At 41.3% G+C, this 115,343-nt stretch carries 99 protein-coding genes, 3 tRNA genes, 1 pseudogene and 1 other annotated feature (2 of these 104 cut by a window edge); of the genes and pseudogenes, 41 read left to right on the top strand and 62 right to left on the bottom strand.

The window, feature by feature from the left end; genetic code table 11:
- The 3 genes in view from QDI94_RS01340 to QDI94_RS01330 are tightly spaced (at most 28 nt apart) and all read left to right on the top strand, a layout consistent with a single transcriptional unit that may run on beyond the window.
- Nucleotides 1-1,627, top strand: partial view of an aconitate hydratase gene (locus QDI94_RS01340; RefSeq protein WP_101029028.1) — the 3' portion only. Its footprint begins 305 nt before the window's first position; only the last 1,627 of its 1,932 coding nucleotides appear in the window; its start codon lies off the left edge, out of view; its stop codon occupies nucleotides 1,625-1,627.
- A 1-nt stretch (nucleotide 1,628) separates the two neighbouring features.
- The gene (locus QDI94_RS01335) at nucleotides 1,629-2,837 is read left to right on the top strand and encodes an NADP-dependent isocitrate dehydrogenase (RefSeq protein WP_021883331.1); all 1,209 of its coding nucleotides are present in this window, start codon (nucleotides 1,629-1,631) and stop codon (nucleotides 2,835-2,837) included.
- Between the two features lie 28 nt (nucleotides 2,838-2,865).
- Nucleotides 2,866-3,498, top strand: coding sequence for a redox-sensing transcriptional repressor Rex (locus tag QDI94_RS01330; protein ID WP_101029029.1), 633 nt, complete (start codon nucleotides 2,866-2,868; stop codon nucleotides 3,496-3,498).
- 139 nt (nucleotides 3,499-3,637) lie between these two features.
- Here the strand turns inward: QDI94_RS01330 and pulA (QDI94_RS01325) are convergent, their stop codons facing one another.
- The 3 genes from pulA (QDI94_RS01325) to eno form a co-directional block, all read right to left on the bottom strand.
- Nucleotides 3,638-6,817 carry a type I pullulanase gene (gene pulA, locus QDI94_RS01325; RefSeq protein ID WP_278866534.1) on the bottom strand — a complete coding sequence of 1,060 codons (3,180 nt, stop codon included), beginning with the start codon at nucleotides 6,815-6,817 and terminating at the stop codon, nucleotides 3,638-3,640.
- Between the two features lie 66 nt (nucleotides 6,818-6,883).
- On the bottom strand, nucleotides 6,884-9,745 hold the full coding sequence (pulA, locus tag QDI94_RS01320; RefSeq protein WP_278866532.1) for a type I pullulanase: 2,862 nt from the start codon (nucleotides 9,743-9,745) through the stop codon (nucleotides 6,884-6,886).
- Between the two features lie 355 nt (nucleotides 9,746-10,100).
- Nucleotides 10,101-11,357, bottom strand: a complete 1,257-nt coding sequence (gene eno, locus QDI94_RS01315; protein WP_278475459.1) for a phosphopyruvate hydratase — start codon at nucleotides 11,355-11,357, stop codon at nucleotides 10,101-10,103.
- 178 nt (nucleotides 11,358-11,535) lie between these two features.
- On the opposite strand from eno, the gene QDI94_RS01310 reads away from it, so the two are divergent.
- Entirely contained in the window at nucleotides 11,536-11,841 is a 306-nt protein-coding gene (locus QDI94_RS01310) for a LysM peptidoglycan-binding domain-containing protein (RefSeq protein ID WP_101029033.1), read from the top strand.
- A gap of 51 nt (nucleotides 11,842-11,892) precedes the next feature.
- Here the strand turns inward: QDI94_RS01310 and QDI94_RS01305 are convergent, their stop codons facing one another.
- From QDI94_RS01305 to QDI94_RS01270, 8 genes are all read right to left on the bottom strand, one after another.
- Nucleotides 11,893-12,264, bottom strand: a complete 372-nt coding sequence (locus QDI94_RS01305) for a metallopeptidase family protein (RefSeq protein ID WP_278419305.1) — start codon at nucleotides 12,262-12,264, stop codon at nucleotides 11,893-11,895.
- Nucleotides 12,265-12,277: 13 nt separating this feature from the next.
- The gene (gene rpoD, locus QDI94_RS01300; protein WP_101029035.1) at nucleotides 12,278-13,381 is read right to left on the bottom strand and encodes an RNA polymerase sigma factor RpoD; all 1,104 of its coding nucleotides are present in this window, start codon (nucleotides 13,379-13,381) and stop codon (nucleotides 12,278-12,280) included.
- 21 nt (nucleotides 13,382-13,402) lie between these two features.
- Nucleotides 13,403-15,169: a DNA primase gene (dnaG, locus tag QDI94_RS01295; protein ID WP_278866528.1), complete on the bottom strand. Its 1,767-nt coding sequence runs from the start codon at nucleotides 15,167-15,169 to the stop codon at nucleotides 13,403-13,405.
- Nucleotides 15,170-15,310: 141 nt separating this feature from the next.
- Complete coding sequence (locus tag QDI94_RS01290) at nucleotides 15,311-15,940, bottom strand: YigZ family protein (RefSeq protein WP_278866526.1); 630 nt, start codon at nucleotides 15,938-15,940, stop codon at nucleotides 15,311-15,313.
- Nucleotides 15,941-16,043: 103 nt separating this feature from the next.
- Complete coding sequence (gene rpmE, locus QDI94_RS01285; protein WP_015523645.1) at nucleotides 16,044-16,247, bottom strand: 50S ribosomal protein L31; 204 nt, start codon at nucleotides 16,245-16,247, stop codon at nucleotides 16,044-16,046.
- Nucleotides 16,248-16,320: 73 nt separating this feature from the next.
- The gene (locus QDI94_RS01280) at nucleotides 16,321-17,130 is read right to left on the bottom strand and encodes a M15 family metallopeptidase (protein WP_278866524.1); all 810 of its coding nucleotides are present in this window, start codon (nucleotides 17,128-17,130) and stop codon (nucleotides 16,321-16,323) included.
- 27 nt (nucleotides 17,131-17,157) lie between these two features.
- Nucleotides 17,158-19,104 (bottom strand): threonine--tRNA ligase, encoded by a 1,947-nt coding sequence (gene thrS, locus QDI94_RS01275; protein WP_278475465.1) that lies wholly within the window; start codon nucleotides 19,102-19,104, stop codon nucleotides 17,158-17,160.
- A gap of 325 nt (nucleotides 19,105-19,429) precedes the next feature.
- Nucleotides 19,430-20,899, bottom strand: coding sequence for a hypothetical protein (locus QDI94_RS01270; RefSeq protein ID WP_278475467.1), 1,470 nt, complete (start codon nucleotides 20,897-20,899; stop codon nucleotides 19,430-19,432).
- 234 nt (nucleotides 20,900-21,133) lie between these two features.
- On the opposite strand from QDI94_RS01270, the gene QDI94_RS01265 reads away from it, so the two are divergent.
- On the top strand, nucleotides 21,134-21,742 hold the full coding sequence (locus tag QDI94_RS01265) for a hypothetical protein (protein ID WP_101029041.1): 609 nt from the start codon (nucleotides 21,134-21,136) through the stop codon (nucleotides 21,740-21,742).
- Here QDI94_RS01265 and QDI94_RS01260 read toward each other — a convergent pair.
- The gene (locus QDI94_RS01260) at nucleotides 21,739-22,035 is read right to left on the bottom strand and encodes a sigma-70 family RNA polymerase sigma factor (protein ID WP_101029042.1); all 297 of its coding nucleotides are present in this window, start codon (nucleotides 22,033-22,035) and stop codon (nucleotides 21,739-21,741) included. The genes QDI94_RS01265 and QDI94_RS01260 overlap by 4 nt on opposite strands.
- Before the next feature lie 4 nt (nucleotides 22,036-22,039).
- Nucleotides 22,040-22,246, bottom strand: a complete 207-nt coding sequence (locus tag QDI94_RS01255) for a hypothetical protein (RefSeq protein WP_101029043.1) — start codon at nucleotides 22,244-22,246, stop codon at nucleotides 22,040-22,042.
- Between the two features lie 363 nt (nucleotides 22,247-22,609).
- On the opposite strand from QDI94_RS01255, the gene QDI94_RS01250 reads away from it, so the two are divergent.
- On the top strand, nucleotides 22,610-24,007 hold the full coding sequence (locus tag QDI94_RS01250; protein WP_169923264.1) for an MATE family efflux transporter: 1,398 nt from the start codon (nucleotides 22,610-22,612) through the stop codon (nucleotides 24,005-24,007).
- Nucleotides 24,008-24,420: 413 nt separating this feature from the next.
- Here QDI94_RS01250 and QDI94_RS01245 read toward each other — a convergent pair whose 3' ends face one another.
- From QDI94_RS01245 to QDI94_RS01195, 11 genes are all read right to left on the bottom strand, one after another.
- Nucleotides 24,421-25,200 (bottom strand): N-acetylmuramoyl-L-alanine amidase, encoded by a 780-nt coding sequence (locus tag QDI94_RS01245; RefSeq protein WP_278866519.1) that lies wholly within the window; start codon nucleotides 25,198-25,200, stop codon nucleotides 24,421-24,423.
- On the bottom strand, nucleotides 25,193-25,429 hold the full coding sequence (locus QDI94_RS01240; RefSeq protein WP_178586273.1) for a hypothetical protein: 237 nt from the start codon (nucleotides 25,427-25,429) through the stop codon (nucleotides 25,193-25,195). Before QDI94_RS01240 ends, QDI94_RS01245 begins: the two co-directional genes overlap by 8 nt.
- 4 nt (nucleotides 25,430-25,433) lie before the next feature.
- A complete protein-coding gene (locus tag QDI94_RS01235) occupies nucleotides 25,434-25,691 on the bottom strand; it encodes a hypothetical protein (protein WP_021883346.1) in 258 nt (85 codons plus the stop codon).
- Nucleotides 25,692-25,806: 115 nt separating this feature from the next.
- Nucleotides 25,807-28,626, bottom strand: a complete 2,820-nt coding sequence (gene uvrA / locus QDI94_RS01230; RefSeq protein ID WP_278866515.1) for an excinuclease ABC subunit UvrA — start codon at nucleotides 28,624-28,626, stop codon at nucleotides 25,807-25,809.
- 112 nt (nucleotides 28,627-28,738) lie between these two features.
- The gene (gene ftsH, locus QDI94_RS01225; RefSeq protein ID WP_423816497.1) at nucleotides 28,739-30,697 is read right to left on the bottom strand and encodes an ATP-dependent zinc metalloprotease FtsH; all 1,959 of its coding nucleotides are present in this window, start codon (nucleotides 30,695-30,697) and stop codon (nucleotides 28,739-28,741) included.
- Between the two features lie 143 nt (nucleotides 30,698-30,840).
- The gene (gene hpt, locus QDI94_RS01220; RefSeq protein WP_101029047.1) at nucleotides 30,841-31,377 is read right to left on the bottom strand and encodes a hypoxanthine phosphoribosyltransferase; all 537 of its coding nucleotides are present in this window, start codon (nucleotides 31,375-31,377) and stop codon (nucleotides 30,841-30,843) included.
- Between the two features lie 2 nt (nucleotides 31,378-31,379).
- A complete protein-coding gene (tilS, locus tag QDI94_RS01215; protein WP_278866514.1) occupies nucleotides 31,380-32,702 on the bottom strand; it encodes a tRNA lysidine(34) synthetase TilS in 1,323 nt (440 codons plus the stop codon).
- The gene (gene dnaB / locus QDI94_RS01210; protein WP_278419283.1) at nucleotides 32,695-34,068 is read right to left on the bottom strand and encodes a replicative DNA helicase; all 1,374 of its coding nucleotides are present in this window, start codon (nucleotides 34,066-34,068) and stop codon (nucleotides 32,695-32,697) included. The genes tilS and dnaB overlap by 8 nt, the downstream gene beginning before the upstream one ends.
- Nucleotides 34,069-34,082: 14 nt before the next feature.
- Complete coding sequence (gene rplI, locus QDI94_RS01205; protein WP_101029050.1) at nucleotides 34,083-34,529, bottom strand: 50S ribosomal protein L9; 447 nt, start codon at nucleotides 34,527-34,529, stop codon at nucleotides 34,083-34,085.
- Nucleotides 34,530-34,545: 16 nt separating this feature from the next.
- Nucleotides 34,546-36,501 carry a DHH family phosphoesterase gene (locus tag QDI94_RS01200; RefSeq protein ID WP_278866512.1) on the bottom strand — a complete coding sequence of 652 codons (1,956 nt, stop codon included), beginning with the start codon at nucleotides 36,499-36,501 and terminating at the stop codon, nucleotides 34,546-34,548.
- A 53-nt stretch (nucleotides 36,502-36,554) separates the two neighbouring features.
- The gene (locus QDI94_RS01195; RefSeq protein WP_278866510.1) at nucleotides 36,555-38,459 is read right to left on the bottom strand and encodes a ribonuclease J; all 1,905 of its coding nucleotides are present in this window, start codon (nucleotides 38,457-38,459) and stop codon (nucleotides 36,555-36,557) included.
- A gap of 603 nt (nucleotides 38,460-39,062) precedes the next feature.
- Between QDI94_RS01195 and rnhA the strand changes: the two genes are divergently transcribed.
- The 4 genes from rnhA (at nucleotide 39,063) to QDI94_RS01175 (ending at nucleotide 41,652) form a co-directional block, all read left to right on the top strand.
- Nucleotides 39,063-39,500: a ribonuclease HI gene (gene rnhA, locus QDI94_RS01190; protein WP_101029052.1), complete on the top strand. Its 438-nt coding sequence runs from the start codon at nucleotides 39,063-39,065 to the stop codon at nucleotides 39,498-39,500.
- A 29-nt stretch (nucleotides 39,501-39,529) separates the two neighbouring features.
- The gene (nifS, locus tag QDI94_RS01185; RefSeq protein ID WP_101029053.1) at nucleotides 39,530-40,717 is read left to right on the top strand and encodes a cysteine desulfurase NifS; all 1,188 of its coding nucleotides are present in this window, start codon (nucleotides 39,530-39,532) and stop codon (nucleotides 40,715-40,717) included.
- A gap of 63 nt (nucleotides 40,718-40,780) precedes the next feature.
- Nucleotides 40,781-41,212 carry a Fe-S cluster assembly scaffold protein NifU gene (nifU, locus tag QDI94_RS01180; RefSeq protein ID WP_101029054.1) on the top strand — a complete coding sequence of 144 codons (432 nt, stop codon included), beginning with the start codon at nucleotides 40,781-40,783 and terminating at the stop codon, nucleotides 41,210-41,212.
- 89 nt (nucleotides 41,213-41,301) lie between these two features.
- Nucleotides 41,302-41,652 carry a cupin domain-containing protein gene (locus QDI94_RS01175; RefSeq protein ID WP_101029055.1) on the top strand — a complete coding sequence of 117 codons (351 nt, stop codon included), beginning with the start codon at nucleotides 41,302-41,304 and terminating at the stop codon, nucleotides 41,650-41,652.
- A 252-nt stretch (nucleotides 41,653-41,904) separates the two neighbouring features.
- Here QDI94_RS01175 and QDI94_RS01170 read toward each other — a convergent pair whose 3' ends face one another.
- From QDI94_RS01170 to QDI94_RS01160, 3 genes are all read right to left on the bottom strand, one after another.
- Complete coding sequence (locus QDI94_RS01170) at nucleotides 41,905-42,627, bottom strand: CpsB/CapC family capsule biosynthesis tyrosine phosphatase (protein WP_147639966.1); 723 nt, start codon at nucleotides 42,625-42,627, stop codon at nucleotides 41,905-41,907.
- Between the two features lie 12 nt (nucleotides 42,628-42,639).
- Nucleotides 42,640-43,710 (bottom strand): 3-isopropylmalate dehydrogenase, encoded by a 1,071-nt coding sequence (gene leuB, locus QDI94_RS01165; protein ID WP_101029057.1) that lies wholly within the window; start codon nucleotides 43,708-43,710, stop codon nucleotides 42,640-42,642.
- 101 nt (nucleotides 43,711-43,811) lie between these two features.
- Entirely contained in the window at nucleotides 43,812-44,438 is a 627-nt protein-coding gene (locus QDI94_RS01160) for a histidine phosphatase family protein (protein WP_278419275.1), read from the bottom strand.
- Nucleotides 44,439-44,647: 209 nt separating this feature from the next.
- On the opposite strand from QDI94_RS01160, the gene QDI94_RS01155 reads away from it, so the two are divergent.
- Nucleotides 44,648-45,316: a helix-turn-helix domain-containing protein gene (locus QDI94_RS01155; RefSeq protein WP_278866504.1), complete on the top strand. Its 669-nt coding sequence runs from the start codon at nucleotides 44,648-44,650 to the stop codon at nucleotides 45,314-45,316.
- Nucleotides 45,317-45,499: 183 nt separating this feature from the next.
- Here the strand turns inward: QDI94_RS01155 and QDI94_RS01150 are convergent, their stop codons facing one another.
- The 6 genes from QDI94_RS01150 to QDI94_RS01125 all read right to left on the bottom strand — a co-directional run bounded on the left by QDI94_RS01150 (nucleotide 45,500) and on the right by QDI94_RS01125 (nucleotide 49,278).
- Nucleotides 45,500-45,847: a type II toxin-antitoxin system PemK/MazF family toxin gene (locus QDI94_RS01150; protein WP_021883358.1), complete on the bottom strand. Its 348-nt coding sequence runs from the start codon at nucleotides 45,845-45,847 to the stop codon at nucleotides 45,500-45,502.
- Between the two features lie 103 nt (nucleotides 45,848-45,950).
- On the bottom strand, nucleotides 45,951-46,472 hold the full coding sequence (locus QDI94_RS01145; RefSeq protein ID WP_278866503.1) for a hypothetical protein: 522 nt from the start codon (nucleotides 46,470-46,472) through the stop codon (nucleotides 45,951-45,953).
- Between the two features lie 77 nt (nucleotides 46,473-46,549).
- Nucleotides 46,550-46,957 carry a hypothetical protein gene (locus QDI94_RS01140; protein ID WP_278476029.1) on the bottom strand — a complete coding sequence of 136 codons (408 nt, stop codon included), beginning with the start codon at nucleotides 46,955-46,957 and terminating at the stop codon, nucleotides 46,550-46,552.
- A gap of 118 nt (nucleotides 46,958-47,075) precedes the next feature.
- Nucleotides 47,076-47,651, bottom strand: coding sequence for an HD domain-containing protein (locus QDI94_RS01135; RefSeq protein WP_015523620.1), 576 nt, complete (start codon nucleotides 47,649-47,651; stop codon nucleotides 47,076-47,078).
- Between the two features lie 207 nt (nucleotides 47,652-47,858).
- Nucleotides 47,859-48,731: an NAD(P)H-hydrate dehydratase gene (locus tag QDI94_RS01130; protein ID WP_101028943.1), complete on the bottom strand. Its 873-nt coding sequence runs from the start codon at nucleotides 48,729-48,731 to the stop codon at nucleotides 47,859-47,861.
- 4 nt (nucleotides 48,732-48,735) lie between these two features.
- Nucleotides 48,736-49,278 (bottom strand): hypothetical protein, encoded by a 543-nt coding sequence (locus QDI94_RS01125; RefSeq protein WP_117520100.1) that lies wholly within the window; start codon nucleotides 49,276-49,278, stop codon nucleotides 48,736-48,738.
- 114 nt (nucleotides 49,279-49,392) lie between these two features.
- Nucleotides 49,393-49,629, top strand: a binding site (T-box leader).
- Between the two features lie 45 nt (nucleotides 49,630-49,674).
- On the opposite strand from QDI94_RS01125, the gene pheS reads away from it, so the two are divergent.
- The 4 genes from pheS (at nucleotide 49,675) to QDI94_RS01105 (ending at nucleotide 53,882) form a co-directional block, all read left to right on the top strand.
- Nucleotides 49,675-50,727 (top strand): phenylalanine--tRNA ligase subunit alpha, encoded by a 1,053-nt coding sequence (gene pheS / locus QDI94_RS01120; protein WP_021883363.1) that lies wholly within the window; start codon nucleotides 49,675-49,677, stop codon nucleotides 50,725-50,727.
- Nucleotides 50,728-50,742: 15 nt separating this feature from the next.
- Nucleotides 50,743-53,112 (top strand): phenylalanine--tRNA ligase subunit beta, encoded by a 2,370-nt coding sequence (gene pheT / locus QDI94_RS01115; protein ID WP_117966557.1) that lies wholly within the window; start codon nucleotides 50,743-50,745, stop codon nucleotides 53,110-53,112.
- 202 nt (nucleotides 53,113-53,314) lie between these two features.
- Nucleotides 53,315-53,560, top strand: a complete 246-nt coding sequence (locus QDI94_RS01110) for an IreB family regulatory phosphoprotein (RefSeq protein WP_015523616.1) — start codon at nucleotides 53,315-53,317, stop codon at nucleotides 53,558-53,560.
- A 16-nt stretch (nucleotides 53,561-53,576) separates the two neighbouring features.
- Nucleotides 53,577-53,882 carry a hypothetical protein gene (locus QDI94_RS01105; RefSeq protein ID WP_021883365.1) on the top strand — a complete coding sequence of 102 codons (306 nt, stop codon included), beginning with the start codon at nucleotides 53,577-53,579 and terminating at the stop codon, nucleotides 53,880-53,882.
- A gap of 378 nt (nucleotides 53,883-54,260) precedes the next feature.
- Here QDI94_RS01105 and QDI94_RS01100 read toward each other — a convergent pair.
- The 4 genes and pseudogenes from QDI94_RS01100 to QDI94_RS01085 all read right to left on the bottom strand — a co-directional run bounded on the left by QDI94_RS01100 (nucleotide 54,261) and on the right by QDI94_RS01085 (nucleotide 57,788).
- Nucleotides 54,261-54,533 (bottom strand): annotated as a pseudogene (locus tag QDI94_RS01100) (type II toxin-antitoxin system YafQ family toxin).
- Nucleotides 54,520-54,792: a type II toxin-antitoxin system RelB/DinJ family antitoxin gene (locus QDI94_RS01095; RefSeq protein ID WP_278866499.1), complete on the bottom strand. Its 273-nt coding sequence runs from the start codon at nucleotides 54,790-54,792 to the stop codon at nucleotides 54,520-54,522. The pseudogene QDI94_RS01100 and the gene QDI94_RS01095 overlap by 14 nt, the downstream one beginning before the upstream one ends.
- Before the next feature lie 186 nt (nucleotides 54,793-54,978).
- Nucleotides 54,979-57,474: a heavy metal translocating P-type ATPase gene (locus QDI94_RS01090; RefSeq protein WP_278866498.1), complete on the bottom strand. Its 2,496-nt coding sequence runs from the start codon at nucleotides 57,472-57,474 to the stop codon at nucleotides 54,979-54,981.
- A gap of 8 nt (nucleotides 57,475-57,482) precedes the next feature.
- Complete coding sequence (locus QDI94_RS01085; protein WP_015523613.1) at nucleotides 57,483-57,788, bottom strand: metal-sensing transcriptional repressor; 306 nt, start codon at nucleotides 57,786-57,788, stop codon at nucleotides 57,483-57,485.
- Between the two features lie 207 nt (nucleotides 57,789-57,995).
- On the opposite strand from QDI94_RS01085, the gene QDI94_RS01080 reads away from it, so the two are divergent.
- Together QDI94_RS01080 and QDI94_RS01075 are read left to right on the top strand one after the other, a co-directional pair.
- Nucleotides 57,996-58,265, top strand: coding sequence for a type II toxin-antitoxin system RelB/DinJ family antitoxin (locus QDI94_RS01080; protein ID WP_278866496.1), 270 nt, complete (start codon nucleotides 57,996-57,998; stop codon nucleotides 58,263-58,265).
- A complete protein-coding gene (locus QDI94_RS01075) occupies nucleotides 58,262-58,537 on the top strand; it encodes a type II toxin-antitoxin system YafQ family toxin (RefSeq protein WP_015523611.1) in 276 nt (91 codons plus the stop codon). The genes QDI94_RS01080 and QDI94_RS01075 overlap by 4 nt, the downstream gene beginning before the upstream one ends.
- An 87-nt stretch (nucleotides 58,538-58,624) precedes the next feature.
- Here the strand turns inward: QDI94_RS01075 and rpsR are convergent, their stop codons facing one another.
- The 8 genes from rpsR to QDI94_RS01035 form a co-directional block, all read right to left on the bottom strand.
- Complete coding sequence (gene rpsR / locus QDI94_RS01070; RefSeq protein WP_101028949.1) at nucleotides 58,625-58,864, bottom strand: 30S ribosomal protein S18; 240 nt, start codon at nucleotides 58,862-58,864, stop codon at nucleotides 58,625-58,627.
- 45 nt (nucleotides 58,865-58,909) lie between these two features.
- The gene (locus QDI94_RS01065; protein ID WP_278866494.1) at nucleotides 58,910-59,410 is read right to left on the bottom strand and encodes a single-stranded DNA-binding protein; all 501 of its coding nucleotides are present in this window, start codon (nucleotides 59,408-59,410) and stop codon (nucleotides 58,910-58,912) included.
- Nucleotides 59,411-59,449: 39 nt separating this feature from the next.
- A complete protein-coding gene (rpsF, locus tag QDI94_RS01060) occupies nucleotides 59,450-59,746 on the bottom strand; it encodes a 30S ribosomal protein S6 (protein WP_015523608.1) in 297 nt (98 codons plus the stop codon).
- Nucleotides 59,747-59,864: 118 nt separating this feature from the next.
- Entirely contained in the window at nucleotides 59,865-60,476 is a 612-nt protein-coding gene (locus QDI94_RS01055; protein ID WP_278866493.1) for a phosphoribosylanthranilate isomerase, read from the bottom strand.
- A 115-nt stretch (nucleotides 60,477-60,591) separates the two neighbouring features.
- Nucleotides 60,592-61,524, bottom strand: a complete 933-nt coding sequence (gene cysK / locus QDI94_RS01050; RefSeq protein ID WP_278866492.1) for a cysteine synthase A — start codon at nucleotides 61,522-61,524, stop codon at nucleotides 60,592-60,594.
- Between the two features lie 36 nt (nucleotides 61,525-61,560).
- A complete protein-coding gene (locus tag QDI94_RS01045) occupies nucleotides 61,561-62,862 on the bottom strand; it encodes an O-acetylhomoserine aminocarboxypropyltransferase/cysteine synthase family protein (RefSeq protein WP_278866491.1) in 1,302 nt (433 codons plus the stop codon).
- Between the two features lie 458 nt (nucleotides 62,863-63,320).
- The gene (locus QDI94_RS01040) at nucleotides 63,321-63,746 is read right to left on the bottom strand and encodes an RrF2 family transcriptional regulator (RefSeq protein WP_155129374.1); all 426 of its coding nucleotides are present in this window, start codon (nucleotides 63,744-63,746) and stop codon (nucleotides 63,321-63,323) included.
- Between the two features lie 157 nt (nucleotides 63,747-63,903).
- A complete protein-coding gene (locus tag QDI94_RS01035; protein WP_278419263.1) occupies nucleotides 63,904-65,298 on the bottom strand; it encodes an NCS2 family permease in 1,395 nt (464 codons plus the stop codon).
- Between the two features lie 218 nt (nucleotides 65,299-65,516).
- Here QDI94_RS01035 and sigK point away from each other — a divergent pair, with 218 nt between their 5' ends.
- Nucleotides 65,517-66,212: an RNA polymerase sporulation sigma factor SigK gene (gene sigK, locus QDI94_RS01030; protein ID WP_278866489.1), complete on the top strand. Its 696-nt coding sequence runs from the start codon at nucleotides 65,517-65,519 to the stop codon at nucleotides 66,210-66,212.
- A 116-nt stretch (nucleotides 66,213-66,328) separates the two neighbouring features.
- Nucleotides 66,329-66,402, top strand: a tRNA-Gly gene (locus QDI94_RS01025).
- 927 nt (nucleotides 66,403-67,329) lie between these two features.
- Here the strand turns inward: QDI94_RS01025 and QDI94_RS01020 are convergent.
- Both QDI94_RS01020 and QDI94_RS01015 read right to left on the bottom strand, forming a co-directional pair.
- Nucleotides 67,330-69,525 (bottom strand): RICIN domain-containing protein, encoded by a 2,196-nt coding sequence (locus QDI94_RS01020; protein ID WP_278866486.1) that lies wholly within the window; start codon nucleotides 69,523-69,525, stop codon nucleotides 67,330-67,332.
- 240 nt (nucleotides 69,526-69,765) lie between these two features.
- Entirely contained in the window at nucleotides 69,766-70,341 is a 576-nt protein-coding gene (locus QDI94_RS01015) for a tetratricopeptide repeat protein (protein WP_278866484.1), read from the bottom strand.
- A 165-nt stretch (nucleotides 70,342-70,506) separates the two neighbouring features.
- On the opposite strand from QDI94_RS01015, the gene QDI94_RS01010 reads away from it, so the two are divergent.
- The gene (locus QDI94_RS01010; RefSeq protein ID WP_278866483.1) at nucleotides 70,507-71,148 is read left to right on the top strand and encodes a hypothetical protein; all 642 of its coding nucleotides are present in this window, start codon (nucleotides 70,507-70,509) and stop codon (nucleotides 71,146-71,148) included.
- Between the two features lie 88 nt (nucleotides 71,149-71,236).
- Here QDI94_RS01010 and QDI94_RS01005 read toward each other — a convergent pair whose 3' ends face one another.
- On the bottom strand, nucleotides 71,237-71,659 hold the full coding sequence (locus QDI94_RS01005; protein ID WP_021883385.1) for a potassium channel family protein: 423 nt from the start codon (nucleotides 71,657-71,659) through the stop codon (nucleotides 71,237-71,239).
- Between the two features lie 419 nt (nucleotides 71,660-72,078).
- Between QDI94_RS01005 and QDI94_RS01000 the strand changes: the two genes are divergently transcribed.
- From QDI94_RS01000 to QDI94_RS00990, 3 genes are all read left to right on the top strand, one after another.
- On the top strand, nucleotides 72,079-72,549 hold the full coding sequence (locus QDI94_RS01000) for a low molecular weight protein-tyrosine-phosphatase (RefSeq protein WP_278866482.1): 471 nt from the start codon (nucleotides 72,079-72,081) through the stop codon (nucleotides 72,547-72,549).
- Nucleotides 72,550-72,693: 144 nt separating this feature from the next.
- Nucleotides 72,694-73,308, top strand: coding sequence for a TetR family transcriptional regulator (locus tag QDI94_RS00995; protein ID WP_169923291.1), 615 nt, complete (start codon nucleotides 72,694-72,696; stop codon nucleotides 73,306-73,308).
- Nucleotides 73,309-73,430: 122 nt separating this feature from the next.
- Entirely contained in the window at nucleotides 73,431-77,468 is a 4,038-nt protein-coding gene (locus tag QDI94_RS00990; protein WP_278866481.1) for an efflux RND transporter permease subunit, read from the top strand.
- Between the two features lie 71 nt (nucleotides 77,469-77,539).
- On the opposite strand, the gene ybaK is transcribed toward QDI94_RS00990, so the two are convergent.
- Complete coding sequence (gene ybaK / locus QDI94_RS00985) at nucleotides 77,540-78,019, bottom strand: Cys-tRNA(Pro) deacylase (protein WP_278868686.1); 480 nt, start codon at nucleotides 78,017-78,019, stop codon at nucleotides 77,540-77,542.
- A gap of 428 nt (nucleotides 78,020-78,447) precedes the next feature.
- Here ybaK and QDI94_RS00980 point away from each other — a divergent pair, with 428 nt between their 5' ends.
- From QDI94_RS00980 to QDI94_RS00935, 10 genes are all read left to right on the top strand, one after another.
- Nucleotides 78,448-79,446: a Fic family protein gene (locus QDI94_RS00980; RefSeq protein ID WP_278866480.1), complete on the top strand. Its 999-nt coding sequence runs from the start codon at nucleotides 78,448-78,450 to the stop codon at nucleotides 79,444-79,446.
- Between the two features lie 229 nt (nucleotides 79,447-79,675).
- The gene (locus QDI94_RS00975) at nucleotides 79,676-79,987 is read left to right on the top strand and encodes a hypothetical protein (RefSeq protein WP_015523550.1); all 312 of its coding nucleotides are present in this window, start codon (nucleotides 79,676-79,678) and stop codon (nucleotides 79,985-79,987) included.
- A 34-nt stretch (nucleotides 79,988-80,021) separates the two neighbouring features.
- Nucleotides 80,022-82,010 carry a V-type ATP synthase subunit I gene (locus QDI94_RS00970; RefSeq protein ID WP_278866479.1) on the top strand — a complete coding sequence of 663 codons (1,989 nt, stop codon included), beginning with the start codon at nucleotides 80,022-80,024 and terminating at the stop codon, nucleotides 82,008-82,010.
- Entirely contained in the window at nucleotides 82,007-82,480 is a 474-nt protein-coding gene (locus tag QDI94_RS00965; protein ID WP_278418626.1) for a V-type ATP synthase subunit K, read from the top strand. The genes QDI94_RS00970 and QDI94_RS00965 overlap by 4 nt, the downstream gene beginning before the upstream one ends.
- A gap of 41 nt (nucleotides 82,481-82,521) precedes the next feature.
- Nucleotides 82,522-83,103: a V-type ATP synthase subunit E gene (locus QDI94_RS00960; protein WP_181990978.1), complete on the top strand. Its 582-nt coding sequence runs from the start codon at nucleotides 82,522-82,524 to the stop codon at nucleotides 83,101-83,103.
- Nucleotides 83,104-83,114: 11 nt separating this feature from the next.
- Nucleotides 83,115-84,086, top strand: coding sequence for a V-type ATPase subunit (locus QDI94_RS00955; RefSeq protein ID WP_278866478.1), 972 nt, complete (start codon nucleotides 83,115-83,117; stop codon nucleotides 84,084-84,086).
- Nucleotides 84,079-84,402, top strand: coding sequence for a V-type ATP synthase subunit F (locus QDI94_RS00950; RefSeq protein WP_015523547.1), 324 nt, complete (start codon nucleotides 84,079-84,081; stop codon nucleotides 84,400-84,402). The genes QDI94_RS00955 and QDI94_RS00950 overlap by 8 nt, the downstream gene beginning before the upstream one ends.
- Before the next feature lie 11 nt (nucleotides 84,403-84,413).
- Nucleotides 84,414-86,183 carry a V-type ATP synthase subunit A gene (locus QDI94_RS00945; RefSeq protein ID WP_278866477.1) on the top strand — a complete coding sequence of 590 codons (1,770 nt, stop codon included), beginning with the start codon at nucleotides 84,414-84,416 and terminating at the stop codon, nucleotides 86,181-86,183.
- Entirely contained in the window at nucleotides 86,183-87,556 is a 1,374-nt protein-coding gene (locus QDI94_RS00940; RefSeq protein WP_101029374.1) for a V-type ATP synthase subunit B, read from the top strand. The genes QDI94_RS00945 and QDI94_RS00940 overlap by 1 nt, the downstream gene beginning before the upstream one ends.
- Before the next feature lie 21 nt (nucleotides 87,557-87,577).
- Nucleotides 87,578-88,240: a V-type ATP synthase subunit D gene (locus QDI94_RS00935; protein ID WP_176790513.1), complete on the top strand. Its 663-nt coding sequence runs from the start codon at nucleotides 87,578-87,580 to the stop codon at nucleotides 88,238-88,240.
- 52 nt (nucleotides 88,241-88,292) lie between these two features.
- Here the strand turns inward: QDI94_RS00935 and QDI94_RS00930 are convergent, their stop codons facing one another.
- From QDI94_RS00930 to QDI94_RS00920, 3 genes are all read right to left on the bottom strand, one after another.
- A complete protein-coding gene (locus QDI94_RS00930) occupies nucleotides 88,293-88,859 on the bottom strand; it encodes a GNAT family N-acetyltransferase (RefSeq protein WP_278866476.1) in 567 nt (188 codons plus the stop codon).
- Between the two features lie 52 nt (nucleotides 88,860-88,911).
- Nucleotides 88,912-90,276, bottom strand: a complete 1,365-nt coding sequence (locus QDI94_RS00925) for an MATE family efflux transporter (RefSeq protein WP_278866475.1) — start codon at nucleotides 90,274-90,276, stop codon at nucleotides 88,912-88,914.
- Nucleotides 90,277-90,876: 600 nt separating this feature from the next.
- The gene (locus tag QDI94_RS00920) at nucleotides 90,877-91,038 is read right to left on the bottom strand and encodes a hypothetical protein (RefSeq protein WP_278866474.1); all 162 of its coding nucleotides are present in this window, start codon (nucleotides 91,036-91,038) and stop codon (nucleotides 90,877-90,879) included.
- Nucleotides 91,039-91,264: 226 nt separating this feature from the next.
- Between QDI94_RS00920 and QDI94_RS00915 the strand changes: the two genes are divergently transcribed.
- Entirely contained in the window at nucleotides 91,265-91,519 is a 255-nt protein-coding gene (locus QDI94_RS00915) for an autorepressor SdpR family transcription factor (RefSeq protein ID WP_021883691.1), read from the top strand.
- An 11-nt stretch (nucleotides 91,520-91,530) separates the two neighbouring features.
- Entirely contained in the window at nucleotides 91,531-92,199 is a 669-nt protein-coding gene (locus QDI94_RS00910) for an SdpI family protein (RefSeq protein WP_195231980.1), read from the top strand.
- Between the two features lie 79 nt (nucleotides 92,200-92,278).
- Here the strand turns inward: QDI94_RS00910 and QDI94_RS00905 are convergent, their stop codons facing one another.
- The 7 genes from QDI94_RS00905 to QDI94_RS00875 form a co-directional block, all read right to left on the bottom strand.
- Nucleotides 92,279-94,405: a heavy metal translocating P-type ATPase gene (locus QDI94_RS00905; protein WP_278866471.1), complete on the bottom strand. Its 2,127-nt coding sequence runs from the start codon at nucleotides 94,403-94,405 to the stop codon at nucleotides 92,279-92,281.
- Nucleotides 94,405-94,662: a hypothetical protein gene (locus QDI94_RS00900; protein WP_015523513.1), complete on the bottom strand. Its 258-nt coding sequence runs from the start codon at nucleotides 94,660-94,662 to the stop codon at nucleotides 94,405-94,407. The genes QDI94_RS00905 and QDI94_RS00900 overlap by 1 nt, the downstream gene beginning before the upstream one ends.
- Before the next feature lie 143 nt (nucleotides 94,663-94,805).
- On the bottom strand, nucleotides 94,806-95,588 hold the full coding sequence (locus QDI94_RS00895; RefSeq protein ID WP_278866468.1) for a ZIP family metal transporter: 783 nt from the start codon (nucleotides 95,586-95,588) through the stop codon (nucleotides 94,806-94,808).
- A 111-nt stretch (nucleotides 95,589-95,699) separates the two neighbouring features.
- Entirely contained in the window at nucleotides 95,700-98,849 is a 3,150-nt protein-coding gene (locus tag QDI94_RS00890; RefSeq protein ID WP_278866466.1) for an AAA family ATPase, read from the bottom strand.
- Complete coding sequence (locus QDI94_RS00885) at nucleotides 98,836-100,002, bottom strand: exonuclease SbcCD subunit D (protein ID WP_278866464.1); 1,167 nt, start codon at nucleotides 100,000-100,002, stop codon at nucleotides 98,836-98,838. The genes QDI94_RS00890 and QDI94_RS00885 overlap by 14 nt, the downstream gene beginning before the upstream one ends.
- A gap of 68 nt (nucleotides 100,003-100,070) precedes the next feature.
- Nucleotides 100,071-100,376, bottom strand: a complete 306-nt coding sequence (locus QDI94_RS00880; protein ID WP_015523509.1) for an AzlD domain-containing protein — start codon at nucleotides 100,374-100,376, stop codon at nucleotides 100,071-100,073.
- Nucleotides 100,366-101,109, bottom strand: coding sequence for an AzlC family ABC transporter permease (locus QDI94_RS00875; protein ID WP_101070240.1), 744 nt, complete (start codon nucleotides 101,107-101,109; stop codon nucleotides 100,366-100,368). Before QDI94_RS00875 ends, QDI94_RS00880 begins: the two co-directional genes overlap by 11 nt.
- Before the next feature lie 507 nt (nucleotides 101,110-101,616).
- On the opposite strand from QDI94_RS00875, the gene QDI94_RS00870 reads away from it, so the two are divergent.
- From QDI94_RS00870 to QDI94_RS00845, 6 genes are all read left to right on the top strand, one after another.
- Complete coding sequence (locus QDI94_RS00870; RefSeq protein WP_278868684.1) at nucleotides 101,617-102,015, top strand: ATP-binding protein; 399 nt, start codon at nucleotides 101,617-101,619, stop codon at nucleotides 102,013-102,015.
- A gap of 167 nt (nucleotides 102,016-102,182) precedes the next feature.
- Nucleotides 102,183-102,491 carry an STAS domain-containing protein gene (locus QDI94_RS00865; protein WP_278866461.1) on the top strand — a complete coding sequence of 103 codons (309 nt, stop codon included), beginning with the start codon at nucleotides 102,183-102,185 and terminating at the stop codon, nucleotides 102,489-102,491.
- A gap of 9 nt (nucleotides 102,492-102,500) precedes the next feature.
- The gene (locus QDI94_RS00860; RefSeq protein ID WP_278866458.1) at nucleotides 102,501-104,261 is read left to right on the top strand and encodes an MATE family efflux transporter; all 1,761 of its coding nucleotides are present in this window, start codon (nucleotides 102,501-102,503) and stop codon (nucleotides 104,259-104,261) included.
- An 18-nt stretch (nucleotides 104,262-104,279) separates the two neighbouring features.
- Nucleotides 104,280-111,611, top strand: coding sequence for a non-ribosomal peptide synthetase (locus QDI94_RS00855; RefSeq protein ID WP_278866455.1), 7,332 nt, complete (start codon nucleotides 104,280-104,282; stop codon nucleotides 111,609-111,611).
- A gap of 622 nt (nucleotides 111,612-112,233) precedes the next feature.
- Nucleotides 112,234-112,941 carry a LytR/AlgR family response regulator transcription factor gene (locus QDI94_RS00850; protein ID WP_278866452.1) on the top strand — a complete coding sequence of 236 codons (708 nt, stop codon included), beginning with the start codon at nucleotides 112,234-112,236 and terminating at the stop codon, nucleotides 112,939-112,941.
- A 3-nt stretch (nucleotides 112,942-112,944) separates the two neighbouring features.
- Nucleotides 112,945-114,222 (top strand): GHKL domain-containing protein, encoded by a 1,278-nt coding sequence (locus tag QDI94_RS00845; protein ID WP_278866449.1) that lies wholly within the window; start codon nucleotides 112,945-112,947, stop codon nucleotides 114,220-114,222.
- Here QDI94_RS00845 and QDI94_RS00840 read toward each other — a convergent pair.
- The 3 genes from QDI94_RS00840 to QDI94_RS00830 form a co-directional block, all read right to left on the bottom strand.
- Nucleotides 114,219-114,743 carry a methylated-DNA--[protein]-cysteine S-methyltransferase gene (locus QDI94_RS00840; protein ID WP_278866447.1) on the bottom strand — a complete coding sequence of 175 codons (525 nt, stop codon included), beginning with the start codon at nucleotides 114,741-114,743 and terminating at the stop codon, nucleotides 114,219-114,221. The two genes, QDI94_RS00845 and QDI94_RS00840, sit on opposite strands and share 4 nt — an antisense overlap.
- Nucleotides 114,744-115,234: 491 nt before the next feature.
- Nucleotides 115,235-115,310: transfer RNA gene (locus tag QDI94_RS00835), tRNA-Gly, on the bottom strand.
- 6 nt (nucleotides 115,311-115,316) lie between these two features.
- Nucleotides 115,317-115,343, bottom strand: a tRNA-Val gene (locus QDI94_RS00830); it runs 49 nt beyond the window's last position.

Here is a 115,343-nt window from a genome sequence, read left to right as displayed (position 1 = left end):
GGTTCACCTTGAAAGATTCGGTAAACCGGGAAAGACTTTAATCGGTTCTGACAGCCACACTCCGACAGGCGGCGGTATCGGTATGCTCGCAATCGGCGCAGGCGGTCTTGATGTTGCTGTTGCCATGGGCGGCGGCGCATACTATATTACTATGCCGAAAATGGTAAGAGTTAATCTTACGGGCAAACTCAGTCCGTGGGTTTCTGCAAAAGATATTATTCTCGCAGTTCTTCGTGTTATGAGCGTTAAGGGCGGCGTTGGCAAGATTGTTGAGTACGGCGGAGAAGGTGTTGCCACACTTACTGTTCCCGAAAGAGCAACAATCACAAATATGGGTGCAGAGCTTGGTGCTACAACTTCTGTATTTCCGTCTGATGAAACAACAAGAAAGTTCCTCAAGGCTCAGGGTCGTGAGGAAGATTATACAGAGCTTAAGGCTGATGATGACGCTGTTTATGACGAAGTTATCGAAATCAACCTTTCAGAGCTTGAACCGCTTGCAGCCTGTCCGCATTCACCCGACAATGTTAAGCCAATCAAAGAGCTTGAGGGCAAGAAGATTGATCAGGTTTGTATCGGTTCATGTACAAACTCAAGCTACCTTGACCTTATGAGAGTTGCTCACATTCTCAAGGGCAAAAAGGTTGCAGACAATGTATCGCTCGCAATTGCTCCGGGTTCAAAGCAGGTATTCAATATGCTCGCTCTCAACGGCGCACTCGGCGACATGATTGCAGCAGGTGCAAGAATCCTTGAAAGTGCCTGCGGTCCGTGTATCGGTATGGGACAGTCACCTAACAGCGGCGGTATTTCTCTTAGAACATTCAACCGTAACTTTGAGGGCAGAAGCGGAACGGCAGACGGTCAGATTTATCTTGTATCTCCGGAAACTGCGGCTGTTTCTGCAATCAACGGCGTATTTACAGACCCGAGATGTCTTGGTGCGGCTGCTGAGATTGAAATGCCCGAAAAATTTCTCATCAATGACAATATGGTTATTGATCCCGCTCCTGTTGAAGAAATGGACAGCGTAGAAATCCTCCGTGGCCCTAACATCAAGAGCTACCCCGAAACTCATCCGCTCACAGATTCTATCGAGGCGTCATGTTCACTCAAGGTCGGCGACAACATTACAACCGACCATATTATGCCAGCAGGCGCAAAGATTCTTCCGCTCCGTTCAAATATTCCGAAAATTTCAGAGCATTGCTTTACAGTATGCGACAAGGAATTCCCAACCCGTGCAAAGACACTCGGCAAGAGCATTATTGTCGGCGGTGAAAACTACGGTCAGGGTTCATCCCGTGAGCATGCGGCTCTCGCTCCCCTTTTCCTCGGTGTTAAGGCTGTACTCGTAAAGAGCTTTGCAAGAATTCACAAGAGCAACCTTATCAATGCAGGTATTCTTCCGCTTACATTTGTAAACGCAGAAGATTATGATAAAATCAAGCTTGGCGATATGCTTGAACTCCCGAATGTTAAGGACGAAATTGCAAACGGCAAGCAGGTTACTGTTGTAAACAAGACAACAGGCGACACAATTGTTGCTGACTGTGAGCTTTCAGACAGAACAAGAAACATTATCATTGCAGGCGGTCTGCTTGACTACACAAAGGAGAACAGCTGATATGGAAAAAATTAAAATGGTCACTCCTCTCGTAGAGATGGACGGCGACGAGATGACAAGAGTCATCTGGAAACAGATTAAAGACATTCTCATCACACCTTATGTTGACCTCAAAACAGAGTACTATGACCTCGGTCTTGAGCACAGAAACGAAACAGACGATCAGGTTACAGTTGACAGCGCCAACGCAACAAAGAAATACGGTGTTGCCGTTAAGTGTGCCACAATCACACCTAATGCCGCAAGAATGACAGAGTACAACCTCAAGAGTATGTGGAAGTCACCTAACGGTACAATCCGTGCTATCCTTGACGGTACGGTATTCAGAAGCCCGATTCTTGTCAAGGGCATTGTTCCCTACATTCCTACATGGAAAAAGCCAATCTGCATTGCCCGTCACGCATACGGCGATGTTTATAAGAACACAGAGATGAAGGTTGAGGCAGGAAGCAAGGCAGAGCTTTGCGTCACAAAGCCTGACGGCACCGAGGAGAGAAGCACAATCTTTGACTTCAAGACTGACGGTATTATTCAGGGTATGCACAACATTGACAAGAGTATCTCATCATTTGCCCGTTCATGCTTTAACTATGCACTTGATCAGAAGCTTGATGTTTGGTTTGCTACAAAGGATACAATCAGCAAGATTTATGACCACAGATTCAAGGACATCTTCAACGAAATCTTTGAGAATGAGTACAAAGAGAAGTTTGAGAACGCAGGTATTACATATTTCTACACACTTATTGATGACGCTGTTGCAAGAGTTATCAGAAGTGAGGGCGGCTATATGTGGGCTTGCAAGAACTATGACGGCGATGTTATGAGCGATATGATTGCAACTGCATTCGGTTCGCTTGCAATGATGACAAGCGTGCTTGTTTCTCCTGACGGCATCTATGAATACGAGGCTGCTCACGGCACAGTTCAGCGCCACTACTACAAGTATCTCAAGGGTGAAGAAACTTCTACAAACTCTGTTGCAACTTTGTTTGCATGGACAGGCGCACTTCGCAAGAGAGGCGAACTTGACGGTCTTGACGACCTTATGAAGTTTGCAGACAAGCTTGAGGCCGCAACAATCAAGACAATTGAGGACGGCGTTATGACAGGCGATCTCTACGCTATCTCGACACTTGAGAACAAAAAGAAAGTAAACACAGAAGAATTTCTCAAGGCTATTGACGAGCGTCTTGCAGCATCTCTCTGATTTTAAAGTTAAAGGAGCATAGTGAGTAATGTCTAAAAATGACAGTATTTCAATGTCGGTTATCAGGCGTTTGCCAAGATATTACCGCTTTTTATCAGAACTGAACGACCAGAACATTGACAAAATTTCTTCAACTAAGCTTGCACAAATTATGAATGTGACAGCCTCACAGGTGAGGCAGGATCTTAACTGCTTCGGCGGATTCGGTCAGCAGGGTTACGGTTACAGCGTAAGTCAGCTGAAAGAGGAAATCAAGAACATTCTCGGTCTTAACAACGATTACAAGGCAATCCTTATTGGTGCGGGTAATCTTGGCAAAGCCGTTGCAATGCATATGAATTTTGAAAAACTCGGTTTTGAGCTTATCGCCTGTTTCGACAACAACGAACAGAAAGTCGGTTCAAAGCTCAACGGAATTACAGTTAAAAATGAAAGTGAGCTTGACGATTTTTGTAATAAAAATCATATTGACACAGCGTTTTTGTGCATTCCCCGTGTTTGTGTTGAAAATGTTCTCGATAAGCTTTATTCACACGGAATCAAGAATTACTGGAATTTCAGCCACTATGATATAAATGCTCGTTATAATGATACTATGGTAGAGAATGTTCATCTCAGCGACAGCCTTATGACTCTCTGCTACAGAATGAACAACAACTGATAAACCAATGACTCCCCGACAGTTTTATAAGCTGTCGGGGAGTTTTTCGTTACAGAGCAATAATAACCTTTTTTAGCGATTAAAAGGGCTGACCGTTTAAGGTCAGCCCTCTTTTGCAATTTGTGTTTGTGATTTCAGATTAACCGAGTGTAACCTGCTCAGCGATTGGAGCGTTGGGGTTAGTGTCAGGGTTATCTGTGTAGAATGTAAGGTATGTACCGCCCGTAACAGCAGAGTCATCAATTACAATCCACATTTCGTTGTCTACAAAGCCCTTGTAGTCAATTGTTTGGTTAGTAGCGTTATCGGATACAATTACATTATATGTACCTGCTCCCTTATATGTGAAGCTGTAATCAAACCAACCGTTTTCACCTTTAGTCATAGGATCACCCGGCCACTCTGACATAAAGTTGCCTGAGTCTTTGCCCTTGAGGTCTGAACCCCATATCCAGAGATATGGCGTCCATGTAAGTGAACCGTTGTGCTTTACATGAAGTGTGATGTCAAGGCTTGAAGCGATGTAGTAGTAGTTTACCTCAGCATCGCCGTAAGGAATTAAGCCCGACTGATTTTCCGGCATTCTGTCAGGATCAACAGCGTAGCCGACAACCTTGAATGCCTTTGAATCATATGTGCTGCCTACTTTGCCTGAGAATACGATTGAATCGGTAAGCTTCTGCTGTTTTCCGTCAGCGTCCGTGTAATAGTAATTTGCTGTTACCTTACCCGAAGAAACAGGTATGCCGACGATAAACTTCATAAGCATTGTTGTATCTTCAACGCTTACTCTGTTGTCATAGTTGAGGTCAAGTGCCGACTGATCAACTGTAGGAGTTTCAATCTTAAGGATATACTTCTGAAGAAGTGTAGCATCCATTACATTAACTTTGCCGTCACCGTTAAAGTCAGCGTTTATGATAGACTCGGGAACATAGTCTGCGTAGTAGTATGTAACCTCCTGCATATCAGAAGTATAATTGCCCTCTGCATTTCCTTCAATACGGCTTACGGTGTATGTATCGGGAACAACTGCGCTTGGAACTGTTACATAACCTGAACCTACAGTGCCCTGAAGAATTACAGAATCTTCAAGCTTTTCGCCTGTTGCTTCGTAAACATAGTTGACCTTAACCTTACCGTTTGAAGATTTGATGCCTGCCGACTCATAGCCTGCCTTGTCAACAGCTACGATTGCCGAACGAGCAGGTACTGTGAATGTTGAGCCTGTCACCTCGCCGAGCGAGTCAAGACCTGCTGTTTCACCGTTAGCGATAACAACCCAACCTGTTACGGATGTATCCGAAAGTGTTACATCTGCAGCTGTGGTTGCACTGTTATAAATAACAGCCATCTTGTTCCATTCACCCTCAACATCGTTCTGAATTGTGAATGAAATCTGATTTGTTGAAGCAGAAACCTTTTTTGTGAATGTGTATTTGTCAGCATATGAATTATCCATAGCTGTGAGAGGCGAGAATGCTGACTTAATCTGCATCATACCCTTGTAGTAAGAAACTACATCGGCATAGTCAACAACATTCTGCCATTTAATCATATTAAGGTCGGCTGCCGACTTGTAGCTGTTTGTGTCACCGTCTTTTGAACGAGCCATTTCTTCACCGGCAAGTGTGAATGAAATACCCTGTGATGTGTAGATAATTGCACTTGCAAGCCTGTTCATCTTAACAGCCTCGGAATTTCTCTCTCCGTAGTCTGCCAGACCTGTTGACGCAATAATCTGATCATAAAGTGTTGCGTTATCGTGACACGCATCATAGGTTACGCACTGTGAAGGAGCCTGAGCCTTCCACTTGTATGTACCTGAGCTGTTGGCACGAACACCGTAGCTTACACCCTTTGCGGATGACTTTGAGCCCTGTATAAAACCAACATCGTTGATTTCCATTGCACTTCCCTTTATACCGTCACGGATGCCGTCATTGAAAATAGCGATTCTGTCGCTGAGTCTTGACGCATTAGCCTGTGTTGCAGGATAGAATTTTGTGCCTGAGCAAGTGTTAGTCGGGTGGTAGGAGTCACCGCCTGCCCAGCCTTCACCCCACATTGTGATTCGTGGGTCAATTTGGTCAAGCGCTTCTCTTGCCATATTCATTGTTTCAACATCCATAAGACCCATAAGGTCAAAACGGAAGCCGTCAACATGATATTCGTTTACCCAATACTTGAGTGAATCAATAACATACTTTCTGTACATTGCACGCTCTGTTGCACCTTCGTTGCCGCAACCCGAACCGTCTGAGAATTTACCTGTTGTTTTCATTCTGTAGTAATAGTTAGGAACTGTGTACTGGAAGCATGAATCAGTTGAATAAGTATGGTTGTAAACAACATCCATTACAACAGAAATGCCGGCGTCATGGAGAGCCTTAATCATTTCCTTGCATTCTTTGATTCTTACTTTACCGTCATACGGATTTGAAGAATACGAGCCCTCCGGAACATTGTAGTTTGTCGGATCATAACCCCAGTTAAACTGAGAATCATCGCCTGCCTCATTTACTGACTGGAAGTCATAGAACGGGTTAAGCTGTACTGTTGTTACACCGAGTTCCTTGAGGTAATCAATACAGGTTGAAACCTTGCCCTCGCCGTTAAGAGTTGTACCTGATTCTGTGAAAGCAAGGTACTTGCCTCTGTTAGCATCGCTTACGCCCGAGGCCTTGTCATAAGAAAAGTCCTTGATATGGAGTTCCCATACTGATGACTTTGTTGATTTGTCAAGAAGAACATGGTTATCGTTTGACCAGCCCTCAGGATCTGTATCGTCAAGATCAACAATCATTGAGCGCTTGCCGTTTACGCCTGTTGCCGTTGAGTATACATCCTGTGTTTCATAAGTCTTTGTTGCATCTGAACCGATGTGTGTTGTGTCTGTTGTTGTGACTGAGTATGTGTAATAATAATCCTTCCATTCGCCGACGAGTGTAATCGTCCAAACACCGTTCCACTCACCTTCAACGAGCATTTTTTCAAGTGTGTAGCTAGCAACTTTAGATGCACCCTGCTCGTCATCCGAACCTTTTGTAAAGATATTGAGCTTAACACCGGTTGCTGTCGGTGACCAAACCTTGAATGTTGTAGCACCTTTTGTGTAAGTAACACCAAGATCATTGCCGGAATAAGCATACTGAGCGTCAATATCTTCAGCAGCCTTTGTGTAAGAATTGTCTCTTGCGTAGTCGCTTGAAACTGCCGAACTGTCATCGGCTGTTGCGGCAAAGCTTGACACAACCGCTGTTGAGGCAAGCATGCACGCTGCAAGAACTGCAGAAACAATTTTCTTCGTAGTTCTCATAGATAATATTCCTCCTTATTAATTCTTATAATCTATTCCGTCAGCAAACGGAAATAACTACCCTAATCAGTCCTCTTCAATGTCAAGATCAGCCATAAGACGCTTTTTGCGCTTAACAGAAGAGTAAACCGTTGATGCGGCACAAAGTGCAATAATAAGTCCTGTGCCGACATATACAAACGGAAGCATTTGCTTGAGCGGATCGGGATTTGACGAGTAACTGAACACCACATTTATTTCACCCGATTTGAATGTTCCGTTTGCCTTTTCCGGAACGCTTACAAGCTCTTTTTCCTCATATGTATTTTGAGAGAGTGAATAAGCCTGTCCTTCAACACCTGTGATTGTCTTCGTATCAAGAATCTTGCCCGAATCATCCATATAAATGGCGTTGACTCTGCAAACTGTCTTGTCCTCATCATCTGTAACACGAGTATATTTGTATGTAACGGTCTTGCTTGCGGAATCAAGCTTGCCTGCACCGTTTGTCGGAAGGTCGTCAAGAACAAGCTTGTAATTCTTGATGGAAGGAAGGTCGGGAGTATAGTACTGCTCTCCCCTTCTGTTTCTCACAAGATAAGAATCTTCAATTTCCGTATTATTGGTTTCATCAACAAACTTTACCGTAACCGTTGACATCTCGCCGTCATATTCTTCAACATAAACCTTTGCGTGACCAATCTGGTCGGTAAACACTCCCTTGCTTTCGCCCTCGGTTTTCTTTACATCATAGCTTAGAGTAGACGCAAGATTTGTTATATCGTAGCTTGTTCCGAGCTCGCCCGTGAGCGTCTGCGACTTTATGAGCTTTTCGGTTTTGTTGTCATAATAATCAATTACAACTGCGCCCTCATCATCCATAATTCCGGCAGAATCGTAGCTTTTTGTATCAACCATAATAACGGCTGAATGAGCCTCAACCTTTACGCTGTTTGTAACATTCTTTATGTTGCGAAGTCCCGCTGTCTTGTTATCCGCAAGGACAACCCAGTCGCCTTTTGCGTTTACATTCTGTGCAGAATCCGAGCCGTTGAATATTACGCACATCTTATTCCATTTTCCGCTCTCTGTGTTATTGATTGTATAACCAGTAACACCCTTAGGAACATCGGAAAGGTATGCAAGGCTGTTGGCTGTCGCAGCAGTATAATCCGAGAATGCCGCAAAAGCGTCACGGATTTTATAAAGTCCTCTGTAATATTCAATTACATCGGAATAGAGATCAATATTCTCCCAGTCAAGCTGATTTTCCTTTCTGCTTGACGCATAGCTGTTTTCGTCACCGTCTTTACTGCGACAAAACTCTTCACCGCCGAGGGAGAACGGAATACCCTGTGAAGTCATAACAATTGCCGCAGAAAGCTTGTTCATTGCAACAAGATCTTCATATCTCCTGCGATATTTACCGTCGGCACCGTAAACCGAACCGACAAGCTTATCGTAAAGGCAAAGGTTATCGTGACACGACGCATATGTTACGCACTGTGACGGAGCATTTGCCCAGCCGGTTGTTGTGTCACTCTGACCTGCAATGCCTATTTTAAGATTAGCTCTGTTAGAACCGTTCTGAATAAATGCACCGTCCGTACCTCCTGTGCTGCCCTTGATTGCATCACGGATTGTATCGTCAAATGCACCGATGCGGTCGCTCAACTGCTTGAGATTTTTCTGACTTGCCAATAATGTGCCTTCGTCACAATTGGTTGCCATATCCCATGCCTCACCGTACATAAGGATCTGACTGCCGCTGCCGTCTGCATAAAGATTGTCGAGAGCGGAACGGATTGTATTCATAGTTGTTACATCGTGAAGACCCATAAGATCAAAGCGGAAACCGTCAATATGATATTCGCTTGCCCAATATGTAACGGAATCAATCATGTATTTTCTGAACATTAGATGTTCGCTTGCTGTATCATTTGAACAGCCCGAGCCGTTCGAGAATGTTCCGTCGCTGTTCATTCTGTAGTAATAATTCGGAACTGTTCTCTGAAACCAAGAATCAGAGGTGTAGGTGTGGTTATAGACAACATCCATAATTACGCCGATTCCGGCATTATGAAGTGCCTGAATCATCTGCTTACATTCCTTGATTCTCACTTCGCCTTTTTTTGGATTTGTAGAATAAGAACCCTCGGGGCAGTTGTAGTTGACGGGATCGTAGCCCCAGTTGTACTGGTCCATAATGTTCTTGCTCTCGTCAACAGAACCGAAATCATAGAACGGCATAATCTGAACATACTTTACACCGAGCTTTTTAAGATAGTCAATGCAGGTTGAAGACGCTCCCTGAACACCGTTGACTGTTGTGCCTCCTTCGGTAAAGGCGAGAAATTTTCCCCGATTGGCTTCACTGACACCGCTTGATTCCGATGAAGAAAAGTCGGCTACAGAGATCTCCCACACAGACGCATCGGTCTGGTTTTGAACAAGCACATGCTTATCGTTTTCCCAACCATCGGGATTGGTTGTACTTAAATCGACAACCATTGAGCGTTGACCGTTCACACCGCAAGCCTTTGCATAAACATCGGCTGTTTCTTTAGTTGTTTTTCCGTGTGTAACGGAATATGTGTAATATTTGTTAAGCAGGTCACCGTTAATTGTAACAGACCACACGCCTGTTGTTTTGTCAAGCGTCATAGCTCTTGACATTATAGAACCTGCATCTCCCTCATTATCACTGCCGTGTTCAAAAATATTCACACGAACAGACGCCGCATTAGGCGACCATACCTTGAAGGTCGTTGCCTTTTTTGAGTAAGAAGCTCCCAAATCATTACCTGAATATGCCGACTTATCCAGATTTGCAGCATATGCCTGATAATCTGTTACAGTTTTCTTTTCCGCTGCCGAAACATTAGCCGCACACATTCCCGTAATCATCATAGCTGTCATTACTCCTGCCAATAATCTTTTTAGAAACAATCAAAAATGCCTCCTGACTTATTCGGATATGAGCAAAACAAAGGTTACAATCAGCACTGTTTTACAATAGTCCGTACGAATTCCAATGTTAGCATTTCATTAGTTAATTTTATCATATAAGGCAATATATTTTAATTCCGATTAAGAATATAGCAATTGATAAAGGCTTTATTGTTGTAGAATTTTCTTTGACAAATATATGCAATATGCTGAATTTCTAAAAGTTTATTTTTAAATTTATATTAAGCAAAGAAAAATCTGTCAAAAAAAATACAATTTGGCAATTAAATTTACATAGTAATAAAATTTTGTTCTTAAAAGACAAACACCCCAACCTCGGTCGGGGTGAAATCTGTTATATTCCGTAGGTTGAAGTGTTGACAATTGCGCTCTCAATCCGCAAAAGTCTGTTGTACTTTGCAACTCTGTCGGTTCTGCACGGAGCACCTGTTTTTATCTGTCCCGAATTAACCGCAACGGCAATATCCGCAATGGTTGTGTCCTCCGTTTCGCCGCTCCTGTGTGAAATAATCGTGCGATAACTTGCCTTGTGAGCCGTGTCAATTGCATCAAGCGTTTCCGTTAGAGTGCCAATCTGATTTATCTTAATCAAAATCGCGTTGCCTGCTCCGAGCTCTATACCCTTTTTAAGCCTTTTTGTGTTTGTAACAAACAAATCATCGCCCACAAGCTGAACTTTGTTGCCGATTTTTGAAGTAATATTCTGCCAACCGTCCCAATCGTGTTCGGAAAGCGGATCTTCAAGCGAGATAATCGGATAATCAGAACAGAGCTTGTCAAAATAATTAATAAGTTCGTCGCTTGAAAGCGAATCGCCTCTCTTTGGAAGAATATATTTTCCGTCGGAATACCATTCGGAAGATGCGGCATCGAGCGCAATTTTAATTTCATCAGTAGTATAACCTGTTTTTTCAATCGCTTTAATTATATACTCAATTGCATCCTCATCACTTTTCAGGCTTGGAGCATAACCGCCCTCATCACCTACACCTGTTGACATATTATTCTCTTTTAGAATTTTGCCGAGTGTATGGTAGATTTCACAGCACTGCATAAGTCCCTCTGAAAAGCATCTTGCGCCTACAGGCATAATCATAAACTCCTGAATGTCGATATTGTTAGATGCATGAGCACCGCCGTTGAGAATATTCATCATGGGAACAGGCATTCTGACTGCATATGTTCCGCCGATATAACGGAAAAGCGGTAATTTCAAATGTCTTGCAGCCGCCTTTGCACAGGCAAGCGATACGGCAAGAATAGCGTTTGCACCGAGAAGCTCCTTATTTTCCGTGCCGTCAAGTTCAATCATTTTGCTGTCGATTGCGCACTGGTCAAAAGGTGAGTCGCAACAAAGATTAGGCGAAATTATGCTGTTGATATTTTCAACGGCTCTCTGCACACCTTTGCCGAGATAGCGTTTTTCACCGTCACGAAGTTCAACCGCCTCAAATTCTCCCGTTGACGCACCCGAAGGGACTGAAGCCTTTGCAAAGGTACCGTCCGAAAGGCCAACCTCCGCCTCAACCGTGGGATTTCCTCTTGAATCAATTATTTCTCTGCCGATTATTCTGTCTATTTTTATTTCCATTTATATGCCCTCTCGTATTGAAATTTTATAACATAAACCGTTTTCAGATATTTTTAATCTGAGCAACGCTGTGTTTTGTCTGCATTGTTATTTTTCCGTGCATGGTTTATTTTATGCAGGAGTAACGCATTTTTGTCACAGGCATATATTGTTACTATGAAAAGCAAGGAGGACAGATATGGAAATGGTTCAGTACACCGTTCGTCCGGGCAATACGCTTTTTGGCATTGCGCAGTTCTTTCAGACAACGGTGAATGACATATTAAAATACAACAACATTCAAACTCCTGACGCTATTTTTGTAGGTCAGGTTCTTACGGTTCCCGCCGGTAGTGCGGAAACGCAGTATCATGTTGCCCGTCCGGGTGATTCGCTGTGGATAATTGCACAAATGCACGGAACAACCGTTGACAATCTTTCACGGCTTAACGGACTTTCAAATCCGAATGTGATTTATCCGGGACAGATTATAAAGGTTAGATGACAAAAAAGGACAGCTTCGGATTAAAAGCTGTCCTTTTAAAATTTCATTTGATTATTTTCCGTGTTTTCTAAGGTAATCTTCAATCTGATTTTTGTCATAAATTCCGAGGTCATCGCAGCCTGCAAGATATTCGTTATGATGGCGAACCTCGTGATGAAGTATTTCAACAAGCTTATTTCGGTATTCCTCTTTATCAAGAGTGCCGTAAACCCTGTTGATTGAACCGTAGTAAAACACAATGGCGTTGCCCAGAGAATTGCGTATGTACTCACCCAAAATGAACAAATCATTGTGAAGAGCTTTCGGATGAACCTTTGACTGCGGAAGAAGCGAAATTCCTCCGTTTAAATCTCTGTATAATTCATAAGGCATTGAGTCCGCAATCTCGTCAAGCATTGCGCCGCACTCATCGAAGGTAATCATAAGCGTTTAACAATCAGTAATCAAGATAATCCTTAAGCTTTCTGCTCCTTGACGGATGGCGGAGCTTGCGGAGAGCCTTTGCCTCAATCTGACGGATACGCTCACGGGTTACATTGAACTCCTTGCCAACCTCTTCAAGCGTTCTGCTTCTGCCGTCCTCAAGACCGAAACGGAGTTTGAGAACCTTTGCCTCACGGGGAGTGAGTGTTGAAAGAACATCGGAAAGCTGTTCACGGAGCATTGTGTGTGATGCGGCATCGGCAGGTGCGGGAGCATCGTTATCGGGGATAAAGTCACCGAGATGGCTGTCTTCCTCCTCACCGATAGGGGTTTCAAGCGAAACAGGCTCCTGAGCGACACGCATAATTTCACGAACCTTGTCAACAGGCATATCAATTTCAGCGGCAATTTCATCGGCAGACGGCTCGTGACCGTTCTGGTGAAGGAGCTGGCTCTGAACCTTTTTAACCTTGTTGATAGTTTCAACCATATGAACAGGAATACGGATTGTACGAGCCTGATCGGCAATTGCACGGGTAATGGCCTGTCTGATCCACCATGTTGCATATGTTGAGAATTTAAAGCCCTTTGTATAGTCAAACTTTTCTACAGCCTTGATAAGACCGAGGTTGCCCTCCTGAATAAGGTCGAGAAACTGCATTCCCCTGCCGAGATAACGCTTTGCAATGGAAACAACAAGACGGAGATTTGCTTCCGAAAGTCGCTGTTTTGCGGCAACATCTCCATCGGCAATTCTAATTGCAAGGTTGATTTCTTCGTCAGAAGAAAGGAGCGGAACCCGTCCGATTTCTTTAAGATAAACCTTTACAGGGTCATCAACGGAAACACTGCCGGTTTCCGCAACAGGTGTGTGTGAGTCGCCGTCTTTGTTTTCATCAAAGCCAAGGTCAATGTCATCAATTTTAATGTCGCCTGAATCCTCAACAATTTCAATGCCAAGCTGTGCAAGGGAATCGTAAAGCTTTTCAAGCTGTTCGGGATCAAAGTCAATTTCTCCGATTGCGTCGAGAATTTCCTGATTGGTAAGCTGACCTTTCTGCTTACCGAGTTCCATAAGATCCCTTACTACCGTTTTCTTATCGGGTGTAGCTGCCATACTCATTTTCCTTTCCTGTGCTTACTGTTTCTTTTTCCTTATTTTATCGAGATATGCCATAAGCTCCTCATTTGAAACCTCGGCTAAATCGCCGGAATTGAGCTTTGAGCTTTCCTCGTTGATAACATTTATGTATTCGTTCATTGCCTCTTCGGTTGACACACCTGAAATTGACTGTGACATCAGCTGATAGAGCTTTGAAACTTCATCCTGTGTAAAATCAGCCGCCACATTTGTAAGAGGATCTTTTCCATTTTCTATGCGACTGCCGAAATATTCAAAAAACCTTCGTATAAGACTGTTTTGGAACTGTTCGGGTTTTACCCTTGCAGAAATCACTTCATACGCATCCGGATTATTGAGCAAATATACCAAGAGAGCCTCCTCTGCGCTTGAGCTGCGTGGCTTTTGAAAATGCTCGGGATTGATTTTATCGTTTCTTCGGCTGAGTTCAAGCTGAATTTGACGAGCCTGTTTCTTTTCTTCTACCCTTTCACCTCTGCGTGACACCCTCGACACCTGCTGTTTGAATGCATTTTTGTCAACTCCGAGTTCGGATGCAACCTTTGAAGAATAGACATCCCGTTCAATCGGACTGCCGATAGTTGCAATCAGCTTTGCCGCCTCCTCAAGAAAAGCAACCTTGCCCTCCGTCAGCTGAATATTGTGTGCATTTTTTAGCTTTTGCAGTCGGTATTCAACATCGTTTCCGCATTTGTCAAGCAACGCTTTGAATGCGGCAGGACCGTCATTACCCTTTGATTTGATAAACTCATCGGGGTCCTTACCGCTTGGAATTGTCAGAACCTTTACATTAAGTCCCGAATTTCTGAGTATCGGAATTGCTCTTGCGGTAGCCTTTTGACCTGCCTCATCGGCATCGTAACAGATAATTACCTCATCGGCATACCGTTTCATCAAAACAGCCTGTTCGCCTGTTAGAGCCGTTCCCAGAGTTGCAACGGCATTTGTAAAGCCTGCCTGATTAACAGCAATAACATCCATATAACCCTCACAGAGAATGAGAGTTCGCTTGCCCGAATTTTTTGCGTTATTGAGTGAAAACAGATTTGCACTCTTTTTAAACACCGGCGTATCAGAGGTGTTGAGATATTTCGGCTTTGCATCCGACATAATCCTGCCGCCGAACGCAATAACATTTCCCCTCGGATTGATAATCGGAAACATTACACGGTCGGTGAATCTGTCATAAATACCGCCGCCGTTTTTTCGATTGACAGCAAGGTTTGCGGCAACAAGCTCGCTGTCCTTAAAGCCCTTTGATTTGAGGTGAGTGCAGAGTGACGACCAGTTATCATCGGCATAACCGAGTCCGAAATGTCGGATTGTTCTGTCGGACAAGGCTCTTGAATGAAAATAATCAAGACCCTTTCCGCCCTGCGGAGAACACAGAGTATTGTAATAAAATTTTGCCGCCTCACGGTTGGCCTCAAGCACCCTGTTTCTAAGACGACCCATACTGTCATCGTAGTTGTTTTCGGGCATATCAAGTCCTGCACGCTGTGCAAGGTACTTTATCGCATCTACATAGTCGAGATTTTCAATTCTCATAATGAAAGAAACGACATCTCCGCCTACTCCGCAGCCAAAGCAATAGAACGAACCGCTTTCGGAATATACATTAAAGGAAGGAGTTTTTTCACCGTGGAACGGACAAAGGCCGACCATATTTCTTCCCTGTCTTTTGAGATTGACATAACCCGAAACAACATCCGTAATATCGTTTCGCATTTTTAAATCCTGCAAGAAGCTTTCAGGGAAAGCCATAAAACTCCTCCTCTCTCCTACCTATTAGCTTTTTACGAAATTTTTTTGAATATTCCTTTAATTATTTCAAAAATTTCAAAGAATTTTTTATTTTGCCGTTTTTCGAGGTCAAAATAAAAGACAATTTGTCAGAAAAGAATTTTAAACCTCAACAGCGTAATATTTTTCTTCATCGGAAACTGCCTGAACCTCACCCGATGTTGCGTCGGCAAGCCTTTTATTGAGCTGTGAGATCAAGTCGGGCGAAATGTGAAATTTGATAAGCACATCGCCTTCATAGACAGTATCGTCAACCGCACCGCCGTTATCCGTTACAAGCGCCGAAACTTTTCCGTACTGATTGTATGTACAGCGAGCCGAACACACAAGGCAGTTTTGCATTTTAACAATTTTTGCGGCGTCAAGGGCAATTTTTGCACCGTGAGAATATGCTCTCACAAGTCCTCCCGTGCCGAGCAGAACACCTCCGAAATAGCGGGTAACGACAACGCATACATCATAAATTTCATTTTTTACAATTACATCAAGGCAAGGCATACCGGCTGTCCCCGAGGGTTCGCCGTCATCGCTGTAACGCTTTATGTTGCCCTCACGCAGAGAATAGGCGTAAACATTGTGAGTTGCGTTCCAATGCTCACTGCGTTTTTCGTTGATAAAATCAACAGCCTCCTGCTCACAGGTTACGGGTTTGCAATAGCCGATAAAGCGTGAACGCTTTTCAACAAATTCGTCTTTTGCGTTACTCAGAACGGTTTTGTAATCCTTCGCCATAATAATACCTCAATTATACAGACACCTTGCACAAGCTTATACAAAATATCTGTAAAGTAAACAAGGCGGCACAAATGTGCCGCCTAAACAATTACATAATAAATTATTTATCCATACCGAAACGCTTTTTGAATCTGTCAACGCGTCCGCCGGTATCAACTAATTTCTGCTTTCCTGTAAAGAATGGGTGGCATTTTGAACAAATTTCAACACGAATATCTTTCTTTGTTGAACCTGTTTCAATAACATTACCGCAAGCACAAGTAATTGTTGTTTTCTCATACTTAGGATGGATATTCTCTTTCATCGTTTTCACCTACCTGACATTACACAATTAACGAATCAATTATACATCACAATATTGCAAAATGCAAGTGTTTTTAAGATTTTTTTAAATTATTTTGACTTTTTTGCTTTTGAAGGTAGCTGTTATACTCTTCAAGGCACATTCCGTATGATCTCATAGCCTTTGCATTTTCCGAACCGACATACCTGTACAGCGAGTCTGACGGATTCATTCGGGTTACTTCGGTTTTGTTCTCGGGATACCTTTGTATAAAGCCGTATTCAACACAGCTCCGTTCGAGAAAAGCCCTTGATCCCTCTGCGGAAAAGTCAAATTCAATCAACAGCCCTGTCTGTAATTCCGACTGTCCGCCGTGAGGTGTGTTTTTCAAAACCTCAGCCTCTGCCCTGACAGTTGTGTATTTGGATGACTTCACCAGTTTTTGAAGTTCGGACTGAAACTTTTCCTCCTGTTCGTCATAGCTAACATAGGCAGTTTTGATTTTAAGCTCGGTACCGTTTTCTTTTGACGATTTCAAAAGATTTTCAAGCGGTTTCAGTGCGTCACTGTTCACTCTGAATCCGTTCAAAGTTTCAAGATCAGGCACATAATCCTTATCAAGCGGATTTGCACTGTCAACAACCGTCAGCAGCATTTCGCTTTCGGTCTGAAGCTGTTCGGGAGTTTCGGAATTACTTTTCTGATTGCTTTTTAGAATTGCAAAGATTCCGAACACAATCGCTGCGGCAAGAATCACACCGACGGAAATTATCGCAATGTACCTTCGGCGAGGATTGGAAACAGGAAGAATCCTTCCTGTTTTTTCCTCAATAAGTGCCTGTTTTCGTCTGCGTTTCGATTCCTTGTAGCTGTTTTTATCAAACGGAGTGAATCCTCCGGACATCAGCATCCCTCCGAAAAAATTACAGAATTATTTTTCTTTTGTGTCTACTTCGTTCTTAACAAGAGCAACAAATTCGTCAACAGGCATATTCGGGATTTCTCCTCTCTTTCTTGAACGAACCGTAACCGTTGATGAATTCATCTCGTTGTCGCCGATTACAAGGATGTACGGGATTCTTTCAAGTCTTGCAGCCTTGATTTTAGGACCGATATTTTCATCTCTGCTGTCAACAGTAACCCTCATACCAAGTGAAGTAAGTTTGTCTGCAATGCCCTGTGCATACTCAACATTACCCTCTTTTATCGGAAGAAGCCTGATCTGTTCGGGAGCAAGCCAAAGAGGCATTACACCGGCAAATCTTTCAATCATATATGCAAGAGTTCTTTCAAAGCAACCGAGTGAAGTTCTGTGAATAATATACGGAAGCTTCTTCTGACCGTCCTTGTCGATGTAGTACATACCGAATTTTTCGGCAAGGAGCATATCAATCTGGATTGTAACAATTGTGTCTTCCTTACCGAATACATTCTTGTACTGAATATCAAGCTTCGGACCGTAGAATGCGGCCTCGTCAATACCAACCTCATAGTCAACATCAAGGTCATCGAGGATAGTTTTCATAACAGCCTGTGACTCTTCCCACTGTTCCTTTGTACCCTCATACTTATTATTCTTGTTTTCGGGATCCCACTGTGAGAATCTGAAAGTACAGTTTTCAAGAAGTCCTACCGTGTCAAGGAAATATTTAGCAAGTTCAAGACAACCCTTGAATTCCTGTTCAAGCTGATCTGGACGGAGAATGTAGTGTCCTTCTGAAATTGTGAACTGACGAACACGGATAAGACCGTGCATCTCACCGCTTGCCTCGTTACGGAAAAGTGTTGATGTTTCCGTAAGACGCATCGGAAGGTCACGATATGAACGCTGTTTGTTAAGATAAACCTGATACTGGAACGGGCAAGTCATAGGACGAAGTGCGAAGCATTCCTTTTCTTCGTCATCCGGATCGCCGAGTACAAACATACCGTCAAGATAATGATCCCAGTGACCTGAAATTTTATAAAGATCTCTCTTTGCAAGAAGAGGAGTTTTTGTAAGAAGACAGCCCTTTGACTGCTCAACATCTTCAACCCATCTCTGTAAAAGCTGAACAACTCTTGCACCCTTTGGAAGAAGAATAGGAAGTCCCTGACCGACATAGTCAACAGTTGTAAAGTATTCAAGTTCACGACCGAGCTTGTTGTGGTCACGAAGCTTTGCTTCTTCAAGCTTTTTGAGGTGTTCTTCAAGCATTGATGCCTTAGGGAAAGCTACACCGTAAACACGGCAAAGCTGTGCATTGTTTGCGTCGCCTCTCCAGTAAGCGCCTGTGCAGGCTGTGAGTTCGATAGCCTTGATCGGTGCAACGCTCATGAGGTGAGGACCTGCGCAGAGGTCGATAAACTCACCCTGTTTGTAGAATGTGATATGCTCGCCCTTGTCGGAATGTTCTTTAACAAGTTCAACCTTGTAAGGCTCGTTCATGTCTTCAAGTTTCTTTTCAGCCTCCTCGGGAGAAAGCTCAACTCTTTCAAGCTCAAGACCTGATTTTACGATTTTCTTCATCTCAGCCTTGATTTTTTCAAGGTCTTCGGGTGAGAAAGGCTTTTCAACATCAAAATCATAGTAAAAACCGTTGTCAACGGCAGGACCGATTGCACACTTTGCATTCGGATAAAGTCTTTTTACTGCCTGAGCAAGAACATGAGATGCTGTGTGCCAGAAAGTTTTCTGACCGTCAACATTATCGAATGTGAGAAGTTCAACCTTACAATCTTTTTCAAGCGGTGTTCTGAGGTCACAAAGGTCGCCGTCAACCTTTGCACAGCAAACAGACTTGTACAAGCCTGCACCGATTGATTTTGCAATTTCGGCAGGAGTTGTACCGTTTTCAAATTCCTTGACTGCTCCGCCTTTTAATTCAACATTAATCATAACCATTCTCCTTTTTAATATGTGATGAAAACAAAAAATCCCAATATTCCAAAAACGGAATATTGGGACGAATAAATCGTGGTTCCACCCAAGTTCGGCTTAAAGCCCTCTTGACGGTTTTAACGCAACCAGACGCCGTGCCATTTCCTGCACAGTCTTAAAGGTGGTAACTTGCAATGCTTTTTGCGAAATATCACAGCAAATAATTTCGCTCTCTGGAAAAAGCAGGACTGCAAATCGTGTCCTCATCAAAAATCAATTTTCTTTTCATTTGTATGGTACCACTTTAAAACCTGAATGTCAACACCTAATTCGATGTTCTTAATTATTTTTTATCTTCGAGTTCCTTGAGAAGTCTGTCGATTTCGCTCATTCTGTCGCTTGTAACTTCAAAATTTTCAACAGGAGTTTCTGCCTTTATGGGTTCCGGCTTTTTCTCGGGAGTATTGATACGCCTTGCATTCTTAAATTCCTCGTGAATTTCAGGCTCTGCCGAAATATTTTTTACTGACCTTGCAGAATTTTCTTCAGCAGGCTTTGCTGTAATTTTTTCAACAGACTTTGCAGGACTCTCTTTAACAGGCTTTGCCGTAATTTTTTTAACAGACTTTGCAGGACTCTCTTTAACAGGCTTCACTGTATTTTTTTCAACAGGCTTTACGGGATTTTCTTTTACAGGCTCTGCAGTCTTCTCCTTCTCAGGCTCAGCGGCAGTATTCTCTGCATACTGAGTTTGAGGTTCTTCACCGTAACCGAGGACAAGACCGTCATTAATATTAGCGTCTTTGATAGTTGACTCATCATAGTTATCGTCATCATAACCCATTACGAAATCAGAAAGACCCTGTGCAACAGTCTCGTAGCTGTCATCGCTCAGAGGAACATCCTCATCATTTTTGTCGGATACAACAAGTTCGTCGTAACCGCCCGAGCTGATGTAGCTGTTTTCGTATGTATCTTCATCTTCGGGAAGGCTGTCAATAATTTCAACCTCTGCTTTTGTAAGGCAGTCCGTAAACATTTCTACAGTGAACGAAACAATATACGCAGCAAGAATAATGAACATAATACCATTCACAAGAGCACTGACACCTGTGTTTTCAACAGAAGAGGTAAGAACAGCCCCTACGCCGTATGCAAGTGAAACAGTTGCGGCAGGCAGACCGTAGATAAAGCAGGCCTTTACAGGATTTTTGCCCTTTACTCTTGAAACAACCATTGAACTCGAGAAAAGGTAAAGCGTGATAAAGATATAACAGAAAAGCGGCGTCATATCGCTTGCTGAAATTGAAACCTTTGTAGCGGCAATAAATTCGGATACAAGTCCGCAGCAGCCCCAAAGCGCAGGGAAAACAAAAAACATAGACGCATTTGAAACAATTGTCTTGCCTGTAAAATGCACCTTACTTATCATAACCATTGCGATGGCTGCAGGGATTGAGAACAACGCAACCAGAATGCTCAAAAGATAGCCTTCACTGTTGCCGGCGGTTGTATTGAGCAGAGTAAGAAACGATGAACCGACAATTGCAACACCCGACAAAATTGCGAGTGTACCCGAAACAACATTTCTCTTTACGGGACAGACCGGTGCGGTTCTTCTGTCAAAAAGGTTAATCAGCACACACAACGCAAAAAGTCCGAGTGAAATTCCGATTACGCAATAGTTGATTGATGACTTATTCATTCCGAACAAAAGACCGTTTCCGTCCATAGCAAACATACTCATTATTTTGAGACCGACCGCTGCGATAACAGCCGGTATAAATGGTATAATCGAATATTTTGTTTTCATATAATTCTCCGTTTCTGTACCGTAACATGCCGATTTTCAAAAGCAACAGTGTTACACGATTATTATAAGACGCAGTAAAACAGCGCTGTTAATGCAAATTGAATTGCAGGTAATTATTATTTCAGTTCAATCATATATTATTTTAAGCCAACATAACCGTTATGTCAAGAAAAAATAAGTCACAAAATAGATTAGTATTATTTATTTTTTTGTGCGAAATAAAGGAGCAATATAATGAGAGGGAAAATATGTACAGTTTTAGTTCTGTTAATTCTTACCGCCGTGCTTCCGATGGCAGCTTCAAGGTGTTCGGCAAAAAACCGTGCAAGTCAAGCTGTATCAACAGCGGACACGCCTGAAAATTCAAAATCTTCAGATGAAATTCTCTGTGCTCTGACAGCAGGACTTTATAAAAACAGCTACTCTGCCGAAACAGTAAAGGCAACAGCCATCCTTATGAACACCGATTACAGGGCAAAGCCCGACTCATTTGAGGCAAACGATTTTTTGTATGAGGAAAACGCTTCGGGGAATATGAAGGATGTTTATTCGGAGATAAGGAAAGCGGCTGAAAGCGTAAAAAACAAAACACTCCGCAAAAAAAGCGAAGTGTTGTTTATTCCCTTTTCCGAAACCTCAAACGGCACTACATATAAAAATGTGAATTACAAATATCTTCACAGCGTAGCCTCGCCTTGGGATTGCTACGCAGAAAATTATGATGAAAATGCCGAATGTGTGGGTGTGAGCCTTTCGGGAATTGACTATCTTTGCAAAAACGGCTGCAGTGCCGAAGAAGCTCTTTTGTGGTATCTCCCCGATTTTGAAATTCAAACCGACTAATTTACATAGTATGAAGCAATGTGCCTTAGCTTGTCCCTTGCCTTAATAATATGGCGTGAAACCGTTGACGAATCAATCCCAAGATTTTCGGCAATCTCCTTTTGCTTTTTTCCGTTGAAATAGTAATCAATGATACAGATTCTCTGTCTTTCGGTCAGTTCATTCAGAACAGCCATTGAAAGAATTTTTTTCATCCTTTCACGAGAGCTTTCGTTGGTACTGCCTTGGATAAAACCCGAATCAGCCATAATTTTGTGCTTGTTGTTGTCCGTAATATGAATTATGTTTTTCATTCAATCATTCTCCGTAATATCTTCCTAAAAGCAAATTTGAAATGTGTATGCACTCATTGTAATAAATTTTGTATTTTGCGATTTTTACATCGAGTTCTTTTTTTGAAAAATTCGATTTACCTCTTTTTTCAGATTTGAGCCTGTCAATAACATCTGCAATGTTATTTGCAGTGTTCTTATATTCGTTTGACCATTCAAAATAATCTATCATGTATATGTCCTTTCTCCGCTTTATTCATTCCGAAGGTATGACGGGGCTTTTAACCTTCTAATTTCATTATATAGAACATATCGAACAAATTCAAGAACATTTGTTCGATAATTTATGTGACATACATTCACTGTCCCTTTGTACGGACTATGCTCTGCTTTTTCAAAATTTCTTTGTTTATGACATATAATTCGGATAATCAACAAAAAGATTTTGCGTTTTCACTAAAATTTTGGTGTGTAAATCAATTACAAAAGCATAATAAAAAGTGTATAATAAGAGTAATCGTGCAGCATTGAATGGCATAAGTCCGGATTTTCAATGCTGCGCATTTTTTATGTCAAAAACATCGGAGGTTATATAATGGAAAAAACGCAAAAAATGAATAAAATGGGAACTGAAAAAATAAGCAGGCTTTTGCTTACTATGGGTGTTCCGATGATAATTTCAATGGTTGTACAGGCTGTGTACAATATCGTTGACAGCTACTTTGTAAGCTGTATGAAAGATCCGAATATACCCGCACTCGGTGATTATGCGGTAAATGCACTCACGCTGGCATTTCCTGTTCAGATGCTTATGGTTGCGGTCGGAGTCGGTACGGGAGTCGGCATCAACTCGATTTTGTCAAGAAGTCTTGGTGAGGGTAATAAAGAAAAGTGCAGTAAAATTTCGGGCAACTCAATTTTTCTTGCACTTTGCACCTGTGTTGTATTTGTGCTTTTCGGAATTTTCGGAGTTGACGCATACATAGCCTCACAAACAAGCGATCCGATTATCACATCAATGGCTGTTTCGTATCTGAAAATCTGCACCTACAGTTCACTGGGCGTTAGTATGTACATGATTTTTGAAAAGCTGTTACAGGCAACGGGATATACAATGCAGACAACAGTTGCACAGATTGTCGGTGCGGTTGTGAACATGATACTTGATCCGATTATGATTTTCGGTTGGTGCGGTTGCCCGAAGCTCGGTATTGACGGTGCTGCTATTGCAACGGTTATAGGTCAGTTCATTTCATTCTTTATTGACGCATATTTCTATTTCAGATGCAATTCAAAGCATTTCAACACATCATTAAAGTATATGAAACCCGAAGGCAGGATTATCAGGCAGATTTATCAGGTTGGTATCCCCGCTATTATTATGCAGGCGCTTATGTCGATTTTGACATACAGCATCAATGTTATTTTTGTAAGAGTTTCAACGGATGCGGTTACGGCTTACGGTATTTACTACAAAATTCAGCAGTTTGTATTTTTTGCCGCATTCGGCATGAACAATGCGATGATTCCGATTATAGCGTTCAACTACGGCAAACAGGATAAAAAGCGAGTAAACGACAGCATTAAATACGGACTTATTTACACGGTATCAATTCTTTGTGCAGGAATTATAATTCTTCAAATTTTTGCAAAACAGATACTCGGAATATTCTCTCTTACAGAATCGACAACCGAACTTGCAATGCTTGCAATTAGAATTATCACACCCGGATTTATATTTGTCGGTGCTAACATTGCATATCAGGGAATTTTTCAGGCACTCGGCAACGGTGTGCATTCGCTGATACTTTCGCTTGTACGACTTATTGTTGTTCCTCTGCCCCTTGCATACATCTTTTCATGCTTTGATTTTGCATCTTCAATAATCTGGATTGCATTCCCGATCGGCGAAGCTGTAGCCTTTATCGTTGCACTTATTTTTATGGCAAATATCCGCAGGAAAAAGATTAATCCAATTAAAAATGGTGTTTAACAGTAAAAACAATATTTCTTATTGATTTACTTTTTGTTTATTTTGTATAGAGCCAATTTTTCAAATCATCATTTTTGTCGGGTAATTCAAGATTCTAAAAAAATACTGTACAAACATCTTCTTGATTTTTTGTACAGTTTGTCTTTTTGACTGTATGAATATTAGAATTGCACCCTCTCACCTTGAATTTTCCCCTAAAAATCGGTATAATATATAGCAGTGAACAGAGAAAAAGTTCACTTAATATTCGGCAAAAATGTTTGCTTCTTTATTGAAACATTCATTTTCATAAAACACACAATCGCGAAAAAGACTGTCATTTGACGGTCTTTTTTGCGTTTGGAAAAAATTCATAATTACATAATTTCTGCATAAAAATCGGAGCCGTGAAAAATCACGACTCCTTTTTTGCTTTATCTTATTTTTTCAGTATAATCAAGTGCTATCCATCCGGCACCGCTTTTGAGTTTGCCCCACTTGGCTGCACCTGCACCCGACTTTTCATCGACTATCGTGTACGCTCCGCCCTTTGGAACAGCACCGTTCACATCGTAATTTGTACCCGGACCTTTACGGATATTCACGCCGTTTGACGAGGTTATTCTCACGATATAACGCCTGAAAGCTTTATCCGAACCCGCTTTTGAACTGTCTGAGCCTGAAGAGTCAGTTTTGTATTTCACATCAAAATAATTGCACATACCCTTGCAGATTGCCTCTCCGATTGCAACTGTATTCTTGCGTATCCAATCCGAGCCTGTCACGGTGTCGTGAAACTCACACTCAACATACACGGTTAATGCCTTCGGCACATTGATTTCGTAGAGGTCGGTTTTGTAGCTGACTGAATCGTCCTTGCCGGGCGAGATTGCTCCGAGGGCAGACTTTACCGCCTCGGCGGCTTTTCTGCCGTTTGAGTTCAGGCAAAACACTCTTGTACCGCCCGTATATTTGCCGTTAAACGCATTAGTGTGAATCGGCATATGAATGTCTGCTCCAAACTTATCCGACTCGGGACAGCGTGTCTGCATAAGCGTGCCCGACTTTGCGACCATAACATTGAATCCGCAGCGCCTGAGTGCTTTGGCTGCTGCGGCGGCAATTTTGTCGCACTGAGCCATTTCATTTGTACCGCCCGTTGCATAGGTGTTGCCGTTTTGGTTTGACGGACTGATATATATTTTCTTACTCATTTTCTTTATCTTCTCCCTCTTTTAAATTCATTACTGCCGATGCACCTGCCGCAACAGCCGCAACAGCAAGACCGATGAGAGCGTTCTTTACAACATCACCGTCGTTAAAATCAAGACCGCCCAATGCGAGGGTTACATTGGTAATAACATAACCGAGAGCAGTCTGAATAAATGTTCTGAACGCTCTTTTTAAACACGGCTTTTTTAAGCATATTTTCATTTTACTCATTATATTATATTTTCCTTTCCTTGTTTTGTTCGTTTTCCAAATCCGCTATTCTGTGTTCCGCTGTTTTGATTTTGTTGTCATTAACTGCCTCGTGCTGCTCAATAAGATATACACGCTCAACAAGATTATTATGCTTGTCAACCTTTTTTTCGAGCTGTTCAATGCGGTAATTTGATAATCTTGACGCTGTGAAAATACCCGCAAGAGAGCCTGCAAGAGTTCCTGCAAATGAAATCAACGCTATAAGAATTTGGTCTGTCAAAAAAATCACCTCCCACTTACAGGCTCAAAAAAAGGAGAAATTGCACTAAACAATGCAATTTCTCCGAAATTTCTTTATATTTATTTTTTAAAACGATTATTTTTCTCTATGGGAATTATAACAGTGGTTTAAGATACTGTCCCGTAAATGATTTTTCAACCTTTGCAACCTGTTCGGGAGTGCCTTTGGCAACGATTGTACCGCCGCCGTCACCGCCCTCGGGACCGAGGTCGATAAGATAATCGGCTGTCTTGATAAGGTCAAGGTTGTGTTCAATTACAACAACCGTGTTTCCGCCGTCAACAAGAAGCTGAAGAACCTCAACAAGTCTGTGTACATCGGCAATGTGCAAGCCCGTTGTCGGCTCGTCAAGAATATAAATTGTCTTGCCCGTACTGCGTTTTGAAAGCTCTGTTGCAAGCTTTACACGCTGAGCCTCACCGCCCGAAAGCGTTGTTGCAGGCTGACCGAGCTTGATGTAACCAAGACCAACCTCGTACAAGGTTTTCAGCTTTCTGTAAATTTTCGGGATATTTGAGAAAAACTCCATTCCCTCCTCAACGGACATTTCAAGAACATCATTGATTGACTTGCCCTTGTACTTTACTTCGAGGGTTTCACGGTTATATCTTTTGCCCTTGCAGACCTCACACGGAACATAAACATCTGACAAAAAGTGCATTTCAATCTTGAAAATACCGTCACCCTGACAAGCCTCACATCTGCCGCCCTTTACATTGAATGAAAATCTGCTTGGCGTAAAACCACGCATTTTCGCATCGGTTGTAGCGGCATAAAGCATTCTGATATCCGTAAACACACCTGTGTATGTTGCAGGATTTGAACGGGGAGTTCTGCCGATAGGACTTTGGTCAATGGCAATTACCTTATCAAGATTTTCCATACCCTTGATTTCCTTGTGCTTGCCGGGAATTGTCTTTGCTCGATTAAGGTCACGGGCAAGGGCTTTATAGAGAATTTCATTTACAAGTGAGCTTTTGCCCGAACCCGAAACACCTGTTACGCAGACAAATTCACCGAGCGGAATTTTAACATTGATATTTTTAAGGTTATTTTCAGCCGCTCCTCTGACTTCAAGGAAAAGTCCGTTGCCTTTTCTGCGCTTTTCGGGAACGGGAACTTTGCGTTCGCCCGAAAGATACTTGCCTGTAATTGAATTCGGACATTGCTTAATCTTTTCAACATCACCGACGCAGACAATTTCACCTCCGTGAATACCTGCCCCGGGGCCTACATCCACAATGCAATCTGCGGCATACATAGTGTCCTCATCGTGTTCAACAACGATAACAGTATTTCCGAGGTCACGAAGTCGCTTTAAGGTTGCAAGAAGTTTTTCATTGTCACGCTGATGAAGTCCGATACTCGGCTCGTCAAGAATATACAGCACACCCATAAGCGAACTGCCGATTTGCGTTGCTAGGCGGATTCGCTGGCTTTCACCGCCGCTGAGTGTTCCCGAGCTTCTTGAAAGAGTAAGGTAGCCAAGTCCTACGCTCTTGAGGAAGTTAAGTCTTTCGTTAATTTCTTTAACAATTTCAGCACCGATAATCTGCTCTTTTTCCGTAAGCTTGAGCTGACCTACAAAGTCGAGTGCGTCAACAACCGACATTTTGCAGAAATCGGCAATGTTAAGTCCGCCGACTGTTACTGCAAGGCTTTCGGCTGAAAGTCTGTCACCGTGACAAAGATCGCACGGAATTTCTGCCATATACGAACGGATTTCGTCCTTAATCCAGTTACTGCTTGTGTCACGGTAACGGCGTTCAAGGTTGTTGATTATACCCTCAAATTTATGCTGATAAGTACCTCCGCCGTAAACCGATTTTTTATTGATTGTCAGCTCATCATCACCTGTGCCGTAGAGGATTTTTTCGATAGTTTCCTTCGGAAGATTTTCAAGCGGTTCATCAAGCGAAAAATTGTACTTTTTCGCTAAAGCCTCCATATACATTGCGGCAATTGTACTGCCTTCCATTGCCCATCCGCTGCCCTTGATACCGCCGTCACGAATACTCTTTGACATATCGGGAATAATTTTGTTCTCATCAATTTTGAGGAACACGCCGAGTCCTGTACATTTTGGACACGCACCGAAAGGATTGTTGAATGAAAACATTCTCGGCGAAAGGTCGTCAATGCTCACACCGTGTTCGGGGCAGGCATATTTTTGTGAAAAAGTCACATCCTCATCGCCGTTGAAGTTCACCATAACAAGACCGCCGCCAAGCTTTGAAGCGGTTTCGATGCTGTCGGAAAGTCTTGAAACGATTTCAGGCTTAATTACAAGACGGTCAACAATGATTTCTATATTATGCTTTTTATTTTTCTCAATCGGAATATTTTCCGACAAATCATAGATAATCCCATCAACTCTTGCACGGACATAGCCCGATTTTCCGGCACTGTCAAGAACCTTTGCGTGTTCGCCCTTTCTACCCCTTACAACGGGAGCCATAATCTGAATTTTTGTGCCTGCGTCATAGGTCATAATCTTATCAACAATCTGGTCAACAGTCTGCTGACGGATTTCCCTTCCGCAGACTGTACAGTGCGGAACACCTATTCTTGCGTACAAAAGACGGAGATAATCGTAAATTTCCGTAACCGTACCGACCGTTGAACGGGGATTCTTTGAAGTAGTTTTCTGATCGATTGATATTGCAGGCGAAAGTCCCTCTATGCTTTCAACATTAGGCTTGTCCATCTGACCGAGAAACATTCTTGCATATGAAGAAAGGCTTTCAACATATCTTCTCTGTCCCTCGGCATAGATTGTGTCGAATGCAAGGGAGCTTTTGCCCGAACCCGAAAGACCTGTAATTACAACGAGCTTGTTTCGGGGAATTTCAACATTTACATTTTTGAGGTTATGCTCTTTTGCACCTCTCACAATAATTTTATCCTGTGCCATCTCATCTACCCTTTACTGTGTCAAACACCTGACACAACTTCATACATTCGTTTAAATATTGATTCATATACACGCATAGCCTCTCATTGCGAGAGGCTATGTTTATTTGATATTAACCTTCTGTGGACTCGTCAACCTTTGTTTCGGCTGAGGGTTCTTTGTCGGCAGTTTCCTGCTCAACTTCTTCGGGTTCTTTATATGTGCCGTTCATTACGGCAGTAAAGTCCTCACTGCCCATCTTCTCATGCTTAATAAGATATTTTGCAATGTCGTGGAGCTTATCCATATTTTCGCTGAGAATCTTGGTAGCATCGCCATATGCCTTGTTGATCATATCAAGAACAAGCTGGTCGATTTTAGCTGCGGTAGCCTCGGAATAATCCTGAGTTCTGCTGCCCATATCTCTGCCGAGGAATACGGAATTGTTGTCTGTGCCGTAGCATACACAACCGAGTTCCTTAGTCATACCGTACTTTGTAACCATTGCACGGGCTGTTTTTGTAGCCTTTTCAATATCGTTTGACGCACCTGTTGAGATGTCATCCATAATAAGTTCTTCGGCAACTCGACCGCCAAGACTTACAACGATATCCTCATACATACCTCTGCGTGAGTTGTACGACTTATCCTCACTCGGAAGTGGCATTGTGTAACCGCCTGCCATACCTGTCGGGATAATTGAAATCTCGTGAACAGGGTCCTGAGTTTCAAGCTTATCAAAGAGAATTGCGTGACCTGCCTCATGGTAGGCTGTGAGCTTTTTCTCTTTTTCACTCATTACTTTGCTCTTTTTCTCTGCACCGACAACAACCTTGACTGTTGCCTCCTTGATTTCGTCCATGGTAATGGCTTTTTTGTCTTTTCTTGCGGCAAGAAGTGCGGCCTCATTAAGAAGATTTTCAAGGTCTGCACCTGTAAATCCGGCTGTTGTTTTAGCAATAGTCTTGAGATTTACATCGGGCGCAAGCGGTTTCTTTCTTGCATGAACCTTGAGGATAGCCTCACGGCCGTTTACATCGGGATAGCTTACAACAACCTGACGGTCAAATCTGCCCGGACGCATAAGAGCCGGATCGAGAACATCGGGTCTGTTGGTTGCGGCAATAAGGATTACACCTTCATTTGCACCGAAGCCGTCCATTTCAACGAGAAGCTGGTTAAGAGTCTGCTCACGCTCATCGTTGCCTCCGCCAAGACCTGCGCCTCTCTGGCGACCTACGGCATCAATTTCATCAATGAAAATGATGCAAGGTGAGTTTTTCTTTGCCTGATCAAAGAGGTCACGAACACGGGACGCACCGACGCCTACAAACATCTCAACAAAGTCTGAACCTGAAATTGAGAAGAACGGCACACCTGCTTCACCTGCAACAGCTCTTGCAAGCAATGTTTTACCTGTACCGGGAGGGCCGACAAGGAGAACACCCTTTGGTATTCTTGCACCGAGTTTGTTATACTTTTCAGGAGCCTTGAGGAACTCAACAACCTCTGCAAGCTCTTCTTTTTCTTCGTCGGCACCTGCAACATCGTCAAATGTTGTCTTTCGCTTTTCATCATTTGTGTTTTTAATCTTGGCTTTGCCAAAGCTCATTTCCTTGCCGCCAAGACCGCCGCCGCCGAGTTTCTTCATAATGAATACCCATGCAACGATAAGGATAAGCGTTGTAATGATTATCGGAAGAATTTCAATAAGAAACGAATTATCCGTTGCTCGGGTAAGATTGTATGAAATCTCATCGTTTGACGCGGGATGATAGTAAGGCTTGATATCGTCAAGAAAACGCTGGATATCGGCAAGCTGGCCTCTTACAACAACCTTTGATTTCTTGCTGTGAGAATCAGAGTTCTTTGATTCTGTGGGGCTTTGAACAGCGGTAGTTGCGGAAGTCTTATCGGAATCGGATGATTTGATAGGACTTAATCCCTCTTTAAGGGTAATGTCAATCGAACCTGTACCGTAATCAATATCAAAGCTGTCAACCATATCCTGAACAAAGTACTGCTCAAGCTCCGAGGTTTTCGGTGAGCTCGATTTATTTGAGCTTAGCACAGCCGCCGTTATAATAATCATCAGAATCGGAATTCCGAGATAAAGCAGCAGATTGCGCACTTTCTTTTTATTGTCCAATGCTGTCACTCCTCTTTATATTATTGTTTTTCCAAGGTAGAAATATGTAATGCCACGAAAATTTGCGGCTTATTTTCGCATTAAAATCACGAATAAACTGACGGCTTTAATACGCCTACATAAGGAAGATTTCTGTACTTTTCGTTATAATCAAGACCGTAGCCAACGATAAACTCATCCGGAATTACCGCACCTGCGTAGTCAACATGAATGTCGGCAACTCTTCTGTCGGGCTTATTGAAAAGTGTACAGAGCTTTACTGATTTTGCCTTCTTGGCTTTAAGATATTTTGTGATAAAGTCAAGAGTATTGCCTGAGTCGATAATATCCTCAACAATGAGAATATCCTTGCCCTCAACAGACTGGGAAATATCCTTCTGAATATTAACTCTGCCTGAGCTTACAGTACCGCTGCCGTAGCTTGACGCAACGATAAAGTCGATTGAAAAATCAAGATTAACCTTTCTCATAAGGTCAACCATAAAGGCAACGCTGCCCTTGAGCAGACCGACCATTATAAAATCTTTGTCATTATAATCTTTTTCAATCTGTTTTGCAATAGTGTTCACAATATTTTCAATATCTTTTTCCGAATACAGAATTTTTTCAATATCCTTATGCATAATTAACCCTCTTTGTTTATTATCATCAATAGATTTTCGGTGTCATCCGGCTTTCCCTGCAATGAAACACCAAGCCTTTCACACCATAAAACGGTGTCGGATACCGCAAGAAGCAACAGCCTGTCCCTTATTTCCGAGGGTATCTTCTGTTCGTTAAAAACCTTGCGGAGCGGTTTTGTGACCGTGCGGTCGGGATATGTAAACCTGTCGCCTGCTCTGCGTGTTCGGAAAACAGCATTTTCATTAAGCCATTTTGCGGCAACGAGGTTGTTTTGATTTGTTGATTTATCAGCAATTTTGCTCACCGTGTATGTTTTTCCGTCATAAGAAAAGCTCATATTATTCTTTAACGGAATTTCTTTGAAATCAGCCGAATTATCCGAACATACAAAACGGAAAATTCCCTGTTTCGAAACGGCTGTGCATTGTTTTGACAATTCAACACTGCCGCCGTTTTCGATTATTTCACATAAAAGCAAAACTGTTTTTCTTTCGGGACAGACACTGTAATTATTGTTCTTTAAAAGAATAAACAGCATTTCCTTTAAAACTGCCCTGTCAAGCTTTAACAGCTTTTTGCAGTCGTAGCCGAAGTCGCATTTGCAGTCATTCACAGCTTTTTCGGCATATTTTCTGATGAAACCGACTGACTCTCTCGCACTCTCACTCAAGCCGAGAGCCGTCCGTTCAAAAGACGGATTCAGCCTTTTAAGGCACGGCATAATGTTGCGCCTAATGTAATTTCGTGTGTATTCATCGGCAAGATTCGTGCTGTCGGTAACATATTCAAGGTTGTTTGCTTTGCAGTAGCTTTCAATGTCACTTCTCAAAAGTTCAATCAGAGGTCTGATTATGTTCCCCCGTTTTGGAGGAATTGCCGACAAGCCTGCCACCGATGTGCCTCTTGCAATGTTAAATATCAGCGTTTCGGCATTGTCGGATGCCGTGTGAGCAGTTGCAACCTTTGCACCGAGTTTTTGCGAAAGCTCTTCAAAGAAAGCATAGCGGACATTTCTTCCGCAAAGCTCTTCGCTGATTTTCTGCTGTTTGGCAAGTGTGGGAACATCAACGCTTTTTATGAAAAGCTCCGTGTTAAATTTCTTACAAAGAATTTTGCAGAAATTTTCATCACGCTTTGCCTCTTCACCGCGGATATTGTGGTTAATATGAGCGGCATAGACCGAAAGATTGTATTTTTCTTTCAGAGAAACTAAAATGCTCAGCAGAGCCGTGGAATCAGCTCCGCCCGAAAGTGCAACGATTACGCTGTCACCTTTTTCAAGCAAACCGTATTTTTCAACGGTTGCAATAACACGGTTAAGCATCTCGGTTGTCCGTTCCCGTAAAGCGCATAAACTCGCCCTGCCAATGCAGTTTTACGATATTTGTTTCGCCGTGACGGTTCTTTGCTACGATGCACTCGCCCGAATTCATATCGGCTGTCGGTGCGGCAGAATCCTCTCCGCCCTCTTTGTCATAATAGCCCTCACGGTAGAGGAAAAGTACAATATCGGCATCCTGCTCGATAGAACCCGAATCTCGAAGATCGGCAATCTGAGGTCTGTGGTCATCACGCTTTTCTGCGGCACGGGAAAGCTGTGACAGAGTGATTACGGGAACATTCATTTCCTTTGCAAGAATTTTCAGATTTCGTGTGATTTCCGAAATTTCGTTTACACGGCTGTCAATCTTTCTGCCGCTCGACATAAGCTGAAGATAGTCAATTACAACAAGATCAAGGTTGTGAAGTCGGCGAAGTCTTGACTTCATCTCGGGGATTGTAATGCCCGGAGTATCGTCAAGATAAAGGTCGGTTTTGCTGAGAATATCGCTTGCAGGAATAAGCCTTGACCATTCCTCCTCGGTAAGCTTACCTGTTCTCAGTTTTGTACCGCCGATAAGTGCCTCGCTCGAAAGCAGACGGCTTGCAAGCTGTTCCTTTGACATTTCAAGCGAGAAAAACGCAACGGTCTTTTTGGACTTGCACGCAACATTTCGTGCAATATTGAGTGCGAAACTCGTTTTACCCATACCGGGTCGGGCGGCAAGAATGATAAGGTCGGAACGGTTAAGTCCCGTAATCATTCGGTCAAGGTCGCCTATGCCCGTTGGGATAGGTTTCATACTGTTGTCGGTTTCGCTGTTGAGTGCGTCAAGTCGGTCAAAAGTCTGTAAAATTACCGAGTTGATACGCTCAAGACCGTGTCTTTCATTGCCCTGTCTGATGTCAAAAATCTTCTGCTCTGCCGAATCAATCAGAACCGAGGGATCTTCGTTGCCTGCTGTTGCGTCATCAATAATTTCACGGGATGCCGTAATAAGCCTGCGGACATTGTACTTTTCCGCAATAATCTTCGCATACTCCTCGGCATTGGAAATTGACGGACAATTGTCAACAAGGTCAAAGAGGTAGGATTTACCTGTTGACTCATCAAAAGCTTTATTCTGTTTTAACCTTTCAAGCAGTGTAACAAAGTCGATGTTCAGACCGAGTCCAATCATTTCCTGCATCTGTGCAAAAATCAGCTTGTGCAAAGAAACATAGAAATAATCGGGGCTTTTCAGAATATCAACAACCTTGTCAAAGGTGTTGCTTTCAAGAATAATTGCACCTAAAACCGCTTGTTCAGCCTCGGGACTGTACGGCAGATGAAGTCCGTCATAGCTGCCTGCAAAATTTAAATCAGCCATTTTTACTCCTTTTATTAGGCTTCGGACACCTGAACATCAATCTTTGCAGAAACGCCCGTAAAGAGCTTTACCTCTGCGTGATATGTACCAAATTCCTTAATATCGCAATCAAGAACAACCTTGCGTTTGTCAACATTTATGTTATACTGCTTTTTAATTTCATCGGCAACCTGCTTTGAGGTTACGCTGCCGAAAAGTCTGCCGCCCTGTCCTGCTTTTGCAGTCATTTTGAAGGTTTTGCCTTCAAGAACCTTTTTGTCATGTTCTGCCTGAGCTTTCTGGGTTGCGATTTTATAGTTTTTTGAATTTTCGGCATTTTTGTATTCATTCATAGCCTGAGCATTTGCCTCTTTTGCAAGCTTTCTCGGAAGAAGAAAGTTTCTTGCATAGCCGTCGGACGCTTCAACAAGCTCGCCTTTTTTGCCGAGTGATTTTACATCCTGCATTAAAATTACTTTCATAACCTGTCAACCTTTCTTACGAGTTTTCCTCATCATCAAGAGTACTGTCAATCTCTGACAGCAGCTGTTGATAAGCAAACTCTTTTGTAGTGTTTTTCAGCTGGGTTGCCGCCATGGTCTGATGACCGCCGCCCCCGAGCTTTTCCATTATAATCTGAACATTAACATTTCCGTAGCTTCTTGCGGAAATGTTAATCTGATTGTTGTCTTCAAAGAGAACAAATGACGCGTCAACACCCTTGAGGTTGAGCATTTCATCAGCCGCCTGAGCCGACGCAAGTCTTATATCACCGTTACCGCTCGGAGCAATTGAAATTGCACATCCACGGTAAACATGAGCCTTGCATACAATGTCAACCTTTTCACGGTAGGTTTCAATATTATCAGAAAACATACCCTTTACGGTGAGAGTGTTTGCACCTCTTCTTCTCAAATAAGCCGCCGCTTCAAAGGTGCGCACACCTGTTTTAACGGCAAAATTCTTTGTGTCAAGCGTAATGCCTGCAAGCATTGCGTCGGCCTGAACATATGAAAGCGGAGAATCATCAAGGCAGCTGATAATTTCACTGCACATTTCACAGGTAGAGGATGCCGACGGTTCATGACAGAACACAAGAGCGTTGTTTATGTAATCGACTGCTTTTCTGTGGTGGTCGATGATGATAACCTTTTTACACTTTTCGTAAAGCTCACTGCTTTCAAGCGAACGCTTCAGGTGCGTGTCAACTATGATAAGAAGTGACTTCTGGGTAAGCCCCGAAAGAGCGGCTTCGGGAGAAATGAATATATCGGTGTCGAGTTTTTCATCAGTATATTCAATGAGCTGTTTTGCCATTGATGTTTCTCGGTTAATGACAACCTTTGAATAACGCTTAAAGGTTTTCTCCATTATGCACTGAAGTCCGATTGCAGCACCGACGCAGTCCAAATCGGAAAACTTGTGTCCCATAATAAAAACCTTGTCACAGTCGGCAACAACACGGCTGATTGCGTTTGCAATTACTCTCATACGAACCTTGCTTGCCTTTTCCGCTGCGGCAACCTTTCCGCCGAAAAACTCATATGTATTATCCTTTTTAATAACGGCAACCTGATCGCCGCCCCTGCCAAGTGCCATCTCAAGAGCTTTTCTTGCGTTGATTTCGCTCTCTTTAATGCTATTATAGCCTCGGCAAAGACCTACCGAAATAGACGCGCTGTGGTTGTTTATAGTGATTTCACGGATATTTTTGAGAATCGGGAACTTGTCGGCTGCCATTTTTTCAACATCGGCTTCTTTGAAAATTATCATAAAACGGTTGTTGCCGATTCTTTTGTAGAGAGCCGAATACTGCTCCGCCCACTTTTGCAGGCAAACTTCAATATCGAGCATTGCCTCCGAGAATGATTCGTCCGAGTTATCGGAAAAGTCCTCGGCATTGTCGAAAACAACAATCGCAACACAAGGCTTTGACGCAAGGTATTCCCTTGTAATCTGCTTGTAGTAGGTGTTTTCTATAAATTCACAAACAGCACTCTCGCCTGTGGAATGATAATACACAGTGTATTCTTTACCGTCAACGGCAACATCACAGCCTTCGCCCTTTTTCAGGTTATCAATGTCTTTTCCCGAGAGATAAGCCTTGATATTGTCACCCTCTGCGCCCTTTCCGCCGCACATAGCCTTGCGGAATCGGGAATTGCACCAGAGAATGTCACCCTGCCTGCCTATTACGGCAACAGGGTAACTGAATTTTTCAAGGTAGTCTTCGTTAATACCCTTTATATTTTCGACTGTATTTTTCACAGTACCCTTAACATAGCTTGCAAAGCGCAATGAAATCACAAGCACAACTGCCAAGGAAAGAACAGACACACCCAGCTCAATATAGAAAACTATCGGCGAATATTCATAGCTTACAACAGCCATTGCAAACATTATTGCCGTAAAAATCAAGAACCACGGTGTAAGTGTCCATTTTCTTTTTCTCATGTCAAACCTCTGTTAATAGCAAAATAGCAAGATAACAAATCAGCGAATAAGGATTAAACCTCCTGAAGAATAGGAAGAATCATCGGGGCTCTTCTTGTACGCTGACCGATAAGCTTTGAAACATCATCCTTGATTCTGTTTTTGATAATGCCCCATTCGTGAACATTATTTTCTGCACAATCCTCAAGAATTGCAAGAGCGGTTCGTTTAACTTCTTCAAGAAGTCCCTCGCTCTCACGAACATATACAAATCCTCTTGAAACAATGTCGGGGCCGCTGATAACATGACCGTCATAAACATCAAGAGAAGCAACAATAATAATAAGTCCGTCCTGACCAAGGTGCTTTCTGTCACGAAGCACGATACTTCCGACATCACCAACGCCAAGACCGTCAACGAATACCTTGCCTGCCTGAACAGGCGGAAGCTCTTTCATATAATCCTCGTTTATTTCAAGAACACTTCCGACATCACCGATATAAATGTTCTTGCGTTCCATACCGAGGAACATTGCAAGGTCGGCGTGCTTTCTAAGGTGTTTCTGCTCACCGTGAACGGGGATAAAATATTTTGGCTTTACAAGCTTCTGAATAATTTTGAGTTCTTCCTGACAGGCATGACCCGAAACATGAACCTCATACATCGACTCGTAAATTACCTTACAGCCCTTTTTGAGAAGTTCGTCAACAACATTGCCGACTGTTTTCTCATTGCCGGGAATCGGATTGGCTGAAATTATGATAAAATCGCCCTCACCGACCATAACCTTTCTGTGGTCGGAATATGCCATTCTTGAAAGCGCACTCATCGGCTCGCCCTGACTGCCTGTTGTAACAAGAACAACCTGCTGCGGCATATATTTGTCGAGCATATCAAGGTCAATAAGAATATTTTCGGGAAGATGCAGATAGCCGAGTTTTTGGGCAACATCCATATAGTTGACCATACTTCTGCCCGAAAAAGCAACCTTTCTTCCATACTTTTCTGCACAGTCAATGATCTGCTGAACACGGTTTACATTTGATGCAAATGTTGCAATGATAATTCTGTAGTTTTCAGCACTCTTAAAAAGGCTGTCAAGGCTGTCGGATACTGTCCTCTCCGTGGGGGTGTATCCCGGTCTTTCCGCATTTGTACTTTCCGAAAGAAGTGCAAGAACACCTTCGTCACCCACTCTTGCAAAGCTTGAAAGATCAATCATATCACCCGTGATAGGTGTGCAGTCAATCTTGAAATCTCCCGTGTGAACAACAGTGCCGCCCGGAGTGTGAATTGCAAAAGCAACAGCATCGGGAATCGAATGGTTTACATGAATGAAATCAATCTTCATACAGCCGAGTTCGATCGTCTGACCTGCATTTATAACATTGAGCTGAGTCTTGTTAAAAAGGCTGTGCTCCCTGAGCTTGTTGCCGACAAGACCGAGCGTAAGCGGTGTACCGTAAATCGGAACATTTACCTTTGAAAGAAGGAAAGGCAATCCGCCTATATGGTCCTCGTGACCGTGTGTAAGAATAATACCCTTAACTCTGTCGGCATTCTGTTCAATATAAGTGAAATCGGGGATTACAAGGTCAACACCGAGCATATCTCCGTCCGGAAATGCCATTCCGCAGTCAACAATAATTATATCGTTCTCACATTCAACAAGGGTGATGTTCTTGCCGATTTCATTAAGACCGCCGAGAAATGCAATTTTTACCGACGGCTTCCGAGCTTTCTTTTTAGGATAACCCTTTGATTTTGACGGATTCTTCTTTTTGCCGTAGCTTAACTTTCCGTTCGATTTTGGCTGAAATCCGTCATCATTTTTCTTATAGTAAGCGTTGTAGGAATTTTTACCCGAACCGCCCTTTTTTGAAGCATTATTTTTAGAGTATTGCTTCACATTCTTTTTGCCTTTTGAGTACCTTGACTGTTTAAGCATATAACTTTCGTTTCTCTTTTCTGTACTCACAGATCTACCTCCGTTTTCTGAAATATGTACTGAGTAAAAATTAAATAAATATATCAAAGACCTCTGAACGCCCGTGAGGTCTTAATTTATTTCAAAATTATTTTTTTATAATTTAATTAAAAATTAAAATCCGCTGTATCCGCTGTAAAAATGCGGCAACATCCGCACTAAGACTATAATTATAATCCGTAAAATATCAGTAAAATATACAAATTTTATTTCCGTAATAAAGGCAGTACACAGCTGTCCTATCATAGTTTTTCATTTTATTGTACCGCACTTCACACTGTAATGTCAAGAAATTTTCACAACAAAAGCAAAAGCTGACGCTTTCGGGTCATATTAAAGCTGCAATTATACGCATAAAAATTTGAAAATACTGTAATAATAAAATCCGAGAACACTTTAATTGCAATTTTAATTGCAATATATATGTATAAATTCCGAATTTTTTTCAAACACCTACCAAGATTCTCGGAATTACAGCAAATAATGGGTTGCAATTGTCGATTGACCGTATTATAATCTATGTAGTGCAGATATAATTGCATTTTGAATATTTGAATGATGAATACACTCTGAATTAAAAAGGAGAATTGTTTTTTGAAACAAGTTGAAATTTTTACAGACGGTGCTTGCAGCGGAAATCCCGGTCCCGGCGGTTGGGGTGCTGTTTTAAGGTATAACGGTCACGAAAAAGAAATTTCGGGCGGTGAGGCTGACACAACCAACAACCGTATGGAACTTTCGGCTGTTATCAATGCACTCGCCATGCTCAAGGAGCCGTGCAAGGTCACGCTGTACAGCGACTCGCAGTATGTTTGCAACGCACTAAAACTCGGTTGGGCTAAAAAGTGGAAAGCAAACAACTGGATGCGTAATAAAAAAGAAAAGGCTTTGAACCCCGAACTTTGGGACAGGCTTCTTACCCTGTATGATACTCACGAGGTTGAAATTGTGTGGGTAAAAGGACACGCAGGTCATCCCGAAAACGAGCGTTGCGACCGACTTGCCGTTGCAGCCGCAAAACAATTTGCATAACAATAAACTTATATAAAGGTGGATATAAAATGAGATATGTTTATGCCGACAACTCGGCTACTACAGCACTTTCACCGAAGGTGCTTGAAAAAATGATGCCATACCTCACCGAGGTTTACGGAAACCCGTCAAGCATTTATACAATCGGTGCAAAGGCAAGGGCTGCCGTAGAAACTGCAAGAGAAAACATTGCAAAGAATCTCGGTGCGGCTAACCCGAACGAAATTTACTTTACCTCAGGCGGAAGTGAATCCGACAACTGGGCACTCAAGGGTGTTTGTCACGCTCTAAAGGCAAAGGGCAAAAAGCACATCATTACTTCAAAATTTGAGCATCATGCTATTCTTCACACATGTGAGGCTCTTGAAAAGGAAGGCTTTGAGGTTACTTATCTTGATGTTTACGAAAACGGTATCGTTCATCCCGAGGATGTTGAAAATGCAATTCGCGAGGACACGGCTATCGTTTCGATTATGTACGCAAACAACGAAATCGGTACAATTCAGCCGATTTCCGAAATCGGTGCAATTTGCAGAAAGCACGGTGTTCTTTTCCATACAGACGCAGTTCAGGCGGCAGGTTATGTGAAGATTGATGTTCAGAAAGAAAACATTGATCTTCTTTCAATGACAGCACACAAGCTCCACGGTCCGAAGGGCTGCGGTCTTCTTTACATCAGAAAGGGTGTAAGAATTGAAAACCTCATCTGCGGCGGTGCTCAGGAGAGAAACAAGCGTGCAGGTACCGAAAATGTTGCAGGCATCATCGGTCTTGACGCCGCACTTCAGCTTGCAGTTGACGGTATGGACGAGAGAAACGCAAAGCTTGAAAAGATGCGTGACAGACTTATCGACGGTCTTTTAAAGATTGAGCGTTCAAGAATAAACGGCGACCGAGTTCACAGACTTCCCGGCAATGTTAATATGTGCTTTGAGGGAATCGAGGGCGAAAGTCTTCTTTTAAGACTTGACCTCAAGGGTGTTTCGGCATCATCGGGTTCTGCTTGTACATCGGGCAGTCTTGATCCGAGTCATGTGCTTCTTGCAATCGGTCTTCCGCACGAGATTGCCCACGGCAGTATGCGTCTTTCGTTCTCTGACGACAACACAGAGGAAGACATTGATTACATTCTTGAAATCGTTCCCGAAATTGTTTCATACCTCAGAAGTATGTCACCCCTTTGGGAAAAGATTAAGAAGCAGGAAGCTCAGGGCTGATTGGCAACCCGTTAAAATTCATATAGAATTGAACAGATATTCAGTAACAACAGGAGGATTAAAATGGCTTATTCGGAAAAAGTAATGGATCATTTCGCTAATCCGAGAAATGTAGGCGAAATTGAAAACGCAGACGGTGTCGGCGAGGTCGGTAACTCAAAATGCGGCGATATTATGAAAATGTACATTAAGGTTGATAATGATATCATCACAGATGTAAAGTTTAAAACATTCGGCTGCGGTGCAGCTATTGCAACAAGCAGTATGGCAACAGAGCTTATCAAGGGCAAGTCAATCAATGACGCTCTCAAGCTCACAAACAAGGCGGTTATGGAGGCTCTTGACGGACTTCCGCCTGTCAAGGTTCACTGCTCTGTTCTTGCAGAACAGGCAATCAAGGCAGCCGTTTCGGACTACTACAAAAGAAGAGGCGTTGATCCCGAGCCAATCGTGGGCAATGTTCCCGAATGTGACAGCTGTGGCTGCGGCGGCTGATCCGGCTTAAAATCATACATCTGCCCGACTCCGTAAAAGTCGGGCATTTTTTATTTAAAACTGCAAATAATACCGTTAGGAGGATAATTATGACAGAGTTAAAAATCGAAAACGGCAAAATAAAAAATATCAAAAAAAGTCAGGTGCTTGCGCTCAAAGAGCAGGTAAGCTGTCAGAAAGGTCAGGTTGTGAGCAAAACTCTTGTACAGAACAACGCCGTAAGCGTTACTCTTTTCGCATTTGACAAGGACGAAGAAATCAGTACGCACGAATCAGAAGGCGACGCATTTGTGACTTGTCTTGACGGGGTGGGCAAAATTACAATTGACGGTGTTGAACACATTCTCAAAGAGGGTGAATCAATCGTTATGCCTGCAAAGCATCCGCACGCTGTATACGGCAGAGAGCAATTCAAAATGTTGCTTGTCGTGGTATTTTAAATTTTTACAACCGATAATTTTAAGAACATTCCGAACAACACAGACAGCATTATTGACACAGCCGACATTCGGAATATGTCACTTGGCAATTTTCAATACAAATACGCACCGAGAGAACGGTTTCAGCTGTTTCTCTTTCAACACATCGGCAGTCAGTACAAGTTTTATTGTACGCTGCAAAGAAAAAAACGATTGAAACTCAAAAGGGAATCAATCGTTTTTTGTTTGTATAATATTTAATTTTACAGCATATCAGCCGATTGCTGCATTAAAGATTTTTTCGCTGTTTTTCATCAAGCTGTCAACAGCCTGCCGACCGCATTTTTTGGCAATGCATTCAATTGCGTCGCTGTAAAGCTCGGGTGTATTGTGACTGAATGAATGTGCGTCCGTACCAATAATATCGATAAGTCCCGCACTTACAAGCTTTAACATTCTGCGGCGTTTCATCATCGGAGCTTTCTTTGTGTAATTTGAAATATTTGTCTGAATAACAACACCGAGCCGTTTTAAATCTTCAATCACATCAGGATTGTCAACAAGAAAGCTGTAACGCTCAACATGAGGAATCACGGGAATAAGTCCCTGTTCGCTCATAAGCCTGTCGAGCATCTCATATGAATTGCCGGAAAATGTCGAATTATATGCAAATTCAGTCAGGATATAGTTTGAATTTCCGTAGTTTATGCCCGTAATATTTTCATTATTAAAAAGATACTTTGTAACATAAACCTCTGTTCCGAGAACGATATTCATACCGTTCGGAATGTGCGGCTTGAATTTTTCAAACTTTTCCGCCCTCTCGGCAATAAAATCTTCAATGCTGATTTCATTTGTATAAAAATGAGGTGTAAGACAAACATTCGTTACTCCCTGCTTTTCAAGGCAGGAGAGCAATTTCAAGCTGTCCTCAAGCGTTTTTGCACCGTCATCAATATTCGGCAATATGTGCGAGTGCATATCATAAAACTGCATACCGTTCTCCAATTAAAGTGCCTCACAAACACGGTCGCCCATTTCGTCACAGCCAACCTTTGTGAAACCCTCTTCATAGATATCGGGCGTACGGTAGGTTTCAAGAACCTTTGCAACAGCTGCCTCAATTGCGTCTGCCGCCTCGCTCTGATCAAGTGAATAACGGAGCATCATTGCAACAGAAAGAATTGTAGCAAGCGGATTTGCGATATTCTGACCCGCAATGTCAGGAGCAGAACCGTGGATAGGCTCATAAAGACCGAGCTTGCTGCCCGAAAGGCTTGCAGATGCGAGCATACCGATTGAACCGGCAATCATTGATGCCTCGTCAGAAAGGATATCACCGAAGATATTTGATGTGAGAATGACATCAAACTGACGGGGATTTCTTACAAGCTGCATAGCGCAGTTGTCAACATACATATGGTTAAGCTCAACCTCGGGATAATCCTCGGCAACTCTCTTAACTGTTTCTCTCCAAAGTCTTGAAGATTCAAGAACATTTGCCTTATCAACGCTTGTGAGCTTTTTATTTCTCTTCATAGCAAGGTCGAAGGCAACTTTTGCGATTCTTTCAACCTCACCTACTGTGTACATTTCCGTATCCCAAGCCGCCGGCTGACCGTTTACTTCTTTTCTTCCTCTTTCGCCGAAGTAGATACCGCCTGTAAGCTCACGAACAATCATAACATCGAGGTTGCCGCCGATGATTTCATCCTTGATAGGTGATGCACTCTTGAGCGGTCCGAAAATAACCGAAGGACGAAGATTTGCGAAAAGTCCGAGTGCGCCTCTGATTCCGAGAAGTCCTGCCTCGGGACGGTTGTTACCCGGCTGTGAATCCCACTTAGGACCGCCTACCGCACCGAGAAGCACACTGTCCGATGCCTTGCACTTTGCAACTGTTTCATCGGGGAGCGGAACGCCTGTTGCATCAATAGCACAGCCGCCGAGAAGTGCCTCGTCATATGTAACGCCAAAACCGAATTTTTCAGCGGCACAATCAAGAACCTTTACAGCCTGATTTACGATTTCAGGGCCGATACCGTCGCCCTTTAAAAGAGTAATTTTATAATCTGCCATTTTTATATCTCCTTAATCAATTGTTTACTAATGAATATTATCTCACAATATACGGCAAAAGATTGTAAACTGCGCTACAATTCTGCCAAAGTTTCAAAAAATCAGCCGTTGTCCGACGGAAGCGGAATTGTCTGAAAAACTTCACAGACCTTATCCCTCTGCCAAAGTACAGGAGTAACTCTGAGTGAATAGCCGAAGCCGTTGTCCATTGTCCATTCAAACGGTTTTGCCTGCGGAAGTCCGTAGACTGCAAGCAAGGTCATAATAACACCGCCGTGAGTGACAATTACACTTTCGGTTGTGCCTGTTTTCATAAGTCCCTCAACAATGCTTTCAAACATTTTGCATACTCTGCGCGTAAAATCGGCATTGCTCTCCCCCCTCGGAGGTTTTACGGAAGAATCGCCTGCAAGCCACTTTTTAAAATCGGGATCGTTTTTCAGCTCATCGGCAGTTTTGCCCTCCCATTCACCGAAATTACATTCGGAAAGGTTGTCGATAACAAGCGGATTTTGTTCGGGATAAAGAATTTTTGCGGTTTCGGTACAACGCTTTAACGGACTTGTGAACACAACCTGCGTACCCGGATATTTGTACTCATAATCGAGTTTTCTCAAATCCATTCTGCCCCTATCGGAAAGCGGAGCGTCTGTTGTTCCGATATATTTCCCCGCAAGTGTATCATCAATCGAACCGTGTCGTATAAAATGAATTATATATGATTTCATAACTTCTCCCATAAACCGACTTTCAGCAAATCGGCACTTGATTATTTACAAAAAGTAAATTTTGTATTATACTGTCTGTATAGAAAGTATATTGCTGTAAATGCTTTCAATGTACTGACTATGGACTATATATTATCAGAGCAAATTCTGCTTTGCTTTTTCTGACAATCAAGTTAATTATACTATCTTCAAAAATGAGGTGTCAAGTCTTGAACAAAGATTTTCCGAGAATTATAACATTTCTTCGTAAAGAAAGAGGGTTGAGTCAAAAACAGGTTGCAGGCGACATGGGAATTTCGCAGGCACTTTTGTCACATTATGAAAAGGGAATCCGTGAATGCGGTCTTGATTTTCTCGTAAAAACAGCTGAATACTACGGTGTTTCAACCGATTATCTTCTCGGCAGAACCGTACAGAGAAATTTCACAGCCGATCCTTTTGAGGCTGCCGAAAAAGAGGTTGTCATCAATACCGAAAAAGGCAGTATGATCAATAAAATAAACCGCAGTCTTTTGATGAACACCACCTCGGTAATCTACGATTTGCTTGCAAAAATCGGCAACAAGCACCTTACAAACGCAGTCAGCAACTACCTTATGAGCGCCGAATATGTGATTTTCCGCACGATTTATAACTCCGAAAAAAATAACTCGCAGACTATGTTTTCGCTTGATAAGAACCGCTACAGAAATCTCACGGACGCATCAATGATTCTTGACCTTGAAATCATCAACGAACTTATTGAAAATGATAAGCTTACCCTCACCCTCTCTCCCGATGTCATTTCGGTATGTTTTGAAAAAGATGCCCCGTCACTATTCAACCTAATTCAATATTCCGAAAGAAACATAAAAAATGTCTATGCAGGAAAAAAGTGATTTTTAACTCCTTTTCAGAATAATAAGTTTACTTTCGTGCTACATATATGCTTATAATGTAGCATAGAAGTAAAGTGACACAACAAACAACGGTCGGTTGGCTTGGAGTTTTTCTCAAGCTGAACCGACCGTTTTGTTGCTTGTTTATTTTCTTTTATAGCATTATCCGTATGTAATGCGGAATTATGCGTTAAGACCGAACGAGATTGATATTGCGTTGTTTATTTCGTTCATAGAATTTTCATCAACAGTACCCATTTTTTCTTTGAGCCGTTTTTTGTCGATTGTTCGTACCTGTTCAAGCAGAACAACGCTGTCTTTGGCGAGTCCCGAGCTGTCAGCGTGCAACGGAATGTGGGTAGGCAAATTCGCCTTTGACTGCTGACTTGTTATTGCGGCGGCGATTACAGTCGGACTGAATCGGTTACCGACATTATTCTGAACAATAAGCACCGGTCTGATTCCGCCCTGCTCAGAGCCTACAACGGGACTCAGGTCGGCATAATAGATATCTCCTCTTCGTATATTCAAGGCTTTCACGCTCCAAATAATTGTTTACTTGTATTTTTGCCTTTCCAAAAGCTTTTATACAGCTATTACATAATATTTTTGAGCGTAAAATTTGTGAATCGGTTCAGCCGTTTGCATCTTTCACATCGGAAAGCACCATTTCGTAATCTTCGCCGTCAACGCTGATTTTGCTTATACAGCCCTTTGAATTTGTGCTGACAACGGCTTTGCCGAACGCTGAATCAAGTCTGTATGTACACACATCTTCGCACTTCCCCTCAAAAACCGCTCTTCCGTCTGCAATTCCGTATAAAATTTCTTTTGTAATATTCGGGAAACTGCTTTCGGGAATGTACGCTTCATCGGCGGAGCAAATCATATTCTCCCTTGAAATTTCAAGATCAGAACCCTTATATGTAACCGACAAACCGCTGACCGTGTTCGGAGAATCAAGCGAAATGTTGATGAGCTTTTTGCCGCTTGCCGACAGTTTTCCCGTGATGTTCATTTTTCTGTATTCACAGCTGAAATCGGCAATAAACGAGGATTTCGGAGTAAGATTTTCCTGCACTTCATCACACCCCGTAATGACAAAAACAGGCATAACAAAAAGGACACATAATGCAATCAAGATTTTCCGTGCCATAAGACACCTCCCGATACATTATATGTCCTGTGAATTTTTTAATACATTGTACAAATAAGTGATTAATGCATTTTATCTTAATATCCGTGGTCAATATGCTGCCATTTTCCACCTTTTGTTCTGACTAAAATCCAGTTCCAGTTATTATATGTGGAATTCGGATTTAATGATCCGTCGCCGCCTGATGAATCAACATCAAATGAAGATAACAGCACAATAACTTCATCTGCATTGTTCCTGTCGGCAAATTCCTGAAAATCGGTGCAGTAATCATCTCCTGCATAATAAATTTCCGTGAGGGTACAGCCGTTCCAATTGGCGTCGAACTCTTTTTCAATAGTATCAACAGCAGAGTTAATATCATCTGCGGAATAGGTTTCAGAATCCACATCGTGAGTCTTCACTTTGTTTATATCTCCTCCGCAGGCACTCAAACCGATAACAAGAAATACACACATAACTAAACATAAAATTTTCTTCATCATTACTCCTTTCAAAATCGTCATCATTTTGACAACTTTTTTCGCAAAAAGATTCACGTTTCTACTTGTATTTTAAATCAAAAACCGCAACGCTTTTTATTCTCATAAAGAACAATTCAACTTACGATTGATTAACTGTTTTGTATATATTATTTCCTGTTTTTTTCTCAAAATAATTTTTTAATCTTATGTTTGAATTCCATTTTTCTTGTGGGTAATAACCATATCTTTGTTTTACATCTCTCATACGATCTTCAATATTCAACACACCGCCACTGCCTGCCAATGCATCGCATAACTGAATTAATTTGTCATAATCATCCATATTCACTTTAGCAAGAGCAGTTTCTATCAATTCAAGTTCTTCATCAGAAACATCGAATTTACCAATGTATTCCTTTACGGTTGAATTATTAAACGAATGTGTCAGGCAAATTTTTGCGACCTCATCATATCCCAATGACATCATATATGTATATCCGTCATAAACATGACCTAAATGCCTAACACCAAACTTTCTGCCAATATCATGGAGTAACCCTAATATGTATGCCTTTTCCGAATCCAAATTTTCACATAATTCCGCAATCTTTTCAGCACATTTTGCTGTAATGCGACTGTGATTTACCCAAGGACCCGAATTACATTGTTCAGCTTCTTCTAATATTTTTTCAGCTTCCGCTCTTGTTGGCATCATTTTTATTCGCCTCCATAAACAGAGTTATATGTAAAACATTACCTCACACTACTGCATAAAAGTAATTTTGTGACATTTATATAATCTGACTTAATATAAATTTTGTGCTGTTACTTGCGGACGGATAATATCCGCCTCTACAAAATTATCTTCATTTTCACAAGTTTATATCGCAACAAAATTCCTGTTTCTTACTTGTATTTTAAATCAAAATCCGCAACGCTTATATGCAAGTGGGATGCAATTTATCAGGTCTGTGGGGAGCATTGAGATTTTGCCGTATTTTTCGGCGGCAATGTCGCCTGCAAGACCGTGGAGATATACTGCCGCTGCGGCTGATGAAAACGCACTTGCGCCCTGTGCAAGAATTGATGCGGTCATTCCTGCAAGCACATCACCGCTGCCGCCTGTTGCCATTCCCGAATTGCCTGTCGGGTTCACAAGCACCTTGCCGTTTGGAGAGGCAATTACCGTTCCTGCTCCTTTGAGAACGGTTACAACACCGTACTTTTGAGCAAAATCGAGGGCAACTCTCTCCCTTTCCGCATTTACAAGCGGTGTTGCAAGACCTGTAAGTCTTGACATTTCGCCCGGGTGAGGAGTAATTATAATCGGTGCTTTTTTTCTTAAAAGAATTTCAGGCTGTTTTGCAACACAATTGAGTGCATCTGCGTCAAGCACAAGCGGTGTTGTGGAATTTTCTATTAAAGAAAATACAATTTTTAATGTATCGTCGCACACACCGAGTCCGCAACCGACAAGAGTTGCAGAGGATTTGCACGATTCGCTGACTAAAAACGGAACATTTACCTTTGAGATTCTGCCGTCTGCATTTTCGCTGAGAGGATAGTAAACGCTCTCAAGAATCGTTTGGGCAACAATCGGGTAAATACTTCTCGGCAAGGCACATTTTGCAAGACCTATGCCCGTTCTTAACGCACCCTTTGCCGACATAACCGCCGCCCCTGCCATTCCGTAGCTTCCGCAAACGCAGAGCAATGAACCCAGAGTTCCCTTGTTTGCATCATCGGGGCGTTCAAAAATTGCACTTTTTACAACATTTACATCTGTTACTGTCATACAATCAACTCATTTTTCTTTTATAGAATAACTGAACCACAATATTCTTGTTGAGGTGCGGTTTCATACCGTTGAGAATATCCTCGTTCGGAGTAAAAACAAGAAGACATCTGCCATATGCAGGACTGTTAAAAACAGCAAAATAGTTTTCGTCCTTGGAGTCAATATCTCTTGCGGCGATAAAAGTTTTGAGAAATCTCATCTTCTTGATTTCGGTATCGTCTTTTTCAAGTCTTTCAATCTCGTTAATCTGAACCTTGCACATGGTTTTTCTTTTGCGCAATGCAACAACCTTTGCAATTTCAAGCTCATTGCCCGAAACCGAATATTCAAAATCGACCTTCTGAATACTGAACACATACCAAACAACATAAATTCCGCCTACAAACACGAAAAAAGCCACATAGATAAGATATGCAATTGTTGCAAAAGCAAGTAAAAACAATGTTGTCGGCACTAAAATAAGCAAAAGCACCGAAACAATTTTTATAATCAGATTTTTAGGTTTGTTAACCCGTCTTACAACCTGTTCGTTAAAATTATTCAATGTATTTTCTCCTTTATGATTGATATTTCATATGATATCACAGGCTGTTGTTTTTTTCAACAAAAGATACAAAAACTCTTGCAAAAAAAATGTTTTGGTGTTATCATAGAAAAAGATAACATGATGACGAAGAAAGTAGCGTTTGCGTGATACCGTCAAAGAGAATGTGTGCCAAGGCTGAAAGCATACAACGGTGTTGCAGGTGTGAAGTTCCCTTCCGAGTGGTGAGGTTGAAATTTTCAGTAGATCTCAACGGCTGACTCCGTTACAGGTTGTGAAAGTGTCTGCTTTCGGGAGTGTTTGCTTTGATGCAAAAATCAGGGTGGTACCACGGATTATTTCGTCCCTGCGTAATTGATTTTACGCAGGGCTTTATTATTTTTACGGAGGTAATTTATGAACGAGAAATTATTAAGTTTAAAAGACGAAATCAAGTCAAGACTCGGCGAAACACAAGATTTGACCGACCTTGACAAAATCAGAGTTTCTTATCTTGGCAAAAAGGGCAGCATCACGGCTCTTTTAAAGGGTATGAAAGACCTTCCCAATGAAGAAAGAAAAACTTTCGGTGCTGAGGTAAACAAGCTCAAAGCACAGGCCGCACAACTTATTGAAGAAAGACTTGCTGAGCTTAAAGAAAAGGAAATTCAGCGTGAAATCGCCTTAATGCCGCAGTTTGACATTACATCGCCTGTTGCACTTGCAAGGGGTTCTTATCACCCAATCACCCTTGTTCAGAGAGAATGCGAAAAGATTTTCTCATCAATGGGATTTAACATTGAGGACTACTCCGAAATTGTAACCGACTACGAATGCTTTGAGGCTCTTAACATTCCTAAGCACCACCCCGCAAGAGATATGCAGGACACTTACTACCTTGACAACGGTCAGCTTTTAAAGTCACACACATCAGCCGCACAGAACGCAATTCTTAAAAAGTACGGCAAGGGACTTATCGAAAACGGCACACCTATAAAAGCCATCTTCCCCGGCAGATGCTTCAGAAACGAGGCTACGGACGCTTGTCACGAAAACACATTTTTCCAGATGGAAGGCGTTATGGTTGACAAGGACATTTCAATTTCAAATCTTATCTACTTTATGAAAACAATGCTTTCCGAGGTATTCAAAAAGGATATCAAGGTTAGACTTCGCCCCGGCTTTTTCCCATTCGTTGAACCGGGTTTTGAACTCGACATCAGCTGTCTTATCTGCGGCGGCGAGGGTTGTCCGTCATGTAAGCACAGCGGTTGGCTTGAGCTATGCCCCTGCGGTATGATTCATCCCAATGTTCTGCGTGAGGGCGGAATTGATCCCGAAAAATACACAGGCTTTGCGTTTGGTCTCGGTCTTACAAGACTTGCAATGATGAAGTACGGAATCAAGGATATCCGTGACCTTAACAGCGGCAGTCTTAAAGCACTTTCACAGTTTACTGATGACGAATAAGAGAGGAGATACAAAATGTTTTTATCTATGAACTGGATTCAGGACTTTGTTGATTTGAGCGGTCTTGATAAAATTGAACTTATCCGCAAATTTTCTCTTTCCACAGCCGAGGTTGAAAACGATATTCTCCGCAAGGGCAGTGAAATCAGCGGTATTGTTGTAGGTGAAATTAAGTCGGTTGAAAATCATCCCGATTCAAAGAAACTTCATCTCCTCAAAATTGATGCAGGCGAAGATGAACTTATTGATGTTGTCTGCGGTGCTCCGAATGTAAGAGTCGGTCTTAAAACCGCTTTTGCAAAGGTTGGCGCTAAAATCGGCGAAATCACGATTACACCAAGAGCTCTTGCCGGCTTTACATCAAACGGTATGTGCTGCAGTGAAGCTGAAATCGGTATCAGCGATGACAACTCCGGCATTATGGAAATTACAGACGATGTAAAGAACGGCACAGACCTTAAGGATATTTACGAAATTGACGATATTGTTTTTGAGGTTGATAACAAGTCGCTTACAAACCGTCCCGACCTTTGGGGACACTACGGAATCGCAAGAGAATTTGCCGCACTTGCAGGCAGAGAGCTTAAACCTTTTGACCTTGACGATTTAAAGGCGTATGACGGTCTTAAAAAGATTGATATGAAGATCGAAGACACTCTCTGTCAGAGATACAGCTGCTTACAGATTGAGAACATCAACCGCAATGTCAGCCCCGTAAATATGAGAATCCGTCTTTTCTACTGCGGTATGAGAGCAATAAACTATCTTGCCGACCTTACAAACTACCTTATGCTTGAAATGGGACAGCCGATGCACGCTTTCGATTCAAGAAAGGTTGAAAAAATCAGAATCAAGCGTTTTGACAAGCCTTTCACTTTCAAAACACTTGACGGTGTTGAAAGAAACATTGACGAAAACACACTTATGATTTGCAACGGCAACACTCCTGTAGCAATTGCCGGCATCATGGGCGGTCTTGATTCGGAAATTGTTGACGATACAACTACTCTCACACTTGAATCTGCAACATTCAACGCAGTTTCCGTAAGAAAGTCAACAGTAAGACTTGCTCACAGAACAGATGCATCAATGAGATATGAAAAATGTCTTGATCCTGAAATGACGGTTACTGCAATTGCAAGATTTGTATATCTTCTCAAAAAGTATGACAGCGACATCAAGGTTGTTTCTTCGCTCACAGACGAGTACGCATTCAGGTATGACACAGTGGTTCTTGACTTTGACAAAAACTTTGTTGACCGCTACACAGGCATTGAAATCAGCAACGACAGAATTGTTGCAACACTCGAAAGCCTCGGCTTTAAGGTTGAGCTCAACAACGATAACTTCAGCGTAACGGTTCCAAGCTGGAGAGCAACAAAGGATGTTACAATCAAGGCTGACATCATTGAAGAAATCACCCGTATTTACGGCTATGACAACTTTGAAATTCACACAACACGCTCTCCCCTCTACCCCGTAAGAGCAAGCGTTGTTAAAACTACGGAAAACAAAATCAAGGATATGCTCGTTAAGAGATACAATCTCCACGAACTTCACTCATATGTATGGGCATACAACGATGAACTCAAGGCAATTGACATTCCTGTTGAGGATAATGTTAAGCTTGCAAACGCAACTAACCCGAATATTGAAACATTAAGAAATTCAATTGTTCCCACACAGCTTTGTCAGATTAAATCAAACCTTTCATTCTCAAACGATTTCGGTATTTTTGAAATCGGCAGAGTTGTAAACGGTCTTGACGAAAACGGTCTTTGCATTGAGAACAAAAAGCTTGCAATCACACTTTACAGCAAGACAAGAAATGTTAAGGACATCTATTTTGAACTCCGTGACATTCTCGCAGTTGTAACGGATGAAATCAAGCACAAGGCTCTCACATTTGAAAAGGCTGAACCGACTCACAGCTACGAACACCCCGTGAACCTCTATTCGGTATGCCTTGACGGCAGAAATATCGGTACAATCGGCATTGTTCATCCGACGGTAAACAAGAAGATTGACAAAAAAGCCGCAATTGTATTTGCAGAAATTGATGTGAACGCTTATGCAAACACAGAGGCCGCTCCGATTGTTTATGACGAACCGTCAAAGTTCCCGCCGATGGACTACGACATCAGCGTTGAAGTTCCTCAGGGAATGTTCTTCTCACACCTTGCAGAGTGTTGGAAAAACGAAGGCGGAGAGATTCTCAAAAGCACAAAGATTGTTGACACATATGACACAGATACAGTTCACAGCGTAACAATCCGCTTTGAGTTCTCGTCAAATGAAAGAACACTTTCATCAGCCGAGGTTCAGAAGATTATGGACAAGATAATTTCAAATCTTTCTGAAAACGGAGTAAAGCTCAGAGGCTAAAAATTATGGGGGCGGTTTTTCCGTCCCCTTTTTGTGACATAATCTGGCAAGCATAAGATAAAATTAAAAAATATTACTGCTGTTTTATCACACAAAGCAATGTTTTTGACATTGAAATAACATAAATTAGGCATATTTATTAAAAAGTGCTTGAAATTTACTTTGAAATATGGTATAGTAGCAGAATAGGAGGTGTTTCAGTATGTTGGATAAGACAATGATTTTTTCTCTTGGTGAGGAAAAAGATGACCAGATAAAAGCAGGGCTTACAATCGTTTATGATGCCCTCCGCCAAAAAGGATATAACCCTATTAATCAGATTGTGGGATATATTTTAAGCGAGGATCCGACCTATATTACAACATATAATAACGCTCGCAACATCATCAGCAAGATCGACCGTGACGACCTACTTGAAGCACTGGTAAAATCGTATCTTAATGTTTAAGAAAGGATGATGCCTTGTGGCAGATACCAAAAAGACCGAAAAGAAATTTTCGACTTACAAGGGCAGACCGCTCGTTCGTTGCAATGACGAGATTTACTACGGCAGTATGGAAGAACCGTATGTTATAAGAATGCAAATCAAAAGCAAAAAGGATGTCAACGGAACTGAGATTGCCGATAAGGTAACAGTTCAGCTAATGGCTACAGACCCTTATCTTTCACCGAGAAAACAGCTTGTTAAGTCAAGCGAGAAAAAGGGATTGTTCCTTGCTATGGATATTGCAGACATCTGGCTTGAAAGAGCCCTTGCAAACAAAATGTAATTTAACATTGAATTTACGGAGTAATCGGTTTTGGTTACTCCGTTTTTTCTTATACGGCGAGCCGCCGTTCCCTTCTCGTGAAGACAGTTTGCAAGTATCACAACATATTTTGCCCGAGCGTAAATTAGACATCCGCTTTGATGAGAAACTTTTGTTTCATCATATATGGTTGATATGATAAAAATAGTGCATTCGTTTGTAGCGGCGAACAACATCTTTGTTGCATTTATAAAACCAGTCTTATCACAAACTTTTTACCGTTACATAAAAAGTGTATAGTGGATGTTCCCATACAAATGATTACAAAACTTTGAAATTTTATTATACAGAAAAAGCACTCTGTATTTCTGCAAAGTGCCTTAATTTAAAATATTAAGTTCAGAATAAATCGCTGTGTGAACCTGTTCTTGACAAAACAAGAACGAGTTCGTTGTTGTTGACTTGATAAATGAGCAACCAATCGGGTGCAATGTGACATTCTCGAAAGCCGTTATAATTACCCTAAAAATTGTAATCTTTGAATTGCTCGGGCAACGGTACTTCATTCGCAAGCAATTCAACTATCTTTTCAAGTCTTGAAATATCTTAACCACGCTTTTTTATCCTTTTAAAATCCTTTTTAAACATGGTATGATACTTAATCGTCAGCATTCAAGTTCTCCATAAGCTCGCTTAAAGAATTAAAAGGACCGTGAAGATTTTTGTCCTCTCTGACATCCTGCATAGCCTGCAAGGTTTCTGCATTTGGCTTATCAAGTTTGATTTCAAACGGTATGCCGTTCTCCCTGACAATTTGTTTGAGATAGATATTGATTGCTGTTGACATATTCAAACCAAGTTCGTTAAGCAATGTGTCAGCTGTTTTTTTAAGATTTTCATCAACTCTGACATTCAGATTTGTTGTTGCCATAAAATCAACTCCTTTATATCTGTATATGTATAATGCCACATACAAGTTACAATGTCAAGCAATTATAATTACGCTGTCATTATTTTGCACAATTTTACATACAATAAAACAAAAGTCGGGAATCAGAGCATTTCATTTTACACACTCTCTTCCCGACCTTAATTTTCAATTTTACATTTTAAATTTTCAATTTACTTTGTATCCTGCGTCCTCTACTGCTTTTTTAAGAACGGAATCTTCAACACTTTTTGACATTGTAAGAACGGCTGAGCCTTTCTCGTGGCTTACTTCTGCTGTTTCAACTCCGTCAATTGCCTCAAGAGTTTTCTTTACTGTTGCCTCGCAATGCGGACACATCATACCTTCGATTTTCATTGTTTTTTCCATGGTTTTATTCTCCTTTTTATTTTTATGTTTTATTTTTCTGTCATGCTTTGAGCTGTGAACCTTAACAAAATTAAGTCTTAATGCGTTTGTTACAACACAAAAGCTTGAAAGGCTCATTGCCGCCGCACCGAACATCGGATTTAACTGCCAGCCGAAAAGATTGATAAATGCACCCATGGCTAGCGGAATACCGATTACATTGTAAATAAATGCCCAGAAAAGATTTTCGTGAATGTTACGGAGTGTTGCTCTGCCGAGTCTGATTGTTGCAGGAACATCTGCAAGGCGGCTCTTTACGAGTACAACATCTGCCGCATCAATTGCAACATCCGTTCCCGCTCCGATTGCAATACCCAAGTCTGCGCTTGTGAGGGCAGGCGCATCGTTAATGCCGTCACCGACCATTGCAACCTTGCCGTATTTTTTCAGCTCTTTTACATTCTTTTCCTTGCCGTCAGGAAGAACTCCTGCAACAACTTCATCAATGTCTGCGTTTTTCGCAACGGCTTTTGCGGTTTTTTCGTTATCGCCCGTAAGCATTACAACACGCACACCCATATTTTTGAGTTCATTAACAGCCTGTTTGCCGTCCTCTTTTATTATGTCTGCAACAGCAATAATACCGAGAAGCTTATTTCCTTTACAGAAATACAGCGGAGTTTTGCCCTCTTCTGCAAGCTGTTCAGCCTTTGCTTTTTCGCCTGATGAAATTTCAGCAAACTGTGAAATATATCTGTAATTGCCGCCGTAAACGCTTTCAGAGCCGATTTTTGCGGTAAGTCCGTTACCCGTTACGGCATTGAACTCAGTCACGGCATCGCCGATAATATGTCTGTCATTTGCATAAACTACAATTGCCTTTGCAAGTGGATGTTCGCTTGATTTTTCAAGAGCAACGGCTGTTTTCAAAAGCTCGGTTTCCGAGATATTTTCGACTGTAACAATATCGGTAACGGCGGGTTTACCCTTAGTAACCGTGCCTGTTTTGTCAAGAACAACCGTGTCAATTCTGCCAGCCGTTTCAAGTGAAACTGCGGTTTTAAAGAGGATTCCGTTCTTTGCACCTACACCGTTGCCGACCATAATCGCAACAGGGGTTGCAAGTCCCAATGCACACGGACAACTGATTACAAGAACGGAAATGGCTCTGGCAAGCGAAAATCCTACACTTTGACCGAGCAACAGCCACACGATTGCAGTAATCACGGCAATTGTTATTACCGCAGGAACAAACACCCCCGAAACCCTGTCGGCAATTTTTGCGATAGGTGCTTTGGTGGCTGACGCATCGCTGACCATTTTAATAATCTGCGACAGCGTTGTGTCCTCACCGATTCTCGTAGCCTCACAGCGGATATATCCCGACTGATTGATTGTTGCGGCTGAAACCGTATCGCCGACAAGCTTGTCAACAGGAACGCTTTCACCCGTCAGCGCTGATTCATTGACGGCACTTTCACCATCAATAACAACTCCGTCAACAGGAATACTCTCACCCGGACGAACTGCGAATATATCGCCTTTTTTCACCTGTTCTATCGGAACAGTCTTTTCAACACCATCAACTACAATCGTAGCAGTCTTTGGTGCAAGTTTCATCAAACCTTTGAGAGCGTCGGTAGTTTTGCCCTTTGAGTGAGCCTCAAGCATTTTACCGACTGTGATGAGTGCCAAAATCATTGCGGCTGATTCAAAATAGAACTCGTGCATATACGACATAACCGCCGCCGAGTCACCTCTCACCTGTGCATCGGTCATCATAAACAACGCAATTGTGCTGTAAACAAAGGCTGTGCCCGAACCAAGTGCAACAAGCGTGTCCATATTGGGAGCAAGGCGGATAATCCCCTTGAAGCCGCTGACAAAAAATTTCTGATTAATCACCATCACTATGCCTGACAAAATCAGCTGAACAAGTCCCATTGCAATATGGTTGTTGTCAAAAAATGACGGCAAAGGCCATCCCCACATCATATGTCCCATTGAAAAATACATCAACACTGCAAGGACAATGAGAGATGCGATAAGTCTTTTTCTGATTTTAGGTGTTTCGGTATCTTTGAGAGGATCCTCTGCATCGGGCGATTTTTTCTCTTTGCCTTTCAAAGACGCTCCATAGCCGGCATTCTTCACGGCTTTTATAATTGCAGACGAATCAGCTGAACCGTCAACATTCATTGAATTTGTAAGCAGACTGACGGAACAGGAATTTACTCCGTCAATCTTTGATACCGCCTTTTCAACACGGGCAACACAGGCGGCACAACTCATGCCCGTTACATTGTATTGAGTCATAGTTTCTCCTACTTCATAAGCTTTTGCAAAACACCGACAAGCTCGTCAATTGTTTCATCGTTACCTGCCCTTATGTCATCTGCAACACAGGTGCGGATATGATTAGCAAGCAACTCCTTGTTAAAAGCGTTGAGTGCCGCATTGGCGGCGGCAACCTGTACCAGAATATCGGGACAGTAGGCATCTTTTTCAAGCATACCCTTTATCCCCCGTATCTGACCTTCAATACGATTAAGTCGGTTTACAAGCGACTTGTATTCTTTTTCGGTACGGTGCTTGTGTTTTGCACAATGTTCACACTTATTATTCTCCATAATATCAACCTCATAATTTCAAAATGGGATATATTATTCAAAGCCCTTTTAAGATACCCCCTATAGGTATCTTACAGTTATGATTGTATACCCCATAAGGGTATTTGTCAATAGGTAAATTACAGAAAAAACTAACAAAAAATATTCACAAGATAATGTTGACATTGTTATTACATTGTGATAACATAATAACAAGGAGATGATTTTATGGCTATGACAAATATAAACATCAGAATTGATGCTGATAAAAAATTAAAAGCACAGGAACTGTTTTCATCTTTAGGACTTGATATGACTACCGCCATCAATCTTTTCATTCAGCAGTCGCTTGAATTTAACGGTATTCCATTTACTATTCGCAAATATAATGCAGAAACCGAAGCAGCTTTTGCCGAAGTTGAAGAGATGAAAAAACATCCCGATCTTTATAAGAGCTATAGCAGTGCCGATGAATTATTTGAGGATTTGAATAAATGAAATATATAATCAAACCCACAAATCAATTCAAAAAAGATTTTAAAAAAATTAAAAAGCAAAACAAAGATTTGAACATTCTGAAAAAAGTAATTGATATGCTCGCAAATGACGAAATTCTTCCGGACAAATATCGTGACCATTTGCTGATAGGAAACTACAAAGGCAAACATGAATGTCATTTAGAGCCTGACTGGCTGTTAATTTATGAGTATTTAGAAGATGAACTGATATTATTTCTTACAAGAACAGGTTCACACAGCGATTTATTTTAACAAAAAAGCAGGGTACTAAAAATACCCTGCTTTTATTGCATAAAAAAACACCGTACAAAATGTACGGTGTTAAAAGCTGTTATTAAATTAGTCAGTTGTGTAAGGAAGCAAAGCAAGGTGACGAGCACGCTTGATAGCAACTGTAAGCTCACGCTGATGTCTTGCGCAAGTACCTGTTACACGGCGAGGAAGAATCTTTCCTCTTTCTGACATATAACGACGAAGACGAGCAATATCCTTGTAATCGATATTCTCAACCTTGTCAACACAGAAGCCGCAAACCTTCTTGCGAGCTTTTCTGCCACGGTTCATTGGTCTGTCTGCCATGATGAAGTTCTCCTTTCAATGAGAATTATTTAAATTAAGTTGAAGTTAAAATGGTAAATCATCGTCCAAAGGCATATCCTGAAAATCAGAGTTTGAACCGCTCTGATAAGATGCAGGTGCCTGCTGAGCAGGTTCCTGATGATAAGCCTGGTTTCCGCCGTAAGACGGAGCGCCGTATGACTGATTGCCGCCATAGGACTGATTGTAGCCGCCTGCATTGCTGTCACGGCGTTCGCCTGTGAACGAAACATTGTCTGCTACAACCTCAACAACATAACGGTTTGAACCGTCCTTAGCCTGGAACTGACGACTCTGGAGCTGTCCTTCAACAGCAATGAGAGAACCCTTTCCAAAGTAACGGCATACAAATTCCGCTGTACTTCTCCAACATACAATATTAAAGAAGTCGGCTTTACGCTCCTCGCCCTGCTTTACATAGTTGCGATCAACTGCGATGCTGAAGCTTGTAACGCTTACGCCTGTGTTTGTTGTTTTTAATTCAGGGTCAGCTGTAATTCTGCCCATTAAGATTACTCTGTTTAACATACTTTTCCTTTCGTGTTCGGGTTAACCCCTACAAATTGATTATTCGACTTCCTTCTTGATTATCATTGAACGCATTACGCCTTCTGTGATCTTGTAGATACGGTCGAGCTCTGCAGGGAACTCAGCTTCACTTTCAAAATCGAAAAGAACATAATAGCCTTCGCTCTCTTTGTTGATAAGGTAAGCAAGCTTTCTCTTGCCCCATTCGTCAACATTCTTCAAAGTGGCATGCTTCTCAATGAGAGCCTTGAACTTTTCAACGATGGCCTGGATACCTTCTTCGCCCTTCTTCATTGAAATGATCATTACTGTTTCGTAATTAGCTGTTACTGCCATTAATATTGCACCTCCTTCTGGACATTATGGCGGTTTTCACCGCAAGGATTGTTATGTACACAACATAACAGATTTATTATAACATAAAATCACGGTTTGTCAACATTTTTTTGCAGTTTTAACATTTTTCGCTTCGAGCCGATAAAATAAATTTCTTCACTTTTTCAAAATCTTTACCGTCACCGTTTGAATTTTCAACACCCGAACTTACATCAACTCCGTCAGGCTTAACGGATTTTACGGCTTTTGCCACGGTTTCGGGATTCAGACCGCCTGCAAGCATAAACAATTTATCATCACGAGGCAGATTTTCAAGCATTGTCCAGTCAAAGGTTTTTCCGCTGCCGGGTTCGTGTGCGTCAAAAACATAGCCTACAATGTTCGGGTTCATTCTGTATTCATCAAACTTTTCAAGGTCGCTCACATTAAAGGCACGAATTACCTTTAAATACGGATTTGAAAGCACATCTTCTTCAACCTCACCGTGAATCTGAATGTAATCAAAACCGCAGTCATATGCAGTTTTCACCTGTTCAAGAGTCGGAGAAACAGTTACCGCAACCGACAAAACATTTTTATCAAGCGTTTCAATCAGGCTCTTGGCGGTTTCGGGAGAAATATTCCGCTTACTCTTTGGAAAGAACATTACAAAGCCCGCAAAATCGGGTTTGCAGGCATTTACTATCTTAATGTCTTCGGCGGATGTAATTCCGCAAATTTTAACTTTCATAAACTCACCTACAAAACAATTGTACCATATCGAATTAACGGTTGCAATAAAAAAAGACAAAGGACAGTCTGTGTGGCTGTCCTTTGTCAATATCGGGAAGTAATCCAATTACTTATTAGCTGTTAAATACGCCTGTTGAAAGGTAACGCTCACCTGTGTCGGGGAACAATGCAACGATTGTCTTACCTGCGTTTTCTTCACGCTTGGCAAGCTCAATTGCGGCTGCAAGAGCGGCGCCTGAAGAGATGCCTACAAGGATACCTTCTGTCTTTGCAATATCATTTGCATTTGAGAAAGCGGCTTCGTTAGCAATCGGAAGAATTTCGTCATATACCTTTGTATCGAGAGTATCAGGAACAAAGCCAGCACCGATACCCTGAATCTTATGAGGACCGCCGTGACCTTCCGAAAGTACGGGAGAAGTCTGCGGCTCAACTGCAACAACCTTTACATCAGCCTTCTTTGACTTGAGGAAGTTACCCACACCGCTGAGTGTACCGCCTGTGCCGACACCTGCAACGAAGAAATCAACATTGCCGTCCGTATCCTCCCAGATTTCCGGACCCGTTGTATCAAAATGAGCCTTAGGGTTAGCAGGATTCTCAAACTGACCGAGGATAATGCCGCCGTCAATTTCCTTTTCAAGCTCTTTAGCCTTTGCAATTGCACCGCTCATACCCTTTGTACCGTCAGTAAGAACGATTTCAGCACCGTATGCCTTGAGGAGATTTCTTCTCTCAACGCTCATTGTTTCGGGCATTGTGAGGATTGTCTTGTAACCCTTTGCAGTAGCTACAGATGCAAGACCGATGCCTGTGTTACCTGATGTTGGTTCAATGATTGTTGAACCCTTTTTGAGCTTACCGCTCTTTTCAGCATCCTCAACCATAGCTTTTGCCACTCTGTCCTTAACACTGCCGGCAGGGTTAAAGAGTTCAAGCTTTGCAACAATCTTTGCCTTGAGGTCATATTTCTTTTCTATATTAACGAGTTCGATAAGCGGTGTTCTGCCAATAAGTTCTGTTACACTTGTATATACTTTGCTCACAAAAATCAAGTCCTTTCAAAATTCAACAAATTAAAATCAGTCATCAAGTGAATCAAATGCTTCCTGAAGGTCATAGATAATATCGTCGATATTCTCTGTGCCGATTGAAAGTCTGATAGTGTTTGGCTTAATGCCCTGTTCTGCAAGCTCTGCCTCGCTGAGCTGTGAATGAGTTGTTGATGCCGGGTGAATTGCAAGAGATTTAACATCTGCAACATTTGCAAGAAGTGAGAATACTTCGAGGTGGTCGATGAATTTCTTTGCAGTTTCAGCGTCACCCTTGATTTCAAATGTGAAGATTGAGCCTGCACCCTTCGGGAAGTATTTCTTGTAAAGTGCGTTGTACTTGCTGTCAGGAAGTGAGGGATGATTAACATTTTCTACCTTCGGGTTCTTAGAGAGGAAGTCAACAACCTTGAGTGCATTTTCAACATGGCGTTCAACACGAAGTGAAAGTGTTTCAAGGCCCTGAAGGAACAAAAATGCGTGGAACGGTGAAAGTGTAGCGCCTGTATCTCTGAGGAGAATGGCACGAACATAAGTTACAAGAGCAGCGCCCGGAGCAGCCTCTGTAAATACTGCACCGTGATATGATGCGTTAGGCTCTGAGAACTGTGGGAACTTGCCTGATGCAGCCCAGTCAAACTTACCGCTTTCAACGATTACACCGCCGAGAGCCGTACCGTGACCGCCGATAAACTTTGTTGCCGAATGAACAACGATATCTGCGCCGTACTCAAACGGTCTGAGAAGATAAGGTGTAGCGAATGTGCTGTCGATTACAAGCGGAATCTTGTGTGAATGAGCAATGTTTGCTACCTCTTCAATATCAATAATATTTGAATTGGGGTTACCGAGTGATTCAATGAAAACAGCCTTTGTGTTTTCGTCAATTGCATTTTCAAATGCGTTTTCTTCGTCAGGATTAACGAACTTTGTTGTTACACCATACTCTGAGAATGTATGCTCAAGCCAGTTGTATGTGCCGCCGTAGATTGTCTTTGCGGCTACGATGTTGTCGCCTGCTTTTGCAAGAGCCTGGAGTGCATATGAAACTGCTGCTGCACCTGATGCAACTGCAAGAGCTGCTGTGCCGCCCTCAAGAGCTGCAATTCTCTTTTCAAAAACATCCTCTGTCGGGTTTGTAAGTCTGCCGTAGATGTTACCTGCATCTTTGAGTGCAAAGCGGTCTGCAGCGTGCTGGCTGTTGTGGAATACATAAGAAGTAGTTGCATAAATCGGAACTGCTCTTGCGTCTGTTACAGGGTCTGCTGTTTCCTGACCGATGTGAAGCTGTTTTGTTTCAAATTTAAGATTTCTTTCGCTTAATTTACTCATTTTAATGTCCTCATTTCATTTTAATTTTAATTTCAGAAGTTATGTTGCGGATTTGATGTGTCCCGTATCACATTCGTGCATTACTGCAACATCGTTTGAATCTGAGATTTTTCATTCGGATCACCTTTCCCATATTTCCTATTCGATTGGTGGGTTTTAATTGGATTGTCTATATCATACCACAGATTTTTTATTTGTCAATAGGTTTTTTGAAATTTTTTCTTATCTTTCCTATTGGTTTAGTAGGTTTGCTGGGTTTTGATTATTGAAAAGGTCGAAAAAGCCGATATTCAAGCCGTTTTTTAAATTTCAACCGTTAAGCAGTCAATTTGAAAATTTTTCTGATTTTTTAAAACTAATATTCAAAAGCATCATTTGCAAACGGCAAAACACCGCATTACCTACTAAATTGCTGTGTAAACAAGAAAAGCACCCGTAAAGGATGCTTTCGGATTATATTAAATTACATAGTTATCTGCCGAATTTGCAATAATGTCGGCAAGAGTAATGTTGTCAACAACATCGTCAATAGCCTTCTGGAGTTTCTCCCACACAAAAAGCGTTGAACATTGTTCACGACGATCACAGGTATTTTCATTACCCTCAAGGCAAGCCACGGGTGCAAGACTGCCCTCGGTGAGTCTTAAAATCATACCGACAGTATAATACTCGGGTTCATGAGCAAGACGATATCCTCCGTTTGAACCTCTTGCGCTGAGCACATAACCTGCCTTTGTAAGTACGGTAATAATCTGTTCAAGGTATTTAAGCGATATTTCCTGACGGGCGGCAACCTCCTTTAGGGCTACATTTTCCCCTTGTTTACACTGAGCAAGGTCAACCATAAGTCGGAGCGCATACCTGCCCTTTGTTGAAATTTTCAAATTAACCACCCTATTCATATATTAATAATATGATTAAAGCATATCATAAACGGCTGTATATGTCAATGAGCCTGTTGCACAACAATAACCTATTTAACTTGTAAGAAAACACAAAAAGCGGGAGCGAAAAACGCCCCCGCAGAGTTTATATATGAAGTTACGACGATACACCGCAAATCATTGTTACAATTCTTACTGCAAACAAAGCAAACGCAACCCACATAATCGGATGAATTTCTTTGATTTTGCCTGTAACAATCTTGAGAATAACCCAAGTAAGGATACCGAACATGATACCTGTTGCTATTGAATATGCAAACGGCATAAAGATGATTGCTACGAAACCGCCGACTGTATCGGCAATGTCTGAATCAAAATCCATCTTTGTAACATTCTTAATCATAAGAAGACCTACAAATACGAGTGCAGGAGCTGTTGCAAATGAAGGAATAGCAAGGAAAATCGGATAAAGCGGAATAGCAAGGATAAAGAGAATTGCAGAAGTAAGAGCTGTAAGACCTGTTCTGCCGCCCTCTGCAACACCTGTTGTTGACTCAACATAAGATGTTACTGTTGATGTACCGAGGCAAGCACCAAGGCATGTACCGAGTGCATCAGACATAAGAGCACGACCTACACGGGGAAGTTCGCCCTTTTCATTGAGGAGATTACCCTCCTGAGCAACACCGATAAGTGTACCTACTGTATCAAAGAGGTCAACAAAGAGGAATGCAAAAACGATAACGGCAAAGTTAAGCGCATGCTGTGCCACATAACCGAAATCAAACTTGAAGAAAGTTTCTGTTGCCATATTCTGGATAGGTCCGAATACAGAGTAGTTTGCAAAATCAGGAATGAGCGATGCACCCTGATACCAACCGCAAAGCTGTGCAATGATGCCGAGAACCCATGTTGCAAGGATACCGATAAGGATTGAACCTTTAACTCTGTAGTGCCAGAGTGTAGCAACAATGAGGATACCGACAAGTGCAAGAACCACCGGAGCAGAACCAACATCACCGAGCTTAACGAGAGTTGATGACTGAACAGCCTTGCCATCATAGTAAGCGTCTGTTGTGATAACGCCTGCGCCCTTAAGACCTACAATCGTGATAAAAAGACCGATACCTGCCGAAATACCGTACTTGAGGTTCTGAGGAACCTTGTTTACAAGTGTTTCACGGAATTTGAAGATTGAGAGGATAATGAAAATAATACCCTCAACAAGGATAGCTGTCAAAGCTACCTGCCATGGATTTGTGATACCCTGCTCTGCAAGCTGCGGAACAACTGTGTATGCAAAATATGCATTCAGTCCCATACCGGAAGCAAGAACTACAGGATAGTTGGCATAAAATGCCATGATGAGTGTTGCGAAAGCAGCCGATACAGCTGTTGCTGCAAAGATTGCATTCGGATCCATTCCTGCGGCAGAAAGAATACTCGGGTTTACAGCGAGTATATAAGCCATTGCAAGGAATGTTGTAACGCCGGCAATAATCTCGGTTTTGACATTAGTGCCGTTTTCTTTCAGTTTGAAAATCTTTTCCAAAAGAAAGCCCCCCTAAAATATTTTGTCGAAACACGACATAGTTAAATTGTAGTTTATTCTTGCCAAAATTTCAAGTGGTATAATATACAAATTCATTGCAAAAATCAAGCTTTTGAATATTTCGTGAAGTTTTTTGAGGAAAATCAGGTACAGGCAATTATTGAACATTTCACGAATAAAATTATATAACGATAAATTTTAGTTTAAGGGGTGCTGTTATGATTGAGTTACTCGGATTTTTAGGACAATATATATGTTTTTTCATTCTTCATGTTTGCGGAGGCGGTTCGTTTCCGAAACCTTTAACAGAAAAGCAAGAGCGTGAATATCTTGAAAAAAGTGCAAACGGCGATATTGCGGCAAGAAATATGCTCGTTGAACACAATCTGAGACTTGTCGCACACATAATAAAGAAATATTACGGAACACAAAGCGAACAGGATGACCTTGTATCAATCGGAACAATCGGTCTGATAAAGGCAATCAACACTTTTGACATAAACAAAAACATAAAATTAAGTTCTTATGCAAGCAGATGTATTGAAAACGAAATTCTTATGCATTTCAGAAATGCAAAGAAAAGTGCTCAGGATATTTCTTTAAACGAAACAATTGATACCGACAAGGACGGCAACCCTCTCACCCTTCTTGATATTATGTCGGTTGACGATAATATAATCGACAATCTTGATTTGAAGCTTAATTCAAAAAAGCTCGGTCAGTTCATAAGAGAGGAACTTAACGAGCGTGAACAGAAGATTATTATATTAAGGTACGGTCTTGACGGCAAGGAAGCCTTGACTCAAAAAAGTGTTGCCAAAATGTTAGGCATATCCCGTTCCTATGTCAGCCGCATCGAAACCAAAGCGTTAAAACAATTGCGAAAACGATTTGAAACAAGTTCAAATTTGTGAGATAATAAGTTATATAAATTCATCAGGGGTGTTCATCGAATGCCCCTGCATATTTCACAACAAAAAATTCTTGACATATACTAAACTGCGTGATATAATAACAATGTTGCAGATAAGCGGATGTAGTTTAGTGGTAGAACTTCAGCCTTCCAAGCTGATCGTGTGGGTTCGATTCCCATCATCCGCTCCACTAAAAGGTACTCATTTTTGAGTACCTTTTCTTTTTGCAAAAATTAAAAAATAAAACAATCAGATGGGAATCGAAAGCCCGTTTAGAAAACAGTTCAGCGAACTGTTTTTAGGGCGTAGCGTTGATCCAAGTTAAGCCTAAACGCTTTAGACAAAGACGAGATTGGCAACTTCTGTATCACAAAGTAATCATCCGCTCCATACTAAAAGGTACTCGAAAATGAGTACCTTTTCTTTTTGCATATTAAAGAAATAAATCAATCGGATGGGAATCGAAATCCCGTTTAGAAAACAGTTCAGCAAACTGTTTTTAGGGCGTAGCGTTGATCCAAGTTAAGCCCAAACGCTTTAGACAAAGACGAGATTGGCAACTTCTGTATCACAAAGTAATCATCCGCTCCATACTAAAAGGTACTCGAAAATGAGTACCTTTTCTTTTTGCATATTAAAGAAATAAATCAATCGGATGGGAATCGAAATCCCGTTTAGAAAACAGTTCAGCAAACTGTTTTTAGGGCGTAGCGTTGATCCAAGTTAAGCCCAAACGCTTTAGACAAAGACGAGATTGGCAACTTCTGTATCACAAAGTAATCATCCGCTCCATTAAAAGGTACTCAATACTGAGTACCTTTTCTTTTTGCAAAAATTAAAAAATAAAACAATCGGATGGGAATCGAAAGCCCGTTTAGAAAACAGTTCAGCGAACTGTTTTTAGGGCGTAGCGTTGATCCAAGTTAAGCCTAAACGCTTTAAACAAAGACGAGATTGGCAACTTCTGTATTACAAAGTAATCATCCGCTCCATACGAAAAGGTACTCAATACTGAGTACCTTTTCTTTTTGCAAAAATTAAAAAATAAAACAATCGGATGGGAATCGAAAGCCCGTTTAGAAAACAGTTTAATCAAGATTTAAAAAGAGGTTTACTATTATTTTTCTAATATTATATTATCAATTCCTACAATATATTTTTGTAAATACGTTGAATCACTTACATCTAAACTACCATCACGATTTATATCAGCTAAATTCATTTGTTCTTCGGAAAAAGTAATAATTTTGGTAATATATTTTTGAATTTCTGTTGCATCAGTAATAGTAATTTCACCATCAAGATTCACATCACCAATTAAATGATTTTTACTTTTAATTTTAATTATATCAAATTTTTGAGGAGCAAAATCATCTGCATACTCCCATATTGCCACCAATCCATTTGATACCCCCATATCTACCATTTTTTGCGTTCCCGCTGGTTTAATATAATATGCATCAAAAAGTTTATAAATATAAAATTTTTGATTGGTAGTTCCATTATATTTGTAGTAGGCTTGAATATTAGTTCCATTTGGTTGTGCTGAAAGATTATCTATATTAAATCCAGCTTCAACATCAAGATAATATCCGTTGCTAGTGTTTTGTATCAAATAACTTCCATCACTCTCTTTTATGAATTTCCAAATTTGATTGTCACTATTATTATATTCTTCACCTTTTATGTCATATGCATATTTAGATAGAGAATTAGTCATAGTAAAAACATTATTCGTTCGTATATTTTTTATTATTGCATAAAACTCATCTCCTAAATCACTAGGTAAAGTATTATTGACATCTATTCTAATAATATCAAATTTCTGTGGAGCAAAATCATCACCATAATCCCAAACTGCAACTAGACAATTATCTATCCCCATATCAACTATTCTGTTCATCCCAACCGGTTTTATGTAGTACGAGTTAAACATTCTATAAATGTAAAATTTCTGATTTCCAGTTCCATTATACTTATAATATGTTTGAACATTAGTACCATTGGGTTGTGCTAATAAATCATCTATGTTATAACCTGCTTCAACATCAAGATACATATTACTTTTTAAATTTTTAATTGAATAACTTCCATCACTGTTCCTATTAAAAAGCCAAATTTGATTTTCATCATTATTTGCAGGTTTTCCAATTACATCATTAGCATATTTAGAAATATTGCCACCTTCTGAAATCAAATTTTCTGTCTTTTTGTTCTTGATTAATGCGTAGAATCGATTTCCTAAATTTACAGGTATATTATTTTTTAAATCAATTTTAACAATATCGAATTTTTGAGGATCAAAATTTTCTGCATAATCATATATTGTTACACAATTATTTGACAAACTTAAATCTATAACTTTATCCGTGCCCACTGGTCTTATATAAAAAGAATCAAATATATTATAAACAAAAAACTTTTGATTACTTGTTTCATTATAAGTTGAATATAATTGAACATTCGTACCGTTTGGTTGAGCTGATAAATTATTAATGTTATTTCCCGCCTCAATATCTAAACTAAAATTATTATCAGCATTTCTTATTGCATAACTGCCATCACTAAGTCTAATGAAATGCCAAATTTGATTATTTTCTCCGCTTTCCGTCTTTCCTATTGCATCAAAAGCAGAGTCTGAAATTCTGTTTCCTACAGATATATACGTTCCCATGTATTTATTTTTAATTTTTGCATAAAATTCATCGCCTAAATTTACAGGAGAAATATTATCATACCAATGTTTTTTAGTATTTATTTGATCATAATTATTTGCGTGACGAGCTTCTTTAATGTACGTTCCAGATTTACTAATTGCACCATAATAACGTATCCTATTACTTGCGGGAAAAGTGTAATTTGAATCATAAACATACCAATTTGAAGCATCTTCATCAAGATATATTCCATAGTGTTCTCCATAAGTAGAGGAATAAAATTTTATATAATCTCCCTGTTTTAGATTTGAAACATTTGTATAACTACTGTCCAATGGAGAAACTTCAAAAAGGCAATAAAACACATACTTTGCAAAAGAACAACATGACCACGCATCTCCACAAACTGTCGCAACCTGTGAACCAGATGGTAATCCTCCACGAGAAGGAATGTTATTTAATTCACAGTCCGAGCTCTGATTTGAGTTACAAATATTTCCGCTTCTAGTAAAATATTTACCATCGGAATAAACACTTTTTATTTGTTCTAATTTATCTTCTAATAAACTTCCTGCACTAACAGAAGTTGTAACACCAATTGATGTGATTAACAAAAAAACAAGAAATATAATCGTCAATCTTTTTGTTGTTTTCATTTTTATTCTCCTCTCATAATATAATAATAAATCATAAAACAGTTAACTCGCAAAAAACATATTATTGTTTAAAATTTACGATTTTATTTCACATCTATTCATCTAATTTTACCATAATTACCTTTCATTTTCAACTTTTTTCACATATCATTGTTTTAGATTCACTTCATAGCCTAAACAAAAAACAATCTTATCCACGGAACAATTCATAAACATATTTTCTAACACTGATAAGCACAATCAAAACTTTTTATTCAATTTGGCAAGCTTTTTTTCGGCATCTTTATATCCGCCTTTGATGGCTTTTTCATAGGCTTTTACGGCCTCTTCCCTATTGCCTGTTTTTGCATAATATTCACCCAATGCGAATGACGCTGACGCTATGCCGTTATCGGCGGCAATTTTATAGTACTCCATTGCAAGTTTCGGATTGCGGGTAACACCTCTGCCGTCCATAAGAATATCTGCAATTTTGGATGCTCCATTCGCACTGCCAAGGTCTGCGGCTTTTTTGTACCACATAGCCGCCTGTTCGGGATTTTTGACACCGTTCACGGAAAATTCAGCCATCCACAATACGGCAGGAAGATAATCGAAATCGGTTGCAAGGGTATTCATTATATTTTTAGCACGGGCAACGGTTTCAACGGTCGGATTTTTCAAAAGCCGTCTTGCCTTCATGTATTCAAGCTCGCACATTTCTTTTCTGTTCTGAACGCTTGTACCGTGCAGAATCGTGTTTACATCGCTTTTAAATTCGCCGTCATTCGGTTTTTCAGGGGGCTGATGTTTTTTCATTTTATCAAACAAGCTCATAACTCTCCTCCTTACCGTTCAATCCATACTAAGATTATAAATGAAAACTGCGAATTTATAAATCTGTTTGGGCATTATATTCAAAAAGCATATTGATTTTATCCTTAAATTCGATTATAATTTACTTGTAAACATAAAAACCACTTGTTTTTTAAGGAGATAACGATGAATATATTTGACAACATTGCCGCTAATCTTTCATTAAAGTATGAAAATTCGGAATTTTATAAAAACAAACTCATCAAACGATACAAGCCACTCATCACACCGGGTGTAAAGTCACAGGACGAGCTTATCATTTCTCTTGAAAAGCACTTTGACCTTGAACTGACCGACAAGGCTGTTATGAGCAAGACTTTTCTTGAACTCTGCGTTATGGGCAACATTGATTGCGATGAGCCTGATATGATTGATTTTGAGATTTACAGGGTTGTGAGAAACTCAAAGAGCGAGGCGCTTTATGCCTGCGAAAAATATGACCTCGACGATGACGACATTTTTATAATCTTTGAGGAGCATAACAACTTCTTTATCAGTAACTCGCAGATTGTAGAAATGCTGCTTATCATCAAAGAGGGTGTTTCTGCCGAGGACTATGAGAATGAAACTCCCGAATTTCTCAACTACATCCGTGTCTGCCGCTACTTCTGCCAGACAAACTTCTTCAAACTCAACAAGGCTGTTACATATGACGAGTTCGATATGATTGACATTCCCGAAGACGAAAGTGATTCTGACGATGCCGATTATTTTGACGAGTCTGATGACGAAACAGATGACGATGTCACAGATGCAATTGAGTTTTAAGAATTAACAGAATAAACAGTTTGGGCTGTCACAGGATTTCGCATTCTGCGACAGCCCTTCTTTTATACTCGCATTTAATTTATCAAATTTACTTTTTACGATTAAACTTTTTCACCTTTTCGGAAAGCTCGACAAGTTCTTCTTTTGAAAGTTCGGGAAGGCGCTCAAGATCATCAAGAAACTTTGCACTGCTTTCGTCAGCACGAAGTTTTGTGCTTTCGACATAGTAGCTTGTGATTACGCCCGGAACTACTGCAATGATAAGAATTGAACATATCGAAAGAAAGATTGAAAGCACTCTGCCGACAAGCGTTGTTGCAAGCACATCTCCGAGTCCTATTGTTGTGGCAACGCTGAAACAGTACCATATGCTGTCAAAAAGCCGAGTTATGTTCGGTTCAAAAATCCATATTGCAACACTCACCGCAAAAAACACGATAACATAACTGCACAAAAGCTTAATTGCACCCGTCCGTTTGAGAACAATTTTCAACAGTCTTGTCTTTTTCAAAATACCACCCCATTTGTATAAATTATAACAATTAAAAACACCTCCGTCAAGGCGGTAGATATGCGGTTTTGAGGATAGAAACCTTGAGGGAGTAACTTTTTTGTTATATGACACACTGAGCAGCAAAACCTTTTTAAATATCATTTTTCTTAGCTTTTGCTTGACTGATTTCAATGACAGAAAACTCATCTTTGAAGATATTTTCATACACACAAATCTGCATTTTGCAAATTTTCTAATATACTGTGCGAGGTAAGCAGGAGCAAATCACAGTCATTTCCTGTTACAGAAAAAACAACCCCATAATCAACTTCACTTCAGCAGTGTGAGTGCTGTTTGTTGTAGCAATTTAATTATTATGTTATAATGTAATCATCTGTTTAAAACCGTAAGCATCTGAAATCGGGAGGAATTTTAATATGATAAGGATAATGTTTGTGTGCCATGGGAATATTTGTCGGTCGCCTATGGCGGAGTTTATATTCAGGGACATGGTTAAGAAGGCAGGAATTGCGGACAGGTTTGTTATTGAATCTTCCGCTACAAGTACGGAGGAGATATGGAACGGGATTGGAAATCCTGTTTATCCGCCGGCTAAGCGTGAGCTTGCAAAACACGGAATCGGTTGTGACGGCAAGAGGGCTGTTCAGCTCAAAAAATCCGACTATGACAAGTACGATTATTTCATCTGCATGGACTCTAATAATATCAGAAACACTATGCGAATTTTCGGCGATGACAAAGACGGAAAGGTTTGCAAGATGATGAGCTTTGCAGGTATGAATCGTGATGTATCGGATCCGTGGTACAGCGGTGATTTTGAGCAGGCATACAACGATATTTACAGCGGATGCAAAGGACTTTTTGAAAAATTTAAAGGCAAAGCTTAATTTTGTTGTTAATATGCACAAAGATTTTTGATCGTATATGTGCAAAATCTAAAACGCCTTTAATTGACACAATAAATAAACGATGTTAAAATTGTGACAGGTTGTCATATGACTGCCTGTCACATTTATTTTGGAGGATTTTTTATGATTAAAAACACCTTTTATAATCTTCCCGAAGAAAAGCGTAAGAGAATCACGGACGCAATATTCAATGAATTTGCCGGTTCGTCGGGAGAGAGAGTCAGCATAAACAATATTATAAAGAACGCAAACATTTCGAGAGGCAGTTTTTATCAGTACTTTGACGATAAGGTTGACCTTGTGGAGGTTATGACACGCTCATTTATCAACTTTTCGCTTGAAAAAGCCACAGAGGTTATCTCTCGCACTCACGGCGACATATTTGTAACTTATGATTTGCTTTTTGAAATTCTATGCGAATGTTCAAAGGATGCAAAACAAAGTATCATTATGAAGAATCTCATCAAAAATATAAAGGCAAATGACAGTCTTGTTTCGGAATATTTTATCAACCGTTTCAAGGGCGTTGCAGAGCTTGTCAGCGTTACAAACAATTTTGACAGAAGTAACCTTAAATATACTTCAGATGAAGATGTGAAGTGTCTTTCACAGATTCTCACTCAGGTGCTGAAGAATGCCGTGTTCAATGTTTTTGTAATAGGAAAGCCTTTTGACGAGGTTCACAGGGAGTATCACAGAAAACTTGAAATTATCAAAACAGGTGCAATTGCAGATTAAGTTTAATATTCATGCAACCGGTTGCGGCCGATTTCAACAGAAAATGTAAACCTAAGTTGGTAGAAATTGCATTTAATATGAAATATACTCATAGATAAAAAGCACGAACGAAGGAGTAATCCATGTTATCAAAAATCAGCGTAAAAAAACCGATGACGGTATTGGTTGCGGTTGTACTTGTTCTGGTTCTGGGTATTGTGTCATTTTTTAAGATGACCCCCGACCTTTTACCGAATATGGACTTTCCCTATGCCGTTATTATGACCACCTACGCAGGTCAGACACCCGAGGCGGTTGAAACAACGGTTTCAAAGCCTCTTGAACAGTCGATGTCGGCAATTGACGGTGTTAAGGAGATCACCTCTACCTCATCGGACAACTATTCACTTTTAATGATTGAATTTGAGGACGGCACAAATATGGACAGCGCAACTGTTGATATGCGTTCAAGTCTTGACACAATCAAGGGCAATTGGCCTGACGGAGTCGGAACACCGTACCTCATCAAAATCAATCCGAACATTCTCCCCGTTGCAATGACGGCGGTTGACTTTGAAGGCAAGTCGCAGACAGAGCTTTCGGATTATGTCACAAACGAACTTTTGAATGAACTTGAAGGCATTGACGGTGTTGCCTCTGTTTCTGACAAGGGCATTGTTACGGAACAGGAAAATGTCGTACTTTCACAGGATAAGCTTGACAAGCTTAATAAGAAGATTTCTGCTGCGCTCGATAATCAATTCGGTGATGCGGAGCACAAAATTGCCAAGGCTAAAAAGGAATTGCAGGATAATATCGGCAAAGCCAAGGACGGTCAGGGTACAGTTTCATCTTCAATTGAGCAAATCAACTCACAGCAGGAGGCTGTTTCAAAACAGCTTGCCGACGCACAAAACAAGGCTGAAAGCGGTAAAACACAGCTTTTGTCGGCAAAGATGCAGTTGCTTGACCGAAAGGCAAGCCTCACTTCAACAAAGACCTTGCTCGAAACCGCTTATCAGGGTTTGCTTGAACTGAAAACGACCTATGATGAACTGACTTCCGAGCAGTCACAGCTTACGCAAAAGCTTGAGCAGCTTTCAAAATTCAACGAGCAGTATCAGGAAATTATTCGGAAAATGAACGATGTTCTCCCCGACAGTGAGGATTACAAGGCACTTCAACAGCAGATTGACGAGCTTAACAAGGTACTTGAGCCTTACGGAATCAAAGCTCCCGATATCGCAAAAACAATGCAGACAGTTCAGAATTTCATTAACAAAAGTGCAGAGGCACTTCAAAATGTTGAAAATTCACTTAAAAAGCTCGGAACTTCGGGAGATAAAATCGACTCTGCATTAAGCGAAATGTCGGAGAAAATCTCACAAATCAACTCGGGTATTGCACAGCTTGATAACGCAATTTCGGGACTTGACGACAAGTCGGTTTCGGTTGATTCCGCTCTTGCCCTCATTTCACAACAACAGTCAAGTGCAGACTTCAAAATGTCCTCTGCTATGTCAACTCTCACTTCAAAACAGAGTGAACTCAACAGCGCACTTACACAGCTTTCAAGTGCAGAAAAGCAGATTGAAGCATCCGAAAAAGAACTTGCCGATAAAAAGAAAGAGGCAAAAAGCAAGGCTGATGTGAGCAACACGGTCACACTTGATACCATTTCTTCAATTCTAACGGCACAAAACTTTTCAATGCCGGCAGGCTATGTTACCGATGACGATAACAACAAATTTATGGTTCGTGTCGGCGACAAGGTGAATAATGAAAAAGAGATGAAGTCGCTTGTGCTTTTTGACACCGGAATTGACGGAATCGGAGTTATTCATCTTGAAGATGTTGCAGATGTTTTTGTTGCCGATAATTCCGACGAAACCTTTGCAAAAATCAACGGCAACCCCGGTATTGTATTGAGCTTTTCAAAGTCAAGCAACACAGCATCTTCTACCGTTTGCGAAAACATTAACACAAAGCTTGATTCGCTTTCAAAAGAGGTTGACGGACTTCACTTTACAAACCTTTATAATGAAGGCGACTACATTAATCTTGTAATCAACAATGTATTACAGAACCTTCTTATGGGTGCGGTTCTCGCAATTATCATACTTTTCCTATTTCTCAGAGATATCAAACCGACGCTCATTGTCGCCTGCTCAATTCCGATAAGCGTTGTGTTTGCAATTGTCCTCATGTATTTCAGCGGTGTAACACTCAATATGATTTCGCTGTCGGGACTTGCAATAGGAGTCGGTATGCTTGTTGACAACTCGGTTGTTGTTATCGAAAATATCTACCGACTGAGAAGTATGGGTGTTTCGCCGATTAAGGCGGCACTTAACGGTGCAAGACAGGTTGCCGGCGCAATTACGGCGTCAACTCTCACCACAGTATGCGTGTTCCTGCCAATTGTATTTGTTGAAGGCATCACCCGTCAGCTGTTTGTTGACCTTGCACTCACGGTTACATATTCACTTCTTGCAAGCCTTATTGTTGCGCTGACACTTGTTCCGGCCATGGGACAGAGAATGCTCCGCAAGATGAAACCTAATTCCGCTCCGAAGGACGGAAAAATCAAGAAAGCATATGAACGCTCACTTCGTTTTGTATTAAAGCACAAAGTTCCTGCAATTCTCGTTGCAGTTGCACTTCTCTTTACAAGTGCAGGTCTTTGTCTGATGAGAGGTTTCAGCTTTATGCCCGATATGAGCAGTACACAGATTCAGGTATCATTGAAGCTTGACGATAACGCAACCTTTGAAGAAACAGTTAAAGAGGGCGAAAAGCTCAACGATTTGCTTTCAAAATATGACCAGTTTGAAACCGTAGGCGTTATGGCGGGCAACTCGTCAAGCCTTATGGGACTTACAGGCGGTTCATCGTCAAATGATGCCGGCTCACTTATGGCATATGCCGTTCTCAAGGATGACTGCACAAAACAGAGCGGTGAGATTTCAAAGAAGATTGAAAAGGATCTTGAAAGCCTTGACGGCGAGGCTGCCGTAAGCGGCGGCACTTCAAGTTCAATGTCAAGCCTTATGGGTGACGGTTCCGTTCAGATTACGCTCTACGGCGATGACCTTGACACACTCAAAAGCACTGCCGAGGATATCGGCAAGACACTTGAAAAGGTTAATGGCGTTGCATCGGTTGACAACGGCATCGGTGCTGTTTCTCCCGAAATCAAGGTTACTGTTGACAAGTCAAAAGCCGCTGAAAAGGGACTTACCGTTGCACAGGTTTATCAGCAGGTTGCCGCTGCAATTTCAACAGAAAAAACCGCCGCCGCTATTACAAATGATGACGGCAATGATATGAATGTTGTGGTTGTAAAGGACGACAGCGAAACCGTTACTCCGAAAAATCTCCGTGACCTCGACATAACTTATACGGATAAGAGCGGTAACGAAAAGACAGTTAAACTCTCCTCTGTTTCGGATATTTCAAAGTCGGAAACTATGGATAAAATCAGCCGTGAAAATCAAAAGCGTTATCTTACAATCAGTGCCGAAGTCAAGGACGGCTACACGCTTACATCTGTTTCAAACAATGTAAAATTCGCAATGAACGATTACAAGCTCCCGAAAAGCTGTTCAATCGACTACGCAGGTTCAGACAAAATGACAATGGAGGCAGTTTCACAGCTTATGCTTATGCTGTTGCTCGGCATTATTCTCATCTACCTCATTATGGTTGCACAGTTCCAGAGCCTTAAATCACCGTTCATTATTATGTTTACAATTCCGCTTGCATTTACGGGCGGTTTCCTCGCACTTTTAATCACAGGATTTGACATCAGCGTTGTATCGCTTGTCGGTTTTGTAATGCTCTGCGGTATCATTGTAAACAACGGTATCGTACTTGTTGACTACATCAACAAACTTCGTATTGAGGGCAAAGAAAGAATTGAGTCAATTGTTGAGGCAGGCAAAACCCGTATGCGTCCTATCCTCATAACCGCACTCACAACCGTTCTCGGTCTTGTTGTTATGGCCCTCGGCATAGGCACAGGTGCAGAAATGATGCAGCCTATTGCAATTGTCTGCATCGGCGGTCTGCTCTACGCAACATTTATGACGCTCTACATCGTCCCCGTTATTTACGATTTGTTCAATAAAAAGGAACTCAAAAAAGTAAGTGACGAAGACCTTGAATTTATTGACGAATAAATCATATTAATAAAATACACCCCCGACTAAACCGTTTGGCACAGTCGGGGTGTTGTTTTTTGAATATCAGGTCAGTCCTTTATAATATCGGCACATTGACCGTTTGTAAGACGGATTAAATCTTCTGGTTTTAAATCAATTTGATAACCGATTTTTCCTGCGCTGACAATGATTTTCGGAATTGACTCTGCTGTAATGTGGAAGGTTGTCTTGAACTGCTTTTTCATTCCGAGAGGTGAACAGCCTCCACGCACATAACCAGTGACCTTTGTAATATCCTTTACGGGAATCATTTCAACCGACTTTTCACCTACGCTCTTTGCACATTTTTTAAGGTCAAGCTCATGGTCAACAGGAACTACGAAAACATAATAATCTCTGCCCAAGCCCTTTGTTACAAGAGTTTTGAAAACATAATCGGGATTTTGATTCATAAGTGTTGCCACCGTTACTCCGTCAACGGCATCCTTGCCGTGGGGATATTCGTGGTGAGTATATTCAACCTTTTCTTTGTCTAAAATTCTCATTACATTTGTCTTGATTTCTTTCATAAATACACAATCCTCCATGCATATTGCCATCTTGTTATTACCCTCACATAATACAACTTTTCGCATCGGATTTCAACCTTGATTTATTTGCAATTTTATTAAAATAATGTTAGAATAAATTCAGAAGTTATTCGAGGTGGAAGATTTCGTCCCCGTCCACACGCCGATGGCTTGACAAAGTGAAACCTTGAGAGATGTAGGAGAATGGGACGCCTGCCGAATAACCATAGCTTTGAAAGCCGCTCCGAATTTTTTCGGGACGGCTTTCTTCTGTTTTACAGACTAAAATATCGCTGTTTTATCCACAACACGCAAGATAATAAGCAAGTCAGTAAGCAAGATAGTAAGCAAGATAATAAGCAAGTTATTGATAAATTCAATTGAATTTGGTATAATTAAAAACAGAATAAGTGCAAGGAATGGTTAATATGTCAGACTACACACCGCCGTTTTCAATATCAAATAAAATGCTCGGATTTGTATCATCAATTTCTGAGAAGATAGGTAAAATCAGCAATTATAATGATTTTGAATCAAAACCTCAGTTAAGAAAAAACAATAGAATCAAGTCCATCTATTCTTCGCTTGCCATTGAGGCTAACTCGCTTTCAATTTCAGAAGTGCGTGATGTAATCAACGGACACATTGTTTTAGGTCCGCAAAGAGAAATTCAAGAAGTAAAAAACGCATACGATGCCTATGACAACCTTAACAATATAAATCCTTATTCTGTAACAGAGCTAAAAAAATACCACGGCATAATGACATATGCTCTTGTCAATGAATCGGGAAAATTCAGAAACGGTGAAGAAGGTGTGTTTGACGGTGACAAATGCATTTTTATGGCTCCGCCTGCACATTTTGTGCCGTCATTGATAGATGATTTGTTTAAATGGATGAACAGTGAAAAAAATAATGTTCACCCACTGATTTTGTCATCTGTTTTTCATTATGAATTTGTTTTTATTCATCCGTTTTCTGACGGAAACGGTCGCATGGCAAGGCTTTGGCAGACTGCAATTCTGACAAAATGGAAACCCATTTTTCAATACATTCCTATTGAAAGTCAAATTCAAAAATATCAAGACAGATATTACAAGTCAATTTCAAAATGCCATATTGAGGGCAACTCAAATATTTTCATAGAATTTATGCTTGAAATGATTGACGAAATTCTTACCGAAATTATTTCACAAACCAAATCCGATATTCGGCAGATGAATGATTATGTAAAAAAATTGCTTGATGTTATGGAATTTGATGTTTCCTATAATACTGCGGAACTTTTGGATAAGCTGAATTTAAAATCAAGAGAAACTTTCAGGAAAAATTATCTTAATCCTGCACTCGAAATGAATCTGATTCAGATGACTGTTCCCGATAAACCGACAAGCCGCAATCAGCGGTATATTAAAAATAATTTTTAAAACTATTAAACACCGTATTATGCGGTGTTTTTTCTTTTATCGCAAATTAATGCTGTAAAACCACTCGCAAATGCGGTCACAGGGAAGAAAATAATAAAAAACTGGGCAAACTTTAATGTATGTTGATTGCTTTTTTAAAATAATTGTGCTACAATCTAGGAATAGAATAAACAAAATAGTGTATTCTTCAAAAATATTTTTATGCAATTTTTAGCAAAGGAGGATAACAATGGCAAAAGATATGCTGGACGCCATTTACAATGCCGAAGAGGATTGCAGACAGCGTGAGGCAAATGCACGAGCAGAATCAGCAGAAAGGGTTGAACAGACAAAGGCAGATGCCAAACAGGTTGTGCTTTCGGCAAAGGAAAAGGCACAGAAGGATGCCGATATGCTTTTTGAAAAGACTGCGAAAGAGGGCAAAAAAGAGCTTGAGAAAGCCTCTGAAAAGGCAAATCTTGAGTGCGACATTCTCTCTCGGACTGCAGACAAAAACCGCAAGCGTGTTATTGACGGGGCTATACAAAGGCTCTCTCTTTAAAACGGTTGCAATGAAAGAAGCGTGGTGATAGAAATTGGCAAAACTTAAAATGAAGTCGGTTCGGATTATTGCCCTAAGACAGGACAGAAAGCGACTTCTTGAACATTTGCAGGATTCGGGTTTGGTTCAGATTGAAAAGACCGAAACCTGCAGAAAAGGTTTCGGCAAGATTGATATGACCTCACAAATTCAGATTTTCGAGCGGAATGTTACTCTCAGTGAAAACGCTCTGAAAATTCTCGACAACAACTCTCCCGAAAAGAAAAGTATGCTTTCCGCATTTTGCGGACGGCGGGAGATTGATCCCGATGAAATCGGAGTTATCGCATCAAATGCAGGCGAAGTTATTGATGTGTGCAACAGAATTTGTGAGCTTAACAAACAGATTGCCGATAATGTGGCGGAACGGATTCGCATAAAAACCGCTCTTGCACAGCTTGAGCCGTGGAAGAATCTTGATATTCCGCTTAATGCAAAGGACACAAAAACAACGGCTGTTTTCATAGGCTCAATTCAAAAGGAGTACAACGAGGTATCGCTTTCAGAGGCACTTGCCGAGGCTTCTCCGAAGCTTGAATTTGATTTTGAAATTCAATTTGCAAACGAGGGGCTTACCTGCATTGTACTTTTTGCACCGATTGCTCAAAAGGAGCTTGCAGAAAATGCTCTGCGTGACATCGGTTTTGCAAAACCTGTTACGAACTCAAGCCTTACCCCTTTGGCGGAATCAAAAAAGCTTGTTGAAAGAAGTCACAAGCTTGAAGACGACACGGAAAATGCAAAAAAGGAAATCATTTCCTTTGCAGACAGGCGAAAAGATATTAAAGATACACAGGATTATTTCAGAATCAGAGCCGATAAATACAGCGTAATCGGTGAACTTCAGCATTCACGGAATGTTTTTGTCATTTCGGGTTACATTCCCGAGGAGGACTGTGAAAAGCTTGAAAGGCTTTGTGAACGAGTTTCTGTATGCTATGTTGAATTTGGCGATGTTGACGAGGAAAAAGCTCCTGTAAAACTAAAGAACAGTCGCTTTGCAGCACCGGCAGAGAGCATTGTAAATATGTACTCTCCCCCGTCGCATGACGACATTGATCCAACGCCGTTGCTTGCGTTCTTCTTCTACTTTTTCTTTGGAATGATGTTCTCGGACGCAGGCTACGGACTGTTAATGGTAATAGGAACAGGACTTGCAATAAAGCTGTTCAAACCTGACAAGGAAATGCGAAACACCTTGAAGCTGTTCCAATATTGCGGTATTTCAACATTTTTCTGGGGACTTGTTTTTGCAAGCTTCTTCGGAGATGCCCCCGCAACCCTTTACAACTACTTTACGGGTGCAGACATTACGATGGAGCAAATCTTCCCGTGGCCGACAATTGACCCGCAAAAGGACGCACTTATGCTGATGATTATTTCAATAGCATTCGGTCTTGTACACATTCTTGTCGGTATGGGCTGCAAATTCTATGTTTGCCTCAGGCAGAAAGATTACGGCGGAGCGTTCTTTGACACGGGACTTTGGATGCTTATGCTTATCGGATTTGCCGTTTTGGCGGCAGGTATGGCATTCGGTCAGACACTCATCTATGTAGGAGCAGGCATTGCGATTTTCTGCGCAATCGGTCTTGTTCTCACACAGGGCAGAAACAAAAAGGGATTCGGCAAAGTCATCGGCGGACTTGCCTCTCTCTATGACATTACAGGTTACATCAGTGACCTTCTGAGCTATTCAAGACTTCTTGCTCTCGGACTTACAACGGGAGTTATGGCTCAGGTGTTCAATATGCTTTCGACCATGTTCGGAAAGAGCTGGTTTGGAATTATCTTACTCATTATTGTGTTCATCATCGGACACGCAATCAACATCGGACTCAACGCACTCGGTTCATATGTTCACACAATGCGACTTCAGTATGTTGAAATGTTCGGAAAATTCTATGAGGGCGGCGGCAAACAGTTTAAGCCATTCAAGCTCAACAGTAAATATATTAAAATTCAGGAGGACAAATCAAAATGAATGGAATATTTTTCGCACTTTTAGGCGCATCAATAGCAACAGCACTTGCAGGCGTAGGTTCTGCTCGAGGTGTAGGCTCTGCCGCACAGGCAGCTATGGGAGTTCTTTCCGAGGACTCATCAAAATTCGGTAAAATGCTCGTTCTCACACTTCTCCCCGGTACTCAGGGACTTTACGGATTTATCGTAGGCTTCCTTATTCTCGTAAGAGGCGGCGTTCTCGGCGGCACAGCTCCGACAATCGGACAGGGTCTTGCATACTTTGCAGCATCGCTTGCTATCGGTATCGGCGGTATGATTTCAGGTTTTGCACAGGGCAAGGCAGCCGTTTCGGGTATTGCACTCAGTGCAAAGGACGATTCAAACTTCTCAAAGGCTATGGTTTCCGTAACTCTCGTTGAGATTTACGCTCTCCTTTCATTCATCGTTTCACTTCTCGTTGTTATCAAAGTTCCAACCCTTAACATCTGATAACCGACTAACGAAAATTACGAAAGAAAGGTGGAATCACTTTGAGCAGCGGTGATAAAATTTTAAATCGCATAAGTCTTGACTGTGACGAAAGAATCAGCCAAATAGGTGCTGAAACCGATGAAAAATGCGCACAGATTATGGCACAGGCAAAGCTTGATGCCGACAAGATTTCTGCCGAAATTGCCGACAGGGCACAGTCAAAGGTCAAGCAGATGCAGGCGGCTTCAAAGAGCCGTTGCGACCTTGAAACACGCAACGCTTTCCTAAAGAGAAGGCGTGAAGAAATTGACAAGACATACAGTGAAATTCTTAATAAAATGAAAAATCTTCCCGATGAAGATTACTTTGAACTGATTTACACATTTGCAAAAAAGTTAAACGGAATGAGCGGTGTTGTGCTTTTGAACAAAAAGGATATGAACCGACTTCCGAAGGATTTTCTTGCAAGGCTTGAAAAATGCGGTGTAAAAGCAGAGCTTTCAAAAACGCCGTGTGACATTGAAAGCGGTTTTATTCTTAAATGCGGTGACATTGAAGAAAACATGGACTTCTCGGCAATATTGTCCGAAAAGCGTGACGCTATCGAGGATTTTATAAATCAGGAACTTTTTAAGGCATAGGGAGGAATATGATGGCATTATCTTATGAATTTTCCATCGGCTCCGTCCGTGCTAAAGAAAAAAATCTGTTTACAAACAGCGACATTGAGCATATGCTCGGTTGTGAAAATGTGAACGAGCTTTGCAGATACCTCTCGGACAAGGGCTACGGCGAGGGTGATAACATTGAAGATATTTTGAAATCCCACAGTGAAAATGTGTGGGAATATCTCAAAAGAACCACACCCGATTTTGCAATATTCACACCGTTCTTCTATCTTAACGACCTTCACAACCTTAAAGCTGTTTTAAAGGGAACGCTTTCAAACAGACCGTATTCACAGCTTTTGGTAAAGCCGTGTACTTTCTCTGAAGAAACGCTTAAACAGGCGGTTGAGAACAGAAAGTTTTCACTTTTGGGCGAAGAACTTTCCGCACCTTGTGACAAGGCATATGAAATTCTTGCACACACAGGTGACGCAAGACTCAGCGATGCGGTTCTTGACAGAGCTTTTATGGAGCTTGTTCTGAAAACATCCGAAAAATCCGACAGCGAATTTATGTCCGAATATTTTAAAGCTACAGTATTTTATAATAATGTAAAGACAGCCATAAGAGGTGCAAAAGCCGATTGCGACAGGGATTTTCTTGAAATTGCAATCTGTGATGTGCAGGACTTCCCCCGTTCAAGGGTTATTGAGGCAAGCGTAAAGGGACTTGAACCAACGCTTGATGTGCTGTCAAAAATCTCGGCATACGGCTGTAACAAGGCTGTTGAAGAGTACAAGGCTTCTCCGTCGGCATTTGAAAAATTTGTTGACAACAGGCTTATGAGCCTTGCAAAAGAAAAATGCAAAAGAAGCGGTGACGGTGCAGATCCGATTACGGGCTATCTGATTGCAAGTGAAACAGAGAAAAAAGTTATTCACATTATTGCAAGCGGAATCCGCACCAAAACAAATTATGAAACCGTAAAAGAAAGGTTGCGTGAAGTTTATGGCTAAAAATATTGCCGTTATCGGCGACAGCGAAAGCATAAAGGGCTTTGCGGCAATCGGCATGGACATTTATCCGTGTGATGACAATGAAAACGCACCGCATCTTTTCAGAAAGATTGCTGACGGTGACAACTATGCGGTAATTTTTATTACCGAGGAAATGTTCGGACTTGTTGAAAAAGAGCGAAAAAGATATGAAGAAAGGCTCATTCCTGCCGTTATTCCTATCCCCGGTGTAAAAGGCAATACGGGAATCGGCATAAAAAGACTGTCGTCATTCGTTGAAAAGGCAGTCGGTTCGGACATTATCTTCAATGATTGAGGTGTAAGAATTTGAAATCTGGAATTATAACTAAGGTAGCAGGTCCTCTGGTAATTGCCGAGGGTATGCGTGATGCCGATATGTTCGATGTTGTGCGTGTAAGCAGTCAGCGACTTATCGGTGAAATAATTGAGATGCACGGTGACAGGGCATCAATTCAGGTATATGAAGAAACTTCGGGACTCGGACCCGGTGAGATTGTTGAATCCACAGGCGCTCCGCTTTCCGTTGAACTCGGTCCAGGACTTATCGGTTCAATTTATGACGGTATTCAGCGACCGCTTAACGAGATTATGAAGGTTGCCGGCACAAACCTCAAAAGAGGTGTTGATGTTCCGTCACTTGATCACAAAAAGAAGTGGCACTTTACTCCCCTTGTTAAAAAGGGCGACACAGTTGCGGCAGGCGACACACTCGGTACTGTTCAGGAAACACACGCTGTTCTTCACAGAATTCTTGTTCCCAACAAAACAACAGGCGGTGTTGTTGAAAGCATCAGCGAGGGCGATTTTACAATTGACGAAACGGTTGCCGTTCTCAAAACAGACAAGGGCAATGTTGAGATTAATATGTGTACAAAATGGCCTGTTCGTGTGGGCAGACCGTACAAAAGAAAGCTCTCCCCCGACATTCTTCTTACCACAGGTCAAAGACCTATCGACACACTCTTTCCGCTTGCAAAGGGTGGTGTAGCCGCAGTTCCGGGACCGTTCGGTTCGGGCAAAACTGTTGTTCAGCATCAGCTTGCAAAGTGGGCGGCTGCCGATATTATCGTATATATCGGTTGCGGTGAGCGTGGCAACGAGATGACCGATGTTCTTAACGAGTTCCCCGAACTTAAAGACCCACGCACAGGCAACTCTCTTATGGAGAGAACCGTGCTTATTGCAAACACATCCGATATGCCTGTTGCCGCCCGTGAGGCATCTATCTACACAGGCATTACTATTGCCGAGTATTTCCGTGATATGGGTTACACGGTTGCACTTATGGCTGACTCAACATCCCGTTGGGCGGAGGCTCTCCGTGAAATGTCGGGCCGTCTTGAAGAAATGCCCGGTGAAGAGGGTTATCCCGCATACCTCGGCAGCCGACTTGCACAGTTCTATGAAAGAGCAGGCCGTGTTATCGTAAACGGCAGTGAGGACACGGAAGGCGCACTCTCGGTTATCGGTGCTGTATCACCTCCGGGCGGTGATATCTCTGAGCCTGTATCACAGGCAACACTCAGAATCGTTAAGGTATTCTGGGGACTTGACGCAAACCTTGCTTACAAGCGGCACTTTCCTGCAATCAACTGGCTGACAAGTTATTCGCTTTATACAGACCAGCTTGCAGATTGGTTTTCAAAGAATGCCGCTCCCGACTTTATGGAGCTTCGCGGCAGACTTATGTCGCTGTTGCAGGAAGAAAGCGAACTTCAGGAAATTGTAAACCTTGTCGGTATGGACGCACTTTCCGCACCCGACAGACTTAAGCTTGAAACTTCCCGTTCAATCCGTGAGGACTACTTGCACCAGAACGCATTTGATCCGACAGACACATACACATCTCTCGGCAAGCAGGTGCTTATGATGAGGGCAATTCTTGCCTACTATGACAAGGCAAAAGAGGCTCTTGCAAACGGTGCAGACATTGAAATGCTTGTTAATCTTCCTGTCCGCGAACGCATAGGAAGATATAAATACGAACCCGAGGATAAGGTTCAGGATGAATTTGAGTCAATCAAGGCTCTGCTTGATTCGGAAATTAAGGATGTACTTGAAAGGAGTGAGGACTGATGCCAAAGGAATACCGCACAATACGAGAGGTTGCAGGTCCTCTTATGATGGTAAGCGATGTTGAGGGAGTAACATATGACGAGCTCGGCGAAATTGAACTTCCGAACGGTGAAACACGCCGTTGCAAGGTTCTTGAGGTTGACGGCTCAAACGCACTTGTTCAGCTTTTTGAATCAGCCGCAGGCATTAACCTTGCAAATTCAAAGGTAAGATTTTTAGGTCGTTCAATGGAACTTCCCGTATCTCCCGATATGCTTTCACGAGTATTTGACGGTCTTGGAAATCCGATTGACGGCGGCCCTGCTCTTATTCCCGAAAAAAGACTTGACATCAACGGAACACCTATGAACCCTGCCGCAAGAAACTATCCGCAGGAATTTATTCAGACAGGTATTTCAGCAATTGACGGACTTAACACACTTGTAAGAGGACAGAAGCTGCCTATCTTCTCGGCATCCGGTCTGCCCCATGCCCAACTTGCCGCTCAGATTGCAAGACAGGCGGCTGTAAGAGGCAAGGACGAACAGTTTGCCGTTGTATTTGCCGCAATGGGTATTACATTTGAAGAATCCGACTACTTTGTTCAGTCATTCAAGGAAACAGGCGCTATTGACAGAACCGTAATGTTTGTAAACCTTGCAAACGACCCTGCCATTGAGCGTATTGCAACTCCTAAAATGGCACTCACGGCGGCTGAATATCTTGCATTTGACAGAGGAATGCATGTTCTCGTTATTATGACCGACATCACAAACTATGCTGATGCGCTCCGTGAGGTTTCTGCCGCAAGAAAAGAAGTTCCGGGCAGACGAGGCTATCCGGGTTATATGTACACAGACCTTGCAACATTGTATGAAAGAGCCGGCAGACTTAAAGGCAAAGAGGGTTCAATCACTCTTATTCCGATTCTAACAATGCCCGAAGATGACAAGACTCACCCAATTCCCGACCTTACAGGTTACATCACAGAGGGTCAGATTATCCTATCTCGTGAGCTTTACCGAAAGGGAATTACTCCGCCGATTGATGTTCTTCCGTCGCTTTCAAGACTTAAAGACAAGGGCATCGGTCCAGACAGAACCCGTAAAGACCACGCCGCAACCATGAACCAGCTTTTTGCCGCTTATGCAAGAGGCAAAGACGCAAGAGAGCTTATGGTAATTCTCGGCGAGGCGGCTCTTACCGATATGGATAAAAAGTATGCCGAATTTGCCGAGGCATTTGAGCGCGAGTATGTTTCACAGGGTTATGACGCAAACCGTTCAATTGAAGAAACACTTGACATCGGCTGGAAGCTTTTGCACATTCTTCCAAGAAGTGAACTTAAACGAATTAAGGACGATATGCTTGACGAGTTTTACGGTAAAGAATAATCGCATTGAAGGTGTTTGCTAATGGCAGTTATGAATGTTAATCCCACCCGTATGCAGTTGACAAAGCTGAAAAAACAGCTTGCAACCGCAACCCGTGGTCATAAAATGTTAAAAGACAAGCGTGACGAACTGATGCGCCGATTTCTTGACCTTGTAAGAGAAAACAAGGAGCTTCGCGAGAAGATTGAAAGAGAGCTTGCAGAGTGCAACAACCACTTTGTGAATGCAAGTGCGGTTATGTCAAAAGAGGCTCTGGACGCCTCACTGATGTCACCAAAGCAGAGAATTGACCTTGAGCTTTCTTCAAAAAATGTTATGAGCGTTGATATTCCGCAGTTTTCATCAAGCACACGAACAAGCAACGAGGGCGATATTTTTCCCTACGGTTTTGCGTTTACTTCGTTTGAACTTGATGATGCGGTTATGTCGCTCAACGAGCTTTTGCCCGACCTGATAAGGCTCGCTGAAATTGAAAAAAGCTGTGAGCTTATGTCGGCAGAAATTGAAAAGACACGCCGCCGTGTTAATTCGCTTGAGCATGTTATGATTCCGAGATATCAGGAAACAATCAAATACATCTCGATGAAGCTTGAAGAAAATGACCGCAGCAGCCGTACCAGGCTGATGAAGGTTAAGGATATGCTTCTTGACAAGGCACATCATTATTCGGAACACTATAATTAACTACACAACAAAACAGGGACAGCACATATGAAATCGTGCTGTCCCGTTTTTATTATTTGAAATATTTTCCGCTGCCCTTCATTTCTGTTTTAATGAAGTGCGACATAATTTTGCCGAGATATTTTTTCATCATTTTGTTATAGCTTTCGGGATTGACTTCACCGCCGTATGCCATAACATCAAATGTTATTTTCGCCTCAACAATCTTTGCATTCAGCCTTAAAAATCCGCAACGCTGATAGAATTTATAACGACTCATTCGCTGTTTTTGATTGGGAGCATTTTCTTCTTCAAGCTGTTCAATTGCAAGAAAAATCTTTTTACCATTATAGAGATTTTTAAATTCATCAAGCACGGCAACTCCGATTCCGTGTCCCCTCTCCTTTTCGGAAATTGCATAGTAGTACACATAGACAACTTCGCCGTCCGTGATTGCATAGATAAGTCCAATCCACTTTTCTTCATCATAAATTGCGTAGAAATCTGCACCCTCATTTTTTGATTTTTTCATCAAAAGCCAAAACGGTACTCTCTCAACGGCAGGAAATGCGGAAAAGTATAATTCTTTTACAGATTTATAATCACAAATTTGTTTTGTGACTTTTTTAAAGCAAATCATAAAAATCCCTTTCGTTATTATAATCACAGGGAATATTGTACCACATAAAGGATTAATTTGCCACAACAGTTTTCGTCTTTGAAAGTTTTCTTATTTTAACATAATAAACCGCAATCATAAGGAGCATACTTCCTGTCCATGCGGCAGGACCGGCAACACAGATTGATGCGTAACCTATTACAGAACTGAAAATGACGGGCGTCATAATTCGCATAACAACTTCGATAAGCGAACCGATCATAGGCACAATGCCGTTTTTAAGTCCCTGAATTGTTCCACGGTATATAAACAGCATTGCAAGCGACCACTCAAACGGGCAGTTCCAGAAGATAAACTGAACGGAATAATCAATAGTCTGCTGTGAGCTTCCGCTTGTGAAGATTCCTGTTATCGGCTGAGCAAAAATCATTGAAACCGCACCTATTACAATTGAATATACAATGCAAATTAACAGGCAGAAATTAACGCCTTTTTTGATTCTGTCATATCTTCCTGCACCCTCGTTCTGACCTGCAAATGTTGCGATAACCGTACTCATTGAGTTCATCGGATTCTGGATGAGGAGCTGAACACGGTTGCCGATTGTGTAGGCGGCAACGGCATATGAACCGAACTGATTTACGAAATACTGCAAAACCATCATTCCGATTGAAATTACTGAGTTTTGAAGTCCCATCGGAAAACCAACTTTTAGTTCGTCCCGTACAGTTAAAGTCAAATTTTTAAAGCTGTTTCTGTTCGGCAAAAGCATTTTCACCTTGAAAAAAATGTACACGCAACAGAGAACCGCCGACACAAGCTGAGAGATTACCGTTGCAATTGCCGCACCCGAAACATCCCACCTGAACACTATGATAAATAACAGGTCAAGTCCCACATTCATTACGGATGAAAAGAGCAACAGATAAAGCGGAGTTTTGCTGTCACCAACCGAACGCAGAAGTGATGCCGTAAGGTTGTAGAGCATTGTGGCGGGGATTCCGAGGTAAATTATTGTAAGATATCTGCTTGCATACTCGAATGTATCCGAGGTTGTTCCGAGCATTGTAAGCAGCGGATTAACAAGAAGTACAAACGAAACAGTAAGCACAACAGCCGACACTACGCCAATTATTATGTGGGCGGCAACGCTCTTTTTCACCCGTTCCATATCGTTTGCACCGAAATGCTGTGAAGTGATTACCGAACAGCCGGCGGAAAGTCCTATGAAAAATCCGAGTGCAAAAAAGTTGAGTGAACTCGTTGAACCGACAGCCGCAAGCTTTATTTCACCGAGAGTCTGACCGACAATCAGCGTATCGACAACATTGTAAAGCTCCTGCAAAAGGTTGCCGATTATTACGGGAATTGCAAAAAATAAAATCTGACTTGAAATTTTTCCCTGAGTCAGATTTCTAACAGATTTTGAACCATTCATAACATTCACACTTCTTATCAAAAATTTTTATGTTTTTAATATCTTTTTCGTTTAAATTTAAGTCTTGGCAACACTCTGATTTTGATTGTTCAAATGCAGAGTATGTTGTATATAGCAAACAGATTTAAATCAGAGCAACACTCTGCTTTGCTTGCAAGGAGCAGAGTGTGCGATAGATTGCAATCTGTGCAAAGGAGCGATAGCTCCTCGGGATTTCAGTCATTAGACTGAAACCCTGAGAAGTACCGCATCGCTAAGCGGTGCGGTACTTCTGCACTAGATTATAGCACAGCGATTTGTGAATGTAAATGTATAGGAATGACGAAATAAAGACGCTTTTGTTTTGAAAAAACTTTACACAATGCACAGTATTGATTTTGTCCTATTTTATTACAGCATAATTTTATAACCAAATAATAAGTATTTCACATTATCCGATTATTATTGACTGTTTCAAGAATACAACCGTTTTGATGAAAATTTGCAAATTGTCAATATTTTGTTATTCTGAGTTTTCAGCAAAAACAAAACAGAGTCGAAAAAACGACTCTGCCTTGTAACATTAGAGAAAATATTTATGAAAACAAACTGTCTTATTAATCAGTCTTTTTTAACATTGAAAGCGTCCGTACCGACTGCTGTATCGTTAATTACTGTATTAATACTTTCAACTGATTTTGAAACACCCTGTCGGGAGGTAAGCACATCCTCCCGAGTAAAGGCTTTCGGTACCCGCAAGGGAAGTCCACATGATTTATTCAAAAGAGTTAGCCTCTGCTAACTGAGTATTATTATATACCACTCAACAAAGAAAATCAAGAGAAATTTTTTATTTTTTCTGCAATATTCGTCAGAGGTATTTTAAAGCTATTTAAAAATATTTTTAAATAGTTCTTGACTTTTCGGTAAATCAGGCTATAATAAAGCTACAAGCTATTTAAAATATTTTTTAAATAGCTGTGATAGGACTTTGTGAGGAGGTATCTGCTTGTCACTGAACGGTACACTTAAAGCACTTTCAGATCCGATAAGAAGAAATATTCTGACAATGCTGAAAGGCAAGAAAATGATTGCAGGTGACATTGCCGAAGAACTTGGAATTTCACCTGCATCGCTTTCATATCACCTCAATCTGTTGAAGAAAAACGACCTGGTGATTGAATCAAAAGAAAAAAATTATGTTTATTATGAGCTTAACACAACCCTGTTTGACGAACTCATAATGTGGCTTAAACAATTTTAGGAGTTGATTTTATGAAAAAGCTGAATAAAATTATGCTTGCACTTTCCATATTGCCCACTTTGCTTACTTCCGTATTTTTATTCTTTATGAATGACACCGTTCCCATGCACTACAACGCAAGCGGTGCTGTTGACCGTTACGGTTCAAAATACGAAAACTTCATTTTCCCTGCAATCATTCTGTTTATGTATGCATTTTACATGGTATATACCAAGATATATACTAAATACAGCACAAACAGCGTTGAAAAGATAAATAACAATGTAAAAATCACTGCGATACTTGTGACATCAATCATTGCGGCTTTCAATATCCTTCAATTGATGTTTCTCATTCTGGCAATTTTAAAGCCCGACAGCACAACTTTTACAGATAATGTGCCGTTCATTATAAATACGGTTATGGGTTTGATGTTGATTATTGCGGGCAACTTTCTTCCGAAAACAAAACGAAATTCGTTTATCGGAGTAAAAACATCATGGACTCAAAGCAGTGACTTGGCGTGGTATGAATCAAACCGAGCCGGCGGAATTGCCTTTGTAGTTACCGGAGTTTTGACAATCATTGAAAGCTCATTCATAAAGGGAATCAATTCAACAATTATTATGGTTGCAATTCTTCTGATAAGCATTGCCGTTGCCTACATCTATGCGTATGTAAAAGTGAAAAAATCCGCTTAATCAAGCACAAAACCGCTGTCGGGATTAAACCTGACAGCGGTTGTTTTTTGAAATATTTACTTATAAATATTCATTAAAATTACTGCTCTGCTTTTTCGGGGAGCGACAAAGCTTTGTCTTTATCATTTTTCTTTGTAAGCGGAGTCATACTCTTTGCACAAATCATCATAGTTGACGCATTATGCAAAAATGCCGAAACCGACGGCTGAATAACGCCCATAAAGCCTGAAAGCAAAAGTGCCGAATTGAAAGCAATTATGAAACGATAGTTTTTGTTGATTCGTTTCATAAGGTCTTTGCTCAACTTACGAACACGCACAAGCGCACGCAAATCAGAGCCTTTTATGGTAATATCCGCAGTTTCACGGGCAATGTCGGACGCATCGTTCATTGCAACCGAAACATTTGCGGCGGCAAGTGCCGGAGTATCGTTGATACCGTCACCGACCATAATTACCTTCTGACCGTTCTGCTTCATTTCTTCAACATATCTGTGCTTGTCCTCAGGGAGAACCTGACACTTATAGTCGGTAATTCCGAGCATTGCGGCAGTCGCCTTTGCGGCTCTGTAGCTGTCGCCCGTGAGCATAACAACATTCTTTATGCCCTGTTTTTTGAGCATAACAATTGCCTGTTTTGCTTCTTTTCGAGGCGGATCGCTGATGCACAATGCACCCGAAAGTTCACCGCCGATTGCAAGGTAAAGCACGGAACATGAGCCGGATTTTTCGTCAATAATATTCTGCTGTTCCTTTGTAACGGTAACATTTTCATCCTCAACAACAAAATGCTTACTGCCGATTATTGCACGCTTACCGTGAAGTGTTGTTGCAATACCGTGGGCAACAACATACTCAACCTCTGTATGCTCCTCGGAGTGAGAAATTCCTCGTTTTTCAGCACCGATTACAACGGCATTTGCTACGCTGTGCGGAAAATGCTCCTCAAGACAGGCTGAGATTCTGAGAACCTCGTCCTCTGTATAATTGCCGAATGCAACAACCTTTTCAAGAACAGGCTCTGCGTTTGTGAGAGTACCTGTCTTATCAAACACGATTGTGTCAGCGTTTGCAAAAGCCTCAAGATACTTTCCGCCCTTGATTGTAATATCGTTGTCAGCCGCCTCTTTGACAGCTGAAATTACGGCAATAGGGGTTGACAGCTTGATTGCACAGGAGTAGTCAACCATAAGAAGTGAAACTGCCCTTGTGATGTTTTTTGTGAAGATAAGAGTTGCGAAAAATCCGATAAAGCTGAACGGAACAATTCTGTCGGCAAGAGTTTCGGCACGGCTCTGAACACCTGCCTTGAGTTCCTCGGAATTGCCGATAAGCTCAATAATCTTGCTGATTTTAGTATTTGACGCAAGCTGACGGACTGTTACAACAATACTGCCCTCTTCGATTACCGTACCTGCATAAACGGAAATTCCCTCACGCTTTAATACAGGCAACGGCTCGCCTGTCATTGACGACTCGTTTACGGTTGCCTCACCGTCTGCAACAACACCGTCAACAGGAATAACCTTGCCTGTTTGAACACGGATTTTGTCGCCGACACGCAGATCCTCAATCGGAATGAGAACATCGCCGTCATCGGTAACAAGCCATACCCTGTCGGTCTTGATTGCAAGGCTGTCTGTGAGAACCGCCTTTGTCCTTGCGTGAGTATATTCTTCAAGCAAGCCCGATATTCTGAGCATAAACATAACCGTTGCGGCTGTTTTGAACTTGCGTTGACACAAGCATGCCACAACAGATGCACCGTCAAGCACATCTACGGTAAGTTTACCGTTCCAAAGAGTTTTGAGAGCCTTTTTAATATATTTTGCACTTCTGTAAAGAGTGATTGCCGTTCTTATCGGAGCAGGAAGGAACATCTTTGAAAGATAGTGCTTTGCAACAAGAGTGAAAAGATTGTCATGAAAATCGCTGTCAATCTTCTGAATTCCAAATTCTGCACTCGGTTCGTTCTTTTTAAGAGCTTTTACATTGATAGCTCTTACAAGGTCGATAATTTTACTTCTGCTGCCCTTTGTGTAATTGACAAGAATACCGCCGTTTGCAGAACTTACCTGTGCCGAATTCACATAAGGAGATGCGGTCACAAGATTATAGACTGCCCCCTCATACTCCTTATCAAATGCATATGCGCCGCAGCGAAAACGAATTCTCTGCGGCTTGTCATAGACAATTTTAAATTTCATTATTCTGTCACTTCTTCAGCGGCAGCATCTTCGTGAATACCTGCCTCTGTTTTAGCATCATAGCAGATATCCGAAGCTTCATCCTTCATATTCTGAAAAGCTGCCTTTGCATCTTTCTGAAGCTTCATACCCTTTGCAAGACCTGTAACTGCAAGACTGCGGGTTTTATCTGCTTTAAGTATCTTTTTGCCTACGATTACTGCTGCTGCGCCTGCAACTGCACACCATAATTTTTCGTTCTTGAATACTTTCAACATATAAAGTCCTCCTTTAACGCTCATATGCACAAATGTACATATATTTAAGTTGTTTTACACAACAACTTTACCATTAATTATATAATATATGACAAATTTGTCAAGAATTTGCAGAGTGAAAATTTTCCGATTTTATAAAAAATTTATCCGAGAGCAACATCAAGAACCATCATCAGCGTAAATCCTATTGCAACACCGATTGTTCCGATGTTGGAATGTTTGCCGTTTTGTGATTCCGGAATAAGCTCTTCGGTTACAACATATATCATTGCTCCTGCGGCAAATGAGAGAAGATACGGCAACAACGGAACCGCTATTCCTGCAAAAATCACCGTAAGTACAGCACCGATAGGCTCTACAACTCCCGACATAATTCCGAGAAAGCATGACTTTTTGCGTGACGCTCCGCCTGCATGGAGCGGAAGTGAAATTATTGCCCCCTCGGGAAAATTCTGTATTGCAATACCTACCGCAAGAGCCAATGCGCCTGCAACGGTTATTCCGGTATTATTGGAAATTGCTCCGACAAATGTTACACCTACCGCCATTCCCTCCGGGATATTGTGCAAGGTAACGGCAAGAACGAGCATAGTGTTCTTTGAAAGGCTTGAATGAACGCCCTCGGGATTGTCGCTGTCAAGGTGCATATGCGGTATAACGCTGTCGAGCAAAAGCAAAAATCCAATTCCGAGCAAAAATCCGACTGTCGCAGGAATCCACGCAACTATGTTCTGACTTTCTGCCATTTCAATCGACGGAATCAACAACGACCATATTGATGCCGCAATCATTACTCCCGATGCAAATCCGAGCAGAAATTTTTGCAACTTTTGATTGAATTCTCCTTTTGAAAAAAGTACAACGGCTGAGCCGAGCGATGTTCCGAGAAACGGTATTAAAATTATAATCAGTCCGTTTAAAAGCATATTGACCTCCTTGTAGTTAGTCTTTGCTAACTACATTGTAGCACAATAAATTTTAAAATACAATAGCGGAACAGAAAATCTCTGCTCCGCTGCATAATATGATGTGATATGTTAATCTGTAATAATTTTTATTGAACTGCCTGACTTTGTGCCGACAACCTCGATTTTGTTGCCTATGCTGTTTTTCAGCTCGCTTATGTGGGAAATGATACCCACAAGGCGGTTGCCGTTGCCTGTAAGGTCATTCAGCGTTTCAATTGCAGATGCAAGGCTGTCGTTGTCAAGTGAACCGAATCCCTCGTCAATAAAGATTGAATCAAGTCTGATTCCGCCGTTTCTCTGCTGAATAATGTCGGAAAGTCCGAGTGCAAGCGCAAGTGACGCCTGAAAAGATTCTCCGCCCGAAAGAGATGAAATATCTCTTTCCTTGTTGTTAAAATTATCACGAACGCTGATTTCAAGTCCTGCGCTGATTCGCTTGTCACGGCTTTCGCCACGGACAATTTCATAGCGACCGCCCGTCATTTTTGAAAAACGCAGATTAGCATAGTACAAAACCTGTTCAAAATACGAACCCATAATGTAGCGTTCAAAGGTGATTTTGCTGTTATCGGAAACAATTTCACCGTTGGCGGTTTTCTTGAGATTTTCGTAAACATCGGCTATTCTGAGCTTTTCCTCAAAGTCATTTTTAAGCTTTTCAACGCTGTTGTAAATGTTTTGATTATTGTGCAGACTTCTGTCGCCTGCGGTATAAAGATTGTCCCATTTTTCCTTTTCAGAAGTATAGCTATCAATCAGTTCATTGATTTTAAGGACATCTTCCCTTTGCTTTCCTTCAACTGATTTTTCACAGGCTTCAACCGTTGCCCGAGATTTTTTCAGAGAATCGGTAAAGGTTTCTGCCTCTCGTTTTAATTCTTTTATGGAATCTTCAGTCAACAAATTAAAATCAGGACATTCCAAGATATTATTCTCTGAAAGAACAATATCAAGCTCCGATTTTTTGTTTTCAAGTTCAGATTCAAAACTTTTCAGCTGTTTTGCAGTTTCGTTTTCAACAGAAACCTTGCTATCAAAATCAGACTTTGCATTTGAAAGCTCGCTTTGCGCAAGGTCGATTTCCGACTTAATCTGCTTTGCCTTGTCGGCACAAGCCTTTGCCGCATTCAAAAGTTCTTCAACCGATGAGTATTTTATCTCAGCTTTAAGGCTCTCGGTTTCTTCTTTTGCGGAATTATATTTGCTTTTTGCGTCAGCATTTTTGCGAATTAATTCTGTATGAACAAGGTCAAGCTTTTTAAGCTTTTCATCAAACCTTGAGATTTCAGCCTTGCAGACCTCACGCTGTTCTCTGACTTTTTCAAGGTCAGAAGCTTCGGTTTCAAGCGCTTTTAATTGCTTCTTTTGTTCCGACAAAAGCTGTGAAATCATTTCGGCTGAAAGTGTTTCGACATCAACCTCAAGTGCATTCGCAAATTCCGTGACATTTGTTTTTGCGGATTCTGATTCCGTTTCAAGCCTTGTGACCTCATTTGACTTTTTATGAACGGCGCTTTCAGCAACTTCACACCTTGCCTTCAAAGCATCGAGCGTATCCTTGTCGGGGGCATTTTCGCTGTGTTTTGCCGGATTCGGATGATGCAATGAACCGCAGACGGGACACGGCTTTTCATCTTCAAGTGTGTCGGCAAGCACACCTGCCATATTCATTATATAGATATTGTGCTTAGTGTTGTACTCGTTGTTGAGTGCCGTTGCCGACTTTGCAAGGTCGGCACATTCTGCTTTTGCATTAGTCAACCTTGCATTGATTTTTGCGAGATTTTGATATTCCGCAGAAAGCCTTTCAGCCTTGCCTGATTTATCTTTCAATGCGGTTATTTTGCTCTTGGCGTCAAAAATTTTCTGCTCTGTGTCGCTGTTTTCTGAGATAAATTTTTCCGCTTTTGTCTTTAGATTTTCCGTATCCGAATAAGATTTTCTGTTGTCTGAAATTTCCTTTTCGGAATTTTGCAAAACTGATTCATATACACTCAAATTTGCCGTAAGGTTAAAATATTTTCTGTAAGTATCTTCCTTTGCACGGAGTTTTCCCGATTCCTCGTTTAGGGTTGCGATTTTGCCCTCAAGCGACTTTTTCTCGGCAAAAACATTCTGTTTTAATTTCAAATTTTCTTCGGCGGATTTTCTGTTTATTTCCGCATTTTTACAGTTTTTGAGTGCCGAATCATATCTTTTCCGTGACTCGGCAAAGCTGTCATATTTTGGCTTTACTGAGTGCAGTATTTTTTCGTCATTCTCAGCTTTTTTGAGCATTTCATCGTAATGCGGTTTGCTCTGCAAAAGCTGTTCGAGGCGGAGCTTTTCGGCATCAAGAGTATCGAATTTATTATTAATTTCAACTGCAAGAGCCTTTTTCTTTTCTTCCTCAAGAATTGTCTTTTCAAGCTCTTTTCGCTTTTTTTCAATTTCTGCATTGTCCTTTTTCTGCATCTCGGAAAGTACCGATAGGTGCAAAAGAAATTGCTCAATATCAATTACCGTAAGGTCTGTTCTGTCGGTATAAAGGCTGATTTTTTCGCTGATTTCGGCAAAGTTGTCATCATCGGGAATTTCAACGGCAACGGTTTTTGACTTGATAAGTTCGCAGACCTTTTTCTTTTCTTCAAGCTTTTCGGCTGACTCTGTTTTCAGCCTGTCCTGAAATTCTTTGTAGATGTCCGTGTGAAAAATTTTGCGAAAAATCTCGCTTCGCTTTTCACTTCCCGACTCAATGAATTTTTTGAATTCGCCCTGTGCAAGCATTGCTATCTGGCGGTACTCATCACATTTCAAGCCGATAATTTCGCTGATTTTATTATTGACCTCGCCCGTTTTTGTGAGCGGAGTTGTAATGTCATCACCCGTAAGCTCTGCTGAAGCACCCTCAATTTTACTGCCTGTTCCACGCTTTTTTGCGACCTCATTCGAGGTGGTTCTGATGATGCGGTACTTCTTTCCCCTGTGTTCAAAGTCAAGCTCAACATAGGTGCGTGTGAGCGGTTTTGCAAAGTTACTGCGGAGCATTTCGCCGTTTCGTGAAGAACCGCTTGTTTCACCGAAAAGGGCAAAGCAGATTGCGTCGAAAATTGTTGTCTTTCCTGCGCCCGTTGTGCCTGTTATGAGGAAAAGCCCTTTGCCGTCAAATGCCGAAAAATCTACAGTTTCAACATCGGCATACGGTCCGAAAGCGCTCATTTTCAGTTTAATCGGTTTCATCGTTTACACCTCCGATTTCTTTGAAAATTCTCTCAATAATTTTTACGGATTCGGGTTCAATCTCTTTTCCGTTCTGCATTTTATAGAAATCCGAAAATAGTTCAATATTGCTCTTGCCATCTGTTTTACCGTACATTTCGGGAGTCATTTCAATGCTCTTTTTTCTGTTGACATATTCAAGCCCCATAATGTTGGGATAGATATTTTCAAGCGTTGAAAATGCATTGGTAACGGGATTTTCGTCCGTAAGCTCGGCAAAAACATAGTCATCGGTTTTATCGTCATATGTGTCGGATATCGGATTTTCTGCAAGTTCACGCAGAGTTCCTTTTATGATTCTCATATCATGCAACGGCTGTACGGGAATTTCTTCAAGATTTAATTTTCCGTTTGAAAGCTCGCCGAAAATCACACATTTTTTGTTGCGACATTCAGTTTTTGAATATTTTATCGGCGAACCGCAATAGGCAATATTTTTGTTTTTGCCCATAATCTGCTTGCCGTGAATATGACCGAGTGCAACATAATCGAACGGTTCAAAAACATACGGCTCAACATTATCAAGCGTACCGAGGCTTGACTCCGAGCCCGAGGTTTCACTGCCCGTTACAAACTGGTGAGCAATCAAAATATTGGTTTCATCGGCATTGATATCGGAATGTTCAAGCACAACCATGACAGCAGTTGTATAGTCGGTAATTTTAGCCGATTCTTCGGGATATACCTTACGCACAAATGACGGACGGATAAACGGCAGCGAGAAAATATTAACCCTTTCTCCGTCACATTCAACAGTATTTTTTCTTGCAACACCTTCAAACACACCGTCGGTAAAAATTCCGTTGAGTTCAATCAGCTTGTTGAAATAACCGATTCTTTCGGGCGAATCGTGATTTCCGCTGATTACAAAGGTTTTCAACCCTGTTTTGCCGTGAAGCCCTGCAATTTCAGTCATAAAGTTGTCGAACAATTCAACTGCCTCGGCAGACGGCAAAGACTTGTCATAAATATCTCCTGCAATCAGCAAAGCGTCGGGATTTTTCTCTTTTATAATCTCAACAATCCGCTCAAGCATATAGCGTTGATCATCAAGCATTCTGTAGCCGTTCACATATTTTCCAATATGCAAATCCGAAATATGCAAAAACTTCATTTTAAAAATCCTTTCAGTTAATCAAAACTTTCCAAACTAATTAAACAAGAGACTATGCGTCAAAAATGTCACACAAAAAATTCAAGAATGAACACAACCGCACAGCATACGCATGAAACCTTGAAAAGACCTGCGTTGAACCATGCCGCCACAAGACCTGCCGCAAAAGCTGCTATGCCTGCAATCGGACTGTGAGTTGCGTTGATTATTGCCGGAAATGTCATTACCGAAAGCGTTACATACGGCACATAGTAGAGAAACGAACGCACAAATGTGTTTGTAAACTGCTTTTTAACAAGTGTAAGCGGAAGAACACGGATTGCGAATGTTACAGCCGCCATAATGAGTATGTATATATAGGGATTATGCGACATTTTCGTTCTCCTCCTCTTCTTTGACAGGGAACAGCAATGCCGCCGCTGCCGAAATTACGATTGTAAGAATAATTGTGCGTGTACCCTCGTCAATCTGATTGATGACGGGAATATATGCAAATGCAAAACTTGCCGCAAAGCTGACAAGTACAATTCCGAGAAGTGTTTTGTTCTTTCTTGACGGCGGAACGATGATTGCAAGGAACATTCCGAAAAGAGCAACGCTTAGTGCGCTGACAATACGAAGAGGCAACAGATTGCCTGCAATTGTGCCGAGCATACTGCCGAATGCCCAACATGGGCAACCTATGAGAATTGCACCGTAGGTATAAAAAGGATTCAGCTTGCCCGACCGTGAAATTGAAATTCCGAAAAATTCGTCTGTAACAAAAAATCCGAGCAACAGCCTGTGGATAATCGAGGTATTCTTTGAAATACGCTGACTTAACGCACAGCTCATAAGAAGATATCTTGCGTTGGCAACAAGGGTTGCAAGCGCAATTACAAAATATGACGAATCAGCCGCAATTACGGTAAAGCCCGAATATTCACCTGCCGATGCGTTGCACAAAAGGCTTGCAAGAAAGCTTTGAAACGCATTAAGTCCCGCAGTTTTTGCGGCAATGCCAAGTGAAAACGAAACGGCAAGGTAGCCGAGTCCAATCGGAATACCGTCACGCATTCCCTCAAGAATAACCTTTCGGTTAGATTTTATTAAATTTTTCCCACCCATTTTTAACTCCATACTTTAAATTCATTTTTTGCAAAATATTGCAGATATATTTTGCAAGCATACCCTTTATTATAATATTTAACTCGGCAAAAGTAAATAATATATTACACAAATTTACAACCGCTTTTCAAAAAGGTAAAGTGCAACAGAACTTACCTCTTTTCTTTGTGAGTAATGCCAAATTTAGAAACTAATTTTAGGCTATTATTGATTTTGGCTTTTTCAGGTTTTATAATATTGATTATCACTTGACGAAATCAATAGGGAAATAGAAAAATGTAAATAAAAACCACAAAACCGTGCAAAACTGATTTTTGTTTTGTGCGGTTTTGTTTTTTTCAAAAACGCAGTGCAAACGCAATTAATTAAAATATTTTCACAATTTAGCAATATTTTTTCAAATTCTATAGATTTCTTCTTCAAAATGTTGTATAATTTTTATGATTAAGTACCTGTATAAAACTGTACATTATGTTGAAACAGGTGTTTTGAAAGTGAGTGAGAATTATGCCAATCGTTTGCGTTGATGCCGTTAAGGAAAATCTGCCGAATGTTATAGAATTTGTGACAAAAATGCTTGGTGAAAATGCAGACGGTAAGCTTGTTTTTGAACTTGAACTGATTTGCGAGGAAGTGTTTGTAAACATCTGCAACTATGCTTACGGTGAAAATGTCGGCAAGGCTGAAATTGAAGTTAGCAAACTTTCAGACAGCATTGTTGTAAAATTCATTGACAACGGAAAAAAATTCAATCCGCTTGAAATTGCAGAGCCGAACATTCACGCTCCGCTTGAGGAACGAAGCATCGGCGGTCTGGGAATTTTCATGACAAAGAAACTTTCCGACACTCTTTCCTATGAAAGATCTAACGGCAAAAATATTTTTACAATCACAAAAAATTTCTAATTTAAAAAATCAATTATTCTTCACTCAAAATTCAAAACCGAATAATACAATGTTTCCAAAATCAGGTTATAATAATCCGATTGTCAGTATTTTGTCACGGTATTGACACTATAATGGAAATGTTGAACGATTGAAATTAAGAATAAAATTTATTGGAGGAACTAACTATGGAAATCAATAAGGCTATAAGCAATCAGAATGTTATTATCACACTCAAGGGTCGTCTTGACACAATGACAGCACCGCAGCTTGATGACGAGGCAAAGAGCATTGATTTTGACGGGGTTGAAACCGTAACCCTCAATCTTAAAGACCTTGAGTACATTTCAAGCTCGGGACTGAGGGTTATTCTTGCACTTTATAAAAACCTAAAAAGCAAGGGCGGAAATCTTAAAATTGTCAATGTAAGCAACACAATTATGGAGCTGTTCTCAATGACAGGGATGTCTGACTACCTTGACATTAAGCAGGGATAAGGAGTTAAAATGAGCAGTACCGTACTTGGCAGAAATGCCGTTACCGTCAACAAAAAATACACGGAATATTTTCTTCCGACAGTTCTGACGGCTATGGCAACAAACATTGCGATGATTGTGGACTCAATTATTGCAGGCAATCTTCTGGGGCAAAACTCACTTGCGGCAATCAACCTTATGTCCCCTATTTCGCAGTTATATTTTTCGATTACTATTCTTTTCGGACTCGGTGCGTCCTCGATAATTTCATTTGCAAAGGGCAGGCGTGACGAAAAGCAGGCTAACCGTGTTTTTACTTCTACATTTATCGTACTTATCGCACTCAGCGTAATTTTTATTGCAATTCAGCTGCCGCTTGCCGACTCGATAAGCTCGTTGCTTACAAAGGACGCAGAGCTTAAATCGCTGTTGTATCAATACTATGTTCCGTTCATAATCGGCACACCGATTTACCTTTTGCTCATGTGTTCAATTCACTTTGTAAGAGCAGACGCAAGGCCTGCGTTTGCATCAAACATTGTAATTGTGGCAAATGCCGTAAATCTCGGACTTGACTTCCTGTTTATGGGTGCTTTCAAAATGGGCATTGCAGGCTCGTCAATTGCGACCGTAACAGGCTATGCGGTAGGGTTTGTGATGATGTCAACACACTTCATCATGAAGAAAAGCACATTGCACTTTGACTTTTCAATTCTCAGAAATCCCGTTCAATTCTTTAAGTTTCTCGGAAAAATGGTTACAATCGGACTTTCGGGAGCATTAGGTACAATGCTGATAACAGTTAAAATGCTGTTTTTAAACACAATTATTCAGAGCATAGGCGGAAGTGCGGGTATGGTTTCATATTCGGTATGCTCGTCAAGCCAAATTTTTATGTCAATGTTCATCACTGGCGCAAGTCAGACAATGATTCCGATTATCGGGGTTTGTCTTGGTGAAAAGGACTATGACGGTGTGCGCTATGCATTCCGCAGAGCCGCAAGGGTGCTTGCTGTTTCAAGCGTTGTAATTATGCTTTTCATCTGTATCGAGCCTGAACCGATAATTAAATTTTTCGGAATTACTTCACCCACAGACATTGCAAACACAGTTCCGGCAATGAGAATCAACGCATTGTCATTCCCCGGACTTTCATTCTCGTTTTTGTTGCTTTACTACTATATGGCAACGCAGAAAAGGGCTATTTCTACTGCAATTTCAATCATCAACGGAATCGTCATACTCATTCCGTCAGCTTTAATTCTCGGCAAATTTTTCGGCATCACGGGCGTATGGTATTCACTCGTGGTTGCACAGGTGGGAACACTTGTAGTTGTGTATTTTATTGACCTTGCCGAAAAGAGAAAATCGGGCGGAAAGTATAAAAACCTTTACCTTCTTGAAGAAACCGAGGACAACGAGCTTCTTGCCCTTTCGTTCAAAGGAACAAAAGAAAATGCGGCAGGCGTTTCGCTCTACCTCTCCTCTTTTCTTTCAAAAAACGGAATTGAAGAAAGCCGTGCAAACAGGATTGCAGTTGCCGTTGAAGAAATGGCTGCAAACTGCGCTGAAAGAATGGAAGGCAAAAAGAAGTTTGCAGACATCGACATCAGAATTTTTGCCGATAAAAAAGAAACCATTATTTCTGTTCGTGACAACGGTGACGAATTTGATCCGCTCAATGACGATAAGGAATTTGAGATGAGTCCTCTCACAGTTGTGAAGGCGATTTCGGATAAGGTTGAATATTCAAGGGCGCTTGGTTTCAATCGCACAATAATTAAACTTTAACAAACGGAGTCGAATATTATGAGTAATTTAATCAACTTGCTTGATACATACAAAGGTGAAAAGCGAGAGCTTTATCCGCTTACACCGAGCCAGATGGGTGTTTATCTTTCGTGTATGCACAACCAAAAAGGCACAATGTACAACATTCCCTGCACCTATGTTTTTGACAAGGGCAGTCTTGATACCGACAGACTGATAAATGCCGTAAGAAAAACTGTTGACAATCACCCTGTTATAAAAATTTTCATTGACAATTCAACAGGAAGTCCGATGATGAAGCCTCGTGACAGCGTTGAATTTGACATTCCTGTCGTACAGGTTGATAACCTTGAACAGGCAGGCAAAGATTTTGTCAAGCCGTTTGACCTTGCAAAAGATGTTCTGTTCAGATTTGCAATTTTTGAATGCGGTGACAAATCTATGTTTGCAATGGATTTTCACCATATAATCTCTGACGGCACATCTGTTTCGGTTATCTGCAATGACATTGCGCTTGCATATGACGGAAAAGAGCTTGAACCCGAAAAAATCTCTCAGCTTGATCTTTCTGTTTTTGAGGAAAAGCTTGAAGAAACCGAAGAATATCAAAAATCAAAGAACTACTATGAAAGCATTTTTTCGGCTGTTGAGTCAAAGTCGGAAATAACGGAAGATTTTGCGGAGGATTCAGAGGTTGAGGATAAACCGAACGGTTCTTTTGAATTATCCACGAACGGCAAATTCTCCGTTGAGGATGTTCGCAATTTTGCCTTAGCAAACCAAATTACACCGTACACTGTTTTCCTCGGTGCATATGAATACGCAGTTGCAAAGTTTACGAATCAGAGCGAAACAACGGTTTGCACGGTTACTCACGGAAGATTTGACAAACAGCTTAAAAATACGGTCGGCATGATGGTTCGCACACTTCCTATCCACGCAAATATTGACGAAGAAGATACCGTTTCCGACTATCTTAAAAAGGTTCGTAAAAGCATAAAGGAAACAGTTTTAAACGACTGGTATCCGTTCATGAAACTTGCGTCTGACTATGACCTTTCTGCTGACATTATGCTGGCTTATCAGGCTGACATATTCAACACATTTAAAATAGGCGGTCAGACTCTAAAATTAAAACTTGTTCCGTTAAAAAGTGCCATTTCAAAATTGAATGTTATGGTATTTGAATCAGAAACAGATTTTGAATTGCGTTTTGAATACAGAAACGATTTATTCAAAGAGGAAACTATTCGTTCGTTTGCCGACAGCTTTTTAAAGATTGTTGAGCAGTTTCTTAAAAAATCCAAGCTCTGCGAAGTTGAGCTTGTAAACGAAAATCAGCTTGCAGAGCTTGATAACTTCAACAAAACGGAATTTCCGTTTGACGACAGCAAGACCATTGTTGATTTGTTTGAGGAGCAATGCAAAAAAACTCCCGACAAAACAGCGGTTGTATATAAAGAAAAGAAGTTCACCTACGCTGAAATTGATGAGATTACAAACCGAATTGCAGGTTATGTTCACTCAAAAGGTATCGGTAAAGAAGAGGTTGTTTCAATTCTGATTCCGAGATGCGAATATATGCCGATTGCGTCAATCGGTGTGCTGAAATCGGGTGCGGCATACCAACCGCTTGATCCGTCCTATCCGCCCGAAAGACTTCAGTTTATGATTAAGGACGCAAACGCAAAGCTTCTTATTGCGGACGAAAATCTGCTTGAGCTTTTGCCCGATTACAGCGGTGATGTTCTTCTTACAAAGGATATTCCGAATCTTCCGAAATCGGATGCCGAAATTACAAAACCGTCCCCCGATGATTTGTTTATACTTATCTATACATCGGGTTCAACAGGCACTCCAAAGGGCGCAATGCTTGAACACAAAAATGTGCGTTCATTCTGCGATTTTCATATCAGAAACTCTGACATTGACGAACACAGCGTTGTTTCGGCATATGCAAGCTACGGTTTTGACGCCTGCCTCAGTGAAATGTATCCTGCGCTTATCGGCGGTGCCGAGCTTCACATTATTGAGGAGGACATCAGACTTGACCTTATAAGGCTGAACAGATATTTTGAAGATAACAGAATCACCCACGCATTTATGACAACACAGGTTGCAAGACAGTTTGCAACCGAAATTGACAACCACTCGCTCAAATATCTTCTTACGGGCGGTGAACGTCTTGTTCCCCTTGAACCGCCAAAGAATTTTGAACTCATAAACGGTTACGGTCCGACAGAATGTACGGTTTACATCACATCACAACCCGTTGACAAACTCTATCACAGAATTCCTGTCGGCAAGGCGCTTGACAATATCAAGCTTTATGTAACAGACAAATACGGCAGACGGCTTCCGACAGGGGCTTTGGGCGAGCTCTGTGTATCAGGTCAGCAGGTTTCAAGAGGTTATCTTAACCGTCCCGAACAGACTGCAAAAGCATACGAAAAGAACCCGTATTGCAATGAAAACGGTTACGAAAGGCTTTATCACACAGGCGACATTGTTCGCCTTACAGATGAGGGCAAGGTTGATTTTATCGGACGAAATGACGGTCAGGTTAAAATCAGAGGATTCCGCATTGAGCTTTCCGAGGTTGACAAGATTATCCGCAAATATGACGGCATTACAAACGCAGCTGTAATCGCAAGAAAGCTTGATGGCGGCGGCCAATGCATTAACGCATACATTGTTGCCGACAGAAAAATTGACATTCAAAAGCTCAACGAATTTATTCTTGAACACAAGCCGCCGTATATGGTACCCGCCGCTACGATGCAGATTGACAAAATTCCGCTCAATGTAAACGGCAAGGTTGACAAGCGCAAGCTTCCCGAAATCAAGGCAGAATCTTCAAAAAAGAAAAATTCCGCTCCGAGGGAACTAACATTCCTTGAAAAGAAAATTTCCGCAATTATCGAAAAGATTATCGGACACAGCGATTTTGATATTTCCGAAAATCTCATCAACGCAGGTATGACCTCGCTTTCGGTTATCAAGCTTGCAGTTGAACTCAACAAGGCATTCGGCTTTGAGGCACAGGTTAAAAAGATGATGAAGGGCTGTTCGGTTCTTTCGATTGAGGACGAACTTCAGGAGTTTATGTTCAGCGGTACGGCAAATCAGCAAACTGTCAAAAAAGAAGAAAAGAAAGAACACAAGGCTCTCTATCCCCTTTCAAAAACTCAGCTCGGCGTGTATATTGACTGTATGAAAAATCCGTACAGCACACTTTACAATATTCCGTCAATTCTCACATTTTCAAAATCAGTCGATGCACAAAAGCTTGCCGACTGCGTTGTAAAGGTAATCAAGGCTCACCCATATATTATGACTCACCTTTCACTTGAAAACGATGATATTGAGCAGGCATATGTTGACTCAGCAAAACCGAATGTTCTCGTTGAAAAGCTTACGGAAGAACAGCTTGAAGCCTACAAAAAGGATTTTGTAAAACCGCACAATCTTATGAAAGCACCGCTGTTCAGAATCTCGGTTGCAGAAACCGAAAAGGCGGTATATCTGCTTTCGGATTTCCACCACCTTATCTTTGACGGTGCATCCGTTGCACTCTTCTTTGAACAGCTTAAAACGCTGTACGAGGGCGGTAACATTGAGCCTGAAAGCTACACCTACTTTGATTATGCAGAGAATGAAATTAAGGCTGAAAGCAGTGATGAATTTAGAAATGCTGAAAAGTTCTTCGACAATATGATGAAGAATTTTGACTCTGCAAGCGAAATCACGGCTGACCTCAGAGGTCATGCAGAGGACGGTGCTCTTGCATCTCAGGCAGTACCCGTTGATATGGCAAGGATTGAAACCTTCTGTTCACAGCACGGAATCACTCCCGCCCACCTTTTCCTTGCCGGCACATTCTACGCTGTTTCAAGATTTGTGAACAGCAGAAATGTTTACATCAGCACAATCAGCAACGGCAGAAGCGATATGCGGCTTACAAACTGCTTTGGTATGTTTGTGAAAACTCTTGCGCTCGGCATTGAAATTGAGGACATCACCTCACTTGAATTTGTTGAAAAAAGCAAAGCTGTTTTCACGGATTCAATTGAAAACGAAATTTATCCCTATGCACAGCTTTGTGCAAAATACGGATATGCGCCGAACATTATGTACGAATATCAGCTTGGTGTTGTTGATAACCTTGAAATTGACGGCAAAGCCGTTGTCCGTGATTACCTTGAAATGAATACTGCAAAGTTCAAAACAGCTGTTCACATTGAGGATTACAAGGGCAAGCCGAGCGTTGTGGTTCAGTACAATGACGCACTTTACAGCGGTGAGCTTATGAGAACGCTTGCAAAATCCGTTCTCTGTGCTGTTGAACATATTATCGAAAATCCAAACGGCAAAATTAGAAAGGTTTCACTCCTTGACAACGCCGCAATTGCACAGCTTGAAAGCTTTAAGTCAACCGAAATTGCTCCCGTTAAGACAAAACTTCTTCACAAAATGTTTGAAGAACAGGTTGCAAAAACTCCCGACAGAATTGCACTTTCGGCTTGTGACGGCAAACTGACCTATAAAGAGCTTGACCGTCTTGCAAATATCACGGCAAACTCACTCATTGAAAAAGGTCTTGAAAAGGGCGGAAGGGTTCTTATTCTGCTTGAAAGAACCTCAAAATTCTTCATATCACTTCTCGGCATTCTCAAGGCAGGCGGTGCGTTTATTCCGTCATGTCCCGACTATCCGAAGGAGCGAATCGACAGTATTATTGAGGACAGTGACGCAGACTTTGTAATTACGGACGGCGAACTGCTTGGCGTATATGACCGCACGGTTGATGTTTCAAAACTTCTTTCGGGCAATAATGAAGAAAATCCGAATGTTGATGTACAGCCTGACGACCTTGCGTACCTCATCTACACATCGGGTTCAACAGGCAAGCCAAAGGGCGTTATGCTCCGCCACATCGGCATTGCAAACTACCTTGCATACAGCGACTCAAACATTCAGGTTAAGGAGGTTGTTGACAACTGTCACGCATACGGCTCTGTAACTACAATCAGCTTTGATATGTCGCTAAAGGAAACCATGCTGTCGCTCTGCAACGGTCTTACACTCGTTTTTGCAAGTAATGAACAGACGGTAAACCCATTGTCACTTGCAGAATTCTTTAAAGAAAACAATGTTGATGTGTTCAACTCTACACCGTCAAGACTTTTGCAATATATGGAGCTTGACGAATTTGCAGAAGCAATGGCAAACTGCAAGGTTATACTTTCGGGCGGTGAAAAATATCCCGACAAGCTATTAAGGGTACTGCGTGAAAAGACGAACGCAACAATAATCAACACCTACGGTCCGACTGAAATCACGGTTTCTTCAAACGCAAAAGATCTTACGAATGCAGACGAAATTTCAATCGGCAAGCCGTTACGCAACTACACGGAATATATCGTTGACTCAGACAACAATCTCCTTCCAATCGGAGTTGTGGGTGAGCTTCTCATTCAGGGATACGGCGTTGCACTCGGCTACAACAAACTTCCCGAACAGACTGCAAAGACATTCATCGAATTTAACGGTGAACGCACCTACCGCTCGGGCGACTATGCAAAATGGACAACAGACGGCGATGTTATTATTCTCGGCAGAACAGACAATCAGGTTAAGCTGAGAGGATTAAGAATTGAACTCGGTGAAATTGAAAAGTGTCTGACCGCAGTAGACGGAATCAAGAGCGGAATTGCTCTCATCAGAAAGGTCGGCAAGGCTGACGCAATCTGCGTTTACTATACAGCCGACAGACAGCTTGATCCCGATGAAATCAAGTCTGAGCTTGCAAAATCTCTCACGGATTATATGGTTCCGAGCGCATATATTCAGCTTGACAAAATGCCTCTCACACCAAACGGCAAGGTCAACACAAAGGTTCTTCCCGAACCTAAAAGCAACAAATCCGAAAGAGGTCGGTTGCCGAAGAATGAACTTGAAAAAACATTCTGCGACATCTTTGCAGAAATTCTTGAACTTGACAATGTTTTTGCAGACGATAACTTCTTTGACCTCGGCGGAACATCGCTTACAGCAACAAGAATTGTAATCTCCGCATCAAAGAAAAATATTGAGGTTGCATACAGCGACATTTTTGCAAATCCTACTCCGCAGACTCTTGCAAAATTTGTGAGCAAGGATGATTCAGCCGAAGACGACCTTGAAAATCTTTCGGACTACGATTATACAAATATCAACAAAGTTCTTGAAAAGAATAATATTGATACATTCAAAAACGGTGAGCTTCAAAAACTCGGCAATGTTCTTCTGACAGGCTCTGCCGGCTTCCTCGGAGTACACATTCTCTACGAACTTCTTCACAAGTATAACGGCAAGGTTTACTGTATGATTCGTGACAAGAACAATAATCCTGCCGAAAACAGAATGAACTCAATCTACTATTACTACTTTGAAGAAAGTCTGAAAGAAAGATATCCCGACAGAGTTACCGTTATCAGCGGTGATGTTACAAGCCGTGAATCATTCGATAAATTTATTGACAAGGACATTAACACGGTCATCAACTGTGCCGCAAATGTTAAGCACTTCTCAAAGGGTACAGACATTGAAGATGTAAACCTTTACGGTACTCTCAATGTGCTTGACTTCTGCAAAAAGACTAATGCAAGACTTGTTCATGTGTCAACAATGAGCGTTGGCGGTATGTTTGTGGGCGAACAAGGTTCTGTTGACAAGCTCAAAGAAAATCAACTTTACTTTGGTCAGCATGAGGGTTCAAAGTACACCCTGTCAAAGTTCCTTGCGGAAAGGGCGATTCTTGAAGAGGTTTCAAAGGGCTTTAACGCAAAGATTATGCGTGTAGGCACACTCGCCGCAAGAAACAGCGACGGTGAATATCAGATTAACTTCACCACCAACACATTTATGGGCAGACTCAAATCTACGCTCCTTATCGGCAAATATCCGTATGAGGCAATGGAAATGCCGTTTGAGCTTTCTCCGATTGATTTTGTGGCAAAGGCAATTCTTCTGCTTGCACAGGCTCCGAAGGATTGCACCGTGTTCCACCCGTTCAACAACCATACTCTCATTATGGGCGACCTCTACACCGAGATGAACAAAATCGGACTTCATTCACAGGGTGCAGAGTATGAGGAATATATGATTGCACTTGACAGAGCCGAGCAGGATCCCGAAAAAGCAAAGATTCTTTCAAGTATGATTGCATATCAGAATATGGCTCACGGTCAAAAGACATTTACAGTCGGCAAGAGCAACACATACACAATGCAGGTTCTTTACAGAATGGGATTTGTGTGGCCCGTTACCTCGCTTGACTATATGAAACGATTCATCAACGCATTAAGAGGTCTTGGCTTCTTCGATTAATAATACAACATCAAGTCATAATAAAAGGCAAAACAGCGGACAATCCGAATCAATGGATTGTCCGCTGTTTTTATATTTTATAATAACGGCAAGCATAAAAAGCACCGCCCCTGCTCTGCAAAAATCAGAACAAGGACGGTAAAGTTAAATGCTTGTCAAATTATGCACTTACTGTTGAATTGATAAACAAGATTTCAATAATAATCTCTGTCTACATTTTAAATATTCAAAGTCAAAAATAAATATACTTTGGAGTAAAAGGGCGGTTTTTGGGAGTAAAAGGAACACTGCATACAATATACTGAAAATAATATAATAAATTTCAGCAACGGCAATGCCATATATTGACAATAAGGTGCAGAAACATTATAATTTACTATACAATGGGAGTGAAAAGATGTTTTTTGGGAGTGGATTTTACTTCTAAAATAAAAAGCAATCTTAATGATCGCCTTTTATTTTTCAGGTATTAGAGCCAGCCGAAAAGCCATCTGAAGATAGTATCAAACACTTTTTTCTCCCCCTTTATTCTGTTGTATGAAGCTACAATAACAAATAAAAAGAGCAAAATAAATATAGTTTGGAGCAAGATATTCTATTTTAAGAGTAAGAGGGTGAAAATGTGCTTGCAGCTTTATGTGACGATGATAAGTTCATAACCGAAAAGCTAAAAAACCTGCTTTTGACATATGCAAAAGAAAATCGTATAATTATAGAAATTGATGAATTTCAGAGCGGAGAGAGGCTTTTAAATTCAGAAATAGATTACGACATAATTGTGCTTGATTATCAGCTAGGCAATACGGACGGTCTGACTGTTGCAAAAGAGCTTAGAAAGCGAAATGTACTTTCGTGCATAATTTTCCTGACATCATATCCTCACTTTATGATTGACGCATTTGAAGTAAACACATTCAGGTTTCTTTTAAAGCCGATTGACAAATCAAAATTTTTTAAGGCAATTGACGATTATGTAAAAATTATAGATGCTAATTATCCTATAACCATTATTCAAAATAAAGAATTGAAAAAAATAAATTCGAATGAAATCTGCTTTATTGAGGCTGACGGAAAGTATTCAAATATTCATTTGTCCGATAAGATTATGCACTGCTCAAAAACTCTTTCAGGGGTTACAAAGCTGCTGCCTGCATACTGTTTCGTAAAAACTCACCGCTCTTATGTGGTAAATCTTCACTATGTAAAATCGTATTCCTCCGACACGGTATATCTGAGCAACGGAGAGGCGGCTTATCTCAGTAAAAATTATCAAAAATCCTTTCGGACATCATATATGAATTTTCTTGAAAAAAATTATGTGAGGTTATAATTTATGCTATTTTACAGCTATGCGGAGTTTGTAATAGGGCTTGTGGCAATTTTCTATTTTACTTCAAAAATATTTTCCATTACCAAGTACAAACTGTATTTTGCCCTGTCATTGATTTTTATAATTTCAACGGCATCGTTTGCTTGCTTTATAAAAAGCGACCAACGGTATGTGATTCTGCCGGTTTTGCATTTTGTTGCATTGACATTTCTTCCGATTTCACTTGGATACAATAAAAAAATGATGTTGCTGTTCTCTTCGCTCTTCTTTTCGGGATTAACATTTTTTATATCCGAAATCTATCAATTGTTGTGTTCAATCTATTCAACCGAATTTGCGAGCAGCACCAGTGTGTTTTTTAATCTGATTTCAAATCTTATTGTTTTGGGAATATTCGTACTGCTGTCAAGTCCGCTGAAAATCAAGACCAAGCTTGTGGTTGAGTCAATCACCAAACCGACAATAATTATGATATTGATTTTCCTTTATCTCGGCGGAAGTATGGCGACCTTCGGGGCATATTACATAATTCCGTCATCGGATTGCAGAACAGCTGCACTTAAAATTTTGACAATGATTGTGTCGATTGTATTCTCGTTTTCAATACCTATTCTTTTGTACAATCAGATTAAAAAGAGCCAATATATGCACGAAAACGACATCTACGAAAGACAGCTTAACGCGCAGATAAATTACTACAAGAGCATCACGACTTCGGGTTATGAACTGCGAAAAATCAGACACGATTACAATGACCTGTCAATCGGGTTAAAGTCGCTGATAAGCAATCAAAAGTACGACGAGGTTCTCCCTCTTCTGCAAAAGTATGACAGCGAGATAATCGGTTCATTTCAAATTTTGTACAACACAGGCAACGACCTTACGGATGCGATTTTAAGCGACAAGCAGAAAAATGCAGGCGACAATATCAAAATAGAATTTGAGGGGTCACTTGCAAATGTTCCTGCCGACAACATTGAAATCTGCGTGCTGTTTAACAATATGATTGACATTGCGTTTGAAAATGTTAAGGAATTTTGCGGTAACAGCAAACAGATTGTCACCTTAAAAGCCGAAACAAGGGCAGGATTTCTGTTTTGCTGTGTAAGTTTTCCGATAAAAGGTGAAATAAAAAAGGCACAGAACAATGTTCTGTACCACAGCTTTGCGTATAAAACTTTGAAAAATCTTGCCGAAAAAAACGGCGGTAAAATCGAAACAAGCCTGTCAAAAAACAGGCTTGCGATAACCACAGGTTGGGCAATAAATAATATTAGTTAATTCTTTTTAAGCACAAACATTTTTGATATATCAGTCTTTTCGTTTTTGAGAAAACTGATTTTTTTATCTATGCCTCCGGCATAGCCTGTAAGATTCCCGTTTGTTCCCACAACACGGTGACACGGCACGATTATCAACACGGGATTGTGTCCCACAGCACCGCCGACCGCCTGTGCGGACATCTTGGCAATACCACTCTGTTTTGCCATAATTCTCGCAATTTCACCGTAGGTCATAACAGAGCCGTAGGGAATTGTCAGGAGAATATCCCATACAGCCTTGCGAAACTTTGAACCGTTAAGCGACAGCTTGGGCATAAAATCGGGTTCGTTGCCCGAAAAATATATGTCAAGCCACTTTTTTGTCTGTTCAAAAACAGGCAGACTTTTATCCTCGGTTTCACCTTTTACAGTTGACGCAAAATACTTTTGTCCGTCAAACCACAAACCGCAAAGACTCTCACCGTCAGACGCCATGGTTATACCGCCAATCGGAGAATTGTAATAATCGGTAAAAATCATAAGCTAACCCCACCCAATTGTACATCAAAATTGAGATTGTTATGCAGACTGACAAAACAAAGAAGTCTACCATCTGTTCAGACAGCGCTTTGCTCCCTTTTTTCCGCCACCGGCGGCGGTCGTAAGGCTACACCTTCGAGCCCCTTATTTGTCAAAAAATTCTGTAAAATAAAAAAATCAGCACATCAACCGTACTGACTTAATGGAGCGGATGACGGGGATTGTTTGATGCAAAAATTTCTGCCCCGCCAACTGCTTGCGGTGCGTAACCCTAACCCTCATCAACGCTCTTAATTTTAAGGTTTACCGTCTGAAATACAGTCACAATGCGTTGCACATAAATGTGCTTCCTTTTGCTCCTTATTTCAGACAGCGCTTTGCTCCCTTTTTTCCGCCACCGGCGGCGGTCGCAAGGCTACACCTTCGAGCCCCTTGTTTGTCAAAAAATTCTGTAAAATAAAAAAGTACCTGCGTTACAGATACTTTTGACTTGGAGCGGATGACGGGGCTCGAACCCGCTACCTCCACCTTGGCAAGGTGGCGCTCTACCAGATGAGCTACATCCGCATATAATGGTGGGAACAACAGGGCTCGAACCTG

This window comes from Ruminococcus bromii, assembly GCF_928721825.1.
GTDB lineage: Bacteria > Bacillota > Clostridia > Oscillospirales > Acutalibacteraceae > Ruminococcoides > Ruminococcoides bromii.
Note: the sequence above shows the minus strand (reverse complement) of the source record. Positions and strands in the feature narration are given on the sequence as shown.

Excerpts from the sequence above, each read along its gene's own strand:
- QDI94_RS00880 (WP_015523509.1), bottom strand. The coding sequence starts at position 100,376 with ATGTCGCATAATCCCTATATATACATACTCATTATGGCGGCTGTAACA.
- QDI94_RS01160 (WP_278419275.1), bottom strand. The coding sequence starts at position 44,438 with ATGAAATCATATATAATTCATTTTATACGACACGGTTCGATTGATGAT.
- QDI94_RS01255 (WP_101029043.1), bottom strand. The coding sequence starts at position 22,246 with ATGATAGATTATTTTGAATGGTCAAACGAATATAAGAACACTGCAAAT.
- QDI94_RS01045 (WP_278866491.1), bottom strand. The coding sequence starts at position 62,862 with ATGAGTAAATTAAGCGAAAGAAATCTTAAATTTGAAACAAAACAGCTT.
- QDI94_RS01145 (WP_278866503.1), bottom strand. The coding sequence starts at position 46,472 with ATGGCACGGAAAATCTTGATTGCATTATGTGTCCTTTTTGTTATGCCT.
- QDI94_RS01090 (WP_278866498.1), bottom strand. The coding sequence starts at position 57,474 with ATGACTCAATACAATGTAACGGGCATGAGTTGTGCCGCCTGTGTTGCC.
- QDI94_RS01095 (WP_278866499.1), bottom strand. The coding sequence starts at position 54,792 with ATGGCAACAACAAATCTGAATGTCAGAGTTGATGAAAATCTTAAAAAA.
- QDI94_RS01000 (WP_278866482.1), top strand. The coding sequence starts at position 72,079 with ATGATAAGGATAATGTTTGTGTGCCATGGGAATATTTGTCGGTCGCCT.
- QDI94_RS00950 (WP_015523547.1), top strand. The coding sequence starts at position 84,079 with ATGGCTAAAAATATTGCCGTTATCGGCGACAGCGAAAGCATAAAGGGC.
- pulA (WP_278866534.1), bottom strand. The coding sequence starts at position 6,817 with ATGAGAACTACGAAGAAAATTGTTTCTGCAGTTCTTGCAGCGTGCATG.
- QDI94_RS01140 (WP_278476029.1), bottom strand. The coding sequence starts at position 46,957 with ATGATGAAGAAAATTTTATGTTTAGTTATGTGTGTATTTCTTGTTATC.
- QDI94_RS01010 (WP_278866483.1), top strand. The coding sequence starts at position 70,507 with ATGAATATATTTGACAACATTGCCGCTAATCTTTCATTAAAGTATGAA.
- QDI94_RS01280 (WP_278866524.1), bottom strand. The coding sequence starts at position 17,130 with ATGTCCGGAGGATTCACTCCGTTTGATAAAAACAGCTACAAGGAATCG.
- QDI94_RS01055 (WP_278866493.1), bottom strand. The coding sequence starts at position 60,476 with ATGAAAGTTAAAATTTGCGGAATTACATCCGCCGAAGACATTAAGATA.
- QDI94_RS01330 (WP_101029029.1), top strand. The coding sequence starts at position 2,866 with ATGTCTAAAAATGACAGTATTTCAATGTCGGTTATCAGGCGTTTGCCA.
- QDI94_RS01080 (WP_278866496.1), top strand. The coding sequence starts at position 57,996 with ATGGCTATGACAAATATAAACATCAGAATTGATGCTGATAAAAAATTA.
- QDI94_RS01200 (WP_278866512.1), bottom strand. The coding sequence starts at position 36,501 with ATGAGAAAAAGAAAATGGACACTTACACCGTGGTTCTTGATTTTTACG.
- QDI94_RS00980 (WP_278866480.1), top strand. The coding sequence starts at position 78,448 with ATGTCAGACTACACACCGCCGTTTTCAATATCAAATAAAATGCTCGGA.
- QDI94_RS00865 (WP_278866461.1), top strand. The coding sequence starts at position 102,183 with ATGGAAATCAATAAGGCTATAAGCAATCAGAATGTTATTATCACACTC.
- rpoD (WP_101029035.1), bottom strand. The coding sequence starts at position 13,381 with ATGGCAGCTACACCCGATAAGAAAACGGTAGTAAGGGATCTTATGGAA.
- rpmE (WP_015523645.1), bottom strand. The coding sequence starts at position 16,247 with ATGAAAGAGAATATCCATCCTAAGTATGAGAAAACAACAATTACTTGT.
- QDI94_RS01015 (WP_278866484.1), bottom strand. The coding sequence starts at position 70,341 with ATGAGCTTGTTTGATAAAATGAAAAAACATCAGCCCCCTGAAAAACCG.
- dnaG (WP_278866528.1), bottom strand. The coding sequence starts at position 15,169 with ATGGCTTTCCCTGAAAGCTTCTTGCAGGATTTAAAAATGCGAAACGAT.
- QDI94_RS00840 (WP_278866447.1), bottom strand. The coding sequence starts at position 114,743 with ATGATTTTTACCGATTATTACAATTCTCCGATTGGCGGTATAACCATG.
- QDI94_RS00925 (WP_278866475.1), bottom strand. The coding sequence starts at position 90,276 with ATGAATGGTTCAAAATCTGTTAGAAATCTGACTCAGGGAAAAATTTCA.
- QDI94_RS00995 (WP_169923291.1), top strand. The coding sequence starts at position 72,694 with ATGATTAAAAACACCTTTTATAATCTTCCCGAAGAAAAGCGTAAGAGA.
- nifU (WP_101029054.1), top strand. The coding sequence starts at position 40,781 with ATGGCTTATTCGGAAAAAGTAATGGATCATTTCGCTAATCCGAGAAAT.
- eno (WP_278475459.1), bottom strand. The coding sequence starts at position 11,357 with ATGGAAATAAAAATAGACAGAATAATCGGCAGAGAAATAATTGATTCA.
- rpsF (WP_015523608.1), bottom strand. The coding sequence starts at position 59,746 with ATGGCAGTAACAGCTAATTACGAAACAGTAATGATCATTTCAATGAAG.
- QDI94_RS01305 (WP_278419305.1), bottom strand. The coding sequence starts at position 12,264 with ATGATTACCTTCGATGAGTGCGGCGCAATGCTTGACGAGATTGCGGAC.
- pheT (WP_117966557.1), top strand. The coding sequence starts at position 50,743 with ATGTTTTTATCTATGAACTGGATTCAGGACTTTGTTGATTTGAGCGGT.
- leuB (WP_101029057.1), bottom strand. The coding sequence starts at position 43,710 with ATGGCAGATTATAAAATTACTCTTTTAAAGGGCGACGGTATCGGCCCT.
- QDI94_RS00935 (WP_176790513.1), top strand. The coding sequence starts at position 87,578 with ATGGCAGTTATGAATGTTAATCCCACCCGTATGCAGTTGACAAAGCTG.
- QDI94_RS01020 (WP_278866486.1), bottom strand. The coding sequence starts at position 69,525 with ATGAAAACAACAAAAAGATTGACGATTATATTTCTTGTTTTTTTGTTA.
- QDI94_RS00930 (WP_278866476.1), bottom strand. The coding sequence starts at position 88,859 with ATGATTTGCTTTAAAAAAGTCACAAAACAAATTTGTGATTATAAATCT.
- tilS (WP_278866514.1), bottom strand. The coding sequence starts at position 32,702 with ATGCTTAACCGTGTTATTGCAACCGTTGAAAAATACGGTTTGCTTGAA.
- QDI94_RS01075 (WP_015523611.1), top strand. The coding sequence starts at position 58,262 with ATGAAATATATAATCAAACCCACAAATCAATTCAAAAAAGATTTTAAA.
- nifS (WP_101029053.1), top strand. The coding sequence starts at position 39,530 with ATGAGATATGTTTATGCCGACAACTCGGCTACTACAGCACTTTCACCG.
- sigK (WP_278866489.1), top strand. The coding sequence starts at position 65,517 with ATGATTGAGTTACTCGGATTTTTAGGACAATATATATGTTTTTTCATT.
- QDI94_RS00860 (WP_278866458.1), top strand. The coding sequence starts at position 102,501 with ATGAGCAGTACCGTACTTGGCAGAAATGCCGTTACCGTCAACAAAAAA.
- QDI94_RS00940 (WP_101029374.1), top strand. The coding sequence starts at position 86,183 with ATGCCAAAGGAATACCGCACAATACGAGAGGTTGCAGGTCCTCTTATG.
- QDI94_RS01250 (WP_169923264.1), top strand. The coding sequence starts at position 22,610 with ATGGAAAAAACGCAAAAAATGAATAAAATGGGAACTGAAAAAATAAGC.
- rpsR (WP_101028949.1), bottom strand. The coding sequence starts at position 58,864 with ATGGCAGACAGACCAATGAACCGTGGCAGAAAAGCTCGCAAGAAGGTT.
- QDI94_RS00965 (WP_278418626.1), top strand. The coding sequence starts at position 82,007 with ATGAATGGAATATTTTTCGCACTTTTAGGCGCATCAATAGCAACAGCA.
- QDI94_RS00900 (WP_015523513.1), bottom strand. The coding sequence starts at position 94,662 with ATGTTGAAAGTATTCAAGAACGAAAAATTATGGTGTGCAGTTGCAGGC.
- QDI94_RS01240 (WP_178586273.1), bottom strand. The coding sequence starts at position 25,429 with ATGAGTAAAATGAAAATATGCTTAAAAAAGCCGTGTTTAAAAAGAGCG.
- uvrA (WP_278866515.1), bottom strand. The coding sequence starts at position 28,626 with ATGGCACAGGATAAAATTATTGTGAGAGGTGCAAAAGAGCATAACCTC.
- QDI94_RS00990 (WP_278866481.1), top strand. The coding sequence starts at position 73,431 with ATGTTATCAAAAATCAGCGTAAAAAAACCGATGACGGTATTGGTTGCG.
- pheS (WP_021883363.1), top strand. The coding sequence starts at position 49,675 with ATGAACGAGAAATTATTAAGTTTAAAAGACGAAATCAAGTCAAGACTC.
- QDI94_RS00845 (WP_278866449.1), top strand. The coding sequence starts at position 112,945 with ATGCTATTTTACAGCTATGCGGAGTTTGTAATAGGGCTTGTGGCAATT.
- rplI (WP_101029050.1), bottom strand. The coding sequence starts at position 34,529 with ATGAAAGTAATTTTAATGCAGGATGTAAAATCACTCGGCAAAAAAGGC.
- thrS (WP_278475465.1), bottom strand. The coding sequence starts at position 19,104 with ATGATTAATGTTGAATTAAAAGGCGGAGCAGTCAAGGAATTTGAAAAC.
- dnaB (WP_278419283.1), bottom strand. The coding sequence starts at position 34,068 with ATGGCTGATTTAAATTTTGCAGGCAGCTATGACGGACTTCATCTGCCG.
- QDI94_RS01135 (WP_015523620.1), bottom strand. The coding sequence starts at position 47,651 with ATGATGCCAACAAGAGCGGAAGCTGAAAAAATATTAGAAGAAGCTGAA.
- QDI94_RS01130 (WP_101028943.1), bottom strand. The coding sequence starts at position 48,731 with ATGACAGTAACAGATGTAAATGTTGTAAAAAGTGCAATTTTTGAACGC.
- ftsH (WP_423816497.1), bottom strand. The coding sequence starts at position 30,697 with ATGATTATTATAACGGCGGCTGTGCTAAGCTCAAATAAATCGAGCTCA.
- QDI94_RS01245 (WP_278866519.1), bottom strand. The coding sequence starts at position 25,200 with ATGAGTAAGAAAATATATATCAGTCCGTCAAACCAAAACGGCAACACC.
- QDI94_RS00870 (WP_278868684.1), top strand. The coding sequence starts at position 101,617 with ATGCCAATCGTTTGCGTTGATGCCGTTAAGGAAAATCTGCCGAATGTT.
- QDI94_RS00955 (WP_278866478.1), top strand. The coding sequence starts at position 83,115 with ATGGCATTATCTTATGAATTTTCCATCGGCTCCGTCCGTGCTAAAGAA.
- QDI94_RS01065 (WP_278866494.1), bottom strand. The coding sequence starts at position 59,410 with ATGTTAAACAGAGTAATCTTAATGGGCAGAATTACAGCTGACCCTGAA.
- QDI94_RS01310 (WP_101029033.1), top strand. The coding sequence starts at position 11,536 with ATGGAAATGGTTCAGTACACCGTTCGTCCGGGCAATACGCTTTTTGGC.
- QDI94_RS01170 (WP_147639966.1), bottom strand. The coding sequence starts at position 42,627 with ATGCAGTTTTATGATATGCACTCGCACATATTGCCGAATATTGATGAC.
- QDI94_RS01110 (WP_015523616.1), top strand. The coding sequence starts at position 53,315 with ATGTTGGATAAGACAATGATTTTTTCTCTTGGTGAGGAAAAAGATGAC.
- QDI94_RS00875 (WP_101070240.1), bottom strand. The coding sequence starts at position 101,109 with ATGGGTGGGAAAAATTTAATAAAATCTAACCGAAAGGTTATTCTTGAG.
- QDI94_RS01270 (WP_278475467.1), bottom strand. The coding sequence starts at position 20,899 with ATGAAAACAAAATATTCGATTATACCATTTATACCGGCTGTTATCGCA.
- QDI94_RS01265 (WP_101029041.1), top strand. The coding sequence starts at position 21,134 with ATGAGAGGGAAAATATGTACAGTTTTAGTTCTGTTAATTCTTACCGCC.
- QDI94_RS00855 (WP_278866455.1), top strand. The coding sequence starts at position 104,280 with ATGAGTAATTTAATCAACTTGCTTGATACATACAAAGGTGAAAAGCGA.
- QDI94_RS01085 (WP_015523613.1), bottom strand. The coding sequence starts at position 57,788 with ATGGAGAATAATAAGTGTGAACATTGTGCAAAACACAAGCACCGTACC.
- QDI94_RS00895 (WP_278866468.1), bottom strand. The coding sequence starts at position 95,588 with ATGCTTTTAAACGGACTGATTATAATTTTAATACCGTTTCTCGGAACA.
- hpt (WP_101029047.1), bottom strand. The coding sequence starts at position 31,377 with ATGCATAAGGATATTGAAAAAATTCTGTATTCGGAAAAAGATATTGAA.
- QDI94_RS01175 (WP_101029055.1), top strand. The coding sequence starts at position 41,302 with ATGACAGAGTTAAAAATCGAAAACGGCAAAATAAAAAATATCAAAAAA.
- QDI94_RS00910 (WP_195231980.1), top strand. The coding sequence starts at position 91,531 with ATGAAAAAGCTGAATAAAATTATGCTTGCACTTTCCATATTGCCCACT.
- QDI94_RS01335 (WP_021883331.1), top strand. The coding sequence starts at position 1,629 with ATGGAAAAAATTAAAATGGTCACTCCTCTCGTAGAGATGGACGGCGAC.
- ybaK (WP_278868686.1), bottom strand. The coding sequence starts at position 78,019 with ATGAAAGAAATCAAGACAAATGTAATGAGAATTTTAGACAAAGAAAAG.
- QDI94_RS00890 (WP_278866466.1), bottom strand. The coding sequence starts at position 98,849 with ATGAAACCGATTAAACTGAAAATGAGCGCTTTCGGACCGTATGCCGAT.
- QDI94_RS00975 (WP_015523550.1), top strand. The coding sequence starts at position 79,676 with ATGGCAAAAGATATGCTGGACGCCATTTACAATGCCGAAGAGGATTGC.
- QDI94_RS01290 (WP_278866526.1), bottom strand. The coding sequence starts at position 15,940 with ATGGCGAAGGATTACAAAACCGTTCTGAGTAACGCAAAAGACGAATTT.
- QDI94_RS01260 (WP_101029042.1), bottom strand. The coding sequence starts at position 22,035 with ATGAAAAACATAATTCATATTACGGACAACAACAAGCACAAAATTATG.
- QDI94_RS00905 (WP_278866471.1), bottom strand. The coding sequence starts at position 94,405 with ATGAAATTTAAAATTGTCTATGACAAGCCGCAGAGAATTCGTTTTCGC.
- QDI94_RS00885 (WP_278866464.1), bottom strand. The coding sequence starts at position 100,002 with ATGAAGTTTTTGCATATTTCGGATTTGCATATTGGAAAATATGTGAAC.